The sequence below is a fragment of the uncultured Roseibium sp. genome, from assembly GCF_947499295.1.
Lineage (GTDB): Bacteria > Pseudomonadota > Alphaproteobacteria > Rhizobiales > Stappiaceae > Roseibium.
Window position 1 is genome coordinate 57,672 of record NZ_CANMNP010000004.1, and the last position, 115,343, is coordinate 173,014.

The 115,343-nt window shown below is 55.4% G+C and carries 108 protein-coding genes, 1 tRNA gene and 3 pseudogenes (2 of these 112 cut by a window edge); 60 read left to right on the top strand and 52 right to left on the bottom strand.

All coding sequences use genetic code 11. The annotated features are described in order from the left end of the window. On the bottom strand, positions 1-394 hold the 5' end (the start) of the coding sequence (locus Q0835_RS08595; RefSeq protein WP_298821063.1) for an acetyl-CoA acetyltransferase. The gene continues 773 nt to the left of window position 1, outside the view; the window shows 394 of its 1,167 coding nt (coding positions 1-394); the start codon lies at positions 392-394; its stop codon lies beyond the left edge, outside the window. A 600-nt stretch (positions 395-994) separates the two neighbouring features. Here Q0835_RS08595 and Q0835_RS08600 point away from each other — a divergent pair. Both Q0835_RS08600 and Q0835_RS08605 read left to right on the top strand, forming a co-directional pair. After that, positions 995-2,665, top strand: a complete 1,671-nt coding sequence (locus Q0835_RS08600; RefSeq protein ID WP_298960280.1) for an alpha-glucosidase — start codon at positions 995-997, stop codon at positions 2,663-2,665. A gap of 80 nt (positions 2,666-2,745) precedes the next feature. Further along, entirely contained in the window at positions 2,746-3,534 is a 789-nt protein-coding gene (locus Q0835_RS08605) for a glycosyltransferase family 2 protein (RefSeq protein ID WP_298821069.1), read from the top strand. Here Q0835_RS08605 and Q0835_RS08610 read toward each other — a convergent pair. Continuing rightward, a complete protein-coding gene (locus Q0835_RS08610) occupies positions 3,531-4,724 on the bottom strand; it encodes an HD domain-containing phosphohydrolase (protein WP_298821072.1) in 1,194 nt (397 codons plus the stop codon). The genes Q0835_RS08605 and Q0835_RS08610 overlap by 4 nt on opposite strands. A 218-nt stretch (positions 4,725-4,942) precedes the next feature. Between Q0835_RS08610 and Q0835_RS08615 the strand changes: the two genes are divergently transcribed. Then, positions 4,943-6,166 carry a TIGR03862 family flavoprotein gene (locus tag Q0835_RS08615; RefSeq protein ID WP_298960282.1) on the top strand — a complete coding sequence of 408 codons (1,224 nt, stop codon included), beginning with the start codon at positions 4,943-4,945 and terminating at the stop codon, positions 6,164-6,166. Next, entirely contained in the window at positions 6,163-6,618 is a 456-nt protein-coding gene (locus Q0835_RS08620; protein WP_298821076.1) for a YaiI/YqxD family protein, read from the top strand. The genes Q0835_RS08615 and Q0835_RS08620 overlap by 4 nt, the downstream gene beginning before the upstream one ends. Before the next feature lie 166 nt (positions 6,619-6,784). Here Q0835_RS08620 and Q0835_RS08625 read toward each other — a convergent pair. Further along, positions 6,785-7,015, bottom strand: a pseudogene (locus Q0835_RS08625) (BA14K family protein); the annotation flags it as partial. Between the two features lie 487 nt (positions 7,016-7,502). Here Q0835_RS08625 and Q0835_RS08630 point away from each other — a divergent pair. Beyond that, positions 7,503-7,715: a cold-shock protein gene (locus tag Q0835_RS08630; protein ID WP_141188395.1), complete on the top strand. Its 213-nt coding sequence runs from the start codon at positions 7,503-7,505 to the stop codon at positions 7,713-7,715. Between the two features lie 130 nt (positions 7,716-7,845). Here Q0835_RS08630 and choV read toward each other — a convergent pair whose 3' ends face one another. From choV to Q0835_RS08645, 3 genes are all read right to left on the bottom strand, one after another. After that, positions 7,846-8,889: a choline ABC transporter ATP-binding protein gene (gene choV / locus Q0835_RS08635; protein WP_298821081.1), complete on the bottom strand. Its 1,044-nt coding sequence runs from the start codon at positions 8,887-8,889 to the stop codon at positions 7,846-7,848. Beyond that, positions 8,886-9,728, bottom strand: a complete 843-nt coding sequence (choW, locus tag Q0835_RS08640; RefSeq protein WP_298960285.1) for a choline ABC transporter permease subunit — start codon at positions 9,726-9,728, stop codon at positions 8,886-8,888. Before choW ends, choV begins: the two co-directional genes overlap by 4 nt. Before the next feature lie 78 nt (positions 9,729-9,806). Continuing rightward, positions 9,807-10,751, bottom strand: a complete 945-nt coding sequence (locus Q0835_RS08645; protein WP_298821085.1) for a choline ABC transporter substrate-binding protein — start codon at positions 10,749-10,751, stop codon at positions 9,807-9,809. 191 nt (positions 10,752-10,942) lie between these two features. Between Q0835_RS08645 and betI the strand changes: the two genes are divergently transcribed. The 4 genes from betI (at position 10,943) to Q0835_RS08665 (ending at position 16,160) form a co-directional block, all read left to right on the top strand. Then, positions 10,943-11,545 (top strand): transcriptional regulator BetI, encoded by a 603-nt coding sequence (gene betI, locus Q0835_RS08650; protein ID WP_298960288.1) that lies wholly within the window; start codon positions 10,943-10,945, stop codon positions 11,543-11,545. A gap of 19 nt (positions 11,546-11,564) precedes the next feature. Further along, positions 11,565-13,223: a choline dehydrogenase gene (gene betA, locus Q0835_RS08655; protein WP_298960290.1), complete on the top strand. Its 1,659-nt coding sequence runs from the start codon at positions 11,565-11,567 to the stop codon at positions 13,221-13,223. Positions 13,224-13,270: 47 nt separating this feature from the next. Next, a complete protein-coding gene (betB, locus tag Q0835_RS08660; protein WP_298960295.1) occupies positions 13,271-14,734 on the top strand; it encodes a betaine-aldehyde dehydrogenase in 1,464 nt (487 codons plus the stop codon). A gap of 142 nt (positions 14,735-14,876) precedes the next feature. Then, on the top strand, positions 14,877-16,160 hold the full coding sequence (locus tag Q0835_RS08665; RefSeq protein ID WP_298960299.1) for an adenylate/guanylate cyclase domain-containing protein: 1,284 nt from the start codon (positions 14,877-14,879) through the stop codon (positions 16,158-16,160). Between the two features lie 61 nt (positions 16,161-16,221). Here Q0835_RS08665 and Q0835_RS08670 read toward each other — a convergent pair whose 3' ends face one another. The 11 genes and pseudogenes from Q0835_RS08670 to Q0835_RS08720 form a co-directional block, all read right to left on the bottom strand. Next, positions 16,222-16,437 (bottom strand): hemin uptake protein HemP, encoded by a 216-nt coding sequence (locus Q0835_RS08670; RefSeq protein ID WP_298821097.1) that lies wholly within the window; start codon positions 16,435-16,437, stop codon positions 16,222-16,224. Between the two features lie 358 nt (positions 16,438-16,795). Beyond that, positions 16,796-17,260 carry an Rrf2 family transcriptional regulator gene (locus Q0835_RS08675; protein WP_298821100.1) on the bottom strand — a complete coding sequence of 155 codons (465 nt, stop codon included), beginning with the start codon at positions 17,258-17,260 and terminating at the stop codon, positions 16,796-16,798. Positions 17,261-17,363: 103 nt separating this feature from the next. Continuing rightward, on the bottom strand, positions 17,364-18,977 hold the full coding sequence (locus Q0835_RS08680; protein ID WP_298960302.1) for a glycoside hydrolase family 43 protein: 1,614 nt from the start codon (positions 18,975-18,977) through the stop codon (positions 17,364-17,366). Positions 18,978-19,050: 73 nt separating this feature from the next. Further along, positions 19,051-20,106: a LacI family DNA-binding transcriptional regulator gene (locus tag Q0835_RS08685; RefSeq protein WP_298960304.1), complete on the bottom strand. Its 1,056-nt coding sequence runs from the start codon at positions 20,104-20,106 to the stop codon at positions 19,051-19,053. 99 nt (positions 20,107-20,205) lie between these two features. Then, a pseudogene (locus tag Q0835_RS08690) lies at positions 20,206-21,384 on the bottom strand (NAD(P)/FAD-dependent oxidoreductase). 259 nt (positions 21,385-21,643) lie between these two features. After that, positions 21,644-22,165: a GNAT family N-acetyltransferase gene (locus Q0835_RS08695; protein ID WP_298821110.1), complete on the bottom strand. Its 522-nt coding sequence runs from the start codon at positions 22,163-22,165 to the stop codon at positions 21,644-21,646. 137 nt (positions 22,166-22,302) lie between these two features. Continuing rightward, positions 22,303-23,508: an ABC transporter substrate-binding protein gene (locus Q0835_RS08700; RefSeq protein ID WP_298821112.1), complete on the bottom strand. Its 1,206-nt coding sequence runs from the start codon at positions 23,506-23,508 to the stop codon at positions 22,303-22,305. Positions 23,509-23,602: 94 nt separating this feature from the next. Beyond that, positions 23,603-24,568, bottom strand: coding sequence for a branched-chain amino acid ABC transporter permease (locus Q0835_RS08705; protein ID WP_298821114.1), 966 nt, complete (start codon positions 24,566-24,568; stop codon positions 23,603-23,605). Between the two features lie 14 nt (positions 24,569-24,582). Continuing rightward, the gene (locus Q0835_RS08710; RefSeq protein WP_298821116.1) at positions 24,583-25,455 is read right to left on the bottom strand and encodes a branched-chain amino acid ABC transporter permease; all 873 of its coding nucleotides are present in this window, start codon (positions 25,453-25,455) and stop codon (positions 24,583-24,585) included. A 5-nt stretch (positions 25,456-25,460) separates the two neighbouring features. Beyond that, positions 25,461-26,168 (bottom strand): ABC transporter ATP-binding protein, encoded by a 708-nt coding sequence (locus tag Q0835_RS08715; RefSeq protein WP_298821118.1) that lies wholly within the window; start codon positions 26,166-26,168, stop codon positions 25,461-25,463. After that, positions 26,165-26,935 (bottom strand): ABC transporter ATP-binding protein, encoded by a 771-nt coding sequence (locus Q0835_RS08720; protein ID WP_298960306.1) that lies wholly within the window; start codon positions 26,933-26,935, stop codon positions 26,165-26,167. Before Q0835_RS08720 ends, Q0835_RS08715 begins: the two co-directional genes overlap by 4 nt. Before the next feature lie 615 nt (positions 26,936-27,550). Between Q0835_RS08720 and Q0835_RS08725 the strand changes: the two genes are divergently transcribed. From Q0835_RS08725 to Q0835_RS08735, 3 genes are all read left to right on the top strand, one after another. Beyond that, positions 27,551-29,677, top strand: coding sequence for an EAL domain-containing protein (locus Q0835_RS08725; RefSeq protein ID WP_298960308.1), 2,127 nt, complete (start codon positions 27,551-27,553; stop codon positions 29,675-29,677). Positions 29,678-29,917: 240 nt separating this feature from the next. Next, positions 29,918-31,312 carry an L-serine ammonia-lyase gene (locus Q0835_RS08730; protein WP_298960311.1) on the top strand — a complete coding sequence of 465 codons (1,395 nt, stop codon included), beginning with the start codon at positions 29,918-29,920 and terminating at the stop codon, positions 31,310-31,312. A gap of 13 nt (positions 31,313-31,325) precedes the next feature. After that, positions 31,326-32,345 carry an adenylate/guanylate cyclase domain-containing protein gene (locus Q0835_RS08735; protein ID WP_298821127.1) on the top strand — a complete coding sequence of 340 codons (1,020 nt, stop codon included), beginning with the start codon at positions 31,326-31,328 and terminating at the stop codon, positions 32,343-32,345. 30 nt (positions 32,346-32,375) lie between these two features. Here the strand turns inward: Q0835_RS08735 and Q0835_RS08740 are convergent, their stop codons facing one another. The 6 genes from Q0835_RS08740 to Q0835_RS08765 form a co-directional block, all read right to left on the bottom strand. Further along, positions 32,376-33,353 carry a nuclear transport factor 2 family protein gene (locus tag Q0835_RS08740; protein ID WP_298960314.1) on the bottom strand — a complete coding sequence of 326 codons (978 nt, stop codon included), beginning with the start codon at positions 33,351-33,353 and terminating at the stop codon, positions 32,376-32,378. Continuing rightward, on the bottom strand, positions 33,350-33,571 hold the full coding sequence (locus Q0835_RS08745) for a hypothetical protein (protein WP_298821132.1): 222 nt from the start codon (positions 33,569-33,571) through the stop codon (positions 33,350-33,352). The genes Q0835_RS08740 and Q0835_RS08745 overlap by 4 nt, the downstream gene beginning before the upstream one ends. Before the next feature lie 179 nt (positions 33,572-33,750). Next, on the bottom strand, positions 33,751-34,368 hold the full coding sequence (locus Q0835_RS08750) for a GntR family transcriptional regulator (RefSeq protein WP_298821133.1): 618 nt from the start codon (positions 34,366-34,368) through the stop codon (positions 33,751-33,753). 81 nt (positions 34,369-34,449) lie between these two features. Next, a complete protein-coding gene (locus tag Q0835_RS08755) occupies positions 34,450-35,811 on the bottom strand; it encodes an FAD-dependent oxidoreductase (RefSeq protein ID WP_298821135.1) in 1,362 nt (453 codons plus the stop codon). Between the two features lie 32 nt (positions 35,812-35,843). Next, positions 35,844-36,926: an anhydro-N-acetylmuramic acid kinase gene (locus Q0835_RS08760; RefSeq protein ID WP_298960317.1), complete on the bottom strand. Its 1,083-nt coding sequence runs from the start codon at positions 36,924-36,926 to the stop codon at positions 35,844-35,846. Beyond that, on the bottom strand, positions 36,923-38,278 hold the full coding sequence (locus tag Q0835_RS08765) for an aspartate aminotransferase family protein (protein WP_298821139.1): 1,356 nt from the start codon (positions 38,276-38,278) through the stop codon (positions 36,923-36,925). The genes Q0835_RS08760 and Q0835_RS08765 overlap by 4 nt, the downstream gene beginning before the upstream one ends. Before the next feature lie 343 nt (positions 38,279-38,621). Between Q0835_RS08765 and Q0835_RS08770 the strand changes: the two genes are divergently transcribed. The 10 genes from Q0835_RS08770 (at position 38,622) to Q0835_RS08815 (ending at position 47,238) form a co-directional block, all read left to right on the top strand. Further along, the gene (locus Q0835_RS08770; protein ID WP_298960320.1) at positions 38,622-39,458 is read left to right on the top strand and encodes a MurR/RpiR family transcriptional regulator; all 837 of its coding nucleotides are present in this window, start codon (positions 38,622-38,624) and stop codon (positions 39,456-39,458) included. Positions 39,459-39,484: 26 nt separating this feature from the next. Continuing rightward, a complete protein-coding gene (locus Q0835_RS08775) occupies positions 39,485-40,606 on the top strand; it encodes an ABC transporter substrate-binding protein (RefSeq protein WP_298960322.1) in 1,122 nt (373 codons plus the stop codon). 77 nt (positions 40,607-40,683) lie between these two features. Beyond that, the gene (locus Q0835_RS08780; RefSeq protein WP_298960742.1) at positions 40,684-42,429 is read left to right on the top strand and encodes an iron ABC transporter permease; all 1,746 of its coding nucleotides are present in this window, start codon (positions 40,684-40,686) and stop codon (positions 42,427-42,429) included. Between the two features lie 9 nt (positions 42,430-42,438). Beyond that, entirely contained in the window at positions 42,439-43,497 is a 1,059-nt protein-coding gene (locus Q0835_RS08785; RefSeq protein ID WP_298960325.1) for an ABC transporter ATP-binding protein, read from the top strand. After that, positions 43,497-44,096 carry a histidine phosphatase family protein gene (locus Q0835_RS08790; RefSeq protein ID WP_298821150.1) on the top strand — a complete coding sequence of 200 codons (600 nt, stop codon included), beginning with the start codon at positions 43,497-43,499 and terminating at the stop codon, positions 44,094-44,096. The genes Q0835_RS08785 and Q0835_RS08790 overlap by 1 nt, the downstream gene beginning before the upstream one ends. After that, entirely contained in the window at positions 44,096-45,007 is a 912-nt protein-coding gene (locus Q0835_RS08795; RefSeq protein ID WP_298960329.1) for a calcium/sodium antiporter, read from the top strand. The genes Q0835_RS08790 and Q0835_RS08795 overlap by 1 nt, the downstream gene beginning before the upstream one ends. 372 nt (positions 45,008-45,379) lie before the next feature. Next, positions 45,380-45,736, top strand: a complete 357-nt coding sequence (locus tag Q0835_RS08800) for a nuclear transport factor 2 family protein (RefSeq protein WP_298960332.1) — start codon at positions 45,380-45,382, stop codon at positions 45,734-45,736. A 44-nt stretch (positions 45,737-45,780) separates the two neighbouring features. Next, the gene (locus tag Q0835_RS08805) at positions 45,781-46,137 is read left to right on the top strand and encodes a metalloregulator ArsR/SmtB family transcription factor (protein ID WP_298960334.1); all 357 of its coding nucleotides are present in this window, start codon (positions 45,781-45,783) and stop codon (positions 46,135-46,137) included. After that, entirely contained in the window at positions 46,134-46,604 is a 471-nt protein-coding gene (locus tag Q0835_RS08810) for an SRPBCC domain-containing protein (RefSeq protein WP_298821157.1), read from the top strand. Before Q0835_RS08805 ends, Q0835_RS08810 begins: the two co-directional genes overlap by 4 nt. Before the next feature lie 187 nt (positions 46,605-46,791). Next, positions 46,792-47,238 (top strand): GNAT family N-acetyltransferase, encoded by a 447-nt coding sequence (locus Q0835_RS08815; RefSeq protein WP_298960338.1) that lies wholly within the window; start codon positions 46,792-46,794, stop codon positions 47,236-47,238. A gap of 269 nt (positions 47,239-47,507) precedes the next feature. On the opposite strand, the gene Q0835_RS08820 is transcribed toward Q0835_RS08815, so the two are convergent. Then, entirely contained in the window at positions 47,508-48,128 is a 621-nt protein-coding gene (locus Q0835_RS08820; RefSeq protein ID WP_298960341.1) for a TetR/AcrR family transcriptional regulator, read from the bottom strand. Positions 48,129-48,267: 139 nt separating this feature from the next. Between Q0835_RS08820 and Q0835_RS08825 the strand changes: the two genes are divergently transcribed. The 3 genes and pseudogenes from Q0835_RS08825 to Q0835_RS08835 form a co-directional block, all read left to right on the top strand. Continuing rightward, on the top strand, positions 48,268-50,397 hold the full coding sequence (locus Q0835_RS08825; RefSeq protein ID WP_298960344.1) for a VIT and VWA domain-containing protein: 2,130 nt from the start codon (positions 48,268-48,270) through the stop codon (positions 50,395-50,397). After that, positions 50,397-51,041: a rhombosortase gene (gene rrtA / locus Q0835_RS08830; RefSeq protein WP_298960347.1), complete on the top strand. Its 645-nt coding sequence runs from the start codon at positions 50,397-50,399 to the stop codon at positions 51,039-51,041. The genes Q0835_RS08825 and rrtA overlap by 1 nt, the downstream gene beginning before the upstream one ends. Positions 51,042-51,977: 936 nt before the next feature. After that, positions 51,978-52,070, top strand: a pseudogene (locus tag Q0835_RS08835) (IS5/IS1182 family transposase); the annotation flags it as partial. A gap of 449 nt (positions 52,071-52,519) precedes the next feature. Here the strand turns inward: Q0835_RS08835 and Q0835_RS08840 are convergent. The 7 genes from Q0835_RS08840 to Q0835_RS08870 all read right to left on the bottom strand — a co-directional run bounded on the left by Q0835_RS08840 (position 52,520) and on the right by Q0835_RS08870 (position 60,005). Next, positions 52,520-52,786 (bottom strand): DUF1488 family protein, encoded by a 267-nt coding sequence (locus Q0835_RS08840; protein ID WP_298960350.1) that lies wholly within the window; start codon positions 52,784-52,786, stop codon positions 52,520-52,522. Then, a complete protein-coding gene (locus Q0835_RS08845) occupies positions 52,777-53,913 on the bottom strand; it encodes an alanine/ornithine racemase family PLP-dependent enzyme (protein WP_298960353.1) in 1,137 nt (378 codons plus the stop codon). The genes Q0835_RS08840 and Q0835_RS08845 overlap by 10 nt, the downstream gene beginning before the upstream one ends. After that, positions 53,910-55,109, bottom strand: coding sequence for a DUF1611 domain-containing protein (locus Q0835_RS08850; RefSeq protein ID WP_298821175.1), 1,200 nt, complete (start codon positions 55,107-55,109; stop codon positions 53,910-53,912). The genes Q0835_RS08845 and Q0835_RS08850 overlap by 4 nt, the downstream gene beginning before the upstream one ends. Before the next feature lie 693 nt (positions 55,110-55,802). Further along, positions 55,803-55,879, bottom strand: a tRNA-Arg gene (locus Q0835_RS08855). Between the two features lie 229 nt (positions 55,880-56,108). Continuing rightward, positions 56,109-57,581: a HAMP domain-containing sensor histidine kinase gene (locus tag Q0835_RS08860; RefSeq protein ID WP_298821178.1), complete on the bottom strand. Its 1,473-nt coding sequence runs from the start codon at positions 57,579-57,581 to the stop codon at positions 56,109-56,111. 51 nt (positions 57,582-57,632) lie between these two features. Then, complete coding sequence (locus Q0835_RS08865) at positions 57,633-59,066, bottom strand: FAD-dependent oxidoreductase (protein WP_298960356.1); 1,434 nt, start codon at positions 59,064-59,066, stop codon at positions 57,633-57,635. A 153-nt stretch (positions 59,067-59,219) separates the two neighbouring features. Next, positions 59,220-60,005: a TVP38/TMEM64 family protein gene (locus Q0835_RS08870; protein WP_298821183.1), complete on the bottom strand. Its 786-nt coding sequence runs from the start codon at positions 60,003-60,005 to the stop codon at positions 59,220-59,222. 357 nt (positions 60,006-60,362) lie between these two features. Here Q0835_RS08870 and rpmH point away from each other — a divergent pair, with 357 nt between their 5' ends. The 8 genes from rpmH to Q0835_RS08910 all read left to right on the top strand — a co-directional run bounded on the left by rpmH (position 60,363) and on the right by Q0835_RS08910 (position 67,029). Then, a complete protein-coding gene (rpmH, locus tag Q0835_RS08875) occupies positions 60,363-60,497 on the top strand; it encodes a 50S ribosomal protein L34 (protein WP_006934271.1) in 135 nt (44 codons plus the stop codon). 59 nt (positions 60,498-60,556) lie between these two features. Further along, complete coding sequence (gene rnpA, locus Q0835_RS08880) at positions 60,557-60,958, top strand: ribonuclease P protein component (RefSeq protein WP_152503451.1); 402 nt, start codon at positions 60,557-60,559, stop codon at positions 60,956-60,958. Between the two features lie 6 nt (positions 60,959-60,964). Then, entirely contained in the window at positions 60,965-62,800 is a 1,836-nt protein-coding gene (yidC, locus tag Q0835_RS08885) for a membrane protein insertase YidC (protein ID WP_298960359.1), read from the top strand. Between the two features lie 203 nt (positions 62,801-63,003). Then, entirely contained in the window at positions 63,004-63,684 is a 681-nt protein-coding gene (locus Q0835_RS08890) for a CatB-related O-acetyltransferase (RefSeq protein WP_298960361.1), read from the top strand. A 10-nt stretch (positions 63,685-63,694) separates the two neighbouring features. Next, entirely contained in the window at positions 63,695-64,342 is a 648-nt protein-coding gene (yihA, locus tag Q0835_RS08895) for a ribosome biogenesis GTP-binding protein YihA/YsxC (RefSeq protein ID WP_298821195.1), read from the top strand. Positions 64,343-64,460: 118 nt separating this feature from the next. Continuing rightward, entirely contained in the window at positions 64,461-65,348 is an 888-nt protein-coding gene (gene argB / locus Q0835_RS08900) for an acetylglutamate kinase (RefSeq protein ID WP_298821197.1), read from the top strand. After that, positions 65,345-66,094: a pyrimidine 5'-nucleotidase gene (locus tag Q0835_RS08905; protein WP_298960364.1), complete on the top strand. Its 750-nt coding sequence runs from the start codon at positions 65,345-65,347 to the stop codon at positions 66,092-66,094. The genes argB and Q0835_RS08905 overlap by 4 nt, the downstream gene beginning before the upstream one ends. Before the next feature lie 71 nt (positions 66,095-66,165). Next, positions 66,166-67,029: a LysR substrate-binding domain-containing protein gene (locus Q0835_RS08910; RefSeq protein ID WP_298821200.1), complete on the top strand. Its 864-nt coding sequence runs from the start codon at positions 66,166-66,168 to the stop codon at positions 67,027-67,029. Positions 67,030-67,170: 141 nt separating this feature from the next. Here the strand turns inward: Q0835_RS08910 and Q0835_RS08915 are convergent, their stop codons facing one another. Next, positions 67,171-67,962, bottom strand: a complete 792-nt coding sequence (locus Q0835_RS08915) for a ChbG/HpnK family deacetylase (protein WP_298960367.1) — start codon at positions 67,960-67,962, stop codon at positions 67,171-67,173. Between the two features lie 222 nt (positions 67,963-68,184). Here Q0835_RS08915 and Q0835_RS08920 point away from each other — a divergent pair, with 222 nt between their 5' ends. From Q0835_RS08920 to Q0835_RS08930, 3 genes are all read left to right on the top strand, one after another. Further along, positions 68,185-68,565 carry a hypothetical protein gene (locus tag Q0835_RS08920; RefSeq protein ID WP_298821202.1) on the top strand — a complete coding sequence of 127 codons (381 nt, stop codon included), beginning with the start codon at positions 68,185-68,187 and terminating at the stop codon, positions 68,563-68,565. 102 nt (positions 68,566-68,667) lie between these two features. After that, positions 68,668-69,180 (top strand): aggregation factor core, encoded by a 513-nt coding sequence (locus tag Q0835_RS08925; protein ID WP_298960370.1) that lies wholly within the window; start codon positions 68,668-68,670, stop codon positions 69,178-69,180. A gap of 301 nt (positions 69,181-69,481) precedes the next feature. Then, positions 69,482-70,246 carry a hypothetical protein gene (locus tag Q0835_RS08930; RefSeq protein WP_298960373.1) on the top strand — a complete coding sequence of 255 codons (765 nt, stop codon included), beginning with the start codon at positions 69,482-69,484 and terminating at the stop codon, positions 70,244-70,246. A 105-nt stretch (positions 70,247-70,351) separates the two neighbouring features. Here the strand turns inward: Q0835_RS08930 and Q0835_RS08935 are convergent, their stop codons facing one another. The 3 genes from Q0835_RS08935 to Q0835_RS08945 all read right to left on the bottom strand — a co-directional run bounded on the left by Q0835_RS08935 (position 70,352) and on the right by Q0835_RS08945 (position 73,085). Then, entirely contained in the window at positions 70,352-71,845 is a 1,494-nt protein-coding gene (locus Q0835_RS08935; protein WP_298960376.1) for a TIGR01777 family oxidoreductase, read from the bottom strand. Continuing rightward, positions 71,845-72,453, bottom strand: a complete 609-nt coding sequence (locus tag Q0835_RS08940) for a DUF4166 domain-containing protein (RefSeq protein ID WP_298960379.1) — start codon at positions 72,451-72,453, stop codon at positions 71,845-71,847. The genes Q0835_RS08935 and Q0835_RS08940 overlap by 1 nt, the downstream gene beginning before the upstream one ends. Positions 72,454-72,524: 71 nt before the next feature. After that, a complete protein-coding gene (locus Q0835_RS08945) occupies positions 72,525-73,085 on the bottom strand; it encodes a MarR family transcriptional regulator (protein WP_298960382.1) in 561 nt (186 codons plus the stop codon). A gap of 203 nt (positions 73,086-73,288) precedes the next feature. Between Q0835_RS08945 and Q0835_RS08950 the strand changes: the two genes are divergently transcribed. Next, positions 73,289-73,477: a hypothetical protein gene (locus Q0835_RS08950; protein ID WP_366142332.1), complete on the top strand. Its 189-nt coding sequence runs from the start codon at positions 73,289-73,291 to the stop codon at positions 73,475-73,477. Between the two features lie 186 nt (positions 73,478-73,663). Here Q0835_RS08950 and Q0835_RS08955 read toward each other — a convergent pair whose 3' ends face one another. Next, complete coding sequence (locus Q0835_RS08955) at positions 73,664-74,125, bottom strand: DUF302 domain-containing protein (protein ID WP_298821213.1); 462 nt, start codon at positions 74,123-74,125, stop codon at positions 73,664-73,666. A gap of 310 nt (positions 74,126-74,435) precedes the next feature. On the opposite strand from Q0835_RS08955, the gene Q0835_RS08960 reads away from it, so the two are divergent. Genes Q0835_RS08960 through Q0835_RS08970 form a run of 3 tightly spaced genes read left to right on the top strand, consistent with a single transcriptional unit; the run spans position 74,436 to position 75,786 of the window. Continuing rightward, entirely contained in the window at positions 74,436-74,750 is a 315-nt protein-coding gene (locus tag Q0835_RS08960; protein ID WP_298960385.1) for a metalloregulator ArsR/SmtB family transcription factor, read from the top strand. Beyond that, entirely contained in the window at positions 74,747-75,136 is a 390-nt protein-coding gene (locus tag Q0835_RS08965; protein ID WP_298960388.1) for an SRPBCC domain-containing protein, read from the top strand. The genes Q0835_RS08960 and Q0835_RS08965 overlap by 4 nt, the downstream gene beginning before the upstream one ends. 44 nt (positions 75,137-75,180) lie before the next feature. After that, on the top strand, positions 75,181-75,786 hold the full coding sequence (locus Q0835_RS08970) for an ATP-dependent Clp protease proteolytic subunit (RefSeq protein ID WP_298960391.1): 606 nt from the start codon (positions 75,181-75,183) through the stop codon (positions 75,784-75,786). Between the two features lie 317 nt (positions 75,787-76,103). On the opposite strand, the gene Q0835_RS08975 is transcribed toward Q0835_RS08970, so the two are convergent. Beyond that, on the bottom strand, positions 76,104-76,751 hold the full coding sequence (locus tag Q0835_RS08975; protein WP_298821222.1) for a GntR family transcriptional regulator: 648 nt from the start codon (positions 76,749-76,751) through the stop codon (positions 76,104-76,106). 167 nt (positions 76,752-76,918) lie between these two features. Between Q0835_RS08975 and dctP the strand changes: the two genes are divergently transcribed. The 6 genes from dctP (at position 76,919) to Q0835_RS09005 (ending at position 82,118) form a co-directional block, all read left to right on the top strand. After that, positions 76,919-77,863, top strand: coding sequence for a TRAP transporter substrate-binding protein DctP (gene dctP / locus Q0835_RS08980; protein WP_298960745.1), 945 nt, complete (start codon positions 76,919-76,921; stop codon positions 77,861-77,863). 69 nt (positions 77,864-77,932) lie between these two features. Beyond that, a complete protein-coding gene (locus Q0835_RS08985; protein ID WP_298960393.1) occupies positions 77,933-78,481 on the top strand; it encodes a TRAP transporter small permease subunit in 549 nt (182 codons plus the stop codon). A 2-nt stretch (positions 78,482-78,483) separates the two neighbouring features. Next, positions 78,484-79,800 (top strand): TRAP transporter large permease, encoded by a 1,317-nt coding sequence (locus Q0835_RS08990; RefSeq protein ID WP_298960395.1) that lies wholly within the window; start codon positions 78,484-78,486, stop codon positions 79,798-79,800. 23 nt (positions 79,801-79,823) lie between these two features. Then, positions 79,824-80,609, top strand: coding sequence for an Asp/Glu racemase (locus Q0835_RS08995; protein WP_298960397.1), 786 nt, complete (start codon positions 79,824-79,826; stop codon positions 80,607-80,609). Between the two features lie 54 nt (positions 80,610-80,663). Next, positions 80,664-81,485, top strand: coding sequence for an AraC family transcriptional regulator (locus Q0835_RS09000; protein WP_298960400.1), 822 nt, complete (start codon positions 80,664-80,666; stop codon positions 81,483-81,485). 102 nt (positions 81,486-81,587) lie between these two features. Beyond that, positions 81,588-82,118: a YbhB/YbcL family Raf kinase inhibitor-like protein gene (locus Q0835_RS09005; RefSeq protein WP_298960403.1), complete on the top strand. Its 531-nt coding sequence runs from the start codon at positions 81,588-81,590 to the stop codon at positions 82,116-82,118. 83 nt (positions 82,119-82,201) lie between these two features. On the opposite strand, the gene Q0835_RS09010 is transcribed toward Q0835_RS09005, so the two are convergent. Further along, a complete protein-coding gene (locus tag Q0835_RS09010; protein WP_298960405.1) occupies positions 82,202-82,669 on the bottom strand; it encodes a MerR family transcriptional regulator in 468 nt (155 codons plus the stop codon). A gap of 101 nt (positions 82,670-82,770) precedes the next feature. Continuing rightward, the gene (locus Q0835_RS09015; RefSeq protein ID WP_298960407.1) at positions 82,771-83,535 is read right to left on the bottom strand and encodes an SDR family oxidoreductase; all 765 of its coding nucleotides are present in this window, start codon (positions 83,533-83,535) and stop codon (positions 82,771-82,773) included. 380 nt (positions 83,536-83,915) lie between these two features. On the opposite strand from Q0835_RS09015, the gene Q0835_RS09020 reads away from it, so the two are divergent. Continuing rightward, the gene (locus tag Q0835_RS09020) at positions 83,916-85,100 is read left to right on the top strand and encodes a multidrug effflux MFS transporter (RefSeq protein ID WP_298960410.1); all 1,185 of its coding nucleotides are present in this window, start codon (positions 83,916-83,918) and stop codon (positions 85,098-85,100) included. Between the two features lie 86 nt (positions 85,101-85,186). Here the strand turns inward: Q0835_RS09020 and Q0835_RS09025 are convergent, their stop codons facing one another. From Q0835_RS09025 to Q0835_RS09040, 4 genes are all read right to left on the bottom strand, one after another. Beyond that, a complete protein-coding gene (locus Q0835_RS09025) occupies positions 85,187-85,864 on the bottom strand; it encodes a DUF2161 family putative PD-(D/E)XK-type phosphodiesterase (protein ID WP_298960413.1) in 678 nt (225 codons plus the stop codon). A 97-nt stretch (positions 85,865-85,961) separates the two neighbouring features. Continuing rightward, positions 85,962-86,312: a hypothetical protein gene (locus Q0835_RS09030; RefSeq protein ID WP_298821241.1), complete on the bottom strand. Its 351-nt coding sequence runs from the start codon at positions 86,310-86,312 to the stop codon at positions 85,962-85,964. Between the two features lie 77 nt (positions 86,313-86,389). Then, on the bottom strand, positions 86,390-87,064 hold the full coding sequence (locus tag Q0835_RS09035) for a hypothetical protein (RefSeq protein ID WP_298960416.1): 675 nt from the start codon (positions 87,062-87,064) through the stop codon (positions 86,390-86,392). Positions 87,065-87,272: 208 nt separating this feature from the next. After that, entirely contained in the window at positions 87,273-87,890 is a 618-nt protein-coding gene (locus tag Q0835_RS09040) for an HTH domain-containing protein (RefSeq protein WP_298960419.1), read from the bottom strand. A 73-nt stretch (positions 87,891-87,963) separates the two neighbouring features. Here Q0835_RS09040 and Q0835_RS09045 point away from each other — a divergent pair, with 73 nt between their 5' ends. Both Q0835_RS09045 and Q0835_RS09050 read left to right on the top strand, forming a co-directional pair. After that, positions 87,964-88,383 (top strand): SRPBCC domain-containing protein, encoded by a 420-nt coding sequence (locus Q0835_RS09045; RefSeq protein WP_298960422.1) that lies wholly within the window; start codon positions 87,964-87,966, stop codon positions 88,381-88,383. Next, positions 88,380-88,796 carry a DUF6855 family protein gene (locus tag Q0835_RS09050; RefSeq protein ID WP_298821250.1) on the top strand — a complete coding sequence of 139 codons (417 nt, stop codon included), beginning with the start codon at positions 88,380-88,382 and terminating at the stop codon, positions 88,794-88,796. Before Q0835_RS09045 ends, Q0835_RS09050 begins: the two co-directional genes overlap by 4 nt. A gap of 234 nt (positions 88,797-89,030) precedes the next feature. On the opposite strand, the gene Q0835_RS09055 is transcribed toward Q0835_RS09050, so the two are convergent. Continuing rightward, positions 89,031-90,746 carry a Cache 3/Cache 2 fusion domain-containing protein gene (locus Q0835_RS09055; protein ID WP_298960425.1) on the bottom strand — a complete coding sequence of 572 codons (1,716 nt, stop codon included), beginning with the start codon at positions 90,744-90,746 and terminating at the stop codon, positions 89,031-89,033. A gap of 274 nt (positions 90,747-91,020) precedes the next feature. Further along, a complete protein-coding gene (locus tag Q0835_RS09060) occupies positions 91,021-91,881 on the bottom strand; it encodes a LysR substrate-binding domain-containing protein (RefSeq protein ID WP_298960428.1) in 861 nt (286 codons plus the stop codon). Between the two features lie 87 nt (positions 91,882-91,968). Here Q0835_RS09060 and Q0835_RS09065 point away from each other — a divergent pair, with 87 nt between their 5' ends. Beyond that, positions 91,969-92,991, top strand: a complete 1,023-nt coding sequence (locus tag Q0835_RS09065; protein WP_298960431.1) for a permease — start codon at positions 91,969-91,971, stop codon at positions 92,989-92,991. Between the two features lie 34 nt (positions 92,992-93,025). On the opposite strand, the gene Q0835_RS09070 is transcribed toward Q0835_RS09065, so the two are convergent. Together Q0835_RS09070 and Q0835_RS09075 are read right to left on the bottom strand one after the other, a co-directional pair. After that, complete coding sequence (locus Q0835_RS09070; RefSeq protein WP_298960434.1) at positions 93,026-93,619, bottom strand: class I SAM-dependent methyltransferase; 594 nt, start codon at positions 93,617-93,619, stop codon at positions 93,026-93,028. A gap of 207 nt (positions 93,620-93,826) precedes the next feature. After that, on the bottom strand, positions 93,827-97,084 hold the full coding sequence (locus tag Q0835_RS09075; RefSeq protein WP_298960437.1) for a hypothetical protein: 3,258 nt from the start codon (positions 97,082-97,084) through the stop codon (positions 93,827-93,829). 282 nt (positions 97,085-97,366) lie between these two features. On the opposite strand from Q0835_RS09075, the gene Q0835_RS09080 reads away from it, so the two are divergent. Both Q0835_RS09080 and Q0835_RS09085 read left to right on the top strand, forming a co-directional pair. Next, complete coding sequence (locus Q0835_RS09080; RefSeq protein WP_298960440.1) at positions 97,367-98,386, top strand: AraC family transcriptional regulator; 1,020 nt, start codon at positions 97,367-97,369, stop codon at positions 98,384-98,386. A gap of 105 nt (positions 98,387-98,491) precedes the next feature. After that, entirely contained in the window at positions 98,492-99,319 is an 828-nt protein-coding gene (locus tag Q0835_RS09085) for an NAD(P)H-binding protein (protein ID WP_298960443.1), read from the top strand. A 125-nt stretch (positions 99,320-99,444) separates the two neighbouring features. Here Q0835_RS09085 and Q0835_RS09090 read toward each other — a convergent pair whose 3' ends face one another. Continuing rightward, entirely contained in the window at positions 99,445-100,287 is an 843-nt protein-coding gene (locus tag Q0835_RS09090) for a LysR family transcriptional regulator (protein ID WP_298960445.1), read from the bottom strand. Between the two features lie 97 nt (positions 100,288-100,384). Between Q0835_RS09090 and Q0835_RS09095 the strand changes: the two genes are divergently transcribed. Continuing rightward, on the top strand, positions 100,385-100,795 hold the full coding sequence (locus Q0835_RS09095) for a VOC family protein (RefSeq protein WP_298960471.1): 411 nt from the start codon (positions 100,385-100,387) through the stop codon (positions 100,793-100,795). Continuing rightward, positions 100,792-102,015 carry an MFS transporter gene (locus Q0835_RS09100; RefSeq protein ID WP_298960474.1) on the top strand — a complete coding sequence of 408 codons (1,224 nt, stop codon included), beginning with the start codon at positions 100,792-100,794 and terminating at the stop codon, positions 102,013-102,015. The genes Q0835_RS09095 and Q0835_RS09100 overlap by 4 nt, the downstream gene beginning before the upstream one ends. Here Q0835_RS09100 and Q0835_RS09105 read toward each other — a convergent pair. Then, the gene (locus Q0835_RS09105; RefSeq protein ID WP_298960477.1) at positions 101,999-102,904 is read right to left on the bottom strand and encodes an EamA family transporter; all 906 of its coding nucleotides are present in this window, start codon (positions 102,902-102,904) and stop codon (positions 101,999-102,001) included. The two genes, Q0835_RS09100 and Q0835_RS09105, sit on opposite strands and share 17 nt — an antisense overlap. 263 nt (positions 102,905-103,167) lie before the next feature. On the opposite strand from Q0835_RS09105, the gene dapD reads away from it, so the two are divergent. After that, positions 103,168-104,019 (top strand): 2,3,4,5-tetrahydropyridine-2,6-dicarboxylate N-succinyltransferase, encoded by an 852-nt coding sequence (dapD, locus tag Q0835_RS09110; RefSeq protein ID WP_298960479.1) that lies wholly within the window; start codon positions 103,168-103,170, stop codon positions 104,017-104,019. Between the two features lie 66 nt (positions 104,020-104,085). Here the strand turns inward: dapD and Q0835_RS09115 are convergent, their stop codons facing one another. The 3 genes from Q0835_RS09115 to Q0835_RS09125 are packed head-to-tail and all read right to left on the bottom strand — an operon-like array spanning position 104,086 to position 106,321. Continuing rightward, a complete protein-coding gene (locus Q0835_RS09115) occupies positions 104,086-104,667 on the bottom strand; it encodes a hypothetical protein (RefSeq protein WP_298960747.1) in 582 nt (193 codons plus the stop codon). A gap of 11 nt (positions 104,668-104,678) precedes the next feature. After that, positions 104,679-105,854, bottom strand: coding sequence for a succinyl-diaminopimelate desuccinylase (gene dapE, locus Q0835_RS09120; RefSeq protein ID WP_298960481.1), 1,176 nt, complete (start codon positions 105,852-105,854; stop codon positions 104,679-104,681). Between the two features lie 41 nt (positions 105,855-105,895). After that, positions 105,896-106,321, bottom strand: coding sequence for a DUF805 domain-containing protein (locus tag Q0835_RS09125; protein WP_298821283.1), 426 nt, complete (start codon positions 106,319-106,321; stop codon positions 105,896-105,898). Positions 106,322-106,546: 225 nt separating this feature from the next. Between Q0835_RS09125 and Q0835_RS09130 the strand changes: the two genes are divergently transcribed. The 5 genes from Q0835_RS09130 to Q0835_RS09150 all read left to right on the top strand — a co-directional run. After that, positions 106,547-108,793: a mechanosensitive ion channel family protein gene (locus Q0835_RS09130; RefSeq protein ID WP_298960484.1), complete on the top strand. Its 2,247-nt coding sequence runs from the start codon at positions 106,547-106,549 to the stop codon at positions 108,791-108,793. 418 nt (positions 108,794-109,211) lie between these two features. Next, entirely contained in the window at positions 109,212-112,784 is a 3,573-nt protein-coding gene (locus Q0835_RS09135; RefSeq protein ID WP_298960487.1) for a DUF4132 domain-containing protein, read from the top strand. A 1-nt stretch (position 112,785) separates the two neighbouring features. Next, positions 112,786-113,601 carry a M48 family metalloprotease gene (locus Q0835_RS09140; protein ID WP_298960490.1) on the top strand — a complete coding sequence of 272 codons (816 nt, stop codon included), beginning with the start codon at positions 112,786-112,788 and terminating at the stop codon, positions 113,599-113,601. After that, positions 113,594-114,040, top strand: coding sequence for a hypothetical protein (locus Q0835_RS09145; RefSeq protein ID WP_298960493.1), 447 nt, complete (start codon positions 113,594-113,596; stop codon positions 114,038-114,040). The genes Q0835_RS09140 and Q0835_RS09145 overlap by 8 nt, the downstream gene beginning before the upstream one ends. Then, positions 114,037-115,343, top strand: partial view of an AAA domain-containing protein gene (locus Q0835_RS09150; protein ID WP_298960495.1) — the 5' portion only. Its footprint extends 3,883 nt past the window's final position; only the first 1,307 of its 5,190 coding nucleotides appear in the window; its start codon is at positions 114,037-114,039; the stop codon falls past the right edge of the window. The genes Q0835_RS09145 and Q0835_RS09150 overlap by 4 nt, the downstream gene beginning before the upstream one ends.

Below are 115,343 nucleotides of genomic sequence, written 5' to 3' on the forward strand. Positions count from 1 at the left end.
AGTAGGAGGCTTTCAACAGGTTCTTCCCGATTTCCGGACCCGGGGTCGTTGTCATCTGCTCGACACCAACAACAAGCACGAAGCGGGCATCTCCGGAGGCGATCGCCCTCACACCCTGATGAACCGCGGCTGAACCCGTCGCGCAAGCGTTTTCAACCCGTGTCGCCGGTTTGAAACGAAGCGCCGGATCGGCCTGCAGCACAAGAGAGGCCGTAAAGTCCTGAACGGAAAAGCCTGCGTTGAAGTGCCCGAGTAGAATTTCGTCGACGTCTTCCGGTGCAATGCCAGCATCGTGGATGGCGTCCACGGCAACCCTGACGATCATGCTCTCGACTGTTTCTTCCGCATGCTTGCCGAAGGGCATGTGTGCCCATCCCACCATTGCTGCCGTCATGACACTTCCTCCAGGTTTCGTCACGCGAAGCGGCTTGTCGCATCACAACGGCACAGGTTCGTGCCCGGCTCATTCACCACTTTGCTGAATTTGATATTGCCGGACAGTTCCAGCTTCCATGCTGCTTTGCAAGAAGAAAGTGACCTAAACGTCATAACTTTTTATTTAAGGTATATTTTCCAATAACTTATGAAATCTCATAATGTGTCGTGAAACGTGTTTGTTGCGAACAGACATCAGCGGCGCAAAGGTTCTGCACAAATGAGTGCCCTTTAAGAAGGGTATTCATCGAAGCGTCATGTACACGCGGTATTGCGCAATTGTTGCTGACCAAATCCTGTTTCAAGACTTTTCAGTTCTTTAGCCGGCCCTGCCTCGCAGGGCCGGTTTTTGCTTTTCCGCACATTCGTTCGAGAGCGGCTTTCTCCTCTGACTTGCAAGAATCACACGACTTTTTACCAACGACACCTTGACCTTGCGATCCGCGGCATATAGCCATTCAAAGCGCTTTGAATTCTAGTGAACCGTCCAGATTTACCAAGACTGTTTCAAGCCAACCGGGCAGAAACGGATGATCAGTCGGCGAAAGGGAGACCGGCAATGTTCGAAGAAGCCGAAACGGGCCAGGAGGCCGAGATGTCTGACAATGCGATCAAGGACCAGGACTGGTGGCGCGGAGCTGTGATCTATCAGATCTACCCTCGCTCGTTCAACGACACGAATGGGGATGGTATCGGCGACCTGAACGGCGTGACTGAACGCATGGACTATGTCGCCTCTCTCGGTGTGGATGCCATTTGGCTGTCTCCGTTCTTCACATCCCCCATGGCGGATTTCGGCTACGACGTTTCCAACTATGTGGACGTCGATCCGATGTTCGGCTCACTCGCGGATTTTGACCGGATGCTAGCCGCTGCTCATGAACGCGGTCTGAAAGTTATTATCGACCTTGTGATTTCGCACACGTCCGACCAACACCTCTGGTTCGTTGAAAGCCGGTCTTCTAAGAACAATCCGAAGGCGGACTGGTTTGTCTGGGCTGATGCAAAGCCGGACGGAAACGTCCCCAACAACTGGCTATCGATATTCGGCGGGCCCGCCTGGGAGTGGGACAGCCACCGGCGCCAGTACTACATGCACAATTTCCTCGCCAGCCAGCCGGATCTCAACTTTCACAATATGGACGTTCAGGATGCCGTCCTGGATGTTGCCAGGTTCTGGCTCGACAGAGGTGTCGACGGTTTCCGTCTCGACACAGTGAATTTCTATGTGCATGACAAAGAACTGAGAGACAATCCGCCGCTCAGCGCTCACGAGCTTCCATCCACCGTGGATCCGTCCAACCCTTATGGCTACCAGGATCACATTTACGACAAGACCAGACCTGAAAACCTAATATTCCTGGAAAGACTGCGAGCATTGCTCGACCAGTATCCGGGCGCAACATCAGTTGGAGAAATAGGTGCGGACGGCCAAGCAGTAGAACTGACTGCGTCTTATACGGAAGTCGGCAAGCGCATTCACATGGCCTATAGCTTCGACCTACTGACGCCGCAGCATTCGGCAGCCTATATCCGCCGCATCGTTGAAGAAATGAACGACGGCATAGGATCTGGCTGGGCCAGCTGGGCGCTGTCCAACCATGATGTGCAACGGGTGGGCACCCGTTGGGGTGCCGGCCAGGAAGTTGCCAGATTTGCTCCTTTCGAAACCGCCCTATGCGCATCACTTCGAGGAACGCCGTGCCTGTATCAAGGTGAGGAACTGGGCCTGCCGCAGGCCGATGTACCTTTCGAGAAACTACAGGACCCGTACGGCATACGTTTCTGGCCCGACTATAAGGGCCGCGACGGTTGCCGAACTCCGATGCCGTGGGTAAGGGACAATGGTTATGCCGGTTTCTCGCAAGCCGAGCCCTGGTTACCAGTCGCGCCCGAACATCTTGAGCTCGCAGCTTTTGAGCAGGATAAGGATGAAGCTTCCATTTTGAACCGCAATCGTGCGTTTTATGCCTGGCGGCAGAACCATGCCCCTCTCAAGAAAGGCGATATGCACTTTCTCGACACCGCGGGCGAAACCCTGGTGTTCACGCGTTCGCATAACGGCGAAACCATCCTGTGCGCCTTCAACTTGGGATCGGCTCCGGCGACCGTCGAGGTTGAAAGCCTCGATCTTGAAAACCTGAATGCCCCCGGTTTTTCCGGCGCTTTTGAAGGCACCAAGGTCACTCTGGCTGGGCACGATGCTTTGTTTGCACGTGTAAAATCCTGATTTCTTTTCTTCAAATCAGCGTCCGGCGCGGCTAAATAGTCGCGCCGGGGTCTTCCGGCGATCAACAAGCCGGAACAGCGATGACCAGCCGACTTCCCCTTTCCGTGTTCATCATTGCCAGAAATGAAGCCGACCGCATTGCCCGACCGATTGAGAGCGTGATCGACTGGGTGCACGAGGTCATCGTGGTCGACAGCGGCTCAAGCGACGACACGGTTGCAGTTGCCGAGAGCCTTGGTGCTCGCGTGGTTTTCCACGAATGGCTCGGATATGGCCCGCAGAAGCGCTATGGCGAAGACCAGTGCAAACATGACTGGATTTTGAACCTCGATGCCGATGAAGAGGTGACGCCGGAACTGGCGGCGGAGATCAAGGCGAAATTCGCCGACCATACTTTCAATGACGCCGATGGCTGGCGGATCATGATCCGGGACATGTACGCGCATGAAAGCGCACCTGCGCCCTGGGCCTATGGCTACCACCAGATACGGCTCTATGACCGGCGCAAAGGACGGTTCTCAGACTCAACGGTTCACGACACCGTCCGGCCCGATCCCGGTGCCAAGCTCGACAATCTGTCAGGCATCATGGCGCACCGGTCGATCCGCTCGCTCGATTTTCAGGTTGAAAAATACAATCGCTATTCCGCCATGCAGGTGGAGGACATGCGAAGCCGCGGCAGACGACTGTCCAGAAGCCGCCTGATAACCGAATTTCCTGTCAGCTTTTTCAAGGCTTATTTCGTTCGCAGATACCGCAAATACGGTTGGTGGGGACTGATCCTGTCCATGAATTATGCCCATGCCCGTTTCTTGCGTGTCGCCAAGGCATATGAAGCTGAACTACTGGACAACAAGAACACGCACTAAGCCGGATCAGACACCGCCTTATGAGCAACTTCATGCCGCTCGACGCGAATTGGCTGGCGGACACCAGTGGTCTGATGGAAATGCTCAAGGCGACGGATCGTCGTCGGGGTCAAAGTATGTCCGCGAGACAGAACCAGTTCATGATTGCTTTCGGTCAGAGCGTCATCAACGAGAATATCGCCGGGCCGCAGCGAACGGATATGACATTCAGCCACATGCTTTTTGCGCTCTTCCGGAACATCGTCCATCAAGACGTCCCTGGCCAGCTCCAATAGCTTGGGGTCGTATTTCCGGCGATTTATCGTCATGGCCTCAAACGCCGCAGCATCCGGTCCGGCTTCAGGACTGGCGTACCAGAGATCTGTCAGCAGTTTCAGTATTCTGGAGATTTGCGGAATGTCTGTTCCCGTCGGCCCATCCTTTGGAAAACCGGATCCATCAAACCCGCGTGCCGACAAATAGAGATAGTCGGACACCCGCTCCAATTGCGGAACGTTTTTCAGAAGTTCCTGCGTTTGAGCAGGAGACTTGTCGAGCACATCGCGCTCCTGCTCGGTCAGGCTGCGCGCTGCGCGATAGCGGGCAAGGACTTGTTTCGGCAGCAGCGCTTCACCGAGAGGCGAGAGCATGACCGCCATTTCAAGCTCCCAGGTCTTTTTCATGCCCGATGCCTTGGCGAGCTTGAGAGCTTGTTTGCGCACGACACCCGTGCGCCGGAAAGCTTCGGGGTGAAAAAGGGCCATCATGTCAATGAGAAGCTTGACTGAACCAGCCAGTGTTCGTTCAAGCAATGCCCGATCTTTGAACAGCTGTCGATGATGTGCCAGAGCCGTTTCCATAGCTGCAACCAGGTCTGCCGGCTGGCTCGGCTTGTCCAGAAACATGAAAGCATGACCTTCATTCAGCGCCTGTTTGACAGCTTCTGCTGACCGTTCCCGCGTCAACATCACCCTTGCCGCCATTGGCGCAATGATTTCCGAAGCCCTCAAAAACGCCGATCCACCGCGACCAGGCAAATTGAAACAGGAGCAGACGATGGCAACACCGGGTTGTTGCTTCAAGAAAATCAAAGCTGAATCGGAGTCAGAAAAGCAGGCGACTTCCATCTGGCTGCCAAACAGTTTCTGGAAGCCTGACTGAACATTGGGATCCGGGTCGGCGACGACAATAAGGTCCCTGTTTTTTTCCATGCCAAATGCCTTTGCGACTTCAGCTCAGGCCGGAACATCCAACCGTTGGACCGGATAGTCTCATGAGACGGATAACAAAAACTTGAGAAGATCATCTTGCGATACGAGCACGCCTGCAAGCTACTCGAAAGCAGACTGGCCCATCCCCAGGACGCCAGACTTTGCAGAACATGAAAATGTCGGTGGTCAAGCAAGGTCAGTCCAACTAATAAGGCGCAATGACCGATGTTCTGATCATAGGTGCCGGCCCGGCCGGGCTGTTCGCTGCTGAGCAACTGTCGGCCGAGGGGCTTGAGGTGACCATTGCCGACAAGATGCCTTCCCCGGCCCGCAAGTTTCTGATGGCCGGGCGTGGCGGTCTGAACCTGACCCACAGCGAAGACATTGATATTTTTCTGGATCGGTATCGCGAGGCACGTGGCTTCCTGGAACCCATGATCCGTGCTTTTTCGCCCAACGACCTCAGGAACTGGTGTCATGGACTGGGAGAAGAGACCTTTGTCGGCAGCAGCGGCAGGGTGTTTCCGAAATCCATGAAAGCCTCTCCGCTGCTGCGCGCGTGGCTCCGCCGGCTTGACCAGCGCGGCGTCAAACTGCTGACACGTCATGCCTTCACCGGACTGACCGAAGAAGGTGACGCGCTTTTGAAAACCGATGGCCAAGAGCCGAAAGCCATTCCCATACGCGCCCTCTTGCTTGCGCTCGGCGGGGCAAGCTGGCCGAAGCTCGGCTCAGATGCTGCCTGGGTTCCGGCGCTTGAAAAACGCCAGATCAACATAAATCGATTTCAGCCCTCCAATTGCGGTTTTCTCGTTTCCTGGAGCGCTGTTCTGCAAGGACGGTTCGCGGGTTCGCCATTGAAGCGCATTTCCCTCAGTCTCGATGACAGCCAATCCAGTGGAGAAGCTCTGCTCTCGGCAAAGGGCCTAGAAGGCGGCGCAGTCTATGCTCTTTCCGCGGAACTGCGTGAGAAGATCAAAATAAATGGCTCTGCGGAGCTCACGATTGATCTACGCCCTGGCATGTCGATAGGCGCGGTCAGTCAAAAGCTCGCCCGGCCGCGGCGCAAACAATCCGTATCGACCTTCTTGAAAAAGGCACTGAAACTGAGCCCTGTCGAGCAGGCGCTCCTGCGCGAGGCAGGCCCCCTTCCGGAAGATCCGGCTGGCCTTGCAGCACGGATCAAGGCTTTGTCGGTTCTGTGCACTGCCCCTTACGATATTGACCGGGCGATATCATCAGCAGGTGGCATTGCACTCGCAGACCTCGATGATGGAATGATGTTGCGCAATTTGCCGGGTGTCTTTGTGGCCGGCGAAATGCTCGATTGGGAAGCACCAACCGGCGGCTATCTGCTGCAAGCCTGCTTTGCCACAGGCCGGCAAGCCGCACTCGGCATTCAAAACCATCTAAGCAATCATGAAGAGGGCGAACGTGCATGACCGTACTTTATGTGGACGCAGATGCCTGTCCGGTAAAGAACGAAGCCGTCCGGGTTGGCGAGCGGCACAATGTTGCAATCAAGTTTGTGTCCAACAGCTGGATGCGTTTGCCGGAAGGCGACCTGATCGAGCGTGTTGTCGTACCGGAAGGACCGGACGAAGCCGATAACTGGATTGCGGAACGCGCAAAAACCGGCGACGTCGTCGTGACCGCAGACGTGCCGTTGGCGTCCAGGTGCGTCAAGGCGGGCGCAATGGTTATCGGGCCGACCGGAAAACCGTTCAGCGAGGATGCAATGGGTATGCGTCTTGCGATGCGGGATTTGAAAACGCATTTGCGCGAGATCGGCGAAATCCGGGAAGGTGGCCCTTCCTTTACCAAGGCGGACAAATCGCGGTTTCTAAATCAGCTGGAAACTATCATGCGGGCAGCAAAGCGTGCTGCGACTTGACGCGAGCGCTTTCGTCAAGTCCGGCAGTATCGCTTACAAAATGAAAACTCCCTGCAAGGTTGGGAGGAATACCTTGCAGGGAGTGTAGCCGGATACCCATTGTTGGGGTTTGCGCCCCGGCTTTATGTTGCTTTGTCCAAGCCCGTTCAAATGACGGGTATTTTGATTATCGGCAGAACGTGTACTGACCTGAATAAGCCAGGAAGTAGCCGGTATTCGGATTAAACGAGCGATACTTGCGGCTGCAATAGTTGTACCAGGCCGGGGACCAAGGCGCCGGGCGGTAGGACACCACCGGGGCTGGTGCCGGATAGTAGGCCGGCGGCGGGGCAACATAGCGCGGCTGCGAGAGAGCGGACCCCAGGATCGCACCGGCTGCAAGGCCGCCCGCGATGCCGACGCCGACCTGCCAGCCTTCAGCGGCATTTGCAGATTGCGTCTGAGTGGTGAGGGCTGCACCGGCAACAAGAGCCAGCGCGATGGTGGTGTTAGCTACTTTCTTGAACATGACGGTGTCCCTTCGTTTTTCCGAGGCCCCTGCGTGCCTCAGTTCATGAAAGGACAATAGCCACGGCAGCAATTTGTCTCTGTGACCGGGGTCACAAGCTGTCACTTTCCAAAAAAAGGGCTAAAAAACGCTTGTTTTACCATCTTACGCATCTTTCACTTGTCGGAAGACGCTCTGCGCCTTACATTATGCTCCGTCGGCGCAAGCTGCGTCGTACGGGACATGACGAAAGACCCGGTGAGACTGACGACTTCGGCAACGGCTTCATCAAGCTACGCTCTGAATTACAAAGCTTTCCGTTTCTTATTTGACTTCTCGTTTATCCGCGCTTTGCCGGAAACGGACGGGCGCATTTAACCAACGGAAAGGTTTCTCCATGCGTGAGAACGGCACAATCAAATTCTTCAACCACGACCGCGGCTTTGGCTTCATCACGCCTGAAAATGGCGGCAAGGACGTATTCGTTCACGTAACTGCATTTGAGCAGGCCGGTATCGGTACGCCAGTTGAAGGCGCAAAAATCTCCTTCGTTGCCGAAGACGACCGTCGCGGCCGCGGCAAGCAGGCTGCTCAGCTCGAGCTTCTCTAAGTTTAGAGGCTTTGCCGCTCTTATCCAGCGGCTTTGGCTCAACAACGCGAAAACGGGGCCGACGGGCCCCGTTTTTTGTTTTAGGATTGTCATTTCTGCAGATCCATCACCGCGATGGAATGCCGTTACACTAAAGCATGCAGTCCAGCAGCTCGTTTTCACCGATCACGCCGACAATCGCACCGTCCTTTTGAACCACAACGGGTTCGGTGCTCGACTTTTTCAGTTTCGCGACTTCGCGGATGGGCGTGCCATCTTCACAGGACAGGGCACTGGCAAGCGACCCGGCAAGGCTGCCCGGCGGCACCATGATGTCGCGGGCTCTCAGAACATTGAGCGGGTTCATGTGACTGACAAAATCGGCAACGTACTCAGTTGCCGGTGACTTTACGATCTCCTGGGGAGTTCCCAGCTGGATGACCCTCCCGCCTTCCATGATGGCAATACGCGAACCAATCTTGGCAGCTTCGTCGAGGTCATGGCTCACGAAAATGATGGTTCGATTGAGTTCCTTCTGAAGATCAAGAAGGTCGTCCTGCAGCTTGTCACGGATGAGCGGGTCCAGGGCCGAGAACGGCTCATCCATCAGAAGGATCGGCGCGTCGGTTGCAAATGCCCGTGCCAGGCCGACACGCTGTTGCATGCCTCCGGAAAGTTCATGAACGAATTTCTCACCCCAACCGGACAGGCCCACCAGTTTCAACTGATCCTCAACTTTGGCCAGTCGTTCGTTTTCAGGCATCCCGGCAAGTTCCAGACCAAAGCCGACATTTTCAGCAACCGAGCGCCATGGCAGCAAGCCGAACTGCTGGAACACCATGGCGATCCGGTGCCGTCGCAATTCACGCAGATCGTTTTCCGAACAAGTTTCCGGGTTCACGAATTGCTTGCCGTCATGAACCTGAACTTCACCTCGAATGACCGGGTTCAATCCATTGACCGCACGCAGAAGCGTTGACTTGCCGGAACCCGACAGGCCCATGAGAACGATGACCTCACCTTCATGAATGTCAAAACTGGCGCCGGCGACGCCAAGGATCTGACCCGTTTCCGCCTGGATTTCCTGCCGCGTTTTTCCAGCATCAATCAGAGGAAGTGCGCTTGAGGGCTTGTCTCCGAATACGATGTCGACTTCCTTGAAGGAAACGACTGGAGCCGTTTGTTCTAAACTCATCGTTTGCCCCCCTCCTGAGCCCGGAAAAACCGGTCAAGCACGATGGCAATCAGAACGATGCAGACACCGACTTCAAAGCCCTGTGCAATGTTGACGGTGTTCAGTGCTCTGAGTGTCGGAACACCAAGACCGTCAGCGCCGACAAGCGCGGCGATCACCACCATCGACAAAGACAGCATGATGGTCTGCGTCAGGCCGGCCATGATTTGTGGCAGCGCGTAAGGTAATTCAATTTTCCAAAGAAGCTGGCGTTTCGTTGCCCCGAATGCCTGGCCAGCTTCCAAAAGCGCAGTAGGGGTGGACGACACACCAAGCTGGGTCAAGCGAATGGGGGCCGGGATGGCAAAGATAACCGTCGCAATCAGTCCAGGCACCATACCAAGCCCAAACAGGATCAGCGCGGGGATCAGATAAACAAAGGTCGGGATGGTCTGCATGAGATCCAGCACCGGGCGCATGGCAGCATAAAACCGCGGATTGTGAGCGCCAAGAACCCCGATCGGCACGCCGACCGCCATACAAACGACGGAGGCCGCAATGACCAGAGCGAGTGTTTCGGTTGTTTCTTCCCAATAGCCCTGGTTGATGATGAGCAGCAGCGAAACAGCCACGAACACCGCGAAAGCGAGCGTGCGATGAACCGCGTAGCCGATGGCAACGGCCACGACAACGATGATCAGCGGATGCGGCGTCTGCAGCAACCACAAGATCCCATCGATCAGTGTTTCCAGGAATAACGAGATGCCGTCGAATACCCAATAGGCATTGTCAGTCAACCAGTCGACCACGGACCGTGCCCAAGGGCCGATCGGCAGTTTATTGTCTGTCAGCCAGTCCAACCCGCCTCTCCGTTCTTTTTGTTCTTAAAAGGAAAACGCCGGCGGGGTGGACCACGCCGGCGCTGATTTCACTTCAGGTTAGAGGCCAAGGGCCCCTTTCACGGCAGCGAAGCTGTCTCCGCCGTCAAACGTCTTTACGCCGACAAGCCAGTTCTCGAAGGTTGCCGGATGCTCCTTCAGCCATGCAGCGGCTGCCTTGTTGGGATCTTCACCGTCAATCAGGATCGCGCCCATGATCTCGTTTTCCATGGCCAGCGAGAATTCCAGGTTTTCAAGAAGTTTGCCTACATTCGGGCACTCGCCGGTATAGCCCGCGCGCACGTTGGTGTAGACCGTCGCGCCACCGTAGTTAGCGCCAAAGACGTCATCGCCACCTTCAAGATACGCCATTTCGAAACTGGCGTTCATCGGATGCGGCTCCCAACCGAGGAAGACAATGTCGTTCTCGCGGCGGCTGGCACGAGCGACCTGGGCCAGCATGCCTTGCTCGGAAGACTCGACAACTTCAAAGCCTTTCAGATCGAAGAGATTTTCGTCGATCATTCCGATGATGAGACGGTTGCCGTCATTACCTGGCTCGATGCCATAGATTTTTCCGTCGAGATCATCACGGAACTTGGCAATATCGGCAAAGCTCTTCAGGCCCTTGTCGTAGGTGTATTTCGGAACGGCGAGCGTGTATTTCGCACCTTCAAGGTTTGCGCGGACCGTCTCAACGGAGCCGTCGTCGCGATATGCCTTGATGTCGCCTTCCATGGTCGGCATCCAATTGCCGAGGAAAATATCGATGTCCTTGTTCTTCAAGGAAGCGTAGGTAACCGGCACGGAAAGAATTTTCACTTCCGGCTCATATCCGAGCGCCTCGAGCACGACTGATGTGGCAGCGGTCGTTGCTGTGATGTCGGTCCAGCCTACATCAGAGAAACGAACGGTCTTGCAAGTTTCCGGATCGTTCGCCAGTGCGGTTCCGGACATCATCAGTCCAAGTGCAAGTGCCCCAGCGAGCTTCGCAGCAATTTTCATTTGAGTACCTCCTTCGGAAAGTCGCTTTTGTATGTGCAGTGGGAGTTGAGTACTGCCCAGCGTTCAGCTGTCTCGTTCCCCTCACTACAGCTTGAATGAACGCGATCCAAACATCCACCGGGAAAATTTGCAAGTTTTCATTGATTGATTAGTCAATTAAAAATAGATTTCGCTGAGATATGGAGATCATGATGCCCAAAGTCGGAATGGAAGCGGAGCGGCGGCGCAGCCTTATTGACGCAACTGTCGATGCTATTCATGAACGCGGATACAGTGACATAACCATGGCTCAGATCGCCAAACGTGCCGGAGTTTCTGGCGGGCTGGTACACCATTACTTTGGGTCGAAAGATCAATTACTTGCGGCAACGATGCGCCATCTTCTTGCGGAGCTCGGCCGCGAGATCAGCGAAGGCCTCGCGAAGGCAGAAACACCACGGCAGCGTATCTCTGCAATCATTGCCGGCAATTTCGCCGTTGATCAGTTCCAACCGACGGTCATTGCGGCTTGGCTGGCCTTTTATGTCCAGTCCCGGACGACAGACAGCAACCGGCGTTTGCTGCGTATTTACGCAGCAAGGCTCGCATCGAACCTGACCCATGCCCTGCTCGCCTTCATGCCCCGGCACGAGGCGCGGCGCATTGCTGAAGGTACTGCCTCCATGATCGATGGTGTCTGGATCCGCCAGGCCCTCAGCGACACCAAGACCGACCGCCAGGCGGCAATCGCAATGGTCGAAGACTATGTCGAAACGCAAATCGCGGCACATGCCGCACGAACTTCAAACACGTAAAAAGCCGCGCGGAGCGCAGATGACGGACACGTTCGATTTTATCATTGTTGGGGCGGGCTCAGCCGGTTGCACCATGGCGTCCAGACTGTCGGAAGACGGTACGAGCCGCGTTCTGGTACTGGAATTTGGCGGAACCGATGCCGGTCCGCTTATTCAGATGCCGGCGGCTCTTTCCTACCCGATGAATATGTCGCTTTACGACTGGGGTTATTCCAGCGAGCCTGAACCGCATTTGGGCGGTCGGCGCCTCGCTACCCCCCGGGGCAAGGTCATCGGTGGCTCGTCCTCCGTCAATGGAATGGTCTATGTCCGCGGTCATGCCTGCGATTTCGACACCTGGGAGGAAATGGGGGCGGCCGGCTGGGGCTATCGGCATGTTCTGCCCTACTACAAGCGACTGGAAACAAGCCATGGCGGCCAGTCTGATTGGCGCGGGACCAACGGCCCCCTTCATGTTCAGCGGGGATCAAAATGGAATCCGCTTTTCCAGGCCTTCAAGGATGCCGGCGAACAAGCCGGCTACGGTGTGACCGGCGATTATAATGGCGAGCGCCAGGAGGGCTTTGCCGATATGGAAATGACGGTCCATCGGGGACGCCGGTGGTCCGCTGCGAATGCCTATCTGAAGCCAGCTCTGAAACGCGGAAATCTGGATCTGATCAAGGGTGCGCTTGTGCGCAAGGTCCTGATCGAAAACAACCGAGCCGTCGGTGTGGAATTCGAGACAGGCGGCGAAATTCGCACAGCACGAGCGGAACGAGAAGTCGTTCTGGCAGCCTCTTCCATAAATTCGCCCAAGATCCTCATGCAGTCCGGCATTGGCGCGGCTGCTGATCTGAGTGCGCTTGGGATCAATGTCGTCGCCGACCGGCCGGGTGTTGGCGCAAACCTTCAGGACCATCTGGAACTCTACATTCAGCAGGCCTGCGTTCAGCCGATAACGCTCTACAAGCACTGGAACCTCATCTCAAAGGCCGTGATCGGAGCACAGTGGCTGTTTTTCAAGAAGGGCCTCGGCGCGTCCAACCAATTCGAAGCCGCAGCCTTTATTCGCTCAAAGGCCGGGGTGAAATATCCCGACATCCAGTATCACTTCCTGCCATTTGCGGTCCGCTATGACGGAAAAGCCGCCGCCGAAGGCCATGGGTTTCAGGCTCATGTCGGGCCCATGCGGTCAAAGTCACGCGGGGCAGTGACACTGACATCCAGCGACCCGCGCTCGAAACCCTCGATCTTCTTCAACTACATGTCTCACGAGGAAGACTGGGAAGATTTCCGCAACTGCATCGGGCTGACCCGAGAACTCTTCGGTCAGGAAGCCTTCGCGGACTACCGTGGCAAGGAAATCCAACCAGGCGATCATGTTCAGAGCGACGAAGCCTTAGACGATTTCATTCGGGAACACGCTGAAAGTGCCTATCATCCATGCGGAACCTGCCGGATGGGGGCAAAGGACGATCCGATGGCGGTTGTCGACCCGGAATGCCGTGTGATCGGCGTGGATGGATTGCGAGTTGCAGACAGCTCCATCTTTCCGCTAATCACCAATGGCAACTTGAATGCGCCCTCGATAATGGTCGGAGAGAAAGCCTCCGACCATATCCTGGGCATCGACCCGCTTCCTGCATCCAATCAGGAACCCTGGATCCATCCCGACTGGGAAACGTCCCAACGCTGAAACGACCAACCGGTGCGCCGGTACCCAAAACGATCAGGAGCCATTTCATGCGCGCCCAACCCCAAGCCTCGCACTATGTCGGCGGCTCATATCTTGAAAGCCAATCCGGCACCCCTTTCGACTCGCTTTACCCGGCGACTGGAGAAGTCATTGCACGCATCGTATCGGCCGATGACACGGTCATCGCCGCAGCGATTCAATCTGCAAAAGAAGGTCAGAAGGTCTGGGCGGCGACACCGCCGGCCGAACGTGGCCGCGTCTTGCGCCGCACTGCGGAAATCCTTCGCGAGAGAAACCGCGACCTGTCGATCCTGGAAACCCTGGACACAGGCAAACCCCTTCAGGAGACGCTGGTTGCCGATGTCGCATCCGGTGCCGACTGTCTTGAATATTATGGCGGTCTTGCCGCGACGCTGACAGGCGAGCATATCGAGCTCGGCGGTTCCTTTGCCTATACCAAGCGTGAGCCGCTGGGTATCTGCTTCGGCATTGGTGCCTGGAACTACCCGATCCAGATCGCCTGCTGGAAGGCCGCTCCCGCACTTGTCTGCGGCAACGCCATGATTTTTAAACCTTCCGAGGTGACGCCGCTGAGCGCCTTGAAACTTGCGGAAGCTTTCACGGAAGCCGGTCTGCCCGACGGTGTCTTCAACGTCTTGCAGGGCTTCGGGGATGTGGGTGCAAAGATGGTGGCCCATCCGGATATCGCCAAGGTATCGTTGACGGGATCTGTGCCGACTGGCGCTAAAGTCGCGGCTCTTGCCGGTGAACACCTCAAGAAAACGACCCTGGAACTTGGCGGCAAGTCGCCGCTGATCATTTTTGACGATGCAGATATCGAGAACGCCATTTCCGCAGCGATCAACGCGAATTTCTATTCAACCGGTCAGATCTGCTCGAACGGCACCCGGGTTTTCGTCCACAAGAACATCAAAGAAGAATTCCTGGCCCGACTTGCGGAGCGAACCAAGGAGGCCGTTCTTGGCGATCCTATGGACGAGGCGACATCCATCGGGCCACTGGTTTCCCGGCAGCAACTGGACAAGGTGATGCACTACCTCAAGGTTGGGCAGGAAGAAGGTGCCCGGCTTGTCTGCGGCGGGAATGCCGCGCAGGTAGACAGCTTCCCTGATGGCTATTTCGTCGAACCAACGGTCTTTGCGGATGTCAGCGACAACATGACCATCGCGCGAGAAGAAATTTTCGGTCCGGTGCTGAGCGTTCTTGATTTTGATGACGAGACGGATGTCATTAATCGGGCAAACGACACGGAGTTCGGCCTGGCCGCCGGTGTCTTCACAAGCGACATTCAGCGCGCCCACCGGGTCATCGACCTCTTGCAGGCAGGCACCTGCTGGATCAACACCTACAATCTGACCCCGATCGAAATGCCGTTTGGCGGCTACAAGAAATCGGGTATCGGACGCGAAAACGGTCACGCGGCAATCGACTATTATAGCCAGATCAAAAGCGTTTATGTGGAAATGGGCGGTGTGGAAGCTGCGTTCTGAACACCGCAACCGATTGGCAATGCTGACCATCCCTGGCGCCCGGCGCCGGGGATTATTTGTTTGCGAAGCTATTTCGTGATCGTGAGTTTGAACTATATGTCCTGTTGACCCAACTGATCCCAGCGACACCATCGGAGCCCGCATGAACCAGGCAGTGCTTGACCCCGCCCCGCGCAGCTATGCCCCGCATGTGCATCTTCTGAACCGCTCCAAACGTGGCCCTTCCAGCGCTCCGGCGAAACAGACACTTGGCGATGTTCACGACTGGCTTTTGCACGATGCCACCAAGATCGATAATGTCATGCTGATGTTCGAGGAGTTCATGTGGCGCTGCAAGACGGCCGATCTCGGCATTGATCGCTGTACCCTTCACATCGGAACCCTTCATCCACGTGTCATTGGCTTTTCGTGGTTCTGGAGCAGCAAAGACGAGATTTGCGACGAAATCGCGGCCGACTCCAAGGCCATCACGCAAGAGGCCTTCACCCGCAATCCGCTTTACAAAGTCATCATGCAGGGTGAGACGATCAAGGTTGATCTTGAATCGGAAGAAGGTCGGAATTCGGCTCCTCTCATGGGTGAGCTTGCAGAGCAAGGCTTCACAACCTACGCAGCGCTGCCCTTGAGCGCGACCGGACAGACTTTCAACGCAATGACATTCGCTACAACCAGGTCTGGAGGTTTTCCTGCCGATGAAAAGGAAAAAATCCGTGGCCTGATCGATCTCCTGGCGCTTCATGTCGAACGTCACATCGTTCAGCGGATCGCGCGCAATGTCGCTGACACGTATCTCGGTCCGATTGCAGGTCGCCGTGTTCTGGACGGGGAAATCCGCCGTGGCGACGGTGAGGCAATCGAGGCCGTTGTTTTCATGTCGGACATGCGTGGTTTCACACAGCTTGCCGACCGGCTCAGCGGGCCGGAAGTCACAGCGATCCTCAACGCTTATTTCGACCGCGTTTCCGAGGCCGTTCTGTCCCATGGCGGTGATATCTTGAAATTCATGGGGGACGGCATCCTTGCCGTTTTCGATCAGAAGGCAATGGGGGAAACGGGTGCCGCCAATGCAGCAGTCAAAGCCTCAAGGGCAGCGCTGAACGCAATAGATGCTCTGAATGAAACACCGCTGGAGGAATTGCCGGATCCGGCACTCTGGCACCCGTTGAAGATCGGCATCGGTCTTCATCGCGGCGAGGTTTTCTTTGGCAATGTCGGCGGCGAAGAAAGGCTGGACTTTACGGTGATCGGACGGGCGGTGAATGAAACCAGCCGTGTGGAATCACTTTGCAAACCCCTTGGCCAAGAGCTTCTTCTTACCGAACCCGTTCGCGCATCCCTGTCGGGTGATTTGCGCACGGATTTGAATGAGATGGGAGAACATGCGCTGCGCGGCGTTGGCAAGCCAGTTGCCATTTTTGCAGCCTGATCAACATTCGGTCGCCTAACCCTGACCTAGGCGACCCGATTTTCTGTCGTCTCAGATCCTGCTATTTCGTCAGAATCAGCTTGCCCTGTTTGGTGATGGACAGTCGGTAGGTTTCGTCGTTGTGCTGGATCTCGATCTGACGCAGGTTCCCGAATAACTCCCGGGTATCCAACTCAGTCTTGTGATCTCTTTTTGAGCTTGCAGGCATTGGCGGCCTGTTCCGGCTGGAGGAAGCGAGAGACAGACGTTGCTTCTGGCTGTTAGCGATCAGTGTCATGGCGCGCAAACGGTCCTTGGCCCTTAATGTGCTGCCCGCTTCAGTCTCCTTGAAGAGCAATTGCGGGCGATTTCGACGGCAAAAAACAAAAGGTGAGTTTTTAACTCCACTTTATACTTGACACTCATACTCAAGTTTTCCTATCAAAGCAATGCCTGATCGAAACGGAATTGGAAATCGCGTCCTCTGATTTCGTTTGGGACAGGACCTCCGAGCAATCGGGGGTAAAAATGCCAGGCCAGCCAACCGCCCTCTCCTCTCCCTCAGCGGCAAGCCAGCCCGGCCTTTTCTCCAAAAGAGCAGCAAAAAAGGCGCTTATCGACTGGTGGCGCCTCTGCGTTTTTCCGGCCTGCAAGTATCAGGCGTTGGCGGCGATCGGCGTTGTTGCGCTGTCGATCTTCAGCAGGTCGCGCATACCGAACCGGTCTTCCGACAAGTCCGCTATCGACTTTCCGTCAAGCACTTCCATGAAGGCTTCGAGCGCTTCATGCAAAAGACCATTGAAACCGCAGGACACGATCAACGGGCAATCCTTGCGGCCACTGTCAAAGCACTCCGCCAGCAGGAAGCTTTCTTCCGCGGCGCGCACCACCTCGCCAACCGTGATCTGTTCGGCCGCACGGGCAAGCATGACGCCGCCATTTCGTCCGCGAATGGTTCTGATCAGATTGGCATCGACCAGCACCTTCATGATTTTGAACAGGTGGGTTTCGGACATGTCGAAGCTGGCAGCAATATCTGCGACCTTGCTTGGTTTATCCGGGTTTACGGCGCAATACATGAGCGCACGAACCGCATAGTTGGTTTGTTGTGTCAAGCGCATGTCATAGATATGCGGTGCACTGTCCCAAAGGTCAATTCAAAATTTGAGTATTAGAGGCGACTTTTCGTCATAGCCGCCTCATTATCATTGCTTCCCTGTTACTTCAGACAAGGTTTCGATAGCTGAAATAGTCAAAGTCTGCCGCTTTGGCCTGACCGGACGTATCCATCGCGTGCATTCCGACAAAGGCTCCGGTGAAGTTACCGTGCGCACCGCGGCCAGCCGCTTCGTCAGACAGTAACGTTGCATCTAAAGCCGGACCGATCCGTGCCCAGTCACTCCCGGATATTCGATACCAGAAACACAGAGCCATACTTTCGACTGTTACCTTCAATGCAACGGGATCGCTCTCCGGCAACGAAACCACCTCTTTCAAAGGCGCCTTGATATGCCCCTCCGGATCGTCACCGGGTGAGCTCAGAATAGTCAGCACTCGTCCCTTTGTCTCGTCATGCGTTACCGCAAGATAGAAGAACTGCAATTGACCATAATAGGCGATCAGTCCGGCCGTTTGCTGAAACGTTTCCGGCTGGAAATCAACGAGCGTTTCGGCCTCGAAGTCGTAGTAAGTCTGCCGCCGGGCAACAAGCGCCTGTTCAAAGCAGCTGCCAACAGATTCACGACCAAAGAGCCTCAGGTGGCCCGGCCGATCCGTGAGTGAAAACAAACGGTCAGGATAAGGTGTGCGCAGCCATTGAAAAACATCCGGAAGTTCAGGCCCGTCGAATTCGTGCCGCGGCCCTTCCTCCGGGAAAACATGCTCCGGCAAGTTTGGGCCCGGAACGCACGATTGTGGAGCAACACCACCGGCTTCCAGCCGCAACCATCCATCATCGCCCCAGACGCATTTCTGGAGCGCGGTCTCTCGCCCCATCTGACAACGATCCTGACCAAGACGCGGCCGGCCCATCAAATGCACCAGATAGGTTTCGCCAGTCTGGGTTTCGACAAAATCACCATGCCCGGCCCTCTGGATCGGGTTGTCCGGATCGAACCGTGCAGTGACGACATGTTGTTCGGGGTGCACGTCATAAGGTCCCTCGATCTGCCGGGATCTGGCCAATGTGACCGCATGGTCGTACGCAGTTCCCCCTTCCGCAGTCAACAAGTAGTACCAACCGTCACGCTTATAGAGGTGGGGTCCTTCTGTCAGGGCAAGCGGAGTGCCTTTGAAAATGTTTTGGATGGGTCCGATCAATGCCTGTTTGACGGGATCATACTCCTGCAGGGCGATCCCGGCGAAGGAGTTATGACCCACGCGATGATCCCAGAGCATGTTCAAAAACCATTTGCGTCCGTCTTCGTCATGAAAGAGCGACGGATCAAAGCCTGAGGAATTGGTGTAGGCAGGATCAGACCAGGGACCTTCGATGCCGGGAGCGGTGACAATATAATTGTGCGCATCTTTGAAGGATCCGTCTTTACGTTTCACATCCGTATAGACCAGCCAGAAAAGACCATCGGCATAGGTCAGGCAAGGCGCCCAGATACCACAGGAATCCGGATTGCCGCGCATGTCCAGTTGCTCTGGCCGGGTCAGCGGACGCGTGACAAGCCGCCAGTTCTTCAAGTCCCTGGAATGATGGATCTGAACGCCCGGAAACCATTCAAAGGTCGACGTCGCAATGTAATAGTCGTCTCCCACCCGGCAAATCGACGGATCCGGATTGAACCCCGGCAGGATCGGGTTCCGAATTTCTTGAGGTGCGTTACTCATCAATAGTCTCCAAAATGCTCGCGCTCATTTTTTTCCGGGTATCACCGAATGTAAGGTGTTGTTTTCAAACTGGTCAGGTGGATTTGGTGACGTCAGGGCTTTCCGGCAAATTGTCCTTCAAAAACACATCGATACCGATGCGCTCCTGCCCCTCGATGATCGGCGCACCGTCACTGAGTGCCTTCAGAACCCGAATAGCGCTGCGAATTTCGTGCCCGGGATCCTGCGCTATCACCGCGTCGAGAATGTTCTTTCGCAGCGCCTGGCTGGTATAGGGTGTCAGTTCATGGCCCACAAAGACGATATCATCCGCTCGTCCTGATGCTTTCAAAGCAGCGATCGCGCCACGATTGCCTGCGCCAATATTGTAAAGACCGGCCACATCCGGGTGATCGTTCAGAAGCCTTTGAACCAGATCCTGGTTGCGCGCATTGTCATCGCGCCCTTCGCGGGCCTTCAAGAGTTCCAGATGAGGGAAATCCGCCTCAATCACCGCCCGGCAACCGGCATAGCGATCCGCATGATCCCGCAGGCCAAGAGAGCCGGCAACAAGCGCAATCTTTGCCGGCTGCCTGGGCAGGAAACGTCCAAGCAACCGTCCTGCCGTCCTGCCGGCGGCCACATTGTCGATGCCGACAAAATGCTGCCGTGTCGAAGATGGGTGATCCGATACGAGCGTGACGACCGGCACGCCACGGTCCTGAAGTCTGTCGATCGCAGCACGCACTTCCGGAAAGGCCGGGGCCACCACCGCGACCCCATCGCAAACTGAGCTGTCGAGAATGGCAAGCGTCCCGGCAACACGGTGACCATCGAAAGCGTCGATCGGCTCGACATGGACATGCATCCGGTCGCTGCTCAAGGTTTGCGCATGGGTGGCTGCTTCACGGGTCAGGTCTTCCATGAACGCATTCGGACCATTCGGGATCAGGAAATGAAAGCGGTAAAGGCGCTTTTTCGCGAGCCCGGCGGCAAAGATATCGGGCTTGTAATTTAACGTATCGACAGCCTTCTGGACCTTTTCTATGGTTGTCTTTCGCACACCCGGACGGCCGTTCAGCACCCTGTCGACGGTTGCAAGGCTAACGCCGGCTGTTTCGGCCACATCGTGTATCGTTACGCGTTTCATCCCGACCTCTTTTCCAGCGCAAGTATACCGGCGAATGAGGTGCGGTCATCAAAAAATACACATTTGCGTAAATTGCTGTAGCTATTCACTATTTCAGGATCAGACGACCTGCCCGGCTGCATGGCCCGAAGACCAGGCCCATTGGAAGTTAAAACCGCCAAGATGACCGGTGACATCAACCACTTCGCCAATGAAATATAGGCCCGGAACTTTGCCAGCTTCCATGGTTTTTGACGACAGTTCCTTCGTGTCGACACCGCCGAGCGTCACCTCCGCGGTTCGATACCCTTCTGTCCCAACCGGTGTCAGCTGCCAACGGTTTAGTTGCTCACCGGCGCGCCGCAGCACCTTGTCGGATTGATCCGCTAGGCGTCCCTTGAGCTTGAACACTTCGGCGAGTTCATCTGCCAGCCTGTTTGGCAGCAGAGATCCAAGAACGGTCTTTAGATCCTGCCTTGGCACCTCCTGGCGCGCGGTCTTCAAGACGTCGAGCACATCCGTCCCGGGCACAAGATTGACAGAAATCGGTTTGCCTTCCTGCCAATAGGATGAAATTTGCAGGATCGAGGGACCTGAGAGACCGCGGTGTGTAAACAGAAGCCCTTCGCGGAAGGTCGTTTTCTGGAAGGACACATTCGCGTCCAGAGAGACACCGGCTAGCCGGCCACACATGTCTTTGTTTGCATCGGAAAAGGTCAACGGTACGAGCGCCGCCCTCGGCGGGATGACATTCAGGCCAAATTGCGTTGCCAACTCGTATCCAAAACCGGTCGCGCCCATTTTCGGGATGGAGGGTCCACCCGTTGCAACAACCAGCGACTTCGTCCGGAGTGGCCCTTTGGAAGTTGAAACTGAAAACCGGTCATCCGGTTTGTCGACGGCCCTGACATCCGTTTCCAACTGAAGCTAACCGCCGGCGCTCTCCAGTTCGGTGAGCAGCATCTGGATGATGTCCTTTGCGCTCTCATCGCAAAAGAGCTGACCAAGCGTTTTCTCATGCCAGGCGATGCGGTGCTCTTCAACGAGAGCCAGGAAATCATGCTGTGTGTAGCGCTTCAGAGCAGAGACACAAAAGCGGGGATTCTGGGACAGGAAATTCGCGGGCGTGCAGTGAAGGTTTGTGAAATTGCAGCGCCCGCCACCGGAAATACGGATCTTGTCTGCGGGTCGTCTGGCATGGTCGATCACCATCACCTTGCGTCCGCGCTTGGCCGCCTCAATCCCGCACATCAAACCAGCGGCTCCGCCACCGAGCACCAAAACATCCAGATCACGCATGGGCGGGTGTATAGCGGTTTTCAGGGTCAGCGGTAAGAGATTATACCAACCTCACCAAATAGGAACCTATTCGAAGGTTTTTCAGGTTCGCCGGCAAGGAAAAGCGCGCAGATCGGCCTGGTTGGCCGGTCAAGCGGCGTGACGCAGTCCGGTGGACCTGAAAAACCACCTGAGGCCGCGACATGAGAGTGGGTTCCTATTTGTTGAGGTTGGTATTACTTCATTTCTTTTCGGCTCAAGCATTGATCGTCAATTGTCGTTATAGGTCAGGCGCGGCCGCTTCCAGTCTCCGGATCATCATGATGTCATCGACCAGGCGGCCTTCCTGAATGAAACCGCCGGGGATCCGGCCAGCTTCAACAAAGCCTTCACGCCGGTAAAATCGCAGAGCCGGCAGATTTTCCGCACTGGCGGACAGTTCCAGCTGCTGAATACCAAGTACACGCGCCTCCCCAACGACAGCCTCAAGGAGGTCTTTGGCAATCCCTTTGCCGCGCAGACTTTCACGCACATAGACCATCACAATCGTTGCGCGGTGCGCCATCTTGCTTGCGCTTTGTCGAAGCAGACCTGTGATTCCAACAGGTTGGTCATCCAGGAACGCAACAAGAACAGGATTTCTCATGCGGCGGCGCCATTCGTCGTCTGAAAGTTCAATCCAGTCTTCGTAGCTGCTGGCGAAAGAGTTCGGTTCTAGTTGAAGAGCCTCCAGGCGGATACGCTTGAACACCTCCACTTCATCGCTCCCGATACGTCTGACTTCTGCAACTTTCTGGTTCACTTGCACCTCCGGAACATGCCTGTCATCTGAAATTCTGATACGCAGGTCAAGACACTTCGCAATGCTCCGGACAGTAAAAAACCGGCGGCTCTTTCGAGCCACCGGTTTCGCTGCTTCGCCTTTTCAGGTGAATGGGCTTACTGCATTTCGGTCAGCATCTCGAAACCGTTGGAGCCGACTTCCCAGAGCGCATATGTGCCCGGGACATCGCCGTTGGCGTCGAAGTTATGGTCGCCTGCAGCGCCCTTGTAGTCGATAGCGGTACCAGCTGCGATCAGCTCTTTCGCCTTTTTCCACTCGCCCGGCAGAATGGCTTCACCTTCGCCGTTGGAAACCTCGACCATGGCCGCAGCCGCACCCGCCTTGTCGCCACCGGCCTTTTCCAACGCAAGCGCCATCAGGAAAGTTGCGTCATAGGACGTGCTGACAAAGATCGCATCCGGATCGCCGCCAACGGCCTTGAAAGCTTCGTTGAAGACATCGAGAGACTGTGACTTTTCGCCGACCGGAGAAGAGGCCACGAACGCGTTGAGGTTCTCAGCACCAAGTTCGTTGATGATGGCGTCGGATTTCATGCCATCACCGCCGACGAACTTGTCGAAGAAGCCGTTTTCCAGTGCCTGACGCAGGATCGTGAGACCGGTGCCATCGCCATAATCGAAGATGACAAGTGTGTCGGCGCCACCCTTGACCAATTCAGCCAGGTTGGAGCGATAAGACGCCTTGCCCTCTTCGTGTGCCGCAAACTGGGTGATTTCACCACCGAGTTCATCGACATATTCTGCCTTGAACGCATTGGCGAGACCGGTGCCGTAGTCATTGTTGAGGTAAGCGACAGCGACCTTGCCGTAGCCCTGCTCTTTCATGGTGCGGGCCAAGGCACGGCCCTGATAGTCATCAGACGGCACGGTGCGGAACACAGTGCCTTTGTCCTCAAGGCTGGTGATTTCCGGAGATGTGCCAGAGGGTGTGATCAGAGTGATGCTGGCGGGAATGGTCACGGACCCGGCAGCAGCCAGGACAGCCCCGGAGCAATGCGGGCCGACAATGCCGGCAACGCCTTCAATGTTGACGGCCTTGGTGGCCGCGTCCGTGCCGTTTTGTGGATTGCAGGCACTGTCGCCGACAACACCGACCAGCTTTTCACCGTCGCCGATGCCACCTTGTTCGTTCACCTGCTGGATCGCGAGCTGCGCTGCGTCGACCATTGCTGGAGCCATCGCGGCGATCGGGCCGGAAATACCGCCGATCAGTCCAATCTTGACGTCGGCCTTTGCAGGAACAGACGCAAGCGCAGTCGCGGTCATCAGGCCCGCAGCAAGCGCAATAAGCTTGGTTTTCATAGTGAGTACCTCCTCATAAATCCGGTCTTTGCCGGGTCTTTGGGTTCTTTTGCTCCCGCGCCTCAGTGTTGCTGGCACGGGACCTGGGAACGGACTAGTGTGGCTCCGTACCCGATTGCGATGTCCGCCTGTCACCTCGCAAGGGCTCTGGTAACAGGCCCTCGGGCCGAAACCGCAGCACCAGCTGCAGCATCAGTCCGATCAGGAACAGGCGGATGTATTTCGCCTGGACTGCATATTCATGCGGAAGACGGTCCGTTGCAATCTCTGAAACGGACCAAATGATCCACACAACCGCCGCGCCCACAATCGCGCCCCGGTTGTTGCCGGATCCACCGAGGATCAACATGATCCAAACCAGGAATGTGGCAACCATGGGATCGATCGCTTCAGGCGTGATCGAGCGGTTGAAATGGGCGAACATCGCCCCGGCGAGGCCCATCAGGGCTGCACCGAAAATGAAAGCTTCGAGACGGCGGAATTCAACGTCCTTGCCCATTGCCTTGGCCGCACTCTCGTTGTCTCGGATAGCCCGCATCATGCGGCCCCAAGGCGCGTTGAACTGACGCTCAACCAGAAAATACGCTGCAGCCAGAACGGCAAGCACGATGGCGAGATAGGCAATCTGGGATTCCATATAGCCAATGTCGCCAGCCGGGCGCGGGATACCGGATATACCGCGTGCGCCGTTGGTAAGCACCGGTTCGGACTTGATCACCAGGCGAATGATTTCGGCAACGCCAATGGTGGCGATCGCCAGATAGTCCGAGCGAAAACGAAGACAGATTTTCCCGATTGGCCACGCAATAAGCCCAGCAGCAAGCATCGCGCCGAACCAGCCGAGAAGGAAATGCAGATCGAAACCGCCAATGCGCCCATCATCGGCAGCTGTCGACAGGATTGCGGAGGTATAGGCACCAACGGCAAAAAAGCCGGCTATGCCTGCGTTGAAGAGGCCCGCGAACCCCCATTGGATATTGAGACCGAGCGCAAGGAGCGCGTAGATTGCGATAAAGATCGCCATAAAGAGGGCATAGTTGACAAGACCCAAAATTTCCATGTCCGTCCCTCCGCTTACAAGACCTTGCCCTTGAGCAACCCCGTGGGGCGCACAAGCAGCATGAACAACAAGATGGCAAAGGCCATGGCGGCTTTGTATTCGCTTGGAATGAAGAGAACCGACATTTCTTCCGCAATGCCGACGATCAGTCCGCCAAGCACGGCACCTTCAACCCGCCCAACACCGCCAAGGATGGCAGCTGCAAACATCGGCAGCAGCATGTGCCAGCCCATCATGGATTTCAGTTCTGTGTTCAGGCCGAGGAAAAACCCGGAGGCCGCGCACAGCCCACCGGCGATCCCCCAGGTCAGCATGACAACCTTTTTGTTGTCTATGCCGGACAGAAGCGCAAGGTTCGGATTGTCCGACATGGCGCGCATCGCCTTGCCCCATTTCGACCGGGTCAGGAACAATTGCAGCACACCCACAAGGGCAACCATGGCCAGGACCGTATAGATTTCACGGTCGCGAATGCGCAGGCCAAAATAGTCTTCCGGCCGCACGATTCCGCGCGAATAGGTTTGGGTGTCGACACCCCAGACCACCTGAACAACCGACCTGACCATAAGCGCGATGCCGAGCGAGGCCATCACCGTGACGATTTTAGGACGTTCGCGCAGGTGTTCGTAAAAGACCTTGTCGATGCCAATCGCAACGGCTCCCGTTGCAATGATGGCGAAGGGCAGCGCCACAAGCGGCGAGATACCCAAACTTGTCACAACGGCCAGAGCAATGAACGCACCGAGCGTCGCCAGATCTCCGTGTGCAAGGTGGGCGTAGCGCAGAATGGCGAAAATCAGAGTAATTCCGACAGCACCGAGCGCATAAATGGAACCCAGCACGATGCCCGGAATGAGATAGAAATTTATCAGCTCCAAGAGATCCATTCCGGTCAGCCCCCCAAAAACATTTCGGCGACTTCACGGTCGGCCAGGAGTTCACCCCCGGAACCTTCGTGTCGGTTTTTGCCTGCCGCAAGGACATAACCACGATCAGCAAACGCGAGTGCCTGCTTGGCATGCTGTTCCACCAGCAATATGGCAACGCCGGTGTCGCGCACGTCCCGGCAGATCTGGAAGATCTGCTCCATATATTTCGGCGACAGCCCTGCGGTCGGTTCGTCTAGCAGCAGAAGTTTCGGATCCAGCATCAGGGAGCGGCCCATGGCCACCATCTGGCGCTGGCCACCCGATAAACTTCCAGCCAGTGTCTTGCGTCGTTCTTTCAGGTCCGGAAACAACGCATAGACCCGGTCATAAGCCGCCGAAAGATCCCCCTGTTTCAGGAATCCCCCCATTTCGAGGTTTTCGTGGATCGTCATTTCGCGAAAGATATTGTCGACCTGGGGCACATAGCAGATCCCGCGCTGAACAATTTTGTTGGGTGCCCATCCGGTAATGTCATCACCGTCAAAAACCATTGTGCCGCCACGAATGTTCAAAAGGCCGAAGACGGATTTCATCGCAGTGGATTTTCCGGCACCGTTTGGACCTACGATGACAACGATCTCGTCCTGGTCAACGTGGATAGTTACATCCTGCAGGATGTCGGCTTCGCCGTAGCCACCCGTGATCTTGTCCATCGAAAGAAGCGCATTCATGCAGCATCTCCCGTGGTTTCACCAAGATAGGCTTCCAGCACCTGCGGGTTCGAGCGAACAGTTTGAAAATCCCCCTCGATCAGGACCTGACCTTCCGCCATGCACACAACCGGTGCGCAGAGTTTTTCAATCATTTCCATGTCGTGCTCGATCAGGATGAATGTGTAGCCGCGTTCCTTATTCAGAATTTCTATCTTTGCTTCCAGTTTGCGCAACAAGGTTCTGTTGACCCCGGCAGCAGGCTCATCAAGCAGAACCAGTTTGGCGTCGGTCATCATGGTCCGGCCCAGTTCCAACAGCTTCTTCTGTCCACCGGACAGGTTGCCGGCAGGCTCGTGAGCGACATGGCTCAGCTCCAGAAACTCAAGTGTTTCGTACGCTCTTTTCTCGATATCCGCTTCTGATGTTTTGACCTGCGCCCAGGCGAACCAATTGGAAAAGAGACGCTCCCCCGGCTGCGCCGGCGGAACCACCATCAGATTTTCAAGTGCGGTAAGTTTGTGGAATTCGTGGGGTATCTGAAAAGTGCGCACCAGGCCTTTGTGAAACAGTTGGTGGCTTGCCAGCGGGGTAACGTCTTCGCCGAGGAACCGGATCCGACCGCTCGTCGGCTGCAGAGCGCCGGCGATCAAGTTGAACAAAGTGGTCTTCCCCGCCCCGTTCGGACCGATCAGCCCAGTAATACTGCCTTTCTCGACACGGAACGAGCAGCCATTGACCGCCTTAAATCCGCTGAAGTCCATAACGAGCTCATCAAGCTCAAGCATTCATGCTCCCCGCCGATCCCACGGCCTGTTTTTTCTTTCATTGGCCGCAGCGTATTGGCGAACAGTTCTTCAAAGAGGGCGCAAAACGGCTTGCACCTGCGCGGCATTCAGCCCTTCTAACTTCATTGTCAGAGCAATCAACTCAAAATCTCCAGGTTCCACTACAGAAAGGGCAAGATTTTTCAGATTTCAACGATCTCTGGAACGTGCAATCCAGTCGCTGCACAAGTCATTGAAAGCTTCCTGATCCAAGGAAGCGACAACTTTGCCCGCCGGTAACTCTCCTGCAACCACTTCGCGCGCCGTTGTTTCAGGAAGATGCTCGGATATGAACTTTTATCAGAGCCCCAGGACATGCCGCTCGAGTGGTCGACGGTTCCGATCACCTTGGCTATATGCATGCGAACGTGAGATGGCAGTTTTCAAAGAAACTCTCCTTGGAGCATCAGAGACTTCTGTCGTTTTTATACTGTTAAAAATAACAATACCGAGCTTCTCTGCTTACAAAACCAGCTCTTGTATACAGATAAGGTCCGGTTTCTCTGCAGTTATTCTTATTTGGAATTGCGTGGCTGTTTACGCCAGCTAAACTGAATTGGTGATTCACTCGGACTTGTGGGCCCAGTCCATTTAGCATTTGGCACCCAATCGCGAGGCACCAAACTGGCCGATACAGTAAACCTGCGTTACCTCGACACTAGAGCCGGGCAACTGCCGACAGACAGCTCCACCGGTCATTTGATCGATACTGATTTGATTGGGTCAATCTACGACAGGCTGGACACCGCCGTCTGGATCTTTGATTTCGACCTGAAACGGGTCTTGTGGGCCAATCGCAAAGCGCTTGAAGTCTATGACGCGTCGACACTGGAAGAACTCAAGGCCCGCGACCTGGGAGCCGACATGTCTCATTCAGTGGACCAGAGGCTCAGGCAGTACCAGCAGGATTTCACAAGCCGAGACGTCAACTTTTCAGAAATCTGGACGCTCTATCCCCGCGGGAAGGCTCAAGTTCTCCAGGTCGTTTTCAGCGGCATTCACCTTCTTGATGGGCGCGTGGCTATGCTATGCGAAGGCCGTCCCCATCACGAGCAACAGCCCGAAACGCTGCGCAGTGCAGAAGCGCTCCTGCATACGCCCGTCATGATTTCGCTGTTTTCGATGGACGGCCATCCGATCTACCGCAATACAGCTTCACGGGCAGTTTGCTGCACGTTTGAGACCACTTTCGCGGACCAATTTGCCGATCCGGATGAAGAAGCTCACCTCATTCAACTGCTCGAGGAAGAACGGTCGTCCAGACGGGTCTCGCGCGTGAAAACCCGTGGCGGCAATCGCTGGCATGAATTGACAGTGCGTACCTGCCACGATGCCGTTTCCGGACAGCAGGCCTATCTTGTCAGCGAAATTGACGTTACCGAACTGCATGAAACCAAGGAAAGAGCTCAGTATCTTGCAAGCCATGATACGCTGACAGGTCTTTCAAACAGAACATACCTGAAAGAGCGTCTTGCTCAGGTGCTCAAGACGGCTGCTCACTGGGGACAGAGCGCGACGCTCTATCTGGTCGATCTCGACGACTTCAAGATGGTCAACGATTCTCTCGGCCACGCTGCCGGGGACGCGTTGCTGCAGCTGATCGCCAACAAATTGACGGAACTCGCCGGTCCGGATGATATCGCAGCGCGTCTTGGCGGCGACGAGTTTCTGATCTGCCACATCGAAAAGCCCGGCGGCCGCAGTGCGGACTGGTTCGGCCAGGACCTTCTGCAGGCCTTTGCGGCACCGCAGATGATCGACGGCAAGCCCCGGCATGTCGGCCTGAGCATCGGTTACGCACACTTTCCCGGCGACGGCCAGACCATTGATGAATTGATGCGGCACGCCGACCTGGCCCTCTATCAGGCGAAAACGGACCCGAAAGAGAAATGCGTCCAGTTTCAGCAGCACATGCGTCTGCTGAGAGACCAGCATCTGGCTATCAAAAAGGATCTTGAACGAGCAATCCGCGAGCACGAGTTCACGCTTCATTTCCAGCCCATAGCTTGCACGCAAACAGACCGGGTGGTCAGTGCCGAAGCCCTGATCCGCTGGCAACATCCGGAAAGAGGCCTCGTGGCGCCCGATGACTTCATTCCCGTCGCAGAGGAAACCGGGCTGATCAGGGAGATCGGTGAATGGGTCAACCACCAGGTATGTTCCATGCAGGCACGTCTGGCGGAGATGTCGCTGCCGCTCCCACTGGCGCTCAATGTTTCACCGCGTCAGCTTTCAGATCCTGATTTTGTCAGCAAGATGCTGGCTCTGCCAATGGAAACAGGGTGCGATCCCTCGATGCTTTCCATTGAAATCACCGAGGGTGTGCTGCTGGGGGACATACCAAATGCGCTGGAAACCCTTTCCAGTCTGAAAGAAGCTGGCTACCGGATTGTCATCGATGACTTCGGAACCGGCTACTCGAACCTTGCCTATCTGCACAACTACCCGATTGACGGTATCAAGATCGACCGGGTTTTCATGGAAGATGTTGAAGCCGGAGGTGCGATCGTAAAGCTGGTTCTGTCCTTGGCATCAGCGCTCGGTGCAGATGTTGTTGCTGAAGGCGTCGAAACCATCGAGCAGCGCCGTTGGCTATCTGAAAACGGTTGCCACCAGTTTCAGGGTTACCTTTATTCAAAACCCGTTCCGGAAGACCGATTTCTTTCCATGCTCCAAACGCAATCGCGTATCGCAACGATGTAGGTTTGCCGGAAAAGTGCGCTGATCATTGCCTTCATGAGGCAAAGTCGGCAGCTTTCCCGGTTCGTTCGAGCATTTGAAGAAATTTCCCGAAAAGCCCTACACAAGCGCGCGACCTTTTCGGCCGATGTCGCAAATGGCACAAATTTTCGCGTTTGAACGCTCCAGCCTCATACTCTATCTGGTAGTGTCAATACGTAGCTCAAAACCCTGTACTCCTTCCTCCTTGATGGCTCTGGTGACATGTTCATAAGCGTCTTCGATATTTTCAAGATCGGCATTGGGCCGTCCAGCTCACACACTGTTGGTCCGATGGTGGCTGTAGCTCGTTACCTTGACCGTGTCCGGGGTCTTGCCGGTGCTGAGGCCAAGGCCTCGCGTATTGCAGTGACGCTTCACGGATCGCTCGCATTCACCGGCAAAGGCCATGCCACGGACAAGGCAGTCTGCCTTGGATTGCTTGGAGCCAAACCGGACACGCTTGATCCCGATGATGTCGAGCCTCAGCTTGATGTGCTGGCACAACAGAGGACGCTGCGCATACCGGGACTTCCCGAATTGCAGTTCGATCCGGATCGGGACGTGATCTTCGACTATGGCCCGTCGCTGCCTCTCCATGCCAACGGAATGACCTTCCATCTCCTGGATGCGGCCGGTGTTCTCATCGATACATTTGTCTACTATTCGATCGGTGGCGGTTTCGTCGTCAGCGAAGCTGAACTGCGCAAAACCACGAACGAACCGGTGAATGAGCTTGCCACCCAGGATGTGCCTCATCCCTTCACCAGCGCCAAAGAGATGCTGGAAATGGGAAAAGAGGCAGAACTGTCGATCGCGGAAATGAAACTGCAGAACGAGTGCAGCGACTTGCCTCGGCATGAGGTCGAAGAGGGTATCGACAGGCTCTGGTCGGCGATGGACGCCTGTATCAACCGCGGCATCACGCAGACGGGCATCCTGCCGGGTGGCCTGAAGGTCAAACGCCGTGCAGCGGACATTTATCAAAAACTCATCCGCGAAGGCCGCACGAATCCGCCTTTCGAGCACAATGTCGTCGACTGGCTCGGGGTCTATGCCATGGCTGTCAACGAGGAAAATGCCGCCGGAGGACGTGTTGTTACAGCGCCGACAAATGGTGCTGCAGGCGTCATCCCGGCCGTGACACGATACTACCTTGATCATTGTGCCGACGCCGACCAGGCGGGCATTCGTACATTTCTCCTCACCGCCGCGGCTGTCGGCGGTATCATCAAGGCGAATGCTTCTATTTCCGGCGCGGAAGTCGGATGCCAGGGAGAAGTGGGCTCTGCCTCCGCAATGGCTGCTGCAGGTTTATGTGCCGCACTCGGCGGCACCAACGAGCAGATTGAAAATGCTGCTGAAATTGCCCTGGAACATCACCTCGGCATGACGTGCGATCCCATTGGTGGTCTTGTTCAAGTCCCATGTATCGAGCGAAACGCACTTGGCGCGGTGAAGGCTGTGACGGCAGCCTCGCTGGCCTTGCGCGGCGACGGCTCGCACTTTGTTCCTCTTGATGGCTGCATAGAAACGATGCGGCAGACCGGCATGGACATGATGGAACAATACAAGGAAACGTCGAAGGGCGGACTGGCAGTCAATATCGTTGAATGCTGAGTTAGCTCCCGGGATGTCCGCAACCAACAGACTTCGCCGGAATTTGGAAAAAGTCCTTCTGATCACCGCCTTGTCGGGAATGGCAGGTCTCATCATTGGTGTGCTTCGCACCGGCGAAAACAGCCTAATAGTCGAAGGTGCATATGGTGCGCTTACAGGCACGATGATCGGCTTTGGTTGTACATGCTTTGAATTTATCGGTTTCTCGAATTCCAGGCTGCGCGCCGCACGGCGCCTGCCGCCTGTCGCGCTTCTTGTTGGAAGAACCTTTGTCTACGGTCTGGTTATCCTTTTTGGTCTGGGCATCTCGAGTGTCTTGGTAGGGGACGTCCTGCCCTGGCAGGAGCCCGGGTTTTCAGAAGTCTTCCTAATATCTGCGACTGTCGCATTCTTCATGTCAGGTGCTGTGGAAGTCACCCGGCTGCTGGGTTGGGAAGCAACCGTTTCGCTGGTGTCGGGGCGCTATAATACGCCCAGACTTGAACCCCGTGTCGTCCTCTTTGCAGATCTTGTCGGTTCAACCGCCCTGGCCGAGAAGATCGGCGAACTTGAGTTCCATGTCTTTCTGCAAGATGTCGCCCTTGACCTTGCCGGCCCCATCGAGGACACGTATGGCGCTGTCCACCGATATGTCGGCGACGCGGTTATTGTGACCTGGCCGCTGGAGACCGGAGTGAAACAGGCCGACTGCCTGACTTGTGCTCTGGAAATGCATAGGTCACTGGCCACACATGCCGACCGCTATCGCAAACGGTTCGGCGCTGAACCCAGCCTGCGTGTCGCCCTGCATTGTGGCCAGGTGGCCGCCGGTGAAATTGGAGACTGGAAGAAAGAGATTGCCCTGCTCGGCGACACGATGAACACCACGGCCAGAATTGAACGCGCTGCGAAAAGTCTTGGCAGTGACACAGTCCTATCGGATACGCTCGTCAGTCAATTACCTGAACCGGCCCGAACGAGCCTTCGCCGACTGCCAGACTATGCAGCTCAAGGAAAACAGGAACCACTTCGTCTCTGGACAACAAAGACATAAGCAGCAATTTTTTTCCGGCAGCAAGATTGATCACACATCATGTCTGTCGGCACTAAGCAGCAAGCGCACGAGAGCCGGCTGCGACCTGACGCCGGTCTTGTCATAGATCCTTTGCAAATGTGTCTTCGCTGTATTCGGGCTCATATCAAGCGCCAAGGCAGCTGTGGTCAGGTCCTGACCGTCGACAAGATGACGTGCCAGCTTCTCTTGGGTCCCTGAGAGGCGATAAACCTCGGAGGCGGTTGTTATCTGCAAGCTGAGGCGTTCGGAATCGTCAAATGTTATGAGAAGCTTCCCGTCTCTCAGCATTGCCCAGCAAACATGCGCAAAGCCTTCGTCATCCTGTCCCAGCGCCACGACGCGGGTGACCGCCTCTTCACCAACTCGTGGAGTGTGGTGAGCCCTCATTTGGGCAATCCAGGTTACCGCGTCTTGCAATTCGCTCAAGGCTTCCGGATTTTTTGCCCAGAGCTTGCCGGCCCGTGCACAAAGCCTCGGATGATGAGGAAGCCGTTCCTTGGCCGCTTCATTTTGCCAAATCAACATCCCTGTTTCGTCAACCTCCACCAAAGGGGCGTTGACATGGTTGCCGTGTATCTGGGTGCTGACGACACATGAGATCTTCCAGGCGCCACCTACCTTCTGCAAGATCTTTACCTCGTAATACTGTCCGGGGCATGCCTTGGGGATCTCAGACATATCGCCGATTTGATCGTAGCTGACCCATGCCATTTCAGGGCTCAACACAACATTGAAGTTCTTACGCTGGAACCTCCAGGGTGGCCGCCACTCGAACGGGCCGGAAGTTATGCGCTTCATCTGAGCCCTAATTTCAGCACCGGCCGTAACGGTGACACCGGTTCGCACATGCGTTTGTACACGCCGGATTTCAGGAGAATCGAGCCAATAGCTTTGCCAGGCGTCATAGTTGCGCTGCAGATAGGCCTCCGTTTCAGCCTCGATAACTTGCATGATGGCAGAGCGATCATCCGCCGGGTCCAATGTCAAATTGCTGCCCTTTGTTTTTCCGGTCTTCGAAACCTTGTAGCATCTGATGCTCGCAAGAACCGGGCGAACCGTTTCAAGCTGGTCACGGCCTCAACAGTACTGTCTACAAGCCAAATCATTTTGCTCGATTGCGCATAATACTCGTCTTCTCTGGCGGGATCGAAGCCGTTCATCTTGTGCTGATGGAGCGCGGCAGCGGTGAGCGTTTGCAGGTCCATTTCCAACCTCCTGTTCCAATTCAACTGAACACAAGGATAGAAGGCGCGACGCCGACAGCCTGTCATACGCGAGGACTACAGCAGCCTGTATTTTATTCTTCGAGCTGTCCTGAATGAACGAAATTCAAGCGAACAGCTGATCTCTTCGCGACCTCATTGAAGCGTTGCGCAAAAACACATTAATTCTGTTGCAGGCGGGTCTTGTGCGCGTGGGAGATATGACGGCGCGCAGCAGTCTCGGCAGCTGCGCAATCGCCATCGGCAATCGCCTCCACGATTGCTGCATGTTCTTCAACCGCAGTTTCACGGCGTTCAGGCGTATCAAGCGTTGTGCCAGCCATCAGGATCAGCGAAAGGCGCAGATGCTCGATCTGATCGACCAGATACCGATTGTGTGAAGCCAGACACAGGCGGCGATGAAATTCCCGGTTCGACCGCACAAGGCCCTCTTTGTCCGCAATGCGCTTTCGGTCTGCTTCGACGAGGTCCTGAAGAATTTCTATTTCGGGACGTGAGGCATGTTTGGCTGCCAGTCCCGCGGCTGTTCCTTCCAGAACCTCGCGCATGAAATAGACCTCATTGATCTGCCCATGATCAAGGGTCGGCACAACCATGCCCCTGTTTGGCTCATGAACGGCAAGGCCCTGGGCTTCCAGACGTTTCAATCCTTCTCGGATTGGCGTTCTGGAAACGCCGAATTCTTCGGCAAGATCGGCCTCTCGAAGGCGATCGCCGGGTTTCAGCACCCGCTCTTCAATGAGGCCAATAAGCCGCTGATAGATTTCAGATCCATTCATGCAATCTGGTTAGCCGCTCGCCGGACATTGCGCAAGAGTCGCACCGCACCTGACGGCTTCGCCTTGCACTCTCGGCCTCACCTAGTGCAACCGCACTCCCTGACGCTTTAGCTCCGCCTGCAGAAGGGCAATGTCCATTGAGGTCAGATCCATGCCGTGCTTGACGGAGAGCGCAGCAGCGACGCCAGCACCTTGTCCTGTCACGGTGCAGCACATCATGTTGCGCGTAGCCGCGTGACTGACCTTATCCCCTCCGGTGGCCCGGCCAGCTACCAGCAGATTTTTGACTTCCTTTGGAAGCAACGTTCTAAAAGGCAACTGAAAATAGCGGCCCGTTGTCGGCAGGATCAAGATGCCATAACCGTCGATGAATTCCGGAAAGATACCAACGCTGTCCTCGAAGCGGCCTTGCCCGCGCACATCAGCTTCGGTCATGTCATAGGCAGCCAGGATTTTCCGGGTGTCGCGGATCCCGACAGTCATGCCGAAATTTCTGAGCTTTGCGCCGCTGCAGCCTGGCTGAAAGCGTTTCAGGGCCTCCACGGCAAGCATAGCCTGCCGCCGTCCCTCAATTTCATTTCGTGTCATCGATGCGGGGTCTGTGCCATCGCACTCAGGAAGATGAACGAGATTCAAGTAGGTCAAGTCGCCACTGTCATAAACAGCGCCCCATGTCCCGGAGATGGTTGATAGGGATGCCGGAATAAGCCCTGCCTCCATGGCTCTTTCAAACGGCTTGCGCAGAAATGGCGAAAACATCTGGTCTTCCTTGCCAGTCGTCTCCACTGACCATTCCCCGCTTTCCCAGTCCTTGTAGGTTTGCGGGTCGGCCTTAACGGCGTCCATAAATTTCTTCTTGTCGACACCGGTCATGGAAAACATCACCGAGGCCGCCTGCATTTCCTCGACCGGGGTCTTCTTCGTTACGGCGCCTGCTCGAAAGGCTACATCGGCATCGCCGGTGGCATCGATTACCCGTTTCGCCAGGATCGCCTCCCGGCCCGCCTTGCTTTCGGTGATGATGCCACAAATCTCATCTCCATTCATGATCGGCGCAGCGAAAGACCTGTGCAGCATCGGGTGTATGCCGGCCTCTTCCACCAGGTTGTCTGCGACCAGTTTGAAGCCTTCCGCATCAATTGCGTGGCTGTCTGATTGCGGTTCCGGCGTTGCTGCTCCGGCCGCGCGAGCCCGATCTTCAAATTCTCTGCCAACCCCCTCCGTGTCGATGGTTTGCTCATGCCTGTACCAGGCAAACCCCTCAACACCGACTGCGGTGATATTTCCACCAAAGCAACCGAAGCGCTCGACCAATGCAACATCCACACCGGTGCGGGCAGCCCCAAGCGCTGCGGCAAGACCGCCGGGACCTGAACCCACCACCAGAACGTCGGTTTCGTGAATAACGTCAATTTCTCGCGCCGGTTCGGTGATCCTCTTCACGCTGCCTCCCAAGTCACTCGTCGTCTGTCTGGTTATGTGGCTGGATGAAAGAACTTCCCGCCAATGGTGGGCCGGCTTACACCTGTGGTGCCCGGAAACGTTGTCGGCAATTCTGCTTTCAGACGCCCCCCCAGAAACGCCATCGCCTGTGCTTCAAGCGCATCTCCATCTATGTGGTGATCGTCGGAGGAGACAATCTCTCCCGAAAGCAGATCCGACAAGGCCGTCATCAGCACGGGATTGTGACGCCCACCACCGCAGACCAGCCAGAGCCTTGCAGGCCGTGGCAACAAGGCCTCGGCCCTGGCTATTGCTTCAGCTGTGAAAGCAAGCAGGGTTGCCGCACCATCTTCCAGGTTCAGTCCGTCGACAAATGCTCCGGAAAAGCTGTAGCGATCGAGGGATTTTGGTCCCGGTTCTGAAAGAAACGGATGATTGAGAGCGCGCGCCAGCCGTTCCCTGTCGACGGTTCCATTTTTGGAAATCTCACCGCCAGCATCATATTCTCCAGCACCATGGCGGTTTATCCAGTCATCGAGCAATGCGTTGCCAGGCCCAATATCAAAGGCCAGCAGGTTTTCACCGTCAATGTAGGTGAGATTGGAAACACCGCCGATATTGATAAAACAAAGCGGTTCCCGGTGCTCACCCAAAAGCGTCTTGGCCAGTGCCTGATGATAGACAGGCACCAGTGGCGCTCCTTCTCCTCCAGCGGCCATATCAGCCAGACGCACGTCGCCGATTACCGGCAGGTCCAGCGCATCCGCCAAAGATTGCGGGTCGCCCAGTTGCACCGTTTCTTCAGCCTTAGGATCGTGCCACACGGTCTGACCGTGAAATACAACAGCGTCCGGAGACAGATCGTTGTCGTTCAAGAAACGTTGGATCGCCGTGGCATGGTCATCGGTGACGGCCTTTGCAATCTCTGGCCACCGCGCTCGGTCTGCCCCTTTTTTCGCTGCAGCATCCAAAACACTGCGACGAGTTTCGGGTCTATAAGAAGTGGTTCTGGCCGGGCCGAACTCCGTCACGCGGCGGCCGTCGGTCTCAATGGAAGCCAGATCGATACCATCGGCGGACGTACCGCTGATCGTCCCGACGACCGACCAGCTCATCTCAGACTGTCCGATACTGTCTCGAGACCTGCCTCGGCTATATCGAAGAGCTCGTTGATCTGGTTTTCAGTGATGATCAACGGCGGGCAAAAAGCCATTGCGTCAAGCATGGCACGGGAGATCAGTCCCTTGTCCTGAAACGCGGCATTGGCTTTTGCCCCGAGCGCTCCCGGCGTATGTGCCAGGGCTTCATGGGAAAGCTCAGCTGCGCCAATCAATCCGACCCCCCGGGTCTCGATCACGAGCGGGTTTTCTCCCAGACCGGCCAGACGTTTTTGAAAGACCGGTGCAACGTCTCTCACATGAGCAACAAGGTTACGCTCCTCGATGATCTTAAGATTCTCCAATGCGACAGCCGCCGCCACCGGGTGCCCGCTGCCGGTATAACCATGACCAAGCACGCCGATCCTGTCGCTTTCGTCTGCGATCGTCTGGTAGACATCATCGTTGATCAAAAGCGCGGATATCGGTTGATAGGAGGACGACAGGGCTTTTGAGAGGGTCATCATGTCAGGTTCCAGACCGTAGGTCTGCGTGCCGAACATGTTGCCCGTGCGGCCAAAACCGCAAATGACCTCGTCGGCAACAAAGAGGATACCGTGTTTTTTCAAGACCGGTTGTATGGCTTGCCAGTAGCCGTCGGGTGGCACAATGACGCCGCCAGCCCCCATGACAGGTTCTGCGAAGAAAGCGGCAATGGTATCCGGCCCTTCGGCCTGGATCAGATCTTCGAGATCCGCGGCACAGCGCCTGGCGAAGTCAGCCTCGCTTTCGCCATCCTTTTTCATGGTCCGATAGTGCGGGCACGTGGTGTGCAGGACCTGCGTCAGCGGAAGATCGAAGGATTTGTGATTGTTTGGCAGCCCCGTCAGGCTGGCGGATGCAATTGTAACACCATGATAGCCGCGTACACGTGAAATGATTTTCTTGCGTTCCGGCTGGCCCAGCGCATTGGAGCGGTACCAGATCAGCTTGATGGCTGTATCATTCGCCTCAGATCCGGAATTGGTAAAATACACTTTCGACATCGGAACCGGTGCCATCTCGACAAGTTTCTCGGCAAGTTCGATCGACGGCCCGTGGGTCTTGTATGTAAAGGTGTGATAGTAGGGCAGTTTCTGCATTTGCCGCGTGGCCGCATCCACCAGACGCTTTTCACCGAATCCGACCGCCACGCTCCAAAGCCCGGCCATGCCTTCAATGTATCGTTTGCCGGAAATGTCCTCGACGTAGATCCCCTCGCCCCTTTCGATCACCATCGCACCCGTTTCTTCCTGAAGGCGGGCATTGGCGTAAGAGTGGAGCTGAAAGGCCGTATCTCGAGCCTCAAGGGAATTGGGGAGCTGCGCCATTGCGGTCTCACTTGCAAAGTGGTGAAGGATCCAGGGCTATAGGCGACTCAAAATGTCGCTTCGCCCAGGCTGTCACGCTAGACCCGCAATCGATTGATGACAATCGGGACTTTTCTGATTTTTCGTTTCCCTGAGCCAATGGCGTGCCCCCGGATGCGTATGCGCACAAACGCTACAGCCGGTTAACTCGTCTCACTCTTCCGGTTCCGCCAAAGTCCACACGGTCAAACAATCGGAAACATTGCCCAGACCTTCGACAACGGACAGACGAACAAATTTGCAAGAAATATTGCAAACTCAAAAGAATCGTGCAATTTTACTTGCAGATTGACAAAGGATGATCATGTCGCTCCTTGAGAAAATTTCAGACCAGGCAACCACACTCACCCCCAGTGAACGCAGGCTCGTTGAGAACGTGATCGACAGCCCCACAACCGCAGCGCTTGGTACCGCCGGTGAACTGGCCAAGGCTGCTGGGGTTCACGAAGCAACAGCCTCGCGTCTTGCCAAAAAGCTGGGGTTTGAAAGCTACGCCGCGTTCCGTGACGCATTGCGCGACGAATTCATTGCGACCCGCGAAACCGCAACCAGATTTGAAAAAACCATCGCGGAAAGCACGTCCGGCACCATCCTGGGTGAATTGGCCAGGGAAGAAACTCAGGCGCTTGGACGGATCGAGGAATTCATTACGCCGGAGCAGATCGCAGAGGCCGCACAGATCTTGATGCGCGCGCAGCGGATCTTTGTCTACGGGTACGGCAACGCGGAAGTGCTCGCGCTCATGATGGTCAAACGGTTCCGCCGTTTTGGCAAAGATACCCACCAGCTCGATACAGACCCGCGTGGTTTGGCCGAGCAAATGCTGGGTCTCGGTTCAGACGACGCCGTTTTGAGCTTCGCCTTCCGTCGCCCTCCTCGCGGCTATGCCGCTTTGATGGAAACGGCGAAAGAAGTGGGCGCAAAAACCGTCATGATTTCGGGCAAGTCGGGCGCGTTGCTGACGCCACGCCCCGACCGCCTTTTGGCTGCACCACGATCAGGGGATCAGGATGCCTTCCAGACCCTGACCGTGCCGATGACAATCTGCAACGCCATCGTCATCGCGGCCGGACTGACAGCGAAAGAGGAGTCGCTGAAAAAACTCGATCGACTGGGACAGTTGATCGAGCGTTTTGAATAACGAAAGAAAACCCTAGGGAGGGACACATGAATGTTCTCGAAGCAACACGCCTCGGCGTGATCGGAATATTTTTGTCTTCAGCCGCCTTGGCTGATGGGCATCTGAATGAAATGGGACCTGAGGAATTGCTGCCACTCGCGCAAGAGGAAGGCAAAGTAACGGTCTATTCATTCACCAGCCGGATAGGCAAGGTGGAGGCCGCGTTTGAAGAGACCTATCCAGATATCGACCTGCAAGGTTTCGACATATCGTCAACGGAACAGATCGCACGCCTCAAGGCGGAAGCGCAGGCCGGTGTCACCAACGCCGACGTGATCTACATCTCAGATACTCCGGTCGTGCTGACAGAGCTTCTGGAGACCGGCATCATCGCGCCCTTCGTGCCGCCTCGTATAGCCGATCGTGTTCCACCGGAATATCAATCGCCGTTACTGGCGCAACGTTTGTCAACCAAAGTGCTGATGTACAACGAAGAAGCCAACCCGGACGGTGCGCCGATCACTAACCTGTGGCAACTGACAACCGGCGATTGGCGTGGCCGGGTGGTCATGGTCGATCCCTTGCAACGAGGTGACTACCTCGATCTTATGACAGAAATCGTTTTGCGTTCCGACGCGATGGCCGCCGCTTATGAGGAACAGTTCGGAAAGGCGATCGATCTGGGAGATGCTGCCAATGCCGGTGAAAAATTCATAACCGATCTTTTTGCAAATGATGTGATCCTTGTCGGCTCCACCGATGATGTGAACGTGGCCGTGGGCGCAAAGGGACAGGAAAACCCGCCAGTGGGTTTTACCAGCTACTCCGACCGCCGGGATAACGAAGAAGAAGGCTGGGCGCTTCAAGTGGCCAACAGTGTAAAGCCTGCGCCAGGTATCATCTTTCCTGCAGTGCTTGCCCTTGCCGCAGAACCCAGCAACCCCGCCGCAGCACGGCTCGTGATCGACTTCCTGATGGGAGACGAAAGTGAAACCGGTGGCGCAGGCCTCGCGCCGTTTTATGTTGCCGGCGATTATGTGACACGCACAGATATCCCGCCGCACCCGGACGCCGTGTCGCTGAGCGACTTTACTGCCTGGCGAATTGCACCGCACGAGACCGCCAAGATCAGATCAGAGATCGGCGACCTGATCCTGACGCTGCAATAAAACTCCCCGGCTAGGAGCAGGCGTGGCCATACGCCTGCTTCCTGTCTACCCTGAAATGAGCAACAAGGATGACGTTGATGGTGGATGTCACCATGAACAGGCAGGGAAGACGTGTGCTTTTCAAGCACGGAACCGTGCTGAAAACAGTGGTGCTTGCACTGTTGATCGCGCTGATCGTTTTACCGCTTCTCAGAACGGTCCTGTTCACGCTGCAGCCTGACACCGTGAAAGCGTGGTCGGACGTGCTGACGGGACGCCTGTCGACCAACCTATTCTACAAACCACTCGGCAACACGCTCTTGGTCGGCGTGGTGGTGGCGACGGGCTGTGTCCTTCTCGGCGGTTTTCTTGCCTGGCTTGTTGTCATGACCAATGTACCGTTCCGCAAGACGATCGGCGTCATGGCCACGCTGCCTTTCATGATCCCGTCCTTCGCGGCGGCTCTCGCCTGGGGAGCGCTCTTCCGCAATGACCGCGTCGGAGGTCAGGTTGGCTGGCTCCAGGGTTTGGGCTTCGATATTCCGGACTGGTTGGCATGGGGCATCACGCCGACGCTGATCGTGTTGACGCTGCACTATTTCAGCCTTGCCTTCACGATCATCGCCGCGGCACTGGCCACCGTGAACTCTGACCTTGTGGAAGCCGCACAGATTGCAGGAGCCAAAGGCGGCCGTATCCTGATGGGCATTATTCTTCCGGTCACAACACCTGCCCTCGTCGCCGCCGGGTCGCTTTGCTTCGCCGGTGCGGTTTCGAACTTTGCGACACCGGCGCTGCTTGGCTTGCCTGTTCGGATGCAAACCCTGTCGACCCGCCTGTTCGGCATGATCGAGGTCGGTCAGGTGGGACGAGGTTATGTCATCGGGATTCTGCTTGTACTCATTTCCGGTGCCTTCCTTTGGGCCGGAAACCGGATTGTGTCGGGGCGAAGGTCTTATGCCACCATCACCGGCAAGGGAGGGCGCGCAAAACGTTTCGACCTGCGCGGCGCGCGTTGGCCGCTCTGCGCTGTGGCCATGGTGATCCTGGTCAGCTCCACCGTTCTGCCCGTCGTCATTTTGTCCGCTTCAAGCCTTGCACCATCGTCCGCAAATCTGTTTTCAAACTGGACGCTGCACTACTGGATCGGTCTCAGCAGTCAGTCAATCGCACAGGGCATTCCAGGCATCGTTCACAACCAAGATATCGTGCGTGCGCTCACCGTCACGCTGGGCCTTGGACTGGCTGTGGCGCTTACGGGCATGTTCGTGGGGCTCTTGACGTCCTACACCACGGCGCGATTTCGCAGGGGCTGGATGTCGGCTGTCATCACACAGGTCAGCTTTCTTCCATTGCTCGTGCCCGGGATCGCATTTGGTGCTGCATATATCGCCTATCTGGGTGCTCCCATCGGGCCGTTTCCGGCGCTCTATGGAACTTTCGCACTGCTCGTGATCGCAGCGACTGCGTATCTGCTGCCATTTTCGGTGCAGACAGGGCGCGCCGTCATCCAGCAGGTTGGCGGCGAACTGGAAGAAAGCGCACGCATTACCGGCGCAAGCTTTGCCCGCAGGTTGTCCGCCATCACGGTACCGCTCGCGATACGCGGCCTGACGGCAGGTGGCATTTTGATCTTCGTGAAAATTATCCGTGACCTGTCGCTGGTCGTTCTTCTCTTCACGCCAACGATGCCGGTGCTGTCCGTTCTGGCATATCGCTACGCGTCTGAGGGCTTCGGACAATTTGCCAACGCGATCACGGTCGTCATCCTGTTCATCTCTATAGCAGCCACGTTGATAGCAAACTGGCTACAGGCCAAATCGCAGCCCTGGCTGAAAAACTGAAGGTAATCCATGCTGGAAATTTGCAACCTGTGCAAACGCTTCGGTGCATTCGAGGCTGTTAAAAATGTATCGCTCAATGTGCCCGATGGCGCTTTCCTCGTTTTGCTGGGACCATCTGGTTGCGGCAAAACAACTTTGCTTCGCATGCTCGCGGGCCTGGAATTGCCATCCGAGGGGCAAATTGTGTTTGACGGCCAGACCGTGTCGGACGGAGACCGGAGCTGGGCCGTCGATCCGGCGAAACGCAATTCGGGACTGGTTTTCCAGTCATACGCACTCTGGCCGCACATGTCCGTGCGCGGCAATGTTGAGTGGCCGCTGAAAGTCATGAAGATGCCGAAGGCAGAGCGCGCGGCCCGGATCAACGAAGTTCTGAACCTGCTTGAGATCAGTCAACTGGCAGACAGGTATCCAAACGAGATTTCAGGCGGCCAGCAACAGCGGGTTGCCATTGCGCGCACGATTGCTCCCAAACCGTCTGTTCTGTTGTTTGACGAACCACTTTCAAATCTCGATGCCAAGCTTCGAGTCGAAATGCGCACGGAACTGATGCGTCTGCATCGCGCAACCGGCGCGACGACGGTCTATGTCACCCATGATCAGATTGAAGCCATGACGATGGCCACCCATGTGGCGGTCATGAACCACGGCACGGTGCAACAGTTCGGGACACCAGCCGATTTGATAAACGCCCCAGAAACTGCGTTTGTCGCGACTTTTGTTGGCACACCTCCCAACAACATGATCCCCGTGGTCAGGAATGGCAGTGGCTACAAGGTCGGTGGGCGGACCATGCAGTTGGCACCGCCCGCGGACGATTGCCTGGCTATGTATCGCGCCGAAAAAATGTCCCTGAGCGCGACGGAAAGCGCGATGACCTTGCCGATGGAACTGGTCGAAACCAGCGCCATTGCCGGGCGCACCATGGTCACGGGATTGCGTGACGGCCTGCGCCTGACCGCCATTGTTGACAGCGTGCCGCCTATGCGAATTGGCGAAACTGTCCAGTTTTCACTGCCGCCTGAACCGGATTGCTGGTTTAGCCGCACTGGCGAGAGGCTAGGGTGATGCGACTGCTGCTCGTTCGACACGGACAATCAGAATGGAACGCCTCCAGGCGTCTTCAGGGACAGGCCGATATCGGGTTGTCCGAGCTCGGAAAATCGCAAGCCGACGCTCTGCGGAGTGTGATCACAGGCATCGGCCACTGCCGGGCGGTGTCCTCGGATCTCAGGCGTGTAAGCGAAACGGCTCAGCGAATAGGGGCGGAAAATCCTCGTTTCACGGAAGGCCTGCGGGAAATTGATGTCGGGGACTGGACTGGACGCCCGATCGATGACATTCGGGCCGAAGACGATGCTGCCTATCTTGGATGGCGGGCGGGCACGTTCGCACCGCCTGGAGGCGAAGAGTGGGACGTCTTCGCAGACCGCATTTGCTCTGTCATCGAAGATGAGCGCTTAAATCCCTGCCAGAACCTGCTTGTCGTTTGCCATGGTGGTGTGATCCGCGCGATCTTGCAGCGCTACCTCGGTCTTGCTCCTGCTTGCGTGATACCGGTCGCTCCGGCCAGCCTGAATGCCTTGCGATTGGGAAATGGCAAGCCTCCCCGACTGGAACTCTTCAACTATTTACCCGATAGCCTGGAATTCGGAGCACCTGACTGATGCTGATGGAATCGCTGTTCCTTGCCGCTGGCTGCGCCTTGCTTTTTTATGGAGGTGACTGGCTTGTGGACGGGATTGCAGGCCTGGCCAATCGGCTGCGCGTCTCTCCGGTTGTCGTGGCATTTGTCGTCATGGGCTTTGGTACGTCGGCTCCCGAACTCTTCGTCGCTGCCGACGCAATGATGGCCAATAAACCCGATATCGCGGTCGGCAACATAGTTGGCAGCAATATTGCCAATCTATTGCTCGTTTTGGCCCTTGCCGGACTGATCGCACCTCTTGCGATCGACCGGGATGTGCTTCGGATCGATGGCAGTGCGATGCTCGTTGGAGCGCTTCTTTTTTGGACAACCGCGTATGACGGGTCTGTCTCCAGGATGGATGTGCTGCTGCTGGTCATGGCAATGCTGACCTACCTGACGCTTCGCTGGCGCAGCCTTGAAGTCCGGGATGATGTTCCGGACACGGGCGAAAATGGTCTGTTTCCTTGCCTTGCCAAGTGCGGCCTTGCACTGGTTGCACTGCCTGTCGGGGCACATGTCTTCATTGAGTCCGCCGTCGAAATCGCCGGCATGCTCGGTGCGTCAGATGCCGTGATCGGACTGACTGTTGTGGCGATCGGAACATCCTTGCCCGAAATGGCTGCCTGTGTTGCCGCAGCACTGAGGCAGAAGTCCGGCGTTATTCTCGGCGGAATTCTGGGCAGCAATGTCTTCAACGGAAGTCTCGTGATCGGAGGCGCTGCCTTTGTTGCACCCGTTGCGGTGGCGCAGAGCTTTCTCGAATTCTGGATACCGGTCATGATCATGGCGACAATGGCGTCGCTGATCTTCCTGCGCACCGATTTCACGCTCACCCGAAGGGAAGCATCGGTCATGCTGGCAAGCTACGCCGCGATCTTCGCAATTTAGCCACCAACCTTGCACGCCACGCAGAAGCGGTGCCTGTGACGCAGCAGATGTTCGGCTTATTCGTATAGATCTGTCGTTCGATTTGAAGCGACACATAGCTTCGTCATTCGGATGCAGCTTAGTCATTGATCCTTGATGGCTCAAAAGCTGCTGACACCCCCTTATAACCTTTTTGAAATTCAGGAGGTTTCCGGTCGATCGACGCAGGACGCTACAACCCGTCATTACGTTTGGCGTTCAAATTGCCAGGATTTTGCGGACTATTCATCGAATACACTTTTGACGAAGACTGATTGCCAAAAAATAGAGTTGATTATTTTTCTAAGTAGCGAAATATAAGCTAATTAGCGAATCAAAGAGAAAGCCACTACCATGACCCCAACCCAAAAAACGACCCTCGATCAGTTTTACGCAGGTGCAACAGCACAGGACGCCAAGATGATCCGTCCACTTCTAACAGACGACTTCACCTTCACTGCTCCAATGATGAGTTTTGATGAGCCGGATGCATATGTCTCCCATCTGGTTGGATTTTGCGGCCATGTGAAGAATTCCCGTCACATAGCCCAAGGCGACAATGTCGTTCATATCTTTACGCTTGTCGCCAAAATGCCGGACGGAGAGAAAGAATTGGACATGTGCGACATCTTCACTTTCAGGGGTGACAAGATCGCGCGGCAGGAGCTTTACACGGACTCCAAGCAATTCCCTGAAGGCGAGGCTGCTTAGTCCTTCGGCAATCCACTCAATTCCAGTAGCCCGTGAGATCCAATATGCAAGAGATTACCCCAGAGCTGGTGCGTACCTTTTCGGCCCTCAGCGATCCGGTGCGGATGGCAACGTTGGCCAAACTGGCCGAAGGTCCGTCTACGGTGGGCGATTTGGCTGCACCGTTCGCTCTTTCCCCAGCAGGATTCTCAAAGCACCTGTCTGTTCTCCAGGCAGCGGGATTGGTCGCCAAGGAACTTGACGGCCGCAAACACATTTGCAGCTTGCAGGTTGAACCCTTGCGCGCCGCTTTTGATTGGCTGTCTTTTTATCAGCAATTCTGGTCGGACAATTTGGACCGTCTGGAAGTGTTTCTTGACCAGAGCCAAGCCAAGAATCATAGAAAGAAGACAGGCGAATGATCACCGATCACAGCGTCTTGCAAACACGCATCCTCAACGCTTCACCAAAGGAAGTTTGGGATGCCTGGACGCAGCCCGACCTCATGAAGCAATGGTTTTGCCCGTTGGGTATGAACGCTGTTGAGGTGGAAGCCGATCTGGAAATCGGTGGCGCGTTTCGCATCGTCATGGATGCCAGCAATGCACCTTTGAGACCTCCCCCGGAGATGGGGAATTTCCTGACCGCCTATGGCACGTACCAGCGAATTGAACCAGCGAGTGTTTTGGTCTTTTCCTGGGCGTGGGAAGGTAGGGATGAGACGAGTTGCGTGACGCTCACACTTGCTGCCAAAGGCAACAAGACCTTGCTGGTGCTTGAACATGAGGGGCTGATGGACGACGCCAGCCAGATTTTCCACGAAGACGGCTGGACGCCGACTCTGGAAAATCTGTCACGGTATCTGAACACAAGAGATGCGTGGGGATAGGCAGAACTTCAGCTGCCTGCCTGAGACCGTTTGAGAAAGCAATTGTTTCGGAGATTTTTTTGCCCAGTAGCCCAGACGGCTTAAAGGCCAGCAAAATACAAAACGAATTGCAGCCGCCACCCAGCCCAATTCGTCTGACTTCTTGAAAGAAACACAACAAGCACTGATCTGATGTCGGTGTATAGGCATGAAAGTTCGAAATTCGATGATCAGACAATATCGACCCGAAGATACCGACACCTTGATCGCCATATGGCAGAAGGCCAACGCTTATGCGCATCCGTTTCTGCCTGACGACTTTGTCAGTCAGGTGAAGCAAGACATGCGCAACATCTACTTGCCGAATGCAAAAACCTGGGTGATGGAACAGGATGCGACACCCGCCGGGTTCATCGCGATGGTCGGAATCGAGATTGGCGGCTTGTTCCTTGATCCGGATTTGCATGGCAGGGGCTTAGGTAAAGCGATGACGGACCATGCCGTCGACCTGTTTGGCCCGTTGAGCGTCGAGGTCTTCGAGCAAAACGCCGTAGGCAGAGCTTTCTATGATCGTTACGGATTTGCCGAAACCGCCCGATACGTGCATGAGCCGTCCGGTGAAGTGACGATCAAGATGGCAATGAGCGGATCATAGTGTCTTGATAGAGGCGGCCTCCAGGTCGTCTGCTTCGAGCAAAGCCTGATTGCTATTTGGAGAGAATTGCGGACCTTGGCCAATCAATAGTGAATGACCGCTTTGTCCGCATCTCTATCAGTGTCCACCACTCAGCCTTTGTCCGGTTATTTTCTAGACACGAACAACATTCTGACTAAACAAAAGCACTTGCCGGTCATTTGTTAAATTCACAGGACGTGCCAGTTTCGGCCCTGTTTTGACGTTCGGTCTGTCTGCGTCGTCATCGTTCAAAGCCCATTGCCGACACTACTATCCTGTCCGTTTTTCAGGCCGTCCACATAGGTCTTGATCAATGTCTTTGCCAGCATGAACGAAGTTTCGCCGTCTTGAAGTCGACCGGATCCTTCCAGGACAGTCATGCCAAAAAGGCTCATCCACAAAACACGCGCGTGTTGATGAATTTCGGTTTCGCTTCTATCCGACAAGATGGGCGCGAGTGCGCTCTCGATGATGGCGAGCAGCTTAGAGACCTTCTCTGAAAACCATTCGGGCACCGGCCGGTCCTCGGGCAATTTATGCTCAAAAACCGCGTTCCAAAGCTTTGGGTTTTCGTGTGTGAAACTCAGATAGCAATGCACGAGCCGTTCCAGGTCCATAGTCGGGTTCTGCGTGAGTTCGACCTTTGAACATGCCTCCATGAGTTGATCCAAAGTCTCCCCATTCATGTGCATGGTGAGGTCGTCGAGATCCTCGAACAAATTGTACAAAGTCCCAATCGTATACCCAATGTCACGCGCAATCTGCCGGGCACGCAAACCTCTAAGGCCCTCTTTTTCAACGATCTTTCTTGATGCGTCGATGGCAAGCCACCACAATTCTTCGCGTGTGTGATCGGACCGTCGGGCCATGCATGTCTCCAAGATTCATCAAAAAATGAACAATGTTCACATTTTAGCTTGAAATTGAGCGGCGATCAATTTATTTAAATGAGCACTGATTAATTATCAGTCTTCGCACTTCACATCTTCACGAATGGGAGTATTCATCATGGTTCAGATCTCAAGAGACTGGTGTGCCGCGACGGCATTTGCCGCAGGGCTCTGCTTGAGCGTTTCCGCTGTATCACCGGCCAATGCTGTTGGCTTGCTCACACCGTCAGATCAATCGCAATCGCTGGATCTTCTCGATCACAAGGTGAGCGTTTTGGTGGAAGACGGTTACGTGATGACCACGATCAATCAAACGTTCAGCAATCCGCACACAACCGACATGGAAGCGACTTATTCATTTCCAGTCCCGCACAAGGCTGCTGTTTCGGAGTTCACCTACTGGATTGACGGAAAGCCGGTAACAGCCGAGGTCGTCGAGAAGGAAAAGGCCCGCCAAATCTACGAAGGTGAGAAACAAGCAGACCGGAACACCGGTCTTGCAGAACAGGATGACTACAAGACCTTCGACATCAGTGTCTGGCCAGTGCGCGGCAACGACGAAGTTGATATTCGCTTCTCTTATATCCAACCCGCAAAACTCGATACGGGCATTGGGCGATACCTCTATCCACTCGAGGAAGGCGGCGTTGACGAAGAAAAGCTGGCTTTCTGGACAGCAGAGCAAACTGTGACGGGGACGTTCAGCTTTGATTTGCATCTGCGGACAGATTATCCGGTTGAAGCCGTTCGCCTGCCGAAGCACCCGGGAGCTCAAATCACACAGGAACAGGATGGAAGCTGGCGCATTCACATGAACAATACGGACCTGGCAGACGGTCTGGCGAAGGACGCCGACTTGAATTTGCAAAGCCCCCACTCCATCGATGAGACCGGCATCAACGAGGGCGAAGCAACGGCAAGCCACATCCCCGTGACACTGGATCAGGACATTGTCGTCTATTGGCGGCAAGCGCAAAATCAACCGGCGCGCGTCGATCTGGTGCCCTACAAGGCAGATCCATCCGGTCGCGGAACGTTCATGCTGACTTTAACGCCGGGCATGGATCTCAAGCCTATCACCGAAGGACGTGACTGGATCTTTGTTCTGGACCAGTCCGGGTCCATGGGAGGCAAGATCGCGACGTTAAGCGAAGGCGTCGCGAAGGCGCTCGGAAAGCTCAAGCCAGAAGACCGTTTCCGGATCATCTTTTTCAACAACGAAACAACCGAGCTAACAAACGGCTTCACTCCGGCATCCCCCGACCAGGTCACTCGTGCGCTGAATAGTATCCACGGCGTTCAAGCTGGCGGCGGCACCAACCTTTATGCCGGACTGAAGCGAGGCCTCGATGCCCTGGATTCTGATCGCACGGGCGCCATTGTTCTGGTCACTGATGGCGTTGCAAATGTGGGCACCACGGAGACCCGAAAATTCCTGGAACTGGCGCAGCAAAAGGATGTCCGCCTGTTCACCGCGATCATGGGCAACAGCGCCAATGAACCCATGCTTCAGCCGATGACGGATGCTTCCGGCGGCTTTGCTGTCAGAGTTTCAAATTCTGACGACATTGTCGGCACCCTCCTGCAGGCAACATCAAAGGTTACGCACGAAGCGCTCCATGGCCTGAAACTGGATTTGACACAGAAGGACGGGTCGCTGCGCATCAACGATATCAGGCGGCGCAACAATCCGTCACTCTATCGCGGTGAGCAGCTGGTTCTGTTTGGTCACTATTGGGGAAACGGCGAGGCTTCGTTCAAGCTCACTGGCGAAATTTCAGGGTCTCCTGTCAGCTACGAAACCAGCTTCACCTTTCCCGAAACAGCCAAACGCAACCCCGAAATCGAACGTCTATGGGGCTATGCACAGATCGAACACGACATGCAGACCCTCGCTCTTCTTGGCCCGGACGCGGACCTGAAAACGTCCATTGTCGACACGTCAAAGGAATTCGGGATTCTGTCTCCCTATACCTCGATGTTGATCGTTGAAGAAGCGCGGTTTGAAGAACTAGCGATTGACCAGACCAACAAAAAACGCCTTGCCACCGAGCAGGCTGCCCAGCAGGAACGCAAGTCACAGCCAGTACAATCGACCCGTGTCGACACGCAGAAACCAATGTTCAAGGGAAACCAACCCAGCCACTCGGGTGGCGGCGGCGGCTCAGGATCACTGGGCATCCTGGGTCTGCTGTTGGCACTGTCTGCGTTGACCATCGGCCTCAAAATGCGCCGCCGGAATGCATGATGACCCGTCTCCTTTCTTCTCTGTCCCATGGCGGCTCAAAGCTGCCATGGGTCTCGTTCGCCCTGGCTGCGATGAGCCTAGCTTTCTTCGCCGTCTTAGGCGGAAAACCCGAGGCCCTCATTTATGACCGGGAGCTGATTGAAAACGGAGAGTTCTGGCGGCTGGTGACTGGCCATTTCGCGCACCTGGACCACCAGCATTTGCTCATGAATGTCGGAGCCTTGGTCGCGCTTGGGTTTCTCTATGAAACCTCCCCGCATGGTGGTGCGCGCAGGCTCATATTGGGATGCTTCGTTCTTTCAGGAACTTTGATTTCTTCCGTCTTGTTTCTTGGTGATCTTAAGACACAGTTCTATTGCGGCTTATCAGCAATCCTGAATTCGCTATATGTGGTCACAATGAGTGCGATGTGGCGTGAAACACGCAGCCGGATTTGGCTTATTGGCTTCGGCCTCCTGTTCGCAAAGAGTGGATATGAGGCTCTGTTTGGCTCAGTCTTATCAAGCAGTCTCGAATGGCCACCCCATATCGGTGCGCACCTCACCGGGATCCTCTCAGGCACACTGCTTTTGTCCTCGGATTACATGAAAAGAGGCTATTTGAGATTGAGACGGTCCAATGTCAGCGCCCTTGGGCCCAACTAAGCGCGACGGCAGCTCGTGGCGTCACTGACCGGCCTGCGCTGATTTGTCTGTCTCAAATCCTAGTCCTTTACCCCTGGCTTGCGCAGCGGCATCAAGGTCTTTTGCGCAGACGGTCGATTTCTGCGAACACTGTGAGGTCTTTTCAAAGTGAAACGAGCCGCGCTGCTGCCCCTGTAGCACCCGATGCAGTGGCACTGGCTTTACTCGACTTCAGGATACCGGTCATGATCATGGCGACCAAGGCTTCAATGACCTTCCTGCGCGCCGATTTCACGCGCAGCTGCAGGGAAGCATCGGTCACGCTGGCAAACAACGCAGCAACCTTCGCAATCTAGCCGCCCTGATCTGCCCACTTGAGTGGTCAGATTTGATTGTAAGTGCATACTCAGCTGTTGATCCTGGTGTTCTGGAGCGCCGCCTGTCCCTCCCCGAAACATGGGATAACTCCTGTATTGTAATTTGCCACTTTGGCGAAATGTTCACACGACTTAAATCCAAGATAAATGAGGTAGCACCCGACCTGCAGTTCCGGGGTTACGAAGGCGGCAATGTTTTGGCCGCAGTGGCCGGTGTCGGCGGATTTTTTTGCCTTCTATGACGGATTGCAATTGGTCAAGGAAATGCCTGGGCAGACCTTCTGGCTAAGCATGGAAGCCGCCTCCATCCGCTTCCCCGATGTTTGGTGTCCACCGGTCTGGCAATTATCGTCCTTCTGACCATTTTCCTTGGTCAGTTTTTCGACGACAGCAGGCGTAGGCCTCTGAAAACCTGGATAGATCGAATGGCCTCCGCAATCGGGCTCGGGCTCGGGCTCGTATTTGCCGCTCTCTATTACGGGGCCAGCTGGATCACGTTCGCGGCGGTCAGTTTTGTTTTCGCATCGGCTTGTGGGACGTTGCGGCAAGAACTGCGACCGGTGAGTCGACCGACTGAACGCGGTTCGTCAGATTGCGTCCTTCCGGCGTTAGGGACAGATTATTGATAGCTGTTTCAAAGACTTATGACGACGATAACCAGATGATCGATAGCGGCACGGTATGAGAAGAACCCGCTCAACTACATCGCCGGTGTGAAACTCACGCCTGCACGGATTTTGATGCGATTTAATGTGGCCATCGCCTAAGCTCTGAACGCGCTGCCTGCCCCCCCTGCAATCGGGCGAACTCCTGCTCGCGACCCGGGACGGATCTATTTCTTTTTGCTTCTTGCCAAAGATTCAGCAACACCTTTGGTCAGACCGGTTGTTGTTGGCTGCGCGGTTTCCTTCGCCTTCTTCGCCATCTTGGGTTTCCTTGCTTCACGATTTCCGCGTTTCTGGCCTTTGGCCATTGTATTCTCCTGTTGAGTAAGCCGAATTTGTCGACACTGTCCTATGGGTTTGGCTCTTCCCCACTGAAATAGCTAAGTTTTGCGAACGACCTAACGCCCAACTCGTGCGTCAAGTGAACTGCCGGACCTTGCTGTGCGAGGCCGGATTCCTAATTGACTTCAGCTGCCGTGAGCACAATTGTTGCTCTGCGTCTGCGGGAGTAAGACTTACTGGCAGACCTTTCCATCAAGGAACGCTTGCTATCGAAGTGCTCAAGATATTGGTCCTCGCTGGACATCTCTTCCTTTGCAATCGCCTGAAGAATTGAAACTTCTACGAAAACCGAGACTTCAAACACCCCGTCATGACCGATGAACCGGATGGACCTTTTGCCAGCATCATAGCTTCTGCTTTGATTGGGAAATCTCAAGGCCATTTGTGTAGTTCCTCCGCGGTCCGATGTGTGCAAACTTCTGAATTTTCAGGTATTCTTCGGTTTTTCGGCAAGCTATAGGTCTTGGTAATGAAGGGTGAGGTGACCGCCCGCAGCAAGGCACTGTAATTGAGCTTAAATGTTATTTCGGACCCCACCGCCAATCGACGGCTCCCAGTCTCCACTATCAAATGGTCGCTGCTTGCACCCAGAACCTTGATCTCTGGTGTGCCGGTCAACCCATCAGGGTCTATGTCTTGACGACCCAGGGCCAAAATCGTCTGAAAAGCATTGCCTTCGCGTTCGGACACCGGTGACTTTCCGAACGCAGACTGACCGATATTGCCCCAAGGGGCCAATGGCTTAGCTTTTGCCTCAATCACTTCCGCGACCAAGGAAATAGCATTTGTAAAAAGGCCTTCAATCGGCTGCCGGCTGAAGGGATCCAGTCCCAACAGGATCGCTTCACCAAGCCGCAGGTTGTTGATGCGGTCTTTTTCCCCACCCGATAGGGACCCCTGAATATTACTGGAATTCCCGCCGGTCACGATTTCCAAAACAAAACCGAAAGTCGTCTCCAGAAATTCCGCGAGATGGGACAGTTCAGACATTTTTTCAGAATCGGGAGATACGCCATTTTGACAGGCAAGATTGGCGCCGATACCTATCAAGTCGATATTTGGGATGTGCCGGGCTGCTCTCACAAACTGTTCAAGGTCTTCCGGCATAATGCCTTCGCGGAGATCTCCCATTTCGACCATGAGGACCACTCCATGCCTTTTCCTCGTCTTGCGGGCGGCGATAGACAGGGCATTGAGAACATCGAGTTCAGTGTTGAAGCTGATATCGGCATGCTCAACGACCCGATCGACCTGACTCTGCATGGGCGAACGGATAAGGGTCATGGGTGCGGTTATCCCCGCCGCACGCATCGCCTCTATGTTTTCGATGCGGGAGTCGCCTATCCCTATCACACCCGCCGCCAGCAATGCTCTGGCGAGCCGGGGCTCGCCCATGAATGCCTTGGTAACGCCGGTGACGGAAATGTTTCGAGCCCGTAAACTGGTCACCAGAACGGACGTGTTTTGAAAGATTTTCTCAAGATCGACCTCCAGGCGGGGTGCCGTCATCCGACACAAGCATCTTGCTTGGCTTCAAGTTCGGGAAAAGAAGAGAAGACCATGTTCACAAGCAGCTCTTCAGGACGGGCCAATGCATCCGTCACGGGAATTCCGAGTGCACTTTCATAGCTGCAAATGGCTGCGCTGATTTCAGCATCCGCCATGTTTTCGTGATTGATCGTCACGCCAATTACCTTCGTGTCTGCGAAGGCTTCAATCAGATCGATCTCCGAACGTGGTTCAGGCATCGCCATCCCCTCGAAATCGCAGCGATGTTTGCGCTTCGGAGCATGCTGCAGGATGACCCCGTCTGGTGCACTGCCCCTCAAGATAAAGGCCGACGTGCAAAAGGCTGGATGGCTTAATGCTCCTTGTCCTTCGATAATGATCACGTCTGGCTTTTCTGCTTCGAAGGCTTCCCAAATCGTCGCTTCCAATTCGCCGCAACAAAACTGGGAAGGAACTGCATCTAAAACGACGCCATAGCGGCCGCCTTGCATCAAGCCGGTTTGACCGGTGGAGACCATAACGGCGCGTATCCCCCGCTTGACCAGCTCCCTGGTCAGGATGCTCGCGGTCGTTCGCTTGCCAATCGCACAGTCTGTGCCCAGGACTGCTATTCTGGGACATTCCACTCTCCGGACCGTATCGCTGAACAATCTCAGGTCCTTCTTCGAGCGAGGTTTTCTGACATCGATGATCTTTGCGTTGTGTTTGGTGGCTGCAGCGACGAACACTGGATCATCACTGAGGAACTCATGCAGGCCATTGACCACGTGCATGCCATATTCCAGGGCTTTCAAAACCACACTGCGTTCCGTTGGGGACAACATTCCCGTCGCCGGCGCCACGCCGAAAATAAAATAGTTTGGCTTGCGGCTGGCTCCAGCAAGAGCTTCTTCGAGATTTGAAAGAACCGGAATTTCGATCCGCTTTCCGTCCAGCAGTTCCCCGGCGTCCCTGCCCGATTGAGTGCTATCGATTATCGAGAGAATCTCAAACTTCTCGGAATGGCGCACGAGGCCGTTGGCTGTTTTGCCGTCCGTTTGACCAAAGTTGCCCTCGCAGTAGACGATTGCTGCCGCGCGCACAGCATGTGCTGGCTCCGGTTTCGATTCAGAGCGTGAAACCGGGGTTTTCTTTGTAAATGACAGGTGTAATACAGATTTGGTCTTGTTGGATTTTTCAAATGGAATGACAGTCATTTAGGTTCCTCGGGTGAAAATATGGCGCGTGCCGGTCAAAGCGCGCGAAGACCACTGCCTTCACGCCAGGCGAATGACCACGCAAAGAGAGAATTCGATTAAGGTGCAGGCTTCTGTCTGATTGACACCGATCCCATCGCGCTCGGTCCAGGCGCCGCGCGGGGTTCGTATTCAGAGAGTGTTTGCGTAAAGGGAACGTACAGACAATTTGGCCGCCGACATGGCGGGTCTTCTAGTTGTCAATCGGGCTGTGCACCCGAACGGTCACGTCACATACGCATCCTGCGCCATTTAACATGAAATGTAAAACACCAATTGCCGGTTTAGGACTTATTCCAGAAACAAACGACAGGTTGTTCTCGCTTGCTGCTCAAAATACCAGGTTAATCGGAGATATTGGCAATGGAGAGCAGGCGCAACGAAAGAAGTGCCTCTCACGGCCGGCAATCCATCAGCGCCCAACGCGCGCCCTGTGTTCAATTTGGGCCTTCGCGCTGCATGAAGGGAGCGGCCGGTTGGAGGACCTCCCAAAAATGCTTTCGATGTCTGATACGGGAACGCAAATCGGACGGGAGTCAGCACCGTATCTCTCACAACTCCATTTCGAGTGCCGGAAACAAATTTCGCCACCTAAGCAGCTACCTTTATCAACGGCAGCTTAGCGTCTTTTTTTGGGGAACTTAGGGAGATGATTGGCGCACCGGGGAGGATTCGAACCCCCGACCCCCAGATTCGTAGTCTGGTGCTCTATCCAGCTGAGCTACCGGTGCGTATAGGGCGAAGATCGTATCATCGGCCAGACTGGCATTTTCAGATGATCGTCTTGCGGTGTTCGGGGCCGCTTTGTGTGCTCCGGACAGGGCGCTTACCTACTGCGGACAGACGGGGAATGCAAGGACCTTTTTGAACTTTTTTTCAAGGAATTGTCACATATTCAGCAAAGCCCTTGATTTCCTTCGATCCACTGCTCAAAGCCAAGGATTGTGCACAGCCTGCCTCTCAGATAGAGCGATCAGGCACTTCAAGATAGAAACAAGTGCCGGGCCTTGTTTCATCGAGTTTGATCTTGCCACCATGGGCTTTCAGAAGCTCAGCGACAATTGCCAGACCAAGCCCGATACCTCCCTGCTTGGAACCGGAATGAAATGCCTTGAAGAGCGCTGATTTGATGTTGTTCGGGATACCGGGACCAGTGTCGGATACAGTCACATGAACGCAGGTTCCCCTTCGCTCGGCTTCCAGCGTGATCCGCCGCACCAGCGTTTCGTCTCTTTCGGTTTCAAGGGCCTGTACTGCATTGCGGACAAGGTTGAGCAGAACACGGAATATCTGCTCCGGATCCGCGTCGATCTCGATTTCGACCGGCACCTTGTTTTCAAAGGCCACGTTCTCGTGATCCACCAGACCGAGGACGTCGGCAACATCATCCCCTACCCGCTGCAATGCCAGGAGCCTGCGTTGCGGAGCCCTTTCCTGGGCCTTGCCGTAGGACATGACTGCCTGGGTGTAACCGACAGCACGATCAAGCGTTGCCAGGATCTTGGGCGCAAGCCGGCTTACGGTCGGGTCGGGTACATGTTCCAGGCGCTCCAGGAACAATTGCGCTGACGCCAGCAGGTTTCTCAGATCGTGATTGATTTTGGAAACCGCGAGACCAAGATCGGCAAGACGCTGTTTTTGGTGCAACGCTCTTGAAAGGGCTTCTTCCATGGCGGCAAGGCGGATTTCCGCGTCACCAAGTTCGTCGCGACGGCCTGAAATACGCATGATGCGCGAGCTGTCTTCAGGGCTTTCGGCAAACCGTTCCATGGACTGTGTCAGCCGGCGCAGCGGTCTGATGAAGAGTGCGCGCAGCGTGATGTAAACAAGGCTGGCCGTAATGACGGAGATAACCAGAGACAGCGCCAGAATGCGTCCTGAAAAGGCCAGCATGTCCTGTTGAAGAAGCGCAATCGGCAGCACGACGTCGACACGCTCGGTATGCCCCATTTGCCCGGCACCAATGACCCGCATGACACCATCGCCGCGATAGAACAACACCTCGAAACTGCCGACAATGGAGGCCCACGGGGTCACGTTGGCCATATCGATGACGACATCGACGTCACCGGGTACGTCGCTCATGGCAATCAGGCTGCGGCGTGTGCCCTGGTCGAGCGAGATCGCAACAGCGCCTGTCGTTCGCAGAAGCTCTTCCTGAAGCCGCGGTGCGATTGTATTGGTTTCAGCCAGAACGGAGGCCGCAACGCCAGCCGTGGTCAGCCGGTCCATCAGCCAGGTGTTGCGGAAGTTTGCTATTGACGGCACATAGATGAACACCTCGGCGAGCATGACGAAGAGAACCGTCATCATCAACAGCTTGCCCGAAAGGCCGCCGAACAGATAGCGACCGACAAGATCGCTCTGGCCGGAAGAACCGGCTTCATCTTTGGATGGGACAACCGACCCTTGCGGTGCGCCCTCATGCTTCATGTCTGATCTTCCCAAACTCGTCGGCCAATACGCGGCCCTTGCGGCAATCGATTATCCAAATTTGCGCAGCAAACCGATTGCGCGGCGCACCCAAACATTTTTCGGTGCATCCGCATAGTAGGAAATTGCAGCCCGGCGCACCAGCTCCCCCAGGGTCGGATAAGGCGAGATGAATCCGGCAAGATCTTTCATCGCCATCTTTTTTGACACTGCCAGCGAAAGAAGGTTGACGATTTCCCCAGCCTGGGCACCGACGATATCGGCACCCAGCAGCCGTCCGCCAGGTCCGGCAATCAGCTTGAGCTTTCCGATTGTTTCCCCCTCGGCAAGAGCCCGGTCATTGCGGTCATAGTCTGCTGTGAGCACCTTGACCTTGTCGCCGTGCTTCTTGCGCGCGTCAGCTTCGCTCAGGCCGACATGACCGAGTTCCGGAGAGGTGTAGGTAACCCAGGGCACAACATCATCGTTCATGGCAATCGGCAACCTGAAGAGGATCGATCGAATGACAAGTCCGGCCTGATATCCAGCCACATGGGTGAATTGCAGTCCGCCGGCGACATCACCGATTGCATATGCTCTGCGATTGGAGGTGCGCAGTCCCTTGTCAACCTTGACACCGCGCCGGTCAAAATCGATTCCCGCCTGTTCCAGCCCAAGACCGTCGACATTCGGCTGACGACCGGCGGCAACAAGCAAGTGGCTTGCCGAAACCTCAACATCCTCGCCCGATTTTGTCCTGCCGTTTACCGTAACGCCGGCGGCCGTCTTGGAAACACCTTCTACTGCTGTTTCTTCCAGGATCTCGACGCCGTCTCTTTTCAGCTGATCCAGCACGATCCCGGCAAGTTCCGCATCATCCTTGCCAAGCGCCTTTGCAGCCTCAAAGACAGTCACCTTCGCGCCCAGCCGCCTATGTGCCTGAGCCATTTCCAACCCGATCGGGCCACCGCCGATAATGACGAGATGATCCGGCTTTTCCCGCAATTCGAAAAGTGTCTCATTGGTCAGGTAGGGTACGTCTTTAAGACCCGGGATCGGAGGCACAAGTGCGCTCGAGCCGGTCGCCACCACAAAACGGCGCGCTTTGATTTCCGTCTCGCCTGAAACAACAGTGTCAGGCGCAGTGAATCTTGCCTCTTCGCGCAGAACCGTGACACCGAGGCCCTCAAACCTTTCTTGCGAATCGTGCGGTTCGATGGCGGCGATGACACTCCGGACATGATCGTTCGCCTCGGCAAACTCAACGGCCGGAGGTCTGCCGGCATGAATGCCGAATTTTTCGCCCTTGACGGTTGCCTGCGCCGCTTTGCCAGCGGCAATCAGCGCCTTTGAGGGTACGCAGCCATAATTCAGGCAATCGCCGCCCATCAATCCTTTTTCGATGAGAACAACTTCAACCCCGAACGCAGCCGCCGCGGCCGCAACCGACAGGCCACCGGAACCGGCACCGATCACACAAATATCCGGGGTCAGCACATTCGCCATAACAGTATCCATTTAATTGAGTTTTTATTGCCCTGGCTAGGGTGAGGGAGATCAGGCCGATTACTTGGCGCTCAGCGCGAACCAAACGGTATGATCGAAAGACCTGGTTCGATTTTTCATTTATTGCCCGCTTTCATTCACTGAAACGCTTTCTCACCGCGCACGCATTTTTTTCATGGCAACGGGAATGAGACTGGCCAGTCCGAGGGCGAAAAAGGCGGCAAGCAACTGCGGTGTCACGAGTGCGGATATGTCAACCTGGCATGTTCCGGCGGCGGCACAGCCGGGATCTGCTGCCTCCTGCGCTTCAATGACACTGTCCAGCCCGGACCCGATAAATGCAAACGCGAAAGTCCCCGGTACGATGCCGATGAATGTCGCCAGCGCATAGGACGGCAAAGCCATCTGAAAGATCGCCGGAGCAATATTGACCAGCCAGAACGGGAACAGGGGTGTCAGCCGCAGAAACAGGAGGTAGTTGAACGCGTCCTTGCGAAACCCCTCGGCAAGTTTCGACAAGAAAGGCCCCGCGCGTTTGGTCAGAACCTCACCTATTGACGAACGGGCAACAAGAAACAGTGCGCAGGCACCGACCGTGGCGCCAAAGACAGTTGCAAAACCGCCGATTATCCAACCGAACAGAAAACCGCCGGCAATCGTTAGAAGTGACGCTCCGGGAAAGGAAAGCGCAACGGCGATGGTGTAGATCGCGACATAGGCGAGAATCGCCAGAACGATGTTTTGGTCAACAAAGGCCGCAAGTTCCTGCCGTTCCATGATCAGGTTGGACAAGGTCAGCTGCTTGTGCAGCCCTTGTGAAAATGCCAGCACCATCAGCCCGACGAGCACGGCAACCGGAAGCCATCTCTTGACGGATGCGAACACAGAACGATCCGCCGATGCAACGACGGGCGGGTCCTGGTCCTTTTCTGCAGTCATCGTTTTGGCCTCGTCCCCCGACATACCTATTCCTGCTTTATCTTTTTTGGTGGGCTCTTGCCCGTGACATGTTCTAGATATGCAGATGTACCTTAAATCTTCTAAAAAGAAGCGTGGATCACCGATAAGTGACGCTTTCCCGCGTTCGGTTCACCTGTAAGTGATCGGGTGAATTTCTTCAGAAATTTGACACGCAAAGTTGACTTGCGGCTGCATGGACCGTATAAGCGCGCTCGATCGGGACATGCATTCGGACCCAAGGCTTATAGAGCCGCGCTCTTCAAGCGCTTCGAGTGCTTCCTCCATAGAATTTATAAATGAACAAGGGCCGCGCAGTAAGCCGCGCGGGGAAGAACAATGAAGCGTACGTATCAACCGAGCCGTCTTGTCCGCAAGCGCCGCCACGGCTTCCGCGCACGTATGGCCACCAAAAACGGTCGTCAGGTGCTTGCTCGCCGCCGCGCAAAGGGCCGCAAGAGCCTTAGCGCTTAACCGGCACCCTGCCCGCAGCGCGCCGGGTTGGCGGCGTCTGCCAACACCAATCCGCGGCTATGGACACACTTAAAAAGCGCTCCGAATTCCTGGCGGTCGCCAAAGGCGGCCGGCTGGGTCGGCGCGCTTTTGTCGTTCAGGGGCTGGAACGAAAGAGCAATGATGCGCCGCGCGTGGGCTACACGGTCACAAAGAAAACCGGTAATTCCGTCGCACGCAGCCGGATCAAAAGGCGCCTCAGGGCGGCCATTGCCGAGCTCGACACCAAAGAAATTCCGCAAAACGCCGATTTTGTGCTGGTTGCACGCTCAAGTGCGCTCACTCTTCCCTTTCAAAATCTCGTTGCAGACCTTAAATCTGGCCTAGGCCAAGTCTTGGATCCGGGGACGCCACGCGGACGGGGAAAGCCGCGCCGGGGACCAAAGCAAGCGCAAACGACATCGCGCAGGAAACAGGGGTAACTCCAGTTGACGTCAGATAACCGAAATACGATTCTCGCGGTCGTTCTGTCCCTGATTGTTCTGATTGGCTGGCAGATGTTCATCGCCGTGCCTTATCAAGAACGCCAACAGGCAGATCTTGAAGCCCAGCAACGCGCACAAGGCACAAGCCAGACGACAGCGACCGGCGTCAATCCGGATGCACCGCAACCGTCGACGGCGACCCCGGGCGCAGGTACCACAGCACCGGGCCAAACAGCGGGCGGTCAAGTCAACTTCGCCAATCGCGACCAGGCCCTTGCCGCGTCCCAGCGCGTGGTCATCGACACACCCCGCCTTGAAGGGTCGATCAGTCTGACCGGTGGACGACTGGATGACCTGCGTTTGAAGGATTATCACGAGACTGTCGACAAAAGCAGCCCGACCATTGTGCTGTTTTCACCAAAGGGCAGCCCCACTCCCTATTATACCGACTATGGATGGGTCGCCGATCCAGGTGCCGAGGTCACACTTCCTGGACCCGACACACTCTGGTCCGTAGAGGGCTCCGCGTCTCTCACGCCGGCCACGCCCCTGACACTCACATGGGACAATGGTTCAGGCCTGACCTTCAAGCGGACCTATTCGGTGGACGAGGACTACATGTTCACCGTCGACCAGTCCGTCGAGAACGCCTCGTCAACAGAGGTCACGCTCTATCCCTATGGTTTGATTGCCCGCAACGGCATCCCGGAAACCAGCGGCATCTGGATCCTGCATGAAGGTCTTCTCGGGGTCTTCGGTGAAGAAGGCCTTCAGGAAGTCGACTATTCCGACCTTGAGGACGAAGGCTCTGTCCGTCCGGCCAAAGTCGACCAGGGATGGCTCGGCATTACCGACAAGTACTGGGCTGCAACGCTGATTCCCGTCCCGGGTCAGGAATTCCAACCCGGCTTCAGTCATTCGCCTGCAACCGGCAATTTCCAGGCTGACTATCTCGGCAATGGTGTTGTTGTTGCCGCAGGCGGCAACGGAGAAACCAGTTCCTATCTCTTTGCAGGTGCCAAGGAAACCAAGCTTCTGGATGCTTACGAGGAAGCCCTCAGCATCAAGCAGTTCGAGCTTCTGATCGACTGGGGCTGGTTCTACTTTTTGACCAAGCCGATGTTCTTTGCCATCGACTATTTCTTCCACCTGATCGGCAACTTCGGTGTGGCTATTCTGGTGGTGACGGTTCTGATCAAACTGGTCTTCTTCCCGCTCGCCAACAAGTCTTATGTGTCGATGAGCAAGATGAAGCTTGTTCAGCCGCAGATGACGGAAATCCGCGAAAAATACGCGGATGATCGTCAAAAGCAGCAACAGGCATTGATGGAGCTCTACAAGCAGGAAAAGATCAATCCGTTGGCAGGCTGTCTGCCGATCCTGATCCAGATCCCGGTGTTCTTTGCGCTCTACAAGGTCCTGTTCGTCACGATCGAAATGCGCCATGCGCCCTTCTTCGGCTGGATCCAAGATCTTTCTGCGCCTGATCCAACTTCCCTGTTCAATCTCTTCGGACTGATCCCCTGGGATCCACCGCAGCTGCTTATGCTCGGCGTCTGGCCGCTGATCATGGGTATCACCATGTTCGTTCAGATGAAGATGAACCCGGCTCCGCCCGATCCGACGCAGCAGATGATCTTCACCTGGATGCCTGTGGTGTTCACTTTCATGCTGGCGTCGTTCCCGGCCGGCCTGGTGATTTACTGGGCCTGGAACAACTCGCTCTCGATTGCCCAGCAATATGTGATCATGCGCAGGCAAGGTGCCAAGGTAGAGCTTTGGGACAATCTCGGTTCCATGTTCAAGAAAAAGAAACCGGCTGCAAACGACAAGAGCTAGAGGGGCTGACAAGCCCAGGTTGAACTGCTAAACACCAAGGCCTCGCCAGCTGGCGAGGCCTTTTTTTGTTCCTAGAGGAGTGCATCGACCAATGATCCGATGAAGCAAGACCTGACCAACAAGGCGAAGTCGCCGGCCGGCAGGTCGTCCGCGCAAACAGCGCAGTTCTCTCTTCCCTTGATTTCTTGCCAATTGGAGGTCACATGCACGGCCCGTCCCCCGATACTCTTCATCCGTTCAAGGGCGAACCGCACACGGTTTTCCTTAAAAACACGATCACGCGTCCGAATATCGAAGTCGGCGATTATTCCTATTATCATGATGCTGAAGATGCGACCGATTTTGAAAATCGCAATGTACGGTACCACTTTGAATTCATTGGTGATCGGCTGAAAATCGGCAGGTTCTGTGCGCTTGCACAGGGCACCACTTTCATTATGAACGGCGCCAACCACGCGATGACCGGGTTTTCGACGTATCCCTTCCACATCTTTGACGATGCCTGGCATGGGCAATTCGAACCGGGCAGTATTTTCGATCATTTGCGCGGCGATACGATCGTTGAAAATGATGTCTGGTTCGGCACCAATGCCACTGTTATGCCAGGCGTCACAATTTGCTCTGGCGCCATAGTTGGCGCTCATTCCGTGGTCGCATCGGATGTCCCCCCTTACGCGATCGTGGTCGGCAACCCTGCACGCATCGTCAAACTTCGCTTCGATGAGGCAACAATCGAACGGCTGCTGGAGATTGCCTGGTGGAACTGGCCGATAGCCAAGATCAGCCAGAACCTCAAAGCCATCTGGGGTGCCGACATTGCCGCCCTGGAGCGCGCTGAGTGCGAGCCTGAGAGTGATCTCGACGTGGCAGCTGAAGCAGGGTAGAAGGCCCGTCATGACAGACGAACAAGACTTTTCCCCTGAAGACCTGGAGGCGGGCAGACTGCTTTTTGCCCGCCCCTGGGAGTTTCTGACCAGCGTGACCGACATGGCCAATCTGCCGGATGCGGCAGAAGCGGAAATTGCATTTGCGGGACGTTCCAACGTGGGCAAGTCCAGCCTGATCAATGCCCTGACCGGACGCAAGGGACTGGCGCGGACATCGTCAACGCCCGGGCGAACCCAGATGCTCAACTTCTTTGTCGCCCCGGACACGCCGCTGACCATCGTCGATATGCCCGGCTATGGATATGCACAGGCTCCCAAGGAGCTTGTCGAAGCCTGGACCAACCTCGTGTTTTCCTACCTCCGGGGCCGCCCGAACCTGCGCCGGGTCATCCTGCTTATCGACAGCCGCCATGGCATCAAGAAAAACGACCTTGAAGCGATGGACCTGCTCGACAAAGCAGCCGTCGTCTATCAGGTGGTTCTGACCAAGGCTGACAAGATCAAGCCGCCACAGCTGAAACGTCTGATCGCCGACACCCAGGCCGCCCTTGCAAAACGCGTTGCAGCGCACCCGCAAATCATCGCGACATCCTCAGAAAAGAACCAGGGGATCGATAAGCTGCGCGCCGAACTCTGCCTGCTGGCCAATCAATAGATACAGTTCCATTGTGCCGCAAAGCGCTCGGAGCTGATGATTGTGAACACCGGGCAAACCGGCTATAGCAGGGATCCTTCGCGTTCCGTTCCGAGAAGTTGTTGAGTATTCCACACCTATGACCACCCCCGAAACCGCCAACCGCGCCCACATTATTGCTCACGCGCTGCCCTACATGCAGCGCTACGACAACAAGACCGTTGTCGTGAAATACGGCGGCCACGCCATGGGTGATCCAGAGTTGGGCCAGGCTTTTGCGCGCGACATCACGTTGCTGCGCCAGTCAGGCGTCAACCCGGTCGTGGTTCATGGCGGCGGGCCGCAGATCGGTAAGATGCTGCAAAGGCTCAACATCGTCAGCGAATTCAAGGGTGGCTTGAGGGTCACCGACAAGGCAACGGTTGAAGTTGTTGAAATGGTGCTGGCCGGTGCCATCAACAAAGAAATCGTTCAGATGATCAATTCCGAAGGTGGCCGGGCTGTCGGATTGTGCGGCAAAGACGGAAACCTCGTGACGGCACGCAAGCTGCAGCGAACCGTGGTCGATCCTGACAGCAACATTGAAAGCGTTGTGGATCTGGGTTTTGTCGGCGAACCGGCAGATGTCAATCCGACGGTGCTCAGACTGGTCCTCAAGGAAGATATCATTCCGGTTATTGCACCGGTTGCGCCGGGTGATGACGGAGAGACCTACAACATCAATGCCGACACTGCCGCAGGAGCTATCGCAGGGGCCCTGAATGCCACGCGTCTGCTTTTCCTGACAGATGTTCCAGGTGTACTCGACAAGGATGGCAACCTCATCAAGCAACTAACCGTTGCCAATGCCCGTGAGCTGATTGCGGACGGCACGATATCGGGTGGAATGATCCCCAAGGTCGAGACCTGTATTGAAGCGCTTGACCAGGGTGTGGAAGGCGTTGTGATCCTGAACGGCAAGGTTTCACATGCGGTGCTTCTGGAGCTGTTCACCGATGCCGGCGCCGGGACGTTGATCATACCGTGACGGGAAAACGCCCCCTGCCCCATGAGGGCTCGCACGCACACCGTCATGACCTCCGCCTCTTCAAGGGAGTCGAAGCCTGGATCTTTGATCTCGATAACACGCTTTATCCCCATGATGCGGACCTGTTCTCGCAAATCAACGAACAGATTGCTCAATTTGTACAAGACCTCCTGGGGCTCCCGCGCGAAGAGGCCATGGCGCACCAGAAAGCGCTTTATCACGCACATGGAACGACGCTGCGGGGCCTGATGAGCGAACACAGCATCGACCCCGATGCCTATCTCCGCTTCGTGCATGACATTGACTATTCAAATCTGGCACCGAACCCGGAACTCGGCCGCGCGATTGCAGCGCTGCCGGGCAAGAAATTCATTTTTACCAACGGCGACCGTCCGCATGCGGAGCGTACCGCAGTCGCACTCGGCATTTCCGATCATTTTGAAGACATCTTCGACATCGTGTCAGCGGATCTGATCCCGAAACCGAACCGGGAAACCTATGACAAGTTTCTTGCGCGAACCGGCGTTTCGTCTGCGCGCTCGGCCATGTTCGAGGACCTTTCAAAAAACCTGAAAGTGCCGCACCAACTCGGCATGTGTACAACTCTGATCGTTCCCACCGGCTCCAGAGAGCTCTTCCGCGATAGCTGGGACATGGAAGGCGATCCCTATCCACACGTTGACTTCGTTACCGACGAGCTGACCGGGTTCTTGAAGTCCGTTCTGGGCGCTCTGGCACAGGCCTGAACAGCTACTCTGGTGGTCAGGTGCCAACTTCGCTAGATTGAGGAAAACTCAACGACGGAGTTCTATGGCTTATGGCGTCCCTGCGCGCACTTCATGCCTTTTCCCTGCTGGCCCGCCATGGCCGCGCTGCCATGGCAGCGGAAAAGCTCGGCGTCTCACCTTCCGCGTTGTCACACCTGATGCGCAAACTTGAGAGCGAGCTTGGCGCGACACTTGTCAATCGGGACGGACGCGGCCTGACGCTGACAGAAGAAGGACAACGACTTGCGCTGAGCCTTGGCGATGCATTCGACCGCATTGAAGAGGCTGTCGACAGTTTCCGGCGGCGCGGACGCACCGAACTCAGGATCAGCACAGTTTCGACATTTGCCACGCGCTGGCTGATCCCGCGCTTGCCGTCCTTTCAGGATAGCCAACCCGATGTGGAGTTGCTGTTGTCGGCCTCGACGCGCATGGTTGACCTCGACCGGGAAAACTACGATTGCGCCATTCGTCTGGGGACCGGCAACTGGCCCAGCGTTGAAAGCCATCTGCTTTGGCAGGAACATTTGGCGGTTGCCTTGGCGCCTGCCCTTTTAAGCGGAAAGGATCCGGCAGACCCGGGCATTCTGCTGAAACTGAGACTGCTGCACAGCGCATCCAGACGCAACGATTGGGCGGTTTGGCTGAAGGCTGCAGGCCTCAGCCACCCGGACCTGAATTCCGGAATGGTCCTGCAAAGCCGGGACCTTGCAATCCAGGCCGCCATAGCAGGTATGGGAGCAATCGTGATCGACAGGCGATTTGTCTCCCAGGAACTTGAGGCCGGGCATTTGATCATGCCGGACTGGAAAGTGCTTGAGCTGGAGACCGGCTACTGGTTCGTCCGCTCGCCCGCGCGCACGTTAACGCGGCCTGTGGCGGCTTTTCGGGACTGGCTCCAGGCAACGGCCTAAACCGCAATCTGTCTCTTTTGGTTCAGCTAGTCGCCCGACAAACCTATCGCCACAAGCTTTGCCCGGCCTATGAGGCAGTCAATTATCACCTCTTTCAAGGACACGGCGATTGACTGGACAAAAGCAGGCACCTTTGAAAGCCTAAAGGTCACGGTAACTGATCAAGTCAATTCCAAGCCTTTCGACCGTTTCACGAACGAGCGGGCTTTTCAGCGTTTCAAGGCAGGTCCATCTGTCCCGATCGACGTCTTCGTAACCCTGATGCCCCAACATGGCGAGTTCATCGGACTGAATGGCTGGATGATCGATAAAGATGTAAGTGCCCGCATTCAGTTCTGACAAGTTTTCGCAAAACGCCGCTACACGATTTTCAGTCAGACGTGGTGTTGGAGGATACCCTTGAATGCGTGGAAGTCCGTGCCCGAATGCATCGTCCTTCAGGCCGAACTCCTCGCAAAGGTCGCTTATAATTTCACCAAGCCGGGATTCAAAGTCTGCAAAGTGCCTGACCATATGAGCGCTGACATGACTGGCGCTGCGAAACGTGCGAACGCCCAGTTCGATTTGCGCCCGAAATTCCGCCGCGACTTCATCCAGACGCCAATCAACGTCCTGCAAGGCACGGCGCTCGTCCCCTGAGCGCGATGACAGAAGCGGAAGAAGGTTGCCGGAGGCGTCGACAAGGCTCCTTGCGGCCGTCAATGGCCGCCACTTGATACGATCCCACTCGCTTGAGAGCGTCAGATGGATGCCGATGTCAATTTGTGGCCGCTCATTGAAAATTTCGGCGGCATGCGCAATCCAAGCACAGGGCATCATGACCTCGACGCTGCGGGCAATTCCGTTGAGACATGCATCCAGACACCCGGCATTTGATGCATGGCACGATCCTGCATCATCAGCTCTCACAAGCAATCTGACGGCTGAAGACACGGGTTATCCTCCTCGTTGACTGATCGCAGCCTAAGCCCTGACCGCGCAAAGCCGCATTAAAATGATTGCCATATTTCGTCACACCGCATGCTTTGAACATGTCGTTCATATGGCCGCAACAGGCCCATTCCCTTGCGTTAACCTTTGATTATCCTCATACTCTTGATCTGGGCTGGCACAAAGGAAACAAGAATTGCCGTCCAGTCTTCAATGGGGGTTGATATGCGTAAGGGGCTGGTGAGCGCCGTAATTTTGGTGTTCTCGTTTGTTTATCTTGTTACCAGCGTTGCACCTGTTTCGGCAGAAACACTGGTCTGGCGATTTGAAAGCAAACATTCGAAAATCGTGGATGTTGAACTTTATTCAGACAGCCGGCGCGGACACGTCTGGCCCGGCAACAACAAGATTTACGTGCTCGACGATTATTCCGTCAAAACGATCAGCATCTCCTGCCGGAACGGCGAGAAGATCTGCTACGGCGCGTGGGTTCGCAACCGCTCAAACCTTTATTGGGGTGTCGGTTACAAGAACCGGAACCGTTGCTCAAGCTGCTGTTACACCTGCAATGGTGGCCAGACAAAGGTGATCGTTCTCAACCCGTAAGGTTACGAGCGGCGACTATGCCAATACCGGTGGCTATGCGATGATCCGCTTTCAGCGGCGGGACGTATCTCGAGCATTGTTTGTTTTATGTTGGAGGCCGTCATGAATTTCACAAAGCATCTCGCGGCGACGTCGATTGCAGCTGCTGCGCTCTTGTTGTCGAGTGCCGCCCAAGCCGATTTGCGCGTCGATTTTAAAGAAGGCGCTCCCAAGGACGCGTTTCGGTTCGAAAACATCGGAGTGTGTTCCATAACCAATTCATCCATCACACTTGACCTTGCAACGTCTTCGGCCGGTCTGATTTTTGACGTCACGGACCAAGGGGCCGGCGTCGAAGTGTTCCAACCGTTCGAACTGATCGAGGGGGCCGATGCTCTTGCAAGAGTACCCGATGTGCTGGACGGCCAGACAAAGATCGAACTGAGCATTTCAGATCTTGCCCCAGGCGCGGCAATCGCCTTCACGATCGATGTTGATGATACGAAGGGACAGCGGGCCATCACCGTTTCCGGCTCTGAAATCGAAGGGGCGACGGTCATATACCGGAACGACATAGAGAAAGCCCTTGCGACGTTTTCTTCTGTTGCGCGCGCAAGCGTCACCCGTGCCTGTTAGCGCACAACACAGCCTACCCGCGATATCGGGACACCTCGCCCGCTGTTAGCCGCAAACGTGAAACCGGATTGTCTCGACCCGAAAAGTCCTTGGCGCTAAGGTATGCGTTTATAATAATTTGCGTTCCGGCCGCTCGGTGAACGATTGTGCTCAAGGCGCAAACGGCGAAGAAACCCCGATTGGTTTGCGGGCTTTCACAGCGCGGTCAATCCCCTTTACTGGGCGATCCTAGGGATGCCGCCGGACCTTGCACGGGCATGCAAGCAGCCTTTAGCGGACCTTGCAAAGGAAGGCTTCGGTTATGTTTTGGGATAAGATTGAACCAGTCATTACAGCGCCTCTCCAAGACGCCGTCGACAATGCATATGCGGTTTTCGGGCGCTACCGCCTTTCCGGAACAATTGTCCATTGCGATTGCCCCTCATGCATGATGCCTGAGGTCGCCGCGAAACTCTCCAGTCTTCCCTTAAAGAATATCGGCGTCGACCTCTTGTCGGAATATACCAATTCCGCGCACGGCTACGATCGTGGGCAGATAGAGATCGAGTTCAAATATTTTTTGCCAAGGTATTTCGACCTGATCGCACAGTGCCAACCGCCTTCGCCGCTCGACCTTGAATTCTGCCTCCGCAGGCTGGACGGATACCGGAACAACTGGCCGGATGATGAAATCGAAACGGTCGATACATTCTTCGATGCCTTTCTGGAGGCCAGTCTCCGGCAGGGACGTCTTTTGAAATGGCCCGTCGGGTACCGGTTAGAATTCGACATTGGCGCGATCCTTGCCATGATCGTCCTAGCGGGCGGCGACCTGAAGCGTGCGCTTTCAGTGATCGACCGCGTCACCGGCCCGATCACGGGCGTTCATCTGGCCAGCCTACGCATGGAGCTGCAGATGAGGGACAGCGAACTGATTTATGACAATGCTTTCCTCGATGACCACCCGGATGCAGCATTGGAAATCGGCCGCTGGCTGGAAAGCAATGGTGTCATGGAACGCATTCTCGCAGCGGCCGATCAACTTGGCGGGGGAGACTATGATGACATCTTGAACTTCGGTTTTTAGAGCATCTTCAGTTTCGTGGTGCCGATCCATACCGGAAATCGCAGAACCCGTTGAAGATAGGCGCGAGATTGAAGCCCCCCCGCCTCTCGTCACTGCGGCTACAGGTCATGCTGCAGATCGAATGCCCTGCTCCGCACGGGCGGGTAATGACTGGCGTGCGCCGGTAATCGCCCGCAGCATTGGCGCCAGACGCGGATGGCGGAACCTGAAGCCGGACTGGCTCAGTCTTGAGGGCACCACGCGCTGACCGGCCAGCATTGTCTCCCGGCCCATATCTCCCAACGCAAAAGACAGAAGCCAGGCCGGAAACCGCAGGATCGCGGTTCTGGAGAGCGCCTGCGCAAGTTCCTTGGTGAACTCGGTGTTGCGGACCGGTTCGGGCGCCGTGGCATTGATGGCTCCTCTCAAGGTATCGTCAGACATCGCACGAACAATGACACGGATCAGGTCATCACGTTCGATCCAGGACATCCATTGCCGGCCGGTCCCTATCACCACACCTCCGAAGAACTCGAATGGTGTCAGGAGCCTCGCGAGCATGCCACCTTCCACGCCAAGGACGAGACCGATCCGAAGAATGACGACACGAACATTTAACTGGCCGATTGCAGCCGCTGATCGTTCCCACTGATCGCATACTTCATGGACAAATGCCGGATCCGGATCGGTGTCTTCTGTGAGAAGCTCATCTCCCCGCAAACCATACCAGCCGACCGCAGATCCACTGACAAGACAGGCCGGTTTGCAGTCCAGTCGTCTGATGAGCTCTTGAAGTGCTTTGGTGGTCTTAACCCGTGAATTGATGATCACAGCCCGTTTCCTCGCCGTCCAGAGGCCGTTTGCCACAGGTTCTCCTGCAAGGTTCACGACAACGTCCAGGCGGTCTGCATTATGAATTTGATCAAGGCTCGTAATCACGCGAACGGGATGCGCAAGCTCATCGAGGTTTTTCAAATTTCGCGTCAGAACGGTCACAAAGTGACCGGAAGCAACAAGGCATTCAACAAGCCGCCTGCCGACAAACCCCGTCCCGCCAGTAACAAGAATATGTAGGCGCGGTGGTAGACCTGCGGCCAGGACAGCCGGGTTCCCCCTTTCAAGTCTTTCGCTTCTGGAGGCCGCAAGCAAATCGCGCGCACTGAAAAGACCGACGCCCAGGGCAGCCAGCGTTGCCATCGCGCTCCACCAGCCATAGTTGGCTGGATAGATCGCGCTGGGGCGCAAGGACCAATCCCAGAGAACCGGCGCGGCCAGGGCTAGAATTGCACCGTAGTTCAATGCCAGCAATGTATGGTTGATACGTTCGGTCCAGGGCAGTTTTCGGGTCAGGTCCTCCTCGACAAAGTCCCAAAGTGTTATCAGCACTTCAAGGAGCAGAATGAAGGTCAGGGCAACTGTGAAAAATCCATGTGGTTCGGTCCAACCGAAACACAGGAAGATAATCGCGTAGAAGAAATTGCGGATGCCGTGCAAACGCAATTCCGTTTTCTGGGATGTGCGCCAGGCCAGCCGCTCGCTGCCTTCGTGATGCACAATTGTGTCGAAACCACCCATGAAAATCTGAATGGAAATCAGACACCAGAGCAAGGGACTGTCCATCAGTCATCCTCCTTGTCATGAAAAAGCGCGTCCTGCTGGATGAGTTCCCCGAACAAACGGCTCTTCAAGGTGAGCGAAAAAACGAAGTTCTTCTTTCCCAGATCACGGTGGGTGATGGTCAGATTGCCGGGCGCAAACCAGACTGGCAGGCGCAGGCGTCTCGTCCCCAACTGCACAAAGTAGTGGTCGCTTTCAAAGATCAGCGCATCTCCTGACGCACTTACCCGCAAGGCGATGCCCATCCCTGCCCCTATGTATTCTTCGATGCCGGTCGGTCCGGCAAAGCGCTTCGAGCTGTGAATGACCTGAGGAAAGCCAGCGGCGCGTCCATATTGGCGAATCCAGAACTGGCCATCACCCGCAATGTCTTCGGTTACCGATACGACCGCAGGCTGATTGGCCGACGACAGGTCGAAGGGCAGCGGACCACCGACCAAACGCGCAACCTGGGCCAGCAACCGGCCGGCGAGGTTCATGCGGATCGAAACGACCCGTCCCTGATAGACGACACTCGCACCTCCGCTGAGCCTTTTGCGAAAACGGCGATCCTGATATGTCTCGGGCAATGAGTTTGCCGATTGGCACAAAGCGGGGCTGTTCCTTCTCATCTTTGCACTTCCTCCTGTTGTGTCCGTTATTTCTGTATAAAGAGAAATTTTAGCTCAAATAAAAAGCCCGGCTATTTCTTGGACTTACCGCCGATCTTCAAGAGCGAAAAGATCTTGTCCCCCATCTTCATCAAAGTGGCGAGCTTCGATTTGGGAACGCTCAACATTTGAGCCGACCATCGGTCAGCTGTTGTCAAAAAGTCATGCATTTCCTGCATGCGCTTCAAGGCTACGGGGTCAATCCCCGTTTCTCCACCCGCTTGATCCACGCAGATCTCAATCGCACGGATGGCCGGGTCAATTTCCCGTTCCTTACGCCCCCTTGCGATCAATAGTGCCATTTCCCAAACATCGGTTTCAGCCACAAAATGCTCTCGCCTGTCTCCGGCGACAGGAACCCGTTGAATGAGACGCCAACCAACAAGTTCCTTCAAAGAGTTGGACACATTTGAACGTGCAATGCCGAGTTCTTCAGAAATATGCTCTGCATTCAAAGGAGCCGCGCTGAGGTATAGCAATGCATGGATCTGCGCTACCGAACGATTGACTCCCCATTGGCTACCCATGTCCCCCCAGTACAGGATGAACTTTTCCTTCGAAGAATTCTTGGCTATGTCAGTAATTTCTGTCATGACAGAAATATCTGACCTTCCTGACTGAATGTCAAGCTCCCATAGGGATACAGCAGAATTTCAAAGAGCAGAGTTCCTCAACATCGCCGCCTTGCAATGGCAAGCTATGTTCTGGAGATCCCAGACATCTTTCTGCCGGGGTTGCAATCTCCCGGGCTTGTCTATCCAAGCTGCTGGTCACCCATAAAACGGAACGGTGCCGAATGGTGACGGCTGAGCAGGAGGACCTGGAATTCGACCCAAGGATACTGAAATCGATCGTTCGTGATTTTGACGTCGACTTTGGTATCTATGCCAAGGTTTTAAAGGCAGGCACTGTTTCTTGCGGGCAAAGCGTGGAATTTAGTCCCGAAAAGGCTGCACTTATCGATCATCAAGAGCTCGGTATTTAACCGGCTAACTTTTAGCGGAAAACACGCGCTGAAACAATAAAACTCGAATTCCAGGAAGAATTTCGGCCAATGCCTGGAACAAATCAAAGACCTTCGACAGAACAGGACGAGGTGCGAGCCTGACCACCTGCACCCGCCTGCGTTTGAAGGCAGGCGGATATCAGGTACGTGTCTTGGCTCAGGCTGCTATTCCGCTGCCTTTGACGTCAGTTTTTTGAGCGCGCCAGTCATCGCGACGACGGACGGATGATCTGCTGGCAGGCCATGCGAACCGGCGAAAGCCTCCGGGGAGCGATACAAGATGATGGTGCCGTCAGGCGTTTCAACTGCAGACACCCGGATCGGCAGATCAAGGCCTGCTGCTTGGGCGTCGCGAATAATTGGCGTCCCGAGCTTCGGGTTGCCAAATATGAGAACCTCGTTGTCGGGTATTTCCATGTCAACACTCTCGCCGCCTTTGGCATGATCAATGCGCGCAAAGACTTTCGCCCCGGCGTTCTCGACCGCGGCACTCAACTTGTCGATCGTTTCTGAAACGGAATGCGGACTTGAGACCCGGACAAGCGTGCTGTCTTCTGCCAGAGCGGCCCCCGCATTGGCGACCATAAGTCCTGCGCCAACCATCGCTGCAAGAGTAGTTTTAGACATCATCGACTCCCGATTAATTATTGAACGGTTGCAATGCACCGCAAATTCGCGCGCCAAACCAATCAAAACTTCGTGGTGATGATAAGGCTGAGGTTCCAAGCCCCGACAAGCCCAGCTCAACGGGCTGGTAAACCGCTCCTAGCAGCCAATGCTGCGCTCGATCAAACTTGCGTCATAGGCTAAATCGCCGTGTTCGCAGCAATTGTGCGGCTCACCAAAAGGGTCGTTTCACATCCTGGCGCTCGCACTCTTAAACACGTCTGAACAGACGCAGCTTGCAAATTATATAAGTACATGCTTATGTATTGTCATGACAGAAAATGACATATTCAGGGCTCTGGCAGACCCGACACGGCGCGCAATTTTTGAGAAACTGGCGACTGGCAGCATGAATGCGAGTTCCTTGCGTGACGGTATGAAGATCAGCCAACCTGCAATGTCGCAGCACCTCGCCGTCCTTCACCAGGCAAAGCTGGTACGGCAGGAACGGAAGGGACGGTTCGTAAACTACGAAGTCGACCCGGACGGGCTGGCTTTGATTGCGAACTGGCTTGCGAAATATCGTGCCTATTGGCCAGAACGCATGGATGCGTTGAGAACTCTCTTGAAGGACATGGATCAGTGAGCAACCAGGACCCGGACGCAGAAGCTGTTGTAGATATCCTTGCCAGCAGTGAAGCCAGCGATCTCATCTTAAAATACGAACTCGACGCCCCGCCGGAGAAGGTCTGGCGGGCCATTACGATCCCCGAATTTAGAGAGCAGTGGTTGCCCGGCAAAGACCTTGCCGAGACAGAGCCTCTTGCCGAAGTTGCAGGTGAAGAGGTTTCCTACCGAATGAAGGACAGCGCGCCGCCCTATCTTGAAAGTGTCGTGGCATTTCAGCTGAGGCCTGAAGAAAACGGCGGCAGCATTCTTACCATCGTCCATCGTCTCACCGGCACACGTCAAATACCGATGGAGCCGAAGGCAGCAAACAACAACGAGCCGACCATGATGCTCGCTGCCTGACGCTGCTCTGACAATCGACATCAACAAGACACAGGAGTTCGCCCATGCGCGAAGCGGCACAACTCGTCCCTATGGTCGTGGAACAATCCAATCGAGGCGAGCGTTCTTTCGACATCTATTCCAGACTGCTTCGGGACCGGATCATATTCCTCAACGGTGAAGTCAACGACACGGTGTCAGCGCTTGTCTGTGCACAGTTGCTGTTTCTGGAAGCGGAAAGTCCGAAGAAGCCTATTCAGCTCTATATCAATTCACCGGGCGGCATGGTCACCAGCGGCTTTGCGATGTACGACACCATGCACCATATTCAGGCGCCTGTTCACACGCTTTGCATGGGAACGGCAAGGTCCATGGGCTCGTTTCTTCTTATGGCCGGCGAACCGGGCGAACGGTCGGTGCTGCCCAACGCCAACATTCTGATCCACCAACCATCCGGCGGCTTCCAGGGCCAGGCCTCCGACATGGCCATTCACGCGGAAGAAATCCTTCGCACAAAACAGCACATGACACGGCTTTATGCCGAACACTGCAACCGATCATTTGAGGAATTTGAACGTGCCATGGACCGGGACAATTTCATGACGCCGCAAGAAGCTCTGGACTGGGGCTTGGTCGACCGCATCCTGTCCAAACGTGAACCGGCTGATTGATCAGGACCCGGTTCGCCTCAAGCGACAAAAGCCAGTCAACTTCAGATTTGGCAGGGCATTAGAGAGATTAAATTGACGACGGCCACGCCTTGGCCATTTCAATTCTTGTGCCGGCATACCGGCAGTTTTGGCACGCTTTGTCTTCTGAAAGTACCGGGAGAGAAAGCTGTCAGGCAATTAAACCGCTGCAACCTCTCCCTGGTCAGACTTTTTCATCCTCGAAGATCTTCAGCCGCCCAGACGCAATGCATCGCCGATTGTCCGGAGATCAGTGAGCGTTGCGACCGGGTGTCAGAGCTTTTGCCGTTCAACGGGTTTTAGAAGTCTTCCATTGCCCTTAACAGACTTGGCAACCGCGCACCCTGAAGCATCATATGGTCTCGCATCAGCGCATTTGCGGCTTTGCTGTTCTTGCCGAAAATCGCGTCTGCAATGGCCTGGTGCTCTTCGACGGATTTCTCCAATCGGCCAACGACCTCATATGGCATCAATCTGTAGACATTGATGCGCGCCTGGATCTGTTCCAGCTGATCGCAGAGCCATTCGTTGCCGCTGGCATGATGAATGGCTGCGTGAAATGCCAGGTTCGCCTTCGCGTATTCAGGGATGTCCTCTGCATCGGCTGCGTCGACGCATTGCTGCAATCCACACTGGATCATTTTTCGATGCGATGCTGTCAGGTTCTCACTGGCCAAGCGTGCAGCCATGCCTTCGAGTTCAGCAGCGACTTCAAAAAGGTCATTAAGCTCTTTGGCTGTCAGAACGCGCACTATCGCCCCTTTGCGAGGCCGAGTCTCCAGCAAACCTGTGTCAACCATAGACCGAATGGCTTCGCGGATCGGTGTGCGGCTCACGCCGAAACGTTTGGCCAAATCCGCCTCTTCGAGTTGGTCACCCGGCTTCAGCAAACCACTGAAAATCTCATGTTTTAGTTGCTCAATGAGCGTGTCGGAAGCGCGAGCCATTGTCCGTCCTTTCTTCGGTTCTTCTACAGCTTGCCGGCCGTCATTTCCATACAAAAATAGCTTATATGAATATTTTTAATTGCTATATGTATACATATAAGCTACTTAAGCATCCATAAGGAGGAGCCGTCATGAACAATCTTTTGAAAACTTCGACGCTGACCGTGATGCTTTTGGGAGGCACAGCCCAGGCTGAAGAACTTCGTTTGTCCCACCAGTGGTCAACGAGCGATGTGCGTCACAAGGTGGCCCAGATCGTTGCAGATGAAGTGGCCGCAGCGGATGTCGATCTGGAGATTAAGATTTTTCCGTCGAAATCGCTCTTCAAACCCAGGGAGCAGTATCGGCCTCTATCTCGCGGCCAACTGGACATGGCCGTTTTTCCGCTGTCTTATGCAGGCGGTCAGCAACCATCGTTCAATCTTACGCTCATGCCCGGCCTTGTTAAAAACCATGACCACGCCGCGCGTCTGAGCCAGTCTCCCTTTATGGCGGCACTGGAAGAAAAGATGGCCGAAGATGACGTCATGGTGCTTGTCCATGGATATCTTGCCGGTGGTTTTGTCGGCAAAGACAAATGCATCACCAATCCCAAAGACGTTGAAGGCCTGCAAACGCGTGCGGCCGGCAAATCATTCGAACAAATGCTCGTGGGCGCGGGTGCATCGATCACTTCAATGGCGTCATCTGAAATCTATTCGGCCATGCAGACAGGTGTCTTGGATGCCGCCAACACATCTTCTTCTTCGTTTGTGTCGTATCGCATCTTTGAACAGGTCTCGTGCTACACGCCCGCCTCCGACATCGCTCTATGGTTTTTGTATCAGCCATTGCTGATGAACAAATCGACCTTTGAGGGTCTTGAGACCGAGCAGCAAACAGCCCTGCTTGCGGCATCGGAAAAGGCCGAGGCTTTCTATCTGGAACAGGCCAAGCTGCAGGACGCAGCATCGACCAAAGTCTTTAAGGAAGCAGGTGTCGAGATCGCGGAAATGACTGCAGAAGACTTCGCCGCTTGGCAAGCCCTGGCGCAGAACACATCCTACAAAGCCTTTGTTGATGATGTTCCAGGTGGCCAGGAGCTGCTGGACAAGGCCCTCGCAGTAGAGTGATGCCCGGCCATACCGGGGCATCCTTTCGGAGGCCCCGACTTTTCCCCCGCGATTGAAAGGAAGTGCGACATGGCTAGCCATGCTCCCTCGACCTATGTGCAGCCCGCAAGCACAAATCCGTTTGTCCGTACCGTTCAAATAATATCAACTGTTGCTGGCTGGGCGTCGGCGTCAATGATCCTGGGCGCAGTGATCCTGACCTGCCAAATGATTTTCGTTCGCTTTGTCTTGAATGGTTCAACAGTTTGGCAGACCGAGATCGTCGTTTATCTCGTCATTGCCGCAACCCTGGTCGGACTGCCTTTCGTGCAATGTCAACGGGGTCACGTGAACGTTGATCTGATCCCGATGGCGCTCCGCGCTCGGGCCCGTTTCAGCCTGGCGTGTCTAACTCTTTGCGGATCTATCATCATTACTGCGGTGATGCTGTTTTTTGGCTACGAGTATTGGCACTTTGCCCTGTCGCGCGGTTGGACCTCCGACACGGTTACCGCCGTTCCCTTATGGATCCCCTATCTGTCGCTCCCTATCGGATTTGGTCTGCTTCTATTGCAACTTTTCGCGGATTTGGTCGCGTTGCTGACAAAATCAGAGACACCATTCGGCCTGGAGGCGTAACCATGGACCCTCTCATTCTTGGCACGTTGGTCGGCGTTTTCACCATCGTTGTTCTTTTCTCGGGCGTGTCCGTCGCCGTAGGGCTTTTGATTGTTTCTGCAGGTTTTCTGGTCGTTTTCGATGGAATGCGGTCACTTGAGCTGATGCCGGAAATCTTCTTCGGCAAGCTCGACAGCTTCGCCCTTTTGTCCATCCCGATGTTCATCATCATGGGAGCCTCCATCGCCTCGACACGCGCCGGAGCGGACCTCTACGAAGCTCTGGAAAGGTGGTTGACCCGTGTCCCGGGGGGGCTGGTGATTTCGAACCTGGGCGCCTGTGCGCTGTTCGCAGCAATGTCCGGATCGAGCCCTGCCACCTGTGCTGCCATCGGCAAGATGGGCATCCCAGAGATGCGCAAACGGGGCTATCCCGAAGGTATTGCAACTGGTTCCATCGCAGCAGGAGGCACGCTTGGCATCCTGATCCCACCTTCCGTCACGATGATCGTCTATGGCATCGCAACAGAAACCTCGATTGGCCGTCTCTTCCTCGCCGGAGTGTTTCCAGGGCTCTTGTTGGTGGGGCTGTTCATGGCCTGGTCGCTTTTTGCGACCTGGAGGTCTGGCGACACCTCATTGCTGACTGCGCGAACCTATTCCTGGAGCGCCAAGTTTGAAGTTCTGCCGAGGGTATTGCCGTTCATCGCCATCATCGTCGGAGTGCTCTACACGATGTATGGCGGCGTCGCCACTCCATCTGAAACTGCCGCCGTCGGCGCTATTTTGTGTCTCGCAATTGCGATTGCGATCTACAAATTGTGGGACGTTCGCAAGATCTGGATGATCCTGCAGGACAGCACAAAAGAGAGCGTGATGATCCTGTTCATCATTGCGGCGGCAGGTGTATTTTCATACATGTTGTCGAGCCTCTTTATCACGCAGAGCATCGCGACCTGGATCGGCACACTGGATGTGAACCCGTGGGTTCTGATGATCGCGATCAACATCTTCCTCATCATTGCAGGCTTCTTCTTGCCGCCTGTTGCCGTCATCCTGATGGCCGCACCGATCCTCTTGCCCATCATCACAACGGCGGGATTTGATCCGATCTGGTTTGCAGTGATCCTGACCATCAATATGGAGATCGGGCTGATTTCCCCACCCGTCGGTCTGAACCTTTATGTGATCAACGGTATCGCTCCCGATATCTCGCTCAAGACCATCCTGCGCGGCTCACTGCCTTTCGTCGCCTGCATGGTGATTGCGATTGTGCTGCTTTGCGTCTTCCCCGGCATCGCCACCTGGCTGCCCGAAGCTGTCATGGGCCCTGCTCTATAACTCCGTCTTTGAAAGGAAGTACCATGTCCTTTGCCACCCATTACCGCCGCGTTGGTTTGATCGTTCCCAGTTCCAACGTGACCATGGAAACCGAGATTCCGGCATTGTTGAAAGCGCGCGAAACGATCCTGCCGGACCGCTTCACTTTCCATTCGTCCCGGATGCGCATGAAGAGCGTCGTAAAGGAAGAGCTGGAAGCCATGGATTCCGACAGCGAGCGCTGCGCTGTGGAACTGTCTGATGCTGCGGTCGAAGTGCAGGCATACGCTTGCCTTGTCGCCATCATGTCCATGGGTCATGGCTACCATCGACAATCACGCGTAAAGCTGGAAAAGGCTGCAGCAGAAAATGGATGCGCGACACCCGTTTTGAACTCTGCGGGCGCATTGATCGACGGCTTGAAGGAGCTGGGCGCAAAGAAGGTCTCCATCATTTGTCCCTACATGAAACCGCTCACCAGGATGGTGGTGGATTACATTGAAAACGAGGGGATTGAAGTGCAGGACTTCCTGGCACTGGAAATCCCGGACAATCTGGACGTCGCGTCGCAAGATCCCACAACCCCTTCTGAGCTGTGGCGCAAGTTAGACGTGCGCGGTGTTGATGCAATCATTGCCTCTGCCTGCGTGCAGATGCCATCGTTGCCGTCAATCGAAATGATCGAACGCGCTTCCGGATTGCCGACGCTATCAGCAGCGGTGGCGACCACGCGACAGATCTTGCGCAACCTGAACCTGACAGAAGTCGCTCCGGGAGGTGGTGCGCTCTTGTCAAACGGCCTGCCGGCAACCTTGCGAGACGTCGCCTGAAACCAACAAACTGCGATATAGTCCAAGGGGCATAATCGAGTTTCAGGCGCACAGATGAGTAGACGAAAAAAGACAGGCGATGCCTGCAAGCCCGAAGTCCCAAAGGTCTCGATCTACCCGATCACACAGGCCACAACGGCGACTTTTACAGAGCTCTATTTCCGGCTGACATTTCTCTTCTTTATCCAGCGCGGCAGCAAATTTATCGTGAGTTCAAAACAAGGTGAGATGCTGGGCGAGGAAGGCGACCTGATGATCTTCCCGCCAGGATCCATTGTCACTATGGAAAACCGACCGGTGATGGATGATGATTATCGCGCCTTGGGAGTGTGTTTCACCCACGATCTGGTCGATGCGGTCTTCTCGGATCTGCCAAGGTCGAAAGCTGCCTCGGATGTTCAGATCGTGCGTGCTGCGGACCACAATCCATCTGAAATCCTGAATTTGATCCAGGAAACACTGGCAAATGAAGGTCTGCCGGAGACCATTAGGCAGCATCGCCTGCTTGAACCTTTGTTGTGGCTGCGCAGCAAAGGATTTCAGTTGCCAACGCAAGTTCATGATGAACCGATCAGTCAGGTGCGCAGCCTGATCGAAACCGATTTGAGCCACCCCTGGATGGCAAAGGAAGTTGCACAGCACTTTGCCATGAGCGAAGCAACAATGCGCCGTTGGCTGGCTTCGACAGGACAAGGATTTGCAAAGATCCTGCTGCACACGCGCCTGGAGCACGGATTGAGTCTTCTGCAGACGACGGATGCACAAGTGTCCGAGATCGCACTGGATTGCGGGTTCAAAACGCCGTCTCATTTTTCAGATGCTTTTCGAAAAAGATTCGGAATTAAGCCAAAAGACATCCGATTATCGCCAGATTGATCGAAATTCGACATTTCCTGATTGCCAACCGGAAGCGTCAGTTTGGTGTGAAGGCTAAGTTCGGCCTCATCAACATCGCAACTTTCCGGAAAGGAAATCGACATGATCCGCAACATGGTTCTTCCAGCCCTTTTGGCCGCAACGATGGCCGGCCCGGCGCTGGCTGACGGCTTCACCCTGTCCAGTCCCGACATCGCCGAAGGCCAACAGCTCAGCAACGACTACGTCTTCCAGGGATTTGGCTGTGAAGGCAGCAACGCCGCGCCGACGCTCACCTGGTCCAATGCGCCGGAAGGCACCGAAAGCTTTGCCGTGACCGTCTACGACCCGGATGCACCGACCGGTTCCGGCTGGTGGCACTGGTTCGCGTTCAACATACCGGTCGACGTCACAGGTTTGCCGGGAGGTGAAACGTTGCCGTCAGGTAGTGTCGAGCTGACCAACGACTATGGTGCAACCGGCTTTGGCGGCGCATGTCCGCCTCCAGGAGAGGTGCATCGTTACCAATTCACTGTTCACGCACTGGGCACGAAACTGGACCTGGACAATTCTGTCAGCAATGCACTGGCAGGCTTCATGGTCAATGCCAACAGCCTCGCATCTTCAACCATCACGGCGGTTTACAATCGTTGAGTGAACAGCGCTTCGGCTTCAAGCCGAAGCGCTTGCACCGGATCAACGACCGTCCATTTTACTTAGGAAATCAGTGTTTCCAGTCAGTCCAGCGTTGTGTGGTTTTGCCCCGGCTCGCCATGGCTCGTGTCAGCATGCCCATATCTGGAAGCAAGACGGTTGGCCACTGCGACCGCTGGCTCGTTTTGGGTGTCAGCAAGGGAAAGGCCTTTCCGCAATACCTGAAGACGTTCGAGAACCGCAGAACGGCGTTCGTCCAGGTCGGCCTTGAGCCGATCGATATGCTCAAGCTTTTCCAGCAGTTTGTCGATGCCGCCTTCACATGGGCCGGCACCTTCATCCGACAAACAGGCGCGCATTGCGCGGATTTCCCGGGTGGAAAACCCAATTGCCACAAAGTCCCGGATGCGAGCCGCGCGGCGCAGGTCGGTCGCACTATAGTGCCGGTAGCCGTTTTCCGCTCGCGCAACCTCCATCAAGCCCTCATTCTCATAGTGACGCAACATGCGTTGCGTAATGCCGAGGCTTTCCGCCGCTTCCTTGGCCTGCATATCAGTCCCTTTTCAAACAACCCCGACATATGTGTCAATGTACGTGCCATGCTTCAAGTGATCCGGGCGAATGAACCTCATTCGCCCGATCCATGCGCCACCTAGGTTCGCAAGCTCCAACCACCGTCGATGGTCAATGTCTGGCCGGTCAGCCATTTGTTTTCCGAACTGCCCAATCGCAAAATCCACGGCACAATGTCGGCAACCGCGCCTCTACGGCCAAGCGGAACCTGATCAGCTTCCTGTTTTTCGATTTGTTGAGCCATCTCTTCCGGCAATCCCATCATTCCGGTCAAGGCGCCGCTTTTGACTGGCCCAGGCGCAACAGCGTTCACCCGAATACCGTCTCCGGCCAGTTCCATGGCCCAAGATGCGGTCAAATGCTCCAGCGCTGCTTTGGTTGCCGCATAGTGCGCCAACATCGGCGCAGCGTTGCGAGAGACCGCTGTCCCGATGTTCACCACCGCTCCCTTGCTTTTGACCAGAGCTGCATGTCCCGCCTTGATCAACAAAGACGGTGCAACAAGATTTACCGCGGACATATTCGCAATGACATCTGCGTCATAAGCGTCCAATGGCAGAGGTTGACCGGCACCTGAGTTGTTGACAATCAGGTCAAGACGACCCCACCGGCCGGTTGCAGCCGCGACGATGCGCGCGCCGCTCTCCAAATCGGCGCTGTCGGCCTGCACGGTTTCAATTGCATCGCTGCTTCCCGCCACCTCGGCAAGCCTGTCTGTGTTACGGCCCGTAATCAGCACCTTTGCCCCTTGGTCCACCAGCGACAGTGCGGTTGCTCTGCCAATACCGGAGCTGCCGCCGGTTACAATTGCGACCTTATCCCGCCAAATGTCGTTCTGTTTCATTTCTCATTTGTCCTGTCTGCAATGCGTTTTCGCCTTGATGAGCAAACAGGCCTAGCGGCTTGACACTAGTGTCAGGGTCAACCTCTTTTTTGATCGATTGCTTATATCTTCTGAAAACCGGCCGATTGCACGATGTGCCCTAATGGATGTTTCTAGAAGACCAAGAACTGAGAGCAGACCAAAAGCCCAGACAAGCTTTCAGTTGTGAATGGCGCAAACATGTGATTAGCCTTGTCTCAACAGGAGACAATACGTGAAATTTCCAGTCCTCAACGTGGTGTGTGTGAAACGCGTGGTTCGATAAGGCTTCCTTCGTCCGTCGTCCCGCGCCCCCGGCTGAGTTCGGGGGTTTTTTATGTCTCCGGCATTGCTGAACCAACATGAACAAGATCAAGACACCACCCCACTTGCTCACGCTGATCCTGTTGACAGGTTTCTCGCCACTCTCGCTCAACATGTTCATGCCTTCGCTGACCGGTATTGCGGCGGATCTGGAAACGGATTTCGCCACAGTCAGCTGGTCTATTTCCGGTTATCTGGCAATTACTGCTGTTGTTCAGTTGATTGTCGGTCCCCTGTCCGACCGGATTGGTCGGCGCCCGGTGTTGCTGGTCACCGTTTTGGTCTTTGCAATTTCTTCTGTTGGCTGTGTCTTGTCGCAGGACATCGGCACTTTCCTGTTTTTTCGAATGCTGCAAGGCGGAGTGACTGCCGGATACACGCTATCCATGGCGATCGTTCGAGACACCCGTTCTGAAGGACAGGCGGTCAGCCTGATTGGATATATCGGAATGTCAATGGCCCTGGCGCCCATGCTGGGACCGGTGGTCGGGGGTCTGCTCGATACAGCTTTTGGGTGGCGCGCGACGTTTGTGTTCTATGCCGCGTCCGGATTTCTTCTTTTTGTGATCTGCTGGTTCGATCTGGGTGAAACAAGACAGATCACTCGAAACCAGTCAGATGGTGCACCGCTCAAAACCAGTGTGCTCATGCGGGAACCACTGTTTTGGGCCTATTCACTTTGCAGCGCATTCACCGTCGGTGCGTTTTACGTCTTCTTGACCGGGGTGCCTCTCGTCGCAATGGCCGCGTTCAATGTTTCGACCGCTGAGCTCGGCATCTATATCGGCACAATCACACTGGGTTTCATGTTTGGCGGTTTTATCGCGGGCCGGTACGGCGCGAGGTTCAAACTCACCACGATGATGATTGCAGGTCGATTGATTGCCTGTTCAGGTCTTACGGTCGGCCTTGTGCTTTTCAGTGCAGGCCACACCTCACCCTTGCTGTTTTTCGCAAGCACGATTTTTGTAGGCATCGGCAACGGCATCACAATGCCAGGCAGCAATACCGGCGCGATGTCGATACGCAAAGAACTTGCGGGCAGTGCAGCCGGTGTAAGCGGTGCGATGGTCGTGGCAGCTGGTGCTATGCTGACCGCCATGACAGGTTTTCTGATGCCGGAGACCGACAGTGCGCGAGCCCTTCTTGCGCTGATGCTCGCTTCCGTTCTGGCCGGTCTGTTCCTTGCGATTTGGGCGGCGAGATTGAAATCACCGGCATAGCTCCAGATCGCTTCCGGCAATTCCGCAGGAAATGCGGAAGGTTTTTAAGGCACGGCCGACTGGGTGCCCGTCATAGTCCCCAAGACCTAGGACGCATGGTCTTTCGGCCAGCTCTCGGCTGTCTCCCGGCCTTTCGGGCTTAGCCCATAAACGCCTCGCTCCACCCTTTCAAACCATCCGTAGTGATCGTCCGCCATCATTCTGGTTGCCTGTTCAACGCCGGTCGATTTCGCAACTTCCGCACCTCGGCTCGGCCCATTGGCAGCAAGAAATGTGGCGCAGCGCATCGCATCCTGGCGATAGGCGGTCACCAGCGTGGTGCGCGTTGAACCACCTTTGTTCGGGTCACCGACGCGGCGCGAGAATTCCCTGAGCAACCGCGCCTTGCGCGGCTTGGATTTCCGCGGCGCATAGGGCCCCGGATCGAGATGGACTTCAACAAGGCCATCCGACACCCGCACAGTGATGAGCCCCACACCTAAACGCCGGGCAAGTTTGACATTGCTCTTGAGGGCCGCCTGAAACCTGCGGCCTTTCCCCCGTGCAACGGCAACATAAACAGCATCGGTGATCGATTGCCGTTCGATCGCCTGATGGAAAAGGCTCAACGTGAAACCCGTCTTGAGTTCGACAATGATTGGTTCATCCTCGCCGCGGCAAGCGACCACATCTGCTGATCCCACTTCCCCTTTGACCTCGTAGCCCTGATTGCTGAGGAAGTCCTTCACGGGGCCATAAAGGTCCGTTTCCAAAATGCGACTCATTCCGACAGCCTAATCAGAGGGAAGAGTTCGGGCAATCGACGACGTTGGTTTGCAAGGGACGCTCCACACTCCGTACAGGCCGGTTTCGATCGCTATTTCACTTGAGAGATTTTTCAAACAGCTCGATGGAGGCATCAGGCGGCAAGTAGGTTGGCAGTGGCGTGATCGTGCCGTTCTTCAGGACATAGAGCGGACCAATTCCAGGCACGAGATCTTTCTCGTCTCCGGTTTCCAGGAACCTTGCAGGCGCGACATATACAACCCATCCATATGGTCGTTCGATGGTCAGCTCCCGCCGAACGCGCAAGTCAATTGCCTCACCTTCCAGGTAGCTGGTTACTACCCGCTCTTCGGCTTCAGTCGAAGTCAAAAGATCTTTGGCAAGCCCATGGGATCCGAGAAGGAGCAGCAGGACGCAGCTGGCAAGCGCTTTCACGAAGGTGGGCATGGCAAGTCTCGCCTAAATTTCACCTTATCCAGCAAGGCTAACGAGTGGATCGCTCTCAGACGCGTCAACGAAACCTCTCATTCCGCCTTCACGGCAAGTCCGAAATTGATGATGCTTGAGACCTGCCAATAGTCAGGCTGAAAATTGTAGATGGTGGAGATCCGGCACCAGCTGCCGCCGCAAGGGGTCGCCATTTCTATCGCATCAAAAGGGCTCAAAGGATAAAGCCCGGCAAAGCGCGGCTCCGTGATGATCCCGAAGAGTGATTGCGGCAACCCGGTATACATGAACCGGATCGCACCCTCCCTGGTGGCCTCATCCGCGTCGCTGTCCTGGTCAGCTGACGGGGAACCTATTGAAACACCGCAAGAGCTCAAGCGTCCGTCTTCGCCATATTTGATCCGCCAAATCGGATGACCAGCGGCTTCATCCTTTTCAACGTCACCAGTGACCGTGATGGCGTACCAGTCCTTGTTCCAGTTGTCCCCTCCAAACCCGAGTTCATGGATGTCAGCGCGCGCGAGAACAAAGCCTTTTGGGGCAACTTCTGCAAGGCTTGCCTCACCCGTATGAAGCGCGTTGCACAAAAGTTGGGTCACCCGGAAAACGGTCCAGAGCCCGCCGGCATCCTTTGCCGGTTCAAGTATGGACAGGCGCCCGAGAAAGGCAGCATAGTCGCCGCGACCAGCTGTACCGGGCTCAGGGCGATCATTTTTGTCTGTTAACCCGGCTTTACCAAAGCCTGGGCGCACGATCGGGGCTCCCTGATTGTCGGCACCAAAGGAAAAGCCACTTTGTGCAGCAGCGCTATCAGGCAAAGCCAAAAGAGCTATAACCAAGCCAAATGCACAAAACCGAATTGGCAGTGCACACTGGCCAAGCCTTTTTAGTTCGGCGAAGTTAAGTCTCTTGATCTGCATTTTCCGGCCCTTTTTTTGTAAAAAGAGCATACTCTGAAGTCTATTCCATCGAAAAGCGCTTTGCAGAGACATTCACCCGTCCCCAGTCGATTTGCTCAATCCACGATCCGGTCAGTTCGTCCTTCACCTTCCAGGTCTGTGAAGTCATTTCCATCGCAATTGGATAAATTGTCTGTTCAGCCTTGGTGGTGAAACGGATCCGCACGGTTTTACAGTCCTGCACGGCCAGAGCCAGCGCGCGGATACGAGGATCATCGGCGCGTATCTCAGGCACCAGAGTGAATCGCGCTGTCATCCCCGTGATGTGCGCGCGTGTGCGATCCGGGAAACTCTCGATCAGTTTGGCGCGCGCCTGCTTGGCCGCCTGCCTCAACCCCAAGGCATCAATCATCGGGTTTTCCGCGGCGAGAACAAGTCCCAACGCCTTGGCTTCATCCTCTGCCAGTCCAGTCAAGCGGGTGCGATAGTTGAAACCAAGCTCTATGCCGCCTTGATTGCCCTGAAAGACGATGATGGGCAACCCGGCCTCTGTCATGGCATCGACGTCCCTGAGGATCGTTCGCGGCGCGACTTCCAATTCATCGGCAAGCTGCACAGAGGTTTGCCTGCCCCGATTTTGGAGCAGCAACAGGATCTGGAGGAGACGGGCTGCGCGCATGTGGCCTTTCAAACATGACAGAAGATGTCATATTAGAAATGCTAGGGCTCAGGCGTCAAGTTGAGGATACGCCGTGAAAACCTATGAAACTCAGATCGATATTTCTGCACCACCAGACGTTGTCTGGCACATTTTGACCAAAGAACTACCCAGGGCTCCAGAGACTTTTGGCCTTCTGAATTTTGAAGGTAACATGGCGCCTGGTGCAAAAATAAATATCAGATCCGAGGTGTCACCGGAGCGAACATTCGCACTGAGGGTTCAAACCTTTGAACCACCAGACCGCATGGTCTGGACTGGTGGCATGCCGCTTGGGCTTTTTACCGGTACACGCACCTTCACCGTGACCCTAGCCACAACTGGAAGCACCTTTTCAATGACAGAGATTTTCACCGGGCCGATGTCCGGCATGATCACCAAATCAATGCCAGACCTGACACCCAGTTTTATCAAGTTCGCCGAGGCACTAAAGACAAGGGCAGAAGCGCAATGACTGATGTAACCTATGGATCCGGTACGCAGGACGATCCCTGGATCCTCAAGACGCCGCCGCTTTCCTCGGAATTCGAAGTCTGGAAAGACGAAACACTGGATCCTCCGGCGCTCGTCGTGCAGGTTGGCAAGACACGTCTTTCCTACCGATTACGTGCCCTGGAAGATGCCCATGCCATGCTTAAAGCCCATGGCGACTGGATGCCGCTCGGCAACGCCGACGAGGGCAAACCAACCAAGGAGGGAACGCTGGAGCACTGGGCGAGGTCAGAAGACAATCCGGTTGGCGGATATTATGGACTGCGCAAGGGGTACAGGGGCCGCTTTGCAAATTATGTGACCCCGACAATGGAGCTTTTGGGGCTGGTTGAACTGGAACACAACGCCCGCAACAATCGCGTTCGTGCCATTTGAGGAATGCCAGGGTGAAAATGATGATGGGAAAGATTATCGACGGCAACTTGCGAGGACTGGCGGAAAAGGCAAAGGCAGCGGCAACGACCTGAACGCTGCCTCAAGGGGCACATCGCGATTTTTCCTTTCAAGTGCCAAGCGGCGAGGCACAAAAAAACCGGAGGCTGTAGCCTCCGGTTTCAATCCTTTGCCGCCGGTTTGACCGGCTGGCACTCAGGTCAGTTTTTTCCTGAACTAAGCCGCCGCAACGTTTTTCAGGAACGTGTCCACTTCGGTTTCAAGTTCCGCAGTCCGGTTGGACAGGCTTCCTGACGCCTGAAGCACTTCACTGGCCGAGTTGGAAGTCTCGTTTACCGCACCAGACAGATCCGTCATGCAGCTGGACACGAATGTTGTGCCATTGGCCGCCAACTGAGCGTTCTGCGTGATTTCCTGTGTCGCAGAACCCTGCTCCTGAACCGCCGTTGCAATGGAGTTTGTATAGGTGTTCACCTCGGCCATGATTTCGGTAATGCCCGTGATGGCCTGGACAGACTCCTTGGTAGCGTCCTGGATAGCGGCGATCTGAGCGCCGATTTCCTCGGTGGCTTTCGATGTCTGGGTCGCCAGTTCCTTGACCTCGGATGCAACGACCGCAAAACCCTTGCCATGCTCACCAGCTCTGGCGGCCTCGATTGTCGCGTTGAGGGCAAGAAGGTTCGTCTGCTCGGCAATTGCTTGAATCAAGGTGACAACTTCGCCGATTTTGGTAGCAGATGCAGCAAGGCCTTCGACCTTGGAATTGGTGTTCTGCGTTTCCTCGGTCGCGCGTTCCACCACGTCGCTTGTCTGGGCGACCTGGCGCGAGATTTCCGAAATGGATGCGGAAAGCTCTTCTGCGGCGCTGGCAACCATCTGAACGCTGTTTGTTGTCTCTTCCGCAGAAGACTGGGTCTCGGTAGCACGACCGGAACTCTCTTCCGACAGTTTGGACAACTTTTCAGCAGTCTGGTCGAGTTGTGAAACATTTTCATTCACATGACCAAGTACGCTGGCCACATTTGCCCGGAACTGCTCAACCATCTGATTGACCTGGTTCTGGCGCTCTGTCGCAGCAGCTTCTGCATGCTGTTGCTGGTCGCTCAGCGCGGTACGCTCCCGCGATCTTGCCCGCAGCGTTGACAACGCATTTGCAAGCTTGCCGATCTGATCTTCACGATCCGTGAAGGGGATCTCCATATCAGTGGCGTCTGCTGCAATTTCTTCAGTCACATGGGTCAGCCGGCCAATTGGGCGCAACTGGCGCTGAATGACAAACACCAAAAGACCAACAGCTACCAGCACAACCGGCAGGGCCAGGAGCAGGAACCGGGACATGATCTCCGACACATTGGCCTGAACCGCTGATTTCAGAACACCGGCATAGAGAATGCCAATGATGTCACCGCCTGCGGTGAAGATCGGCTGATAGACCGTGTAATAATCCTTGCCGAGGATCGTAGCCTGGCCGTGAAACGTCTTTCCGTTGGTTACGACCGGATAAACGGCACCGTTCTGACCCAGCGGTGTTCCGACAGCCCGATTGCCGTCGCCCTTGATAATGTTAGTCGATTTCCGCCAGAAATCGCGTGACTCAGGATCCCAGGCAAAGACCGTAGCCGTTTCACCCGTCATTCTCCCGATGGAATCGATCATCGCGTGGTCGGAGAACTCTGGAATCTCCGGCAATTCAACGCGCTTGACCTTGTCGTCTGCCGTCCATGCGAGTTTCGTGCCGTCGATTTCTTTCGACATGATCGTGGCAGCAATCCGCAGGTTGGCATCCTGTTTTTGCATCGCGGTCGTCTGAGCCTGATTGGAGGCAACCTGATAAACGATCGCTCCCACAATCAACATTGAAAGCGTCAGCAAGGTCGCACTGGTCAGAGCCAGAGATGATGTAACGCTCAGTGAGGAAAAGAAATTTCGCATGAAGCCCACCCTAGAGAATCTACAGGCAGAACTTGCAGGCATTGTCCTAAATTAAGTGTAAATACTTGGAACAAATAAAACTAACTCTCCCTCAAAAATAGAAAGCGTCCAGTTTGACTAACTTATGAGTGCAATCCTTCAATTTAGGGACTTTTTTCTTAGTATTTCTTACAATACGCAGAGCACAAACACCTTCTTACGGTTCGGCAATTCAAGTCCGAAACCACCTCAAGCTCAGACTGAAAACACGCAAGTGGACCGCACCGGTCGGTTTCTAGGAGTTTTGATCAAGAAACGCGGCGCGAATGGTGGATTTCATCGTTGCGCGCGGTTTGCTGTCATTAAGGTCAGATGACGCCATGACCAGTTTCGATGTCGGCGTCAGTGCAAGAGTGTAGGCTTGATTGACGACTTTCAGTCCTGGATGGAGAGAGGAGCGACCGAGAACGCCTATTGCAATCCCCGCTTCGACTGCGGCGACAACGCCAGAAACGCTTTGGCTGGAATAGGCGATGCGATAGGATTTGCCGCTGTCTTCCAGAGACTTGATAGCAGCATCACGCCACCAGCAGGAAACGTCAAACAAGGCGACAGGAAGCACGTCGTCGCGTGAAAAGTCATGGTCGCGTGCACAGACCCAGCATGTCGGGTCCTCGGCCAGAATTTCTTCACCAGCACCAGGGGCACTGACCTCGTAAATAGCCAGATCAAGGTCTTTCTTGTTCAGCGCCTCTGGAAACCCCGCGCTGATCGCGCAAGTCACATCGAGCTCCACTGCCGGATGCAGACGCGCAAAGTCCGCGATAATCCGTGTCAGTCGTGCCCGGCCATGATCGTCTGGAATACCAAGGCGAAGTTTGCCCTCAATCCTGTCATCGGTAAGGTCCCGCAGAACCGTATCAAGTCGCGATGTAACATCCTGAGCGACAAGCACGAGTTTTCGGCCGGTTTCGGTCAATACAACGCCTCGGCCATGTCGCTCAAAGACGGGCCGACCAAGGATTTCCTCCAGCCTCTTGATCTGGATGCTGGTGGCCGATTGCGAGCGGTGAATTTTCTCCGCTCCATCTGTCACGCTGCCCGCATGGGCGACCGCGAGAAAGGTTCGAAGCAATTCGCTGTCAAGATTTTGCATTCGTTTTTTCAATACCTGATATTGAAACTATCCGTTTCATATATGCCTAGTAATTCCCTAGTCTGCAAGGCCAAAGGAGAATTCAACATGGCCGATCACGCTGTTCCGATGACCCGCAAAAAAAGGCACATGGCCGTTTACGGTTGCGGTCTCGCGATCCTGGTCGGCGCGATTTTCAACTGGCCGGACCATGCCTTTAACGTGGCCGTTTTCGTTTCCTGGGGATTGATCAGTGTCGCCCCAATTGTATTTCCGGGAATTTTATTGACGGCCTGGATCATTGCCAGTGGAGCGGATGCCCATATTGCCAGGGTTTTCGATGGAAGAACCGGAAGAACCATCTTCGCTGCCGCCCTGATCGGGGCAATCACACCGGTTTGCGGCGTGACGGTGCTGCCGATGATGGCGGGCCTGCTTGCCGCTGGTGTGCCCCTGGCACCCATCATGGCATTCTGGCTTTCGTCTCCGGTCACCGATCCGGCGATGCTTGCCACGACTGCTGCGACACTCGGGCTCTCCTTTGCGGTGGGCAAAACCGTCGCCGCATTTGGCCTGGGACTGTTTGGCGGTGCGACAACAGCCCTTTTTGCCAAACGCCCCTGGGCCAAATCTGCGCTGCGCGATACCGGGCTGGCGCAAAGACTGAGTACCAAACGATGTGCCGGTGACGCCAGTTATGACCCATGGGTCTGGCGGTCACCCTCGCGCAGAAGCTCATTCGCCTCGCAGTTTCTGGCAACGTCGCGATTGATCGTCATCTGTCTTGTCCCGGCATTTGCAGCCGAATACGCTCTGAATGCCGCGCTTACGCCGGACGCCCTTGCCGCCTATGTCGGCGAAGACCAATGGTGGGCGATCCCTGCAGCTGTCTTTGTCGGTGCACCGGCTTATATCGATGGATATGCGGCTTTGCCGCTGACCAGAGGTTTGATTGACAATGGCATGGCGCCCGGCGCAGCCATGGCATTTCTTGTCTCCGGCGGTGTGGTCAGCATCTGGGGTGCTATGGCAATTGCTCCAATTCTGAAGCTGAAACCGTTCCTGCTATACCTGATCCTGGCCGTTCTCGGATCACTTGCCGCAGGATATGTGTTTCAGTGGATCGTGTAAATTCTGCCGCACTCCAGGGCCAGCTTTGACTCTCTCAGATTTTTCGCGACAGGATCAGCACAAACGGATCGACACTACCTGCCAATCCGGCCTCTTCGCCCTCCGTTTGGTGCATGATCTCGAACCCGGCGTCTTCAAGAAGACCGGTAAGTTCAGTTGTCTCATAATAGGTATAAAAGCGACCGAACCTGTCCCTGCTCTCCCCTTTGCCACGTTTCATGCCAATATGAAAAACGCCTTCTGCAAGGAGTGCATTGTTCAATTTCGTTAAATGCGACGGAAGGTCCCGGCGGGGCGCATGCAACAGACTGAAATTCGCCCACACGCCTTGATAACGCTTTTCGGGAACAGGATCGTCAAACGTGCCGACCCTTGCCGAAAGACCAAATCTATCATTTGCGATCGCAACCATCTCCGGGGAAGCATCGACCGGATCCGGGTTAAAGCCAGCGGCCTTCAAGTGAAATGATGACGCCGCCGGACCGCATCCCCAATCAAGGACATTCGCCCCGGCCGGCAAATGCGACATGAACTTCGACAAAGAGCCACTGGGGGCATCCGCAGCGAAACGCTTGGCGTAATCATCTGCCTTGTCATCATAAATCCTTATTGTTTCTTCGTCGGCCATTCCAGGTGTCCAAGTCTCGGTACGCTCGTTCGTCCCTTCAGTCTCTTTGTCGAAAAGAAGCGGCGAGCGGCCTTTGGTGTGTCAGAATCCACCGAAAGTCATATGTCGTTTCTACCGGTTCGTGAAGCCACATCACAGGCACGAGCAGGTGATCAATTTCGCTGCAGCAGGCAAGAGCCTGAGACTGGCAGCAGCAGCTCAAACCACTCACTCAGATCTGAACACGCCTAAAAGCTCTATCTCGAGGTTGATCGAGTTTCTGGCCTCAACAGTAATCATGGTCCCGCGCCCAAGCAGGGCCGGACTGTTTCTCAAGACACCCGGTTGGCGTTTCGTCACGTTCTGCGGACCGCTGTTGCCTTCGACCTGCACCAGAATTCCGCGTGGCGTGCCGACAGGCGCTTCGGGGATCACGAAAGTTGACAAGCCTCTCTTTCGACCGAGGTGGGGCGCAGCCGGTGCGAGTGCCAATCCACCAAGCACTCTATTTTCGAAACGGGCTGCACGATCCCCATCTTGCGTAGAGGGAATGATGCGTACAGCCGTTGTGAGCGGCAGCAACGACAGTCCGACCGGATCATCGGCATAGCCCATAACCAGAATGGAACCAGCGCGGCCGCTCACTTCACCATTCAGCATGGCAACTGCATTGATTTCAGGACCGCCGTCGTCGATAGGAATAAAGGCCACAAAATCCACTTCTGAATTTGGTATATCCGTCGCGCGTTTCGCGTCATCGTTGCTTTCGAAGGTCTGAATGTCTTCTTTTATGGAAGCCCTTACAGACAGACCCGGCGTTTCCGTGTTGAAGAAATTGGCCGTTAGAGTGCTGCTGCTCTGTTCCGAATGGTGCCAGTTGGCATTGCGTCTTTGCGCAGAACGGGAAAGAGAAATTTCTTCCGCGCGAACTGGTGCAACAACACTTTCAAAATGCTCCGCCGTTTCGGCTGTCGGCTCACGGTATTCCGCCGCAAGCCGGTCTCCACCCGGCATCATCGTTTCATCCGGTCTCGGCGGCTCCGTGTCTGCCAGGACGCGAAGCCGGGGCTTCAGCAGCTGTTTTGCGGAAAACGATGGCTGCCAGTTTGCGTCATTGCTGGCGCCGGCCGCCACATAAGCTGCAGCTGCTATGCCAGGTTGTTTGACATAGCGAATGTTCATGACAGGAGCGCAGCTCTCTGAATTGCCGCCCTTGGCATCCGTACATCTGACGCTTGCGGCCTTCCTGCCTGGTTCACACGTGTAGGTGAACGCACTGCCGGAGCCGCTTACCGACCCGGCACCCGCAACCGAGCAAGCGGCCTCGCCACTCGGACTGCCGACAGAGAAAGGCAAAGATTCTGCGCCCTGACAAACCAGTTCCTGAGGCATGAACACCCGTGCATCCGGATCACGCACATCAATCGTGCGGGTGAAAACCGGAGCAGGTGCACACATGCTGTCTGGGTCCTGTTCCAACTGAGCTGTCACAGTGATCTGTTGCGAACACCCCTCAATCGTCTCAGGAGCAATGAAGGTACCGGTTTGCCCAACGACCGGACCGATACTGCCTTTGCCGCCAATCACGCCAAACTTGACTGTACCTGGAAGAGCATTGTCCATTTCCAATGCGACTGACATTCCGCCGCCCGGTGCGACCGTCGTCTGCTCCAGGTTGATACGACCGGTGGCCGGGGCAAACTGACCGCGCGCGAGGCTCGGCGCAACGCGATAGCCATAGCCGAACGCACTCCCTTTGTTGACGCGCAGTGTCGCAGAGACCGAAAAAGCCTCATCATTCCCCTGCCAACACGCCGTAATGCAGCCATCCTTGCCAATGCGCACGGGGCCCCGATGGGATTGAAGCTCAACATGTTTGCTGATCTGCTCGGGTGTCAGTGTAATGGGACCCCAGACCCTGGCCGGAGTGCGCCGGATTTCGAATGCAGGGCCACCGCTTTTTTCAAGTTCCAAAAGGGCTTCTTTGATTGCCTTATTGAGAAGTTGAACCTTCGTGGCCTGTTCTATGCGCCCATATGGACTGCCAACTTTCTTTTCAAAGCCATCCGCGGCATTCAGCAGCTGGTTTGCACGAGCGGATGTGAGACGCTTCTTAAGCGTTCCCTTGAGCTTTGGATGGTTAAGCGCGAGTTCGACAAGCGGCACGATGATTTTCGCCATCAGCTCTGCGCCGGCACCACCCTGGCTATAGATGAGGTCGATCTTTGGATCGGAATATGCGGTGACCTTCACAACCAGCGGCATGCAGCTGTTGTCATTAATCTTGCGCTGTCCACCTCGTTCCAAATCTGCGCTAATTTCAAGATGCTTCGGCAAGTTGTGCAATTCGTCGCGCAGCTTGCTGCTGACTGCCGAAAAGAGGACATCAGACACCAGCGAACCAATACCACCTCCTGCAATTGCCCCGGCACCGGTCGCAGAAATAGAAGAGCCAACGGCGTCGTAGCCTTTCTTGTCTGTTTCCTTAAGGTCCCTGTCCTTCAGCATCTCCAAGAGTCGCTCGAAGGAAATTTTCTCCGGCCCTGTGGACGCCCGCCACACTCTTGTTTTGGCGACCGATCGCATCGATGCATGTTGAATTGCAGGGGACTGCAGATTGAGGTCTCCGCGGTCTCTCAGAAGAGCTGCTGGAAAATGCAAATCGAACAGCCGTGCCAGATCCTGGTCGAAGCGCTCCGGTTGCGGTGAAAGTTCACGCTCGATTTCCAGCAGGCTCACAAGATTGATCGGGTTCTCATCAGAGAACATCGCGAAATAGTACATTGCCAGCTGGGACACTTCGACGGGCAGCATCGCAGGTTCTTTTTGGAAAACCGCGACCGCCTTTTCTTGCGTCCAGCCGAGCCGGGAAAGCCGCAAGCGAAGCAGATAGTCCAGTATTGCCAATCGATCCCCGATGGACCCGCTCAAGCGTTCAGCGCCGGTGACTTCAAATGCTACTGCGGGATGTGCCAGTCCCTCAAAATCAAGATAGGCCGCCCCTTGAACATCGAACGGTAGCCGGATCAGCCACGTAGACGCGCCGGACCCCGGATCAATTTCCAGCCGGTCGAAGTCCGGCTGCCCACCGATTTCCCGATCCGGCCCCTTCTCAGGCCGAAGCCAGACCTTGCCTTCAAAGTCGAGTGGTACGTTCTCCACCCGCACCAAAGAGCCGGCCGGAACGACAGACCCCATGTTCGGATCCAGCCCGAGACCAGTTGCAAATACCGGTGGCTCGCTCTCAGGCTCGTCGGTTTTTGGTGCGGCGATGTCAATGCCGGTCCGGATCTTGATATCGAGATCCGCCAGCTCTTCAAGCAGTTTGCTGGCCTCCTCGATCGACATACTGCCGTCGATCATGGCTTCGGTCACCCGCTTCATGTCGGCGGCAATCTCATCGAGCTGTGCCTGATCGGGATCCTGCGCCTGTGCCGCAAACAAGGTGAAGACGCTAAAGAAAAGACCTAATAAACAAAATCTCAAGGCTCGGGGCCTCCATCAGTTTCATTGAAAAATGAACAGGCTCGAAGCTCTGAAAGCGGTTGATCTCCAAGCAATTTGTAATGCGCCTAGTCTCGCAGACAGAAGGTAGTCAACAGCCAGTTGAGGACTGTATAAACGGCACAGCCCAGTCCTAATTTCAGCTTAGTCAAGCCCTCAGGCAGGGCCAACCTATGGAAACCAATAGGTCTGCAATCCTTGACCTCAAATCTCTGCAATCATGTTCGCTCTCGAACTCTCAATTCGTTGCCCTATAGTTTGGGCATGGGTCAAATATCGGCAGTATTCGTTCAGAAAGTCGTGGATGTCGCATCGCGCTCGAAAGCGGATCAGGCGCGGCACCGGCATCACTTGTTGCGGTCCGTCGGAGTCGATCCGGATGCCGCGATCGATCCCAAGTTCATGATTGCCGACGACGCTTATTATGCACTTTGCGAAAGAGTGTTCCGGGAAGATCCCGAGGGTGCTTCGGTCAGTATTCGTGTCGGCTCGTCGATGCGCTGCGATGACTACGGCGCTTTCGGTCTGGCCTGGAAATCAGCTATTGATCTGAGAGGATCCTACCAGCGTTCAGAACGCTACGGGCGCGTCTTGACCAGTGTCAGCACATATGAGCTTGAAGAAGATGAGGGCAGGCACTTCATGGTGCTGCATCGGACAGGTGACCGCCGCCTGGGAATGCGCATATCGAACGAACAGACCATCGTAGCCATCACGCAAATAAGCCGCGAGGTCAGCGTACAGCCTTTTGTGCCCAAGGCTGTCTATTTCAAGCACGCAGCTCCCGATGACCTTTCGGCGCACCGCGCATTTTTCGGTTGTCCACTTCATTTCAGCTCGGACCGGGACGCAATTGAAGTTTCGCCTGAACACCTGAATGCGCCGAACCGGCTTGGCGACACCAGTATTTCCGCTTTTTTCGACGCCTATCTGGATCAGGAAGTCGCGGCTTTGCCCGCCCATGAAGAGATCGAGCAACGGGTACGCCCCTTGATCCTTCGAGCCTTGAGCCAGGGTGTTCCAACTATTGCAGACGTGGCGTCACACTTGGGTCTGAGTGCGCGCACTTTGCAACGCCGTCTCGCAGGCCAGGGGCGTGCTTTTCAGGAACTTGTCGATGAAACCCGCCAGGAACTCGCCGTCCGTCTGCTTTTAAGGACAGATTATGCTCTCGCGGAAGTGGCCTTTTTGACAGGCTTTGCTGAGCAAAGCACCTTCACGCGCGCCTTCAAGCGTTGGCGAGGAGAAACCCCCGCTTCCTTCCGCCGGAGTGCACAGGCCTAGAATTGGCATGACAGGCCAAAACTGTGACACGCAAAGTCAATACGCCGGGCGCCCCATTTTCCTATTCCTTCCTTCGAAAATTGCTTCTAGCGAAGGAGATATCAAATGCAGGCAAGACCAACTCTCGTCATCGGCGCAACAGGCAAAACAGGCTCGCGCGTCGCGTCGCTCCTCAAACACAAAGGTTTGCCGGTCCGGCATGGGTCGCGTGGCGCCGACATTCCATTTAACTGGGACAATCCAGAAACATGGAAGCCGGTGCTTGAAAACGTCAGCCGTGCCTACGTCACCTATTTTCCCGACATTGCCGTCCCCGGTGCCGTTGAAAAGGTCGAGGCCTTGTGTGCTGCCGCGAAATCTGCAGGGGTCGAACGCCTCGTCATGCTGACAGGGCGCGGTGAACACCACGCAATGCTTGGAGAAGCAGCCGTCCAGGCATCCGGTGTCGACTACACGCTGATCCGCGCTTCCTGGTTTGCGCAGAACTTTTCAGAAGGCTATTTGCGTGAACCAGTTCTCGCAGGCGTATTGCCTATGCCAGGCGGAGACGTTCTGGAGCCAATCATAGATATTGACGATATTGCAGACGTTGCCGTGGCGGCGCTGACGGAAGACCGACACTCCGGCGAACTTTATGAAGTGACCGGCCCACGCCTGATGACTTTCTCGCAAATGGCCGACGAACTCGGAGCCGCTCTTGGTCGCCCAATCCGGCACATTCCGATCAGCTTCGATGACTTCCGTGCAGGCGTCGCAGAAGTCGCCGGGCCAGCCATAGCAGACGTCTTTGAAGCCATTGCCCGCGAGACGCTGGACGGTCGCAACGCTCACCTGGCGGATGGGGTCGAACGTGCTATCGGCAAAAAGCCGAGAGATTTTTCAGAGTTCACCGTGAAAGCCGCTCAGGCTGGCGCTTGGGCAGATGCCGCTTGATCAGACCAAAGATGGTTTCCGCAATCGAAACCGACCCGGAACACCGGGTCGGTCTCAACCGGCCGCCATTGCCGACGTTATACCAGCCTCAGCAAACAAGAACCTATTTGTTGAGGCTGGTATTGCTATTTCAATACGGTTGAGAGCAGACTTTTCAATCGGCGTTTGAGCACGCTGATTTCCGTCCTGGTGCTAGCGTCCCCGTGACTTGCCAGATAGAGCGGGCAATCAAACGTACGAACGTCGTCTTCAGCCAAAACCAGGGTCTCGTCTTCCACGCCGATGAAATCGGGGAGCAGCGCCCGTCCTGTATTTCCACGAACCAGTGAAACAAGCCCATCAAAAGAGGCTGCCCATGTCGTAACCCAGTCTTCAGCTTCAAATGAAGTGGGTTGCGAAAGTGCTACGGAGCCTGGTCGTTGATGAAGGCCAATCCAATTGCAGTCGGTTTTCTGGTCGAAAGTCTTTGCAACGTATGGCCGCCCCTTCAGCGTCCCGATCTGGACTGTCTTCAGGTTTCCGGTTGTCGGCGCGTCCGGAGTAATCAGCAGAACAGACTTGTTGTGCAATAGAAGGTGAGCGTCGACACACTCCTCGATGGCCACGCGAAACGGGTCACTCGGGTTCCAGAGCTCACGAAATCTTCTATACAGGATCCACTGAATTTCCACCGGTGCAGCGATGGTGACAAGAGGCAGGTTCAGGACCCGGTCACGCCAGCCTTTCAATTCCCCGACGGTTCTGGCGACCGCGCTCGTGCGTTCCAGAAGTTGCTGACCGAATTGCGTCAGTTCATATCCCGCATGTGTCTTGCTGAAGAGATCCGCGCCCAGATGACCTTCAAGCCTCTGGACTTTTCGGCCGGCCGTTGCTGCAGAAATGCCGGCCTTATCAGCGGCCCTGGAAAGGCTTCCAAGCGATGCCACCAATCGAAATATCTTCAGGTCATCCCAATTCAAGTCATTCAATTTTGAAACACCAGTTCAATAACTTTTGTTGATCAATATTTGATTGATATCTAAGCATTTGTCCAGTTCGACAGCCTTTTTCGTTCAGGAGCCACATATGCATATCCATCACATCGCCTTCTTTTCAAAGGATATTTCAAGATTGAAAGACTTTTATGTAGACCTCTTCCAGGCCCAGGCTGGTGAGATGTATCAGGATGAGAGAGACTTCCGCTCGCTCATGGTGCGTTTCGAAAACGATACCGTTCTTGAACTCATGCAGATGCCTGACGTACTTGCGCGCGCCACCCCCGATCACGATGACATTCATCATGTTGGAATGCATCATCTTGCAATCGCGGTTGCGAGTGATGACGACGTGCTCGCGCTTACAAGAAAAGCGAGCGGATTGGGATCTGCCGTGATCAAACCGCCGGAGCTGACGGGAGACGGTTTCTTTGAATCCATGGTAACCGACCCCGATGGAAACCTGGTCGAAATCTGCCGCGCACCCTTGTCCGAGCAATGACTCGCATCCCACGGCAACGATGGGCCGTTGTTTTCGCGTTCGCTTTCAACGGTCTTCTGTTTGGGGTCTGGGCAGGCCGGATTCCCGCAATCAAGGAGACATTTTCGCTAGACAGCTCCTCCCTCGGCCTCCTGTTACTTGTCCTTGCCGGTGGTGCGATTATGTCGTTTCCGGTTGCTGGAATGCTGTCGGAAAGACTGGGTGTTCAAAAACTCACCACGATCTGTGCATGGGTTTATGGTCTGGCTCTTGTCACCGTGTCTTTGGCGGGCTCGCTGCCAACGCTGGCTGCCGCCCTGTTTCTTTTCGGAATGCTGCACGGTGCTATGGATGTCGCAATGAATGGCTGGGGAGCCAAGGTGGAACAGCACCTTGGCCGTTCTGTAATGCCTTTCTTCCATGCGATGTTCAGCCTCGGGGCCGGGATCGGGGCGATCACGGGATACGTCGCCGTTCACCTGGAAATATCGACCGTTACCCACTTTTCGGCTGTCTCCCTCTTGGGCGCTGTACTGACCCTTGCTGTAATCGGGAAACCAGAAAATGAACGGCCTCGACTGGCCGCGACCAACGATCAGTCTTCTGCGTTTGAATGGCCCTCGACGACCCTGCTCCTTGTTGGCCTTGTTGCCTTTTCCGTTTCCATGGGCGAAGGCGCGATGGCGGACTGGAGCGCCGTTTTCCTCAGGGCCAGCACCGGAACAGGTGAAGCACAGGCAGCACTTGGTTATGCGGCATTCAGCGCTGCTATGGTCGCCACGCGGCTGATGGGAAGCCGTATCGTCACGTTGCTTGGCCCAGCGCTGACAACGAGGTTGAGCGGCAGCATTGCCTGCGCCGGTCTTCTGCTGACTATATCATCCAGTACCTTAGGACTGAGCCTTGTCGGCTTCAGCCTGGTCGGAATTGGATACGCTGTCGTCATGCCACTGGTTTTTGCACGGGCTGCCAATGACGAAAGGACGCAACCCGGTCACGCAATCGCCGCGGTCTCCACGCTGGCCTATGGCGGGATGTTGCTGGGACCGCCGCTGGTGGGCTTCGTTGCCAGCTTTACCGGCCTTCACAGCTCGTTCCTGATGCTTGCCCTGCTGGCACTGCTTGCAGTGCTCCTGGCTCCCAAGCTCGCCATGCATAAGTCGAGCCATGGCTGCGGGCACATGTCGCCCGGCCCGGAGCCAGAAAACAAAGTATCAGGCCCCACTACCCGAGCAGAATGATACCGACAACAGCTGCAACGATCATCAGGCAGCCGAAAATTTCAGAACGCGAAATGATTTCCTTGAAAACCAACCAGGACACAAGAAAGGTAAACACCAGCTCTATCTGGGCAAGCGCGCGCACATAGGCGACATTTTGCAAGGTCATCGCCGTGAACCAGCCAATCGAACCGGCCACGCCGGACGCGCCGACCCAGACGGCGGTGCGCCAGGCTTTGAGGCTGGCTTTCAACTGGTCTGGGTCGCGCAGCGACATCCAGCTGACCATCACAATCGTCTGGAAAAATGTCGCGAAGACCAGCGCACAAGCGGCCTGCATCGGAACACCCGTCCCTTCCAGCGACAGCGATGCCGTGCGGTAGGCAACAGCCGACGCGCCGAAAAAGGCTGCAGAAGCCAATCCGATGAGCGCGGGGCGCCCGGCCAGCGATGAACGTACGGCAGAAACGGTCAATGGCACACGGGCAAGTGAAATCATGACGACGCCGACAATACCGATCAGGATGCAAATGGAGACCGACAGGGAGATGTGTTCTCCAAGGACCAGAAACCCGAACAGGGCCGCCTGGATAGGTTCCGTTTTTGAATAAGCCGTCCCGACAGCAAAATTTCGGAACGAAAACAGATAAACCAGCAGGAACGTACCCAGGATCTGAGCCAGACCACCCAAAGCACCGGCAATCAGCATGGTGGTGTTGAGTGACGGCACTGGAAAACCAAATACGAAATGGAGTACGAGCGCATAGAGGACTGCGAAAGGAAGCCCATAACCAAACCGTACGAAGGTCGCGCCTGTTGTACCGAGCTGGCCCTTCAGGTGTTTCTGCATGGCCGTGCGCAGGTTCTGGCAAAACGCAGCGGCAACTGTGATCGGAATCCATAACTCCATGGAACCGGCTTCCTTAAATTAATTGAATTTGTATCATCTTACACATCAAACAATCACTAAAAATTGCCATTTCTTGTATCCTTTGATTACTTTTTCTCAACTATCATAATTCCCTCACTTAAACAGATGAACACGAAAGGCATCGGAAAGGACATCTGAGTGACGTACCTGGAACAGCTACAGGCGTAGCTGTGCTTGACAGTACCTTGCCTGGCAGCTTAGGTCCGGCCAGCTTTTATCAACCCTCGGAGACCTTCGCACTCATGACCCAGGATCTCGCTTCCCTGTCTCAAACCATCGACGCGGCTTTTGAAGATCGCGCGGCTATCGACACCACGACAACCGGTGAGGTGCGCGATGCGGTTGAAACCACACTGACCCTTCTGGATCGAGGCGAGCTGCGTGTCGCCGAACAAAAGGATGGCGACTGGGTGGTCAATCAGTGGGCGAAAAAAGCGGTTCTGCTTTCCTTTCGTTTGAACCCAATGGACATCATCAAGGGTGGTCCGGGCGATGCGACGTGGTGGGACAAGGTTCCTTCCAAGTTTGACGGTTGGGGCGGAAGCGACTTTGAAGGCGCCGGCTTTCGAGCAGTGCCGAACTGCACCGTTCGCCGTTCAGCATTTATCGGCAAGGGCGTCGTTCTGATGCCGTCTTTTGTCAATCTTGGCGCTTATGTCGATGAAGGCACAATGGTTGATACCTGGGCGACAGTCGGGTCCTGCGCACAAATCGGCAAGAACGTGCACCTGTCCGGCGGCGTTGGAATTGGCGGCGTGCTTGAGCCGCTTCAGGCTGGTCCTGTCATCATTGAAGACAACTGTTTTATCGGCGCGCGCTCCGAAGTGGTCGAAGGCTGTATCGTGCGTGAAGGTGCCGTTCTCGGCATGGGTGTCTTCATTGGCAAGTCGACACGGATCGTCAACCGCATGACGGGCGAAGTCACATATGGTGAAGTGCCACCTTATTCGGTGGTTGTTGCCGGTTCTATGCCGACCTCGAGCCTCATGGGCAACGGCGAGGCAGCGCCGAACCTTTATTGCGCCGTGATCGTCAAAACCGTTGATGAGCGGACACGCTCAAAGACAGCGATCAACGAACTGCTGCGCGACTGACGCGCCACGCTGCACCACATATCTTTTTCCGAAATCGCACCCGCCGTTCCGACGGCGGGTTTTTTGTTATGCCCACATGAGGCCGACAAGCTGCCCGATGACCAGTGTCAGCAACAGATCCAGCACGACCACACCAATGGAAACGCTGATCGTTGCCTGCAGCGCAATGCGGGCGATCAAGTACCGGTACCAGACAATCGCCAGCAAACAGCTAAGAGACAAGAGAATAGTAATTGCTGGCGAAAGGACACCCATCAGGAACAGGAGATAGATGATCAGATAAGGCATGGATGCCAATAGGCTGGTCCAGTTGCGTGCCACGATAAACGGAACATATCGGTGTGAAACGCCAATGGGGACAGCGACGACAGCAAGAATGAGTGGTAGCGCGAACCAATCCATACTGAGACCAACCAGTTGCGCCGTCCAATACGCGCTATCGGGAAAGAGGTCGGGATGATAGAGGTTTTGGGAAAGAAGAAGCTGTTTTTCAGTCAGCCCGCTTGCCAAGAATGCCGGCACGAGCAGAAAAACCACCAGAAACGATCTCCAGAAGCCCTGAAGAGATTGGTCAAAAAACGCCATGCCTTCCGGTCGGCTGCGCAGCAAAAGCCATGAGCCGTCGAGCGCTGCACGAATTTCACCCATCGTGATCAAGGTCAGTCCGCTCCCGCAGATTGTGCAAAATAGCTGACCAGAAATCGTTTATAGATTGCCGTCAGCTGGTCAAGGTCACTGACCGCAACGCATTCATCCACCTTGTGCATTGTCTGACCGACAAGACCGAATTCAACCACCGGGCAATAATTCTTGATGAACCGCGCATCTGAAGTTCCGCCCCCAGTTGACAGTTCGGGAACCTGCCCGGTTTCTTTCCGGACCGCATCGCTGAGGTCAGCAATCAGCTTTTCATCCCGCGTCAGGAAGGATTCGCTCGCATCTCGCTTGAATATTAGGTCCAGTTTCAAGGACCCGAGATCGACACTTTCCAGCGTCTCCCGGACCCTGGCCTGCAGCGTCGACAGCGTCCACTCGTCATTATATCGAATGTTGAAGCGCGCTTCGGCCCGAGCCGGAATAACGTTGAAGGCCGGGTTGCCGACATCCACCGTCACGACCTCGAGATTGGAGGGCTGAAATCTTTCGTTGCCCTCGTCCAGCACAAGTGCATCGAGCGCAGCAAGTAGCTGCACAAGGCCGGGGATGGGGTTGTCGGCAAGATGCGGGTAGGCTGCATGGCCCTGGGTTCCGGCAACGGTCACAATCCCTGAAAGAGATCCCCGGCGACCAACCTTGATGGCATCGCCGAGCTTGGCTGGATTGGTCGGCTCGCCGACAATGCAGGCGTCAAATTCATGACCTTCGGCTTTGGCCCATTCCAACAGCTTGACGGTACCGTTGACCGCCGGGCCTTCTTCATCCCCTGTGATCAGCAATGAAATCGTTCCGCCGAAGTCCGTGCCGAGTTCCTGCACCAGATCAATCGCGGCGGCGGCAAATGCAGCAATGCCACCTTTCATGTCGACAGCGCCACGTCCGAACAATACGCCGTCTTGAATTGTTCCGGCAAAAGGCCCGTGGCTCCAGTCATTTTCCGCACCGGCCGGCACCACATCTGTATGACCAGCAAACACGAAATGCGGTTTGCCGGAACCTATCGTGGCAAAAAGGTTTTCGACGTCCGGCGTATCCTCATCCTGAAAGGTGACCCGTGTGACTTCAAACCCGGCTGACGCCAGCAGATTTTCAAGTGTCGTCAGGGCTCCACCCTCAGCTGGCGTGACCGACGGACAGCGGATCAGATCCTGAGCAATGGTGACGGCAGTGGAAGGCATGGATTCAGGCTCTTTCGTCAATTCTGTATCATTGAGGAAGGTCAGCTTTTGCGCCAATAACTGTTTGGCAACGGTCCGTGGCGGTTTGCTTCCATCTTGCTTGGAACAAAGCCCAGGAAGACCACCATGACAACATTCAAAATTGGCACGAAGATCAGCAACGCGAGAAACCCACTTTGGCCGATGTCCTGCAGCCGCTTGATCACGAGTGCCAGCTCGAACCATTGCAGCACAAAAAAGAGAATTGGAAACAGCGCATTCGATTCCGCAAAAGCAGCCGGTGACACCGTTTCAGGCGTGATTTCAACAAGCGAAGAAATCCACCACAGCCGGATGGCGATGCCGATGATGATCCAAACCAGCGCAAAGCTGAGCCAATAGGGTTCCCGTCCCATACGCCCGATCGGGCTCAAAAGCGCCCAGATGGGACCGGGGGTTATGTTAGCGCTCTGCGGAGGGGTGTTCATTCAGTACCGCTTTCATTGATCGTTCAGGCAAGGAGGTAGACGCATAAGCTGCCTGGATCAAGCTCTGTCATGCGATCCTGCTGCGGCATTTCCGAGGCCGTCACCGATCCGCGGGCAAAGAAATGTCGATCAAGGGAAGAACGCGAGGGAAATTTTATGGATTTTGCTGATCGGGCGTGTCTAAGTTGTAGGCATAACAGTCAGAGCCACCGAGGGGGTATGCTTATGGCCGGCGTCTGGAAAGCCAAAATAACATCCTGTGCACTCACACTTTTTTTCACCATCGCTCTTTTTACCAGTCTCTCAGCTCAAGCCCAGGACACAGGCTCGTCGCTGCCTGAACCGCTGCAGCCAACGGCGATGGAAAAACTCGTGTCGGATCTCGATCCCGAGCAGGTGGAAGCCCTCACCGACCTGATGCAGCTGTTGCAGGAAAGTGCCGCCAACAAGACCTCAATCGCATCATTGGGAGAACCGCAGCCAAGTCTGCTCGAGCAACTTCAATCGGCGTTCAGCGGCTTTGGCGACATGGTTCTGGGTCACTTCAAGAATCTGCCCGATCTCTTTACCGGCCTTTTTGCAGGCATCGCGGCCCTGTTCGCCGGGTCGGTCGGGGGCCCGATCCATATCCTGATCGGCTCGATCGCGCTGATCCTTGCTGCGGGCTTTGCCGCGGAGTTTCTGGTCAACCGCCTAACCGCGGCCAGGCGCGACAAGATACAAGCACGTTCACCTGAAAGCCTATTTGAAACGGTGAAGCTGGTATCAACGCGTGCGGGGCTCGACCTCGGCGGCCTGCTGGTTTTTGCAATCGTGGCCGTCGTCGTCGCACGTGCTGCCGTCTTTGATCCGGCCACTCGCAGCGTTGCCCTTCAGGCCGTTTTCTGGATCGTCTTCCTGCCGCGTCTTGTTGCTGCGCTTCTGCGTTTCGCGCTTGCGCCGCACCGAAGCGAATTGCGCCTCGTGACCGCGGACGACGAAACGGCCAAGTCGCTTTATCGCAGTTTCACCACGCTCTTTGCCGTGGTCGGTGTTGCATTCTTCCTGCGCAATGTCATGCAAGTCGCAGGTGAAGATGCCGGTGGGACGTTCCGCTTTTTTGTCGGTTTCGGCGTCAGCGCGTGGATCATTGCAGTGATCTGGAAAGCCCGCCACGGATTGACCAACATCATCCTTGGCGATGACGGCGACGCGACGTCGGGTCTGGAACGCATGGCCCGCTTCTGGCCGTATTTCTCCATGGCCTTTATCGCCTTCAACTGGCTACTTGTTCAGTTTACAGCCAGCATGGGTATCGAAGCCCTGACCGCCGGCCGCTCTCTGGCCGTAATTGCGCTCGTGGTCTTCGCACCTTTCCTCGACACGATGGTTCGCGGCATCGTCTCTCATGTCGTGCCCCCCATGCAGGGGGACGGACCGGTCGCCGAGGCCGCACACATGCAAACCCGGCACAGCTATGTTCGCATCGCCCGTGTTGCGCTCCTTGCATTCCTCGTTCTCATGGTCGGCCGGATTTACGGTCTCAACCTTCTGGCGCTCGGTGCCAATGACGGATCGGCCGTTGCGCGCAACAGCGTCATCTTTCTCTTAATCCTGGCCGCGGGATATCTTGCCTGGGAGATCACCAATCTTTGGGTTGCTCATCAACTGGCCAAAGACTCGCCGCCGGCCCAGTCTGAAGATGACGATGCTGAAATGGGCGGAGCGGGCAAATCGCGCACGGCAACCATCCTGCCGCTCATCCGGATCATCCTGCAGGTCACCATTCTGGTTCTGACGGCATTGCTGGCCCTCAGCCAGCTCGGCATCAACATCACGCCGCTTCTGGCCGGTGCCGGTGTTGTCGGTCTTGCAGTCGGTTTCGGCGCACAGACACTCGTCAAGGACGTGGTCTCTGGCATCTTCTTCCTGATGGACGATGCTTTCCGGCTCGGTGAATTCATCGACACCGGTGGAACCCAGGGTTCCATCGAGAAGATCTCGATCCGCTCACTGCAACTGCGCGGTACTCGCGGTGCCGTTCATATCGTTCCGTATGGCGAAATCCCCAAGCTCACCAACCTCTCACGTGACTGGGTGATCATGAAGTTGAAGTTCACTGTTCCCTTCGACACGGACGTTGAGAAGGTGCGCAAACTCTTCAAGCGGATCGGCCAGGACATCATGGAGATGGAAGAGTTCAAGGAGGACATTCTGGCACCGTTCAAGGGCCAGGGCGTAGCCGATGTCGACGATGTCGGCATCGTCGTGCGCGGCAAGTTCACCACAAAACCCGGCAAGCAGTTCGGCGTGCGCAAGGAAATCTACAAACGCGTGCAACAGGTCTTTGAGGAAAACGGCATCCAGTTTGCCCGCAAGGAAGTGCGCGTTCAGCTGCCGGAAAACACGGATCTGGACGACAAACAGAAAGAGGCCGTGGCCGCCGGTGCCGCTGCAGCTGCCGCAACAGAGACAAAACCCGCTGCACAGTAGCGCAGCGGGTTTACCGCAGACCTCTTCGCGGTTTGCAGTTATCGCGGCAAGCAGCCGCGTTTGTTAGGCGGTGATTTTGATCGCCATGTCAGTCTTTGACCGAAACCGCCAAGCACTACAGCTTCCTGCCCAAACTGGTACTTGAAGTGTGTGTCGCAGGATTTGAGGGTTCCGGGTTAAACTTGTTAGAAATCAGCGTCCGAATTGAGTGATGTCTACATGCTGGCAATGTCAGCTTTGTTTCAAGTCTGTCCGACCAGTTAGGTTGCCAACTCCAGCCTAGCCCGTATTCAGCTTTGACATCGTGATCCGTTTTCACAACCTATCGCATGTGATGCCGAAAAATCTATTCCATGGATTGAAGCTTCTTTAACAGTCCAGCCCTAACGTCGCCTGCAAAAAGTGACGAGGTGCTCAGATGCTTGGTGGTAGTCAGAAAAAACCGAACACATTTGGCAAACGGGAAGGCTTGACGCCTCTTGTTCCAAGGCCGGCGAAGGAATGCAACGGCTCGCCAGAAAATCCACCGGCTGCGAGTGTGGATCGGGACCCTTCGGATGTATTTGCAACGTCCGACGCGGGTCTGGCCCAATTTCTGGCACCGCAAGATAAGCAGCCGAGCCAACAGGGGCTGCAACGGACATCAGGAAGTCGTAACTCCGACACAGCGGAGCTGTTTGCACGGTCGTCTTTGGAGCGTGCCGAGTTGTTCGTTCAAATCAGCGAAATGCTCAAGGCATTCGAGGAGCACTGGGAAAAAGATCAGGAAACGTTCAGGAAGCTGTCGCCAATGGCGGACAAGGCTCGTTCATTGCAGGCAGGTTTGTTGTCGCAGAATTATGCGCTTGAAGATCTTAAGAGAATGACCACGCATTTCGATGTCATTCTCAAAAATTTTGCCGGTATTCAGAATTTCGCGAAGACTGTGTTCAGCGCGCATGAGCGACAGCCGTCTGCTACAAGCATCACGTTGTTGGAGGCGTTGTGCGGCGAACAAAGCCAGCGTCATCTACTTCAGGGCAGGAAAAATCGTTCTGATTTTTTGCTGATCGAGAAGGCTCACGAAGCGCTCGGACACGCACCCGACTCCCACCCGCTGACAAAAATGGCGGCGCTGGAGAATGAGAAATTCAAGGCAGAATTGGACCGTATTCTGGCACAGTCCGATCAGATTCTGCTGCCCTATGTCCGACTCGTGATAGATACAACCGACGGCGACCTGGCTGATCGCGGCAAGAAGCAATCGGACAAGGCCCTGCTACTGGAAGACCTGCAGGAACAATCCCCGTCAGAAAAAGGCACAGCCTTTCTATCCGCCGTTGAACTCAGTCGGATGGCTTCGAACTCTCAGCTCGCTAAGGATGGGCCGCAACTCGGGCTAGATAACGTGCGCTACGCTAAGGCTCTGGCGTATTTGCCAGCCAGCATGAAATCCCTGGCTTTCACTTTGTGCAAGAAAAAACTTGTCTTCACAACGGACGCGGCGCTGGACCTGTTGCGACTCTGTGCCGTTGAAAAACTCGACCTTGGCCAGGAGTATAAGTCCCTTCCGGCCCAGTTCTGGAATTCGCTCGGAAATTCGCTGCCGAAAAATAGCATCGCTGTCCAACAGATCCTGACATCTGCGGTTAGCCTGAAGAAAAAACACAAGAAAATCCTGCTCGTCATGACCGGATTGACCAACGAGGAGGCATTGCGAGACGAGGTTGCGGACAGTTACCGGAAAACGCTCGAAGACTCGCAACAGGCTTTGTCCTCTCTGCTCGACAATTTCAGCCAGCATACCACCCGCCCGGATGCGAAGACCGGGATTCTGGGCAGACTGTTCGGTACAGCACAGAGCACGATGACCGAAGACGGCTGGCGGCCGTCATGGGGCGTGATAACGTCGTTAGACCGATTGGCCGAAGCTTTGCCTCCTGCATTTTACTTTGATCGGGACACCTCGGCTGGCGTAGATCTGCTGATGCAACTCAAGGATCGCACTCTCGGGGTGCTGAAACGGCACGGCCAGCGTTCTGATCTGGAAACGGCTGTGGAGGCACATGAGTTGGCTCTTTCGATCGACTTTGCATCACCGGCCCGGGCAGCAGCTGAAAACCTTGCCGTGATCCTTCCCCTTGAACAGGTCATTGCAGGATTCCAGCAGCTCTCGGCGTTTGAACGCGCCGCGTTGAGCGCGTTTTCACTCAGTCTGCATCCACTTCCCAAAAGCGGTAAACCCTCGGCGAAGTGGCTCGACGCCGTCGCCACATCCGACTGTGATGATATACTCGATAAGCTGCTGACAAACATCGGGCCGATTAGTAGCAAGGACGACGACATAATCGTCGCGGCGGTTTTGGCGGCGGCTAGGATGCCAGGTGTGAGCACTCAGACTTTGGCACAGCTTGTTGAGTCAGGGTTTGAAGACGCCCCTCATGGCAAGCGTCATGAGCGTCTTGCGAATGCGTCTCTTTGGGTGCTGTCGCAACGGCGCGGCGATGCATCCGTTGCTGCGATGCGGCATATTGCGGAAACTTGCCGGTGGATCACGGGCCGGGACCTTGCCGCCAAATATCTAAAAAACATGGTTCGCGGTGATACCGACAATCCTGTCCTGGCAGCAGAGCTTTTGTTGCCCGGACTAAAAATCTGGCCCGAGCCCTACCGCGAACCGATCGCCGACGGTCATGCCGTGTTCAGTTACAATGCGCCGGACCGGCTGTCACTCACTTGGGAAAACCCAGACGGTGCAATTTCAACAAATCCGACACCAGATATGAAGACGACGGATTCGGCCGGCGTCAAACGACTGAAAAAATTGGTACCTCAACTGGAACGGACCTTGATGGCCCACATCCGCTGGCTTGAGCGCCTCTTTCTGTCCGACAGTTCCCTCCGCTTCGACGAATGGCAGGAGCGATACCTGGACCATGAAACCAGAGGTGCCTTGGCGCAAAATCTGATTTGGCGGGCGGAAACTGAGGGCGGTGAACCTTTCAGCTTTATTCCGTCGCAGGGCCGTTTCCATGATGCCGCTGGTAACACCATCGATGTTTCCGGGTGTCAGATTTCGCTCTGGCATCCAGCCGATGACCCTGCGAGTGTGGACGCTTGGCAGGCCTATCTAGTCGAACAGGCGCTGGTGCAGCCCTTTGCACAGGCATTCCGCAGCTCGTACGCCGCGCTTGCCTTTGACGACGCAATCGAAGCCTTGAGAACCACACGCATCGAACATCGATGGCATAGGAGCATGGCGTCGTTGATTGAAGGCTACGGCTGGGTTTCCTCAAAAAAATTCAAAGATCACGATGAGGCACCACTTAAGCTGCATCTGTTCGATCCGGTTAGCCGCTTCTACCTCGCAGTGACGCTGACCCGCAATTCGGAGTTGGCTGGAACATCCCGCTGGTTCGAACTCCGTGAGGTGCAGCTATCGCGCGGCGACCTTGGTGCAACCCCGACAAAGGCGGGATTGAAAAAGGCAAGACCGCTGGAGCCTTCGGATCTTACAACCGTGCAGCGCTCGGAAGTCATCAGGAGCCTTTACGGTCTCCTGTCCGAATCCTATATGGATGCGTCCAATCCAAGGCCCCGACTTTTTGGGCGCGGCGGGCCGTTTCCGGAAGCTCCTTTTGTCAGACCCATGTCCGAGGAGCGTGCTCATGCCATCCAGGCCTATGCCCCACTTCTTGTAGATCCTCGCGCCGCCAGGAATTGGCTCGGCGAGGCCGAAGGCGAAGACCGTATCTCGGTTCAAGACAACGGCCGGCTGAGTGTGAATGGCGTGAAGGAGCGCTACATATTTTGTCCGTTTGAAAACAGGCTCTGGAGCGCAGATGACCTTGTGGAGTGGAATTGCAACATTGTGGACAGCCAGATTGAGGGCGCTTCAAATGTTCCTTTCGGGTTGGACACTCTTATGCGCCGCATGGCTGCAACGGTTCAGCTCCTGACCAAAGATGACAGGCCCGGCAACAGCCGTCTTTCAAAAGGAAGGTACTACTAGGATGTCTCAGACAGCTGGTATTGCTAACGCCGACGTGCCGTTCATTCCATACCACCACGAGCTCACCGACTGCCTCAAACAAAACGAGGACGGTCTGTGGGAATGGTTTGCGTCCGATAAGCTGACAGAGCATGCCGACAAGGATGCGCGTCTTTATCTGCTCAAGAATGCGGTCAGGTTGGATGAAGAAGATCATCCCGCGGTACATGCACTTGCACGTGAGGTCGCAACAGTGCTTGGTATTATGGTCCCTATAACGCTCTACCAGGACAACAATGGCGGCCAGCGTAATGCTATGCTGGTCAGGATGACCTCAGAAGTATCGATCCTATTCGGTGGTGACATCCTGTCCTTCCTTTCGGAAGAACAACTCCGGGCTCTCATGGCTCATGAGATGGCGCATTTCCTGTTCAATTCTCTCGAAAGTGGCGCCTTCAACATCACGGACAATCTATTGAACTGGATATGTCAGCATGGCGGCGAGTCTTCGCATCAACGCTCCTTGTGGCTTTCCAATCTCTACCAGGAAATATTCGCTGACCGGGTTGCATTACAGATTTGCAAAAACCTCGAAGCACCGCTTTCCCTGCTGGTAATAGTTGGAGCCGGGATCGCGAACGTGTCGGCACAGGCTTATTTGAAACAGGCCGAAGAGGCGCTTGAAGCAGCAATCCTCGACGGACAGTACAGCGGGGCGGATAGCGATAGTCATCCAGAGCTTTTTATTAGGGCTCTCGCCATGCGAGACTGGTTTGAGGGCCGAGAAGAGGCCGACAGCAGGCTCAAGCACATGGTCGAGGGCGGAACCGATGCTTGAATTGCTTGACCTGCTCCAGCAACGGAGAATGACCGATCTCACCCGTGCGGTTATCGAGGTTCTGATCAAGCCGCGATTTGCGGAAAGCGAGCGCCTCGAGCTAATGGCGCGTCAGTATTTTCCGCGGTATGACCGGCGGCAGATTACGGCAACGGATCGGGAAGAAATTGCCGAACAACTGCGCGCCATGTCTCGGAGTCTCAAGTCCTATTTCTGTTACGTCCTTGCCGACTTCGCACTGACCGATCCGGATCTCGACGACCTTGTTCTGCTTGAGGCGATTGGCCTGGCGGACCATTGGGAGATGACAGACGTATTTGACGAGATTGCCGGGAGGGACCTTGCGATCGACGCGGTGCATCTTGCCCGGCTGCGTTCTCGGGTTTCACAGGGTCTTCCCCAAGAAGCACTGACGGATGGCGGAAAGGCTGTCGAGTGAACATCGCGCCACAAGATATAAATGAAGGGCTGCCCGACAAGGGTTTCTCCAGGCTTCTCGATGCGTTCAACAACGCCCATTCCATCGGCACCGACGACGTCATAGCCGCTTGCCTGCCGCTGCTTCAGCAGGTGGCCGAAGTCCACGAAAACGGCCTTGTGTCTCCAGTCGCTGATCGGGATACCCTCGGTCTTGCGGGGGGATGCCTGTACTTTAGGGCGGATAATACTCATCAGCCCCGTAAAAATGTGGCGGTGGCCAACCGTAAGCGAAAGGCCGATGCTGCGCTCCATATAGTGGACGAGGTCGATCTTGTTGTCGAGGAAAGCGACTTTGTCCTTCTGGGTGGATCCAGAGTAAGCGCGAGCGACCACAGGGTATCGGAGGAATTTCGTGGCCGGCCGAGCTATTTGACGGGTTACAGGTCGTGGGAGATTGAAAACGGTCATCACGACCCCCTAACAGATATTTTTCTGCTTGGGATGCTTCTTGCCTCGCTCGCGACAGGCCTGGATTTTAACGACCGTGAGCAACTCGAAACCTTTACCGGAGCCCGCCGTGATCTCCAGCGTCTGAACAGCCGCCTCCATCCAGTTCTGGTGCGCGCTATCGAACGAATGACCGCGTTGGAGCGGTTCGATCGGGTACAGGACCTGTGCTCCCTTTGCGAGGCGCTCGAAAACTACCGTCGTATCGGCTCGCATTTCGACCAATCGCTTACCCCTGATCCTCAAATACAGGATGACCGGGGTACAACTATCATCAAACGCCTGCGCGCCCGTCTCTATGACACGTCTCGGCGCAACCGGCTGCTTTACTATCGCCCCATCGCCAGCGAGCTCAATCTCACGGAAGCTTCCGTTCCGCTTGTCATCAATCCCGACCTCATCAAGGCAGGCGACCTGTTCACCGGAAACTCCAAGGCTATGAATAAGCTCATCGCCGGGCAAGACCTGATCCTCGGAGACTGGATCCGGTTTGAGGAAATGCTGTTCGCACCACCTGTTCTGGCACGCCTTCGACTCGATGCAATGCGTGTTGAACAAGACATGGGCTCCTCTCCACTTCGCCTCATCCCGGCCAAACTGAATTGGTACGATCTCAAAAACACACCAGACACGCCGATCACCTCCCCTCTGCTTCTCCTTAAGGCGCGGCTGGCCAGGCGAAAGGGTGTGCGTGATGCGTTTGTGCTGAGCATCGATGGTCCGGAAGCCGATCTCAATCCGGCACTGGCATTTGTTCTGAACCAGCTTTACGGCATGCTCCTGCCTGAACAGGTGGATCTGTCGAAGCCGAATGC

Coding starts and splice junctions, on each gene's coding strand:
- Q0835_RS08705 (WP_298821114.1), bottom strand. CDS start 24,568: ATGGAAATTTTGGGTCTTGTCAACTATGCCCTCTTTATGGCGATCTTT.
- Q0835_RS08630 (WP_141188395.1), top strand. CDS start 7,503: ATGCGTGAGAACGGCACAATCAAATTCTTCAACCACGACCGCGGCTTT.
- yihA (WP_298821195.1), top strand. CDS start 63,695: ATGACAGACGAACAAGACTTTTCCCCTGAAGACCTGGAGGCGGGCAGA.
- betA (WP_298960290.1), top strand. CDS start 11,565: ATGACGGACACGTTCGATTTTATCATTGTTGGGGCGGGCTCAGCCGGT.
- Q0835_RS08975 (WP_298821222.1), bottom strand. CDS start 76,751: ATGGCTCGCGCTTCCGACACGCTCATTGAGCAACTAAAACATGAGATT.
- Q0835_RS09050 (WP_298821250.1), top strand. CDS start 88,380: ATGACTGATGTAACCTATGGATCCGGTACGCAGGACGATCCCTGGATC.
- betI (WP_298960288.1), top strand. CDS start 10,943: ATGCCCAAAGTCGGAATGGAAGCGGAGCGGCGGCGCAGCCTTATTGAC.
- Q0835_RS08770 (WP_298960320.1), top strand. CDS start 38,622: ATGTCGCTCCTTGAGAAAATTTCAGACCAGGCAACCACACTCACCCCC.
- Q0835_RS08730 (WP_298960311.1), top strand. CDS start 29,918: ATGTTCATAAGCGTCTTCGATATTTTCAAGATCGGCATTGGGCCGTCC.
- argB (WP_298821197.1), top strand. CDS start 64,461: ATGACCACCCCCGAAACCGCCAACCGCGCCCACATTATTGCTCACGCG.
- Q0835_RS08775 (WP_298960322.1), top strand. CDS start 39,485: ATGAATGTTCTCGAAGCAACACGCCTCGGCGTGATCGGAATATTTTTG.
- Q0835_RS08865 (WP_298960356.1), bottom strand. CDS start 59,066: ATGGCGAATGTGCTGACCCCGGATATTTGTGTGATCGGTGCCGGTTCC.
- Q0835_RS09055 (WP_298960425.1), bottom strand. CDS start 90,746: ATGCGAAATTTCTTTTCCTCACTGAGCGTTACATCATCTCTGGCTCTG.
- Q0835_RS09015 (WP_298960407.1), bottom strand. CDS start 83,535: ATGAAACAGAACGACATTTGGCGGGATAAGGTCGCAATTGTAACCGGC.
- Q0835_RS08860 (WP_298821178.1), bottom strand. CDS start 57,581: ATGAAGCATGAGGGCGCACCGCAAGGGTCGGTTGTCCCATCCAAAGAT.
- Q0835_RS08935 (WP_298960376.1), bottom strand. CDS start 71,845: ATGGACAGTCCCTTGCTCTGGTGTCTGATTTCCATTCAGATTTTCATG.
- Q0835_RS08920 (WP_298821202.1), top strand. CDS start 68,185: ATGCGTAAGGGGCTGGTGAGCGCCGTAATTTTGGTGTTCTCGTTTGTT.
- Q0835_RS08825 (WP_298960344.1), top strand. CDS start 48,268: ATGGTTCAGATCTCAAGAGACTGGTGTGCCGCGACGGCATTTGCCGCA.
- Q0835_RS09130 (WP_298960484.1), top strand. CDS start 106,547: ATGGCCGGCGTCTGGAAAGCCAAAATAACATCCTGTGCACTCACACTT.
- Q0835_RS09115 (WP_298960747.1), bottom strand. CDS start 104,667: ATGGGTGAAATTCGTGCAGCGCTCGACGGCTCATGGCTTTTGCTGCGC.
- Q0835_RS09080 (WP_298960440.1), top strand. CDS start 97,367: ATGGGTCAAATATCGGCAGTATTCGTTCAGAAAGTCGTGGATGTCGCA.
- Q0835_RS08820 (WP_298960341.1), bottom strand. CDS start 48,128: ATGGCCCGACGGTCCGATCACACACGCGAAGAATTGTGGTGGCTTGCC.
- Q0835_RS08970 (WP_298960391.1), top strand. CDS start 75,181: ATGCGCGAAGCGGCACAACTCGTCCCTATGGTCGTGGAACAATCCAAT.
- Q0835_RS08950 (WP_366142332.1), top strand. CDS start 73,289: ATGGTGACGGCTGAGCAGGAGGACCTGGAATTCGACCCAAGGATACTG.
- Q0835_RS08665 (WP_298960299.1), top strand. CDS start 14,877: ATGAACCAGGCAGTGCTTGACCCCGCCCCGCGCAGCTATGCCCCGCAT.
- Q0835_RS08745 (WP_298821132.1), bottom strand. CDS start 33,571: ATGGACCTGCAAACGCTCACCGCTGCCGCGCTCCATCAGCACAAGATG.
- dctP (WP_298960745.1), top strand. CDS start 76,919: ATGCTTTTGGGAGGCACAGCCCAGGCTGAAGAACTTCGTTTGTCCCAC.
- Q0835_RS08930 (WP_298960373.1), top strand. CDS start 69,482: ATGTTTTGGGATAAGATTGAACCAGTCATTACAGCGCCTCTCCAAGAC.
- Q0835_RS09000 (WP_298960400.1), top strand. CDS start 80,664: ATGAGTAGACGAAAAAAGACAGGCGATGCCTGCAAGCCCGAAGTCCCA.
- Q0835_RS08985 (WP_298960393.1), top strand. CDS start 77,933: ATGGCTAGCCATGCTCCCTCGACCTATGTGCAGCCCGCAAGCACAAAT.
- Q0835_RS08790 (WP_298821150.1), top strand. CDS start 43,497: ATGCGACTGCTGCTCGTTCGACACGGACAATCAGAATGGAACGCCTCC.
- Q0835_RS08780 (WP_298960742.1), top strand. CDS start 40,684: ATGGTGGATGTCACCATGAACAGGCAGGGAAGACGTGTGCTTTTCAAG.
- Q0835_RS08955 (WP_298821213.1), bottom strand. CDS start 74,125: ATGTCTAAAACTACTCTTGCAGCGATGGTTGGCGCAGGACTTATGGTC.
- rpmH (WP_006934271.1), top strand. CDS start 60,363: ATGAAGCGTACGTATCAACCGAGCCGTCTTGTCCGCAAGCGCCGCCAC.
- Q0835_RS08925 (WP_298960370.1), top strand. CDS start 68,668: ATGAATTTCACAAAGCATCTCGCGGCGACGTCGATTGCAGCTGCTGCG.
- Q0835_RS08620 (WP_298821076.1), top strand. CDS start 6,163: ATGACCGTACTTTATGTGGACGCAGATGCCTGTCCGGTAAAGAACGAA.
- Q0835_RS09025 (WP_298960413.1), bottom strand. CDS start 85,864: ATGAGTCGCATTTTGGAAACGGACCTTTATGGCCCCGTGAAGGACTTC.
- Q0835_RS09060 (WP_298960428.1), bottom strand. CDS start 91,881: ATGCAAAATCTTGACAGCGAATTGCTTCGAACCTTTCTCGCGGTCGCC.
- Q0835_RS08675 (WP_298821100.1), bottom strand. CDS start 17,260: ATGCGCTTGACACAACAAACCAACTATGCGGTTCGTGCGCTCATGTAT.
- Q0835_RS08845 (WP_298960353.1), bottom strand. CDS start 53,913: ATGACGGCACCCCGCCTGGAGGTCGATCTTGAGAAAATCTTTCAAAAC.
- Q0835_RS08795 (WP_298960329.1), top strand. CDS start 44,096: ATGCTGATGGAATCGCTGTTCCTTGCCGCTGGCTGCGCCTTGCTTTTT.
- Q0835_RS08960 (WP_298960385.1), top strand. CDS start 74,436: ATGACAGAAAATGACATATTCAGGGCTCTGGCAGACCCGACACGGCGC.
- Q0835_RS09020 (WP_298960410.1), top strand. CDS start 83,916: ATGAACAAGATCAAGACACCACCCCACTTGCTCACGCTGATCCTGTTG.
- betB (WP_298960295.1), top strand. CDS start 13,271: ATGCGCGCCCAACCCCAAGCCTCGCACTATGTCGGCGGCTCATATCTT.
- Q0835_RS08700 (WP_298821112.1), bottom strand. CDS start 23,508: ATGAAAACCAAGCTTATTGCGCTTGCTGCGGGCCTGATGACCGCGACT.
- Q0835_RS09010 (WP_298960405.1), bottom strand. CDS start 82,669: ATGCAGGCCAAGGAAGCGGCGGAAAGCCTCGGCATTACGCAACGCATG.
- Q0835_RS08805 (WP_298960334.1), top strand. CDS start 45,781: ATGCAAGAGATTACCCCAGAGCTGGTGCGTACCTTTTCGGCCCTCAGC.
- Q0835_RS08800 (WP_298960332.1), top strand. CDS start 45,380: ATGACCCCAACCCAAAAAACGACCCTCGATCAGTTTTACGCAGGTGCA.
- Q0835_RS08890 (WP_298960361.1), top strand. CDS start 63,004: ATGCACGGCCCGTCCCCCGATACTCTTCATCCGTTCAAGGGCGAACCG.
- Q0835_RS08685 (WP_298960304.1), bottom strand. CDS start 20,106: ATGAAACGCGTAACGATACACGATGTGGCCGAAACAGCCGGCGTTAGC.
- Q0835_RS08910 (WP_298821200.1), top strand. CDS start 66,166: ATGGCGTCCCTGCGCGCACTTCATGCCTTTTCCCTGCTGGCCCGCCAT.
- Q0835_RS08670 (WP_298821097.1), bottom strand. CDS start 16,437: ATGACACTGATCGCTAACAGCCAGAAGCAACGTCTGTCTCTCGCTTCC.
- Q0835_RS08720 (WP_298960306.1), bottom strand. CDS start 26,935: ATGCTTGAGCTTGATGAGCTCGTTATGGACTTCAGCGGATTTAAGGCG.
- Q0835_RS08760 (WP_298960317.1), bottom strand. CDS start 36,926: ATGAGCTGGTCGGTCGTCGGGACGATCAGCGGTACGTCCGCCGATGGT.
- Q0835_RS09145 (WP_298960493.1), top strand. CDS start 113,594: ATGCTTGAATTGCTTGACCTGCTCCAGCAACGGAGAATGACCGATCTC.
- Q0835_RS08840 (WP_298960350.1), bottom strand. CDS start 52,786: ATGGCCTTGAGATTTCCCAATCAAAGCAGAAGCTATGATGCTGGCAAA.
- dapD (WP_298960479.1), top strand. CDS start 103,168: ATGACCCAGGATCTCGCTTCCCTGTCTCAAACCATCGACGCGGCTTTT.
- rnpA (WP_152503451.1), top strand. CDS start 60,557: ATGGACACACTTAAAAAGCGCTCCGAATTCCTGGCGGTCGCCAAAGGC.
- Q0835_RS09005 (WP_298960403.1), top strand. CDS start 81,588: ATGATCCGCAACATGGTTCTTCCAGCCCTTTTGGCCGCAACGATGGCC.
- Q0835_RS08645 (WP_298821085.1), bottom strand. CDS start 10,751: ATGAAAATTGCTGCGAAGCTCGCTGGGGCACTTGCACTTGGACTGATG.
- Q0835_RS08870 (WP_298821183.1), bottom strand. CDS start 60,005: ATGACTGCAGAAAAGGACCAGGACCCGCCCGTCGTTGCATCGGCGGAT.
- Q0835_RS08765 (WP_298821139.1), bottom strand. CDS start 38,278: ATGGCGCAGCTCCCCAATTCCCTTGAGGCTCGAGATACGGCCTTTCAG.
- dapE (WP_298960481.1), bottom strand. CDS start 105,854: ATGCCTTCCACTGCCGTCACCATTGCTCAGGATCTGATCCGCTGTCCG.
- Q0835_RS08785 (WP_298960325.1), top strand. CDS start 42,439: ATGCTGGAAATTTGCAACCTGTGCAAACGCTTCGGTGCATTCGAGGCT.
- Q0835_RS08710 (WP_298821116.1), bottom strand. CDS start 25,455: ATGGATCTCTTGGAGCTGATAAATTTCTATCTCATTCCGGGCATCGTG.
- Q0835_RS08605 (WP_298821069.1), top strand. CDS start 2,746: ATGACCAGCCGACTTCCCCTTTCCGTGTTCATCATTGCCAGAAATGAA.
- Q0835_RS08750 (WP_298821133.1), bottom strand. CDS start 34,368: ATGAATGGATCTGAAATCTATCAGCGGCTTATTGGCCTCATTGAAGAG.
- Q0835_RS08810 (WP_298821157.1), top strand. CDS start 46,134: ATGATCACCGATCACAGCGTCTTGCAAACACGCATCCTCAACGCTTCA.
- Q0835_RS08615 (WP_298960282.1), top strand. CDS start 4,943: ATGACCGATGTTCTGATCATAGGTGCCGGCCCGGCCGGGCTGTTCGCT.
- Q0835_RS08945 (WP_298960382.1), bottom strand. CDS start 73,085: ATGACAGAAATTACTGACATAGCCAAGAATTCTTCGAAGGAAAAGTTC.
- Q0835_RS08940 (WP_298960379.1), bottom strand. CDS start 72,453: ATGAGAAGGAACAGCCCCGCTTTGTGCCAATCGGCAAACTCATTGCCC.
- Q0835_RS08735 (WP_298821127.1), top strand. CDS start 31,326: ATGTCCGCAACCAACAGACTTCGCCGGAATTTGGAAAAAGTCCTTCTG.
- Q0835_RS08715 (WP_298821118.1), bottom strand. CDS start 26,168: ATGAATGCGCTTCTTTCGATGGACAAGATCACGGGTGGCTACGGCGAA.
- Q0835_RS08995 (WP_298960397.1), top strand. CDS start 79,824: ATGTCCTTTGCCACCCATTACCGCCGCGTTGGTTTGATCGTTCCCAGT.
- choV (WP_298821081.1), bottom strand. CDS start 8,889: ATGAGTTTAGAACAAACGGCTCCAGTCGTTTCCTTCAAGGAAGTCGAC.
- Q0835_RS08990 (WP_298960395.1), top strand. CDS start 78,484: ATGGACCCTCTCATTCTTGGCACGTTGGTCGGCGTTTTCACCATCGTT.
- Q0835_RS08815 (WP_298960338.1), top strand. CDS start 46,792: ATGAAAGTTCGAAATTCGATGATCAGACAATATCGACCCGAAGATACC.
- Q0835_RS09105 (WP_298960477.1), bottom strand. CDS start 102,904: ATGGAGTTATGGATTCCGATCACAGTTGCCGCTGCGTTTTGCCAGAAC.
- Q0835_RS08850 (WP_298821175.1), bottom strand. CDS start 55,109: ATGACTGTCATTCCATTTGAAAAATCCAACAAGACCAAATCTGTATTA.
- Q0835_RS09135 (WP_298960487.1), top strand. CDS start 109,212: ATGCTTGGTGGTAGTCAGAAAAAACCGAACACATTTGGCAAACGGGAA.
- Q0835_RS08610 (WP_298821072.1), bottom strand. CDS start 4,724: ATGGAAAAAAACAGGGACCTTATTGTCGTCGCCGACCCGGATCCCAAT.
- Q0835_RS09140 (WP_298960490.1), top strand. CDS start 112,786: ATGTCTCAGACAGCTGGTATTGCTAACGCCGACGTGCCGTTCATTCCA.
- rrtA (WP_298960347.1), top strand. CDS start 50,397: ATGACCCGTCTCCTTTCTTCTCTGTCCCATGGCGGCTCAAAGCTGCCA.
- Q0835_RS09085 (WP_298960443.1), top strand. CDS start 98,492: ATGCAGGCAAGACCAACTCTCGTCATCGGCGCAACAGGCAAAACAGGC.
- Q0835_RS09065 (WP_298960431.1), top strand. CDS start 91,969: ATGGCCGATCACGCTGTTCCGATGACCCGCAAAAAAAGGCACATGGCC.
- Q0835_RS09095 (WP_298960471.1), top strand. CDS start 100,385: ATGCATATCCATCACATCGCCTTCTTTTCAAAGGATATTTCAAGATTG.
- Q0835_RS09070 (WP_298960434.1), bottom strand. CDS start 93,619: ATGGCCGACGAAGAAACAATAAGGATTTATGATGACAAGGCAGATGAT.
- Q0835_RS09040 (WP_298960419.1), bottom strand. CDS start 87,890: ATGCGCGCAGCCCGTCTCCTCCAGATCCTGTTGCTGCTCCAAAATCGG.
- Q0835_RS09100 (WP_298960474.1), top strand. CDS start 100,792: ATGACTCGCATCCCACGGCAACGATGGGCCGTTGTTTTCGCGTTCGCT.
- Q0835_RS08600 (WP_298960280.1), top strand. CDS start 995: ATGTTCGAAGAAGCCGAAACGGGCCAGGAGGCCGAGATGTCTGACAAT.
- Q0835_RS09030 (WP_298821241.1), bottom strand. CDS start 86,312: ATGCCCACCTTCGTGAAAGCGCTTGCCAGCTGCGTCCTGCTGCTCCTT.
- Q0835_RS08680 (WP_298960302.1), bottom strand. CDS start 18,977: ATGAGTAACGCACCTCAAGAAATTCGGAACCCGATCCTGCCGGGGTTC.
- Q0835_RS09125 (WP_298821283.1), bottom strand. CDS start 106,321: ATGAACACCCCTCCGCAGAGCGCTAACATAACCCCCGGTCCCATCTGG.